This window comes from Lysinibacillus sp. SGAir0095, assembly GCF_005491425.1.
GTDB lineage: Bacteria > Bacillota > Bacilli > Bacillales_A > Planococcaceae > Ureibacillus.
The window spans coordinates 471029-586371 of record NZ_CP028083.1; the positions used below are offsets into that span (position 1 = coordinate 471029).

At 36.1% G+C, this 115343-nt stretch carries 120 protein-coding genes, 2 pseudogenes and 2 other annotated features (2 of these 124 running past the window's edge); of the genes and pseudogenes, 90 read left to right on the forward strand and 32 right to left on the reverse strand.

Translation table 11 applies throughout. The features are described 5' to 3' along the window. From C1N55_RS02310 to C1N55_RS02320, 4 genes are all read left to right on the forward strand, one after another. Nucleotides 1-239: the 3' end of a TrkH family potassium uptake protein gene (locus C1N55_RS02310; protein WP_137727305.1), read on the forward strand. It extends 1126 nt beyond the left edge of the window; 239 of the gene's 1365 nt are visible here — the last part of the coding sequence; the start codon falls outside the window, past its left edge; the stop codon is at nt 237-239. 119 nt (nt 240-358) lie between these two features. Next, nucleotides 359-520 carry a hypothetical protein gene (locus C1N55_RS20430; protein WP_168193781.1) on the forward strand — a complete coding sequence of 54 codons (162 nt, stop codon included), beginning with the start codon at nt 359-361 and terminating at the stop codon, nt 518-520. A 92-nt stretch (nt 521-612) separates the two neighbouring features. After that, the gene (locus C1N55_RS02315) at nt 613-1179 is read left to right on the forward strand and encodes a CBO0543 family protein (protein WP_137727306.1); all 567 of its coding nucleotides are present in this window, start codon (nt 613-615) and stop codon (nt 1177-1179) included. A gap of 177 nt (nt 1180-1356) precedes the next feature. Beyond that, on the forward strand, nt 1357-2034 hold the full coding sequence (locus tag C1N55_RS02320; RefSeq protein WP_137727307.1) for a hypothetical protein: 678 nt from the start codon (nt 1357-1359) through the stop codon (nt 2032-2034). 290 nt (nt 2035-2324) lie between these two features. On the opposite strand, the gene C1N55_RS02325 is transcribed toward C1N55_RS02320, so the two are convergent. Together C1N55_RS02325 and C1N55_RS02330 are read right to left on the reverse strand one after the other, a co-directional pair. Beyond that, on the reverse strand, nt 2325-3227 hold the full coding sequence (locus C1N55_RS02325; protein ID WP_137730506.1) for an NAD(P)/FAD-dependent oxidoreductase: 903 nt from the start codon (nt 3225-3227) through the stop codon (nt 2325-2327). 75 nt (nt 3228-3302) lie between these two features. Continuing rightward, nucleotides 3303-3707 carry an RrF2 family transcriptional regulator gene (locus tag C1N55_RS02330; protein WP_137727308.1) on the reverse strand — a complete coding sequence of 135 codons (405 nt, stop codon included), beginning with the start codon at nt 3705-3707 and terminating at the stop codon, nt 3303-3305. A gap of 271 nt (nt 3708-3978) precedes the next feature. Here C1N55_RS02330 and C1N55_RS02335 point away from each other — a divergent pair, with 271 nt between their 5' ends. The 3 genes from C1N55_RS02335 to C1N55_RS02345 all read left to right on the forward strand — a co-directional run bounded on the left by C1N55_RS02335 (nt 3979) and on the right by C1N55_RS02345 (nt 5553). Next, on the forward strand, nt 3979-4323 hold the full coding sequence (locus C1N55_RS02335; protein WP_205758508.1) for an avidin-fold protein: 345 nt from the start codon (nt 3979-3981) through the stop codon (nt 4321-4323). A gap of 136 nt (nt 4324-4459) precedes the next feature. After that, complete coding sequence (locus C1N55_RS02340) at nt 4460-4945, forward strand: tetratricopeptide repeat protein (RefSeq protein ID WP_137727309.1); 486 nt, start codon at nt 4460-4462, stop codon at nt 4943-4945. A gap of 155 nt (nt 4946-5100) precedes the next feature. Further along, on the forward strand, nt 5101-5553 hold the full coding sequence (locus tag C1N55_RS02345; RefSeq protein ID WP_240758358.1) for a DUF4362 domain-containing protein: 453 nt from the start codon (nt 5101-5103) through the stop codon (nt 5551-5553). Nucleotides 5554-6087: 534 nt separating this feature from the next. On the opposite strand, the gene C1N55_RS02350 is transcribed toward C1N55_RS02345, so the two are convergent. The 4 genes from C1N55_RS02350 to C1N55_RS02365 all read right to left on the reverse strand — a co-directional run bounded on the left by C1N55_RS02350 (nt 6088) and on the right by C1N55_RS02365 (nt 10646). Continuing rightward, nucleotides 6088-6933: a ComEC/Rec2 family competence protein gene (locus C1N55_RS02350; RefSeq protein ID WP_137727310.1), complete on the reverse strand. Its 846-nt coding sequence runs from the start codon at nt 6931-6933 to the stop codon at nt 6088-6090. A gap of 164 nt (nt 6934-7097) precedes the next feature. Continuing rightward, on the reverse strand, nt 7098-9044 hold the full coding sequence (locus tag C1N55_RS02355) for a CotH kinase family protein (protein WP_240758359.1): 1947 nt from the start codon (nt 9042-9044) through the stop codon (nt 7098-7100). 102 nt (nt 9045-9146) lie between these two features. Next, nucleotides 9147-9830, reverse strand: coding sequence for a DUF4956 domain-containing protein (locus tag C1N55_RS02360; protein ID WP_137727311.1), 684 nt, complete (start codon nt 9828-9830; stop codon nt 9147-9149). Nucleotides 9831-9947: 117 nt separating this feature from the next. Beyond that, nucleotides 9948-10646, reverse strand: a complete 699-nt coding sequence (locus tag C1N55_RS02365) for a polyphosphate polymerase domain-containing protein (RefSeq protein ID WP_137727312.1) — start codon at nt 10644-10646, stop codon at nt 9948-9950. A 335-nt stretch (nt 10647-10981) separates the two neighbouring features. Between C1N55_RS02365 and C1N55_RS02370 the strand changes: the two genes are divergently transcribed. The 4 genes from C1N55_RS02370 to C1N55_RS02385 all read left to right on the forward strand — a co-directional run bounded on the left by C1N55_RS02370 (nt 10982) and on the right by C1N55_RS02385 (nt 14975). Then, the gene (locus C1N55_RS02370; RefSeq protein ID WP_137727313.1) at nt 10982-11662 is read left to right on the forward strand and encodes a response regulator transcription factor; all 681 of its coding nucleotides are present in this window, start codon (nt 10982-10984) and stop codon (nt 11660-11662) included. Nucleotides 11663-11852: 190 nt separating this feature from the next. Next, nucleotides 11853-13157 carry a sensor histidine kinase gene (locus C1N55_RS02375; RefSeq protein ID WP_240758360.1) on the forward strand — a complete coding sequence of 435 codons (1305 nt, stop codon included), beginning with the start codon at nt 11853-11855 and terminating at the stop codon, nt 13155-13157. Nucleotides 13158-13272: 115 nt separating this feature from the next. Then, the gene (locus C1N55_RS02380) at nt 13273-14154 is read left to right on the forward strand and encodes a peptidylprolyl isomerase (RefSeq protein WP_137727314.1); all 882 of its coding nucleotides are present in this window, start codon (nt 13273-13275) and stop codon (nt 14152-14154) included. Between the two features lie 341 nt (nt 14155-14495). Further along, nucleotides 14496-14975, forward strand: coding sequence for an NUDIX hydrolase (locus C1N55_RS02385; protein WP_240758451.1), 480 nt, complete (start codon nt 14496-14498; stop codon nt 14973-14975). A 188-nt stretch (nt 14976-15163) separates the two neighbouring features. Here C1N55_RS02385 and C1N55_RS02390 read toward each other — a convergent pair. Next, a pseudogene (locus C1N55_RS02390) lies at nt 15164-16398 on the reverse strand (IS110 family transposase). A 454-nt stretch (nt 16399-16852) separates the two neighbouring features. On the opposite strand from C1N55_RS02390, the gene C1N55_RS02395 reads away from it, so the two are divergent. The 6 genes from C1N55_RS02395 to C1N55_RS02420 all read left to right on the forward strand — a co-directional run bounded on the left by C1N55_RS02395 (nt 16853) and on the right by C1N55_RS02420 (nt 22492). Beyond that, the gene (locus C1N55_RS02395) at nt 16853-17476 is read left to right on the forward strand and encodes an alpha/beta hydrolase (RefSeq protein WP_137727316.1); all 624 of its coding nucleotides are present in this window, start codon (nt 16853-16855) and stop codon (nt 17474-17476) included. Nucleotides 17477-17676: 200 nt separating this feature from the next. Beyond that, on the forward strand, nt 17677-18192 hold the full coding sequence (locus C1N55_RS02400; protein ID WP_240758361.1) for a hypothetical protein: 516 nt from the start codon (nt 17677-17679) through the stop codon (nt 18190-18192). 1326 nt (nt 18193-19518) lie between these two features. Further along, on the forward strand, nt 19519-20433 hold the full coding sequence (gene ltrA, locus C1N55_RS02405; RefSeq protein ID WP_240758362.1) for a group II intron reverse transcriptase/maturase: 915 nt from the start codon (nt 19519-19521) through the stop codon (nt 20431-20433). A 20-nt stretch (nt 20434-20453) separates the two neighbouring features. Beyond that, nucleotides 20454-20810 (forward strand): group II intron maturase-specific domain-containing protein, encoded by a 357-nt coding sequence (locus C1N55_RS20720; protein ID WP_137727147.1) that lies wholly within the window; start codon nt 20454-20456, stop codon nt 20808-20810. A 96-nt stretch (nt 20811-20906) separates the two neighbouring features. After that, on the forward strand, nt 20907-21938 hold the full coding sequence (locus C1N55_RS02415; RefSeq protein ID WP_240758363.1) for a serine hydrolase domain-containing protein: 1032 nt from the start codon (nt 20907-20909) through the stop codon (nt 21936-21938). Between the two features lie 191 nt (nt 21939-22129). After that, nucleotides 22130-22492 (forward strand): hypothetical protein, encoded by a 363-nt coding sequence (locus tag C1N55_RS02420; protein ID WP_137727317.1) that lies wholly within the window; start codon nt 22130-22132, stop codon nt 22490-22492. A gap of 171 nt (nt 22493-22663) precedes the next feature. Here the strand turns inward: C1N55_RS02420 and C1N55_RS02425 are convergent, their stop codons facing one another. After that, nucleotides 22664-23902: an IS110 family RNA-guided transposase gene (locus C1N55_RS02425; RefSeq protein WP_137727318.1), complete on the reverse strand. Its 1239-nt coding sequence runs from the start codon at nt 23900-23902 to the stop codon at nt 22664-22666. A gap of 286 nt (nt 23903-24188) precedes the next feature. Here C1N55_RS02425 and C1N55_RS02430 point away from each other — a divergent pair, with 286 nt between their 5' ends. After that, nucleotides 24189-24398, forward strand: coding sequence for a hypothetical protein (locus tag C1N55_RS02430; RefSeq protein WP_168193782.1), 210 nt, complete (start codon nt 24189-24191; stop codon nt 24396-24398). Nucleotides 24399-24480: 82 nt separating this feature from the next. Here C1N55_RS02430 and C1N55_RS02435 read toward each other — a convergent pair whose 3' ends face one another. Both C1N55_RS02435 and C1N55_RS02440 read right to left on the reverse strand, forming a co-directional pair. Next, on the reverse strand, nt 24481-25650 hold the full coding sequence (locus tag C1N55_RS02435; RefSeq protein ID WP_137727320.1) for an MFS transporter: 1170 nt from the start codon (nt 25648-25650) through the stop codon (nt 24481-24483). Between the two features lie 391 nt (nt 25651-26041). Then, nucleotides 26042-27016, reverse strand: a complete 975-nt coding sequence (locus tag C1N55_RS02440; protein WP_137727321.1) for an ABC transporter substrate-binding protein — start codon at nt 27014-27016, stop codon at nt 26042-26044. 244 nt (nt 27017-27260) lie between these two features. Between C1N55_RS02440 and C1N55_RS02445 the strand changes: the two genes are divergently transcribed. The 4 genes from C1N55_RS02445 (at nt 27261) to C1N55_RS02460 (ending at nt 31091) form a co-directional block, all read left to right on the forward strand. Beyond that, nucleotides 27261-28262, forward strand: coding sequence for a FecCD family ABC transporter permease (locus C1N55_RS02445; RefSeq protein ID WP_137727322.1), 1002 nt, complete (start codon nt 27261-27263; stop codon nt 28260-28262). Continuing rightward, nucleotides 28259-29314 carry a FecCD family ABC transporter permease gene (locus C1N55_RS02450; protein ID WP_137727323.1) on the forward strand — a complete coding sequence of 352 codons (1056 nt, stop codon included), beginning with the start codon at nt 28259-28261 and terminating at the stop codon, nt 29312-29314. Before C1N55_RS02445 ends, C1N55_RS02450 begins: the two co-directional genes overlap by 4 nt. 159 nt (nt 29315-29473) lie before the next feature. After that, a complete protein-coding gene (locus C1N55_RS02455) occupies nt 29474-30295 on the forward strand; it encodes an ABC transporter ATP-binding protein (RefSeq protein WP_137727324.1) in 822 nt (273 codons plus the stop codon). A 4-nt stretch (nt 30296-30299) separates the two neighbouring features. Beyond that, on the forward strand, nt 30300-31091 hold the full coding sequence (locus C1N55_RS02460; protein ID WP_168193783.1) for an IucA/IucC family C-terminal-domain containing protein: 792 nt from the start codon (nt 30300-30302) through the stop codon (nt 31089-31091). Nucleotides 31092-32191: 1100 nt separating this feature from the next. Here C1N55_RS02460 and C1N55_RS02470 read toward each other — a convergent pair. After that, nucleotides 32192-32611 (reverse strand): hypothetical protein, encoded by a 420-nt coding sequence (locus tag C1N55_RS02470; RefSeq protein ID WP_137727327.1) that lies wholly within the window; start codon nt 32609-32611, stop codon nt 32192-32194. Between the two features lie 333 nt (nt 32612-32944). Here C1N55_RS02470 and nhaC point away from each other — a divergent pair, with 333 nt between their 5' ends. The 3 genes from nhaC to C1N55_RS02490 all read left to right on the forward strand — a co-directional run bounded on the left by nhaC (nt 32945) and on the right by C1N55_RS02490 (nt 36633). Continuing rightward, a complete protein-coding gene (gene nhaC, locus C1N55_RS02475) occupies nt 32945-34330 on the forward strand; it encodes a Na+/H+ antiporter NhaC (protein WP_137727328.1) in 1386 nt (461 codons plus the stop codon). Nucleotides 34331-35108: 778 nt separating this feature from the next. Beyond that, a complete protein-coding gene (locus tag C1N55_RS02485) occupies nt 35109-35816 on the forward strand; it encodes a YhfM domain-containing protein (protein ID WP_168193784.1) in 708 nt (235 codons plus the stop codon). A gap of 364 nt (nt 35817-36180) precedes the next feature. Then, nucleotides 36181-36633, forward strand: coding sequence for a VOC family protein (locus C1N55_RS02490; RefSeq protein WP_137727331.1), 453 nt, complete (start codon nt 36181-36183; stop codon nt 36631-36633). A gap of 287 nt (nt 36634-36920) precedes the next feature. On the opposite strand, the gene C1N55_RS02495 is transcribed toward C1N55_RS02490, so the two are convergent. Further along, the gene (locus tag C1N55_RS02495) at nt 36921-37073 is read right to left on the reverse strand and encodes a uroporphyrinogen-III decarboxylase (protein ID WP_137727332.1); all 153 of its coding nucleotides are present in this window, start codon (nt 37071-37073) and stop codon (nt 36921-36923) included. Between the two features lie 258 nt (nt 37074-37331). On the opposite strand from C1N55_RS02495, the gene C1N55_RS20965 reads away from it, so the two are divergent. The 5 genes from C1N55_RS20965 (at nt 37332) to C1N55_RS02520 (ending at nt 42503) form a co-directional block, all read left to right on the forward strand. Beyond that, entirely contained in the window at nt 37332-37676 is a 345-nt protein-coding gene (locus tag C1N55_RS20965; RefSeq protein ID WP_370452610.1) for a DUF4181 domain-containing protein, read from the forward strand. Between the two features lie 187 nt (nt 37677-37863). Further along, nucleotides 37864-38583: a GNAT family N-acetyltransferase gene (locus C1N55_RS02505; RefSeq protein ID WP_137727334.1), complete on the forward strand. Its 720-nt coding sequence runs from the start codon at nt 37864-37866 to the stop codon at nt 38581-38583. A gap of 84 nt (nt 38584-38667) precedes the next feature. Further along, nucleotides 38668-39216 (forward strand): histidine phosphatase family protein, encoded by a 549-nt coding sequence (locus tag C1N55_RS02510; RefSeq protein ID WP_137727335.1) that lies wholly within the window; start codon nt 38668-38670, stop codon nt 39214-39216. Nucleotides 39217-40473: 1257 nt separating this feature from the next. Further along, the gene (locus C1N55_RS02515) at nt 40474-40770 is read left to right on the forward strand and encodes a hypothetical protein (protein ID WP_137727336.1); all 297 of its coding nucleotides are present in this window, start codon (nt 40474-40476) and stop codon (nt 40768-40770) included. Between the two features lie 374 nt (nt 40771-41144). Next, nucleotides 41145-42503, forward strand: a complete 1359-nt coding sequence (locus C1N55_RS02520; RefSeq protein ID WP_137727085.1) for an IS1182 family transposase — start codon at nt 41145-41147, stop codon at nt 42501-42503. 149 nt (nt 42504-42652) lie between these two features. On the opposite strand, the gene C1N55_RS02525 is transcribed toward C1N55_RS02520, so the two are convergent. Then, nucleotides 42653-43087: an Rrf2 family transcriptional regulator gene (locus tag C1N55_RS02525; protein WP_137727337.1), complete on the reverse strand. Its 435-nt coding sequence runs from the start codon at nt 43085-43087 to the stop codon at nt 42653-42655. A 203-nt stretch (nt 43088-43290) separates the two neighbouring features. Between C1N55_RS02525 and C1N55_RS02530 the strand changes: the two genes are divergently transcribed. From C1N55_RS02530 to tyrS, 3 genes are all read left to right on the forward strand, one after another. Continuing rightward, nucleotides 43291-43929, forward strand: a complete 639-nt coding sequence (locus C1N55_RS02530) for an NAD(P)-dependent oxidoreductase (RefSeq protein ID WP_137727338.1) — start codon at nt 43291-43293, stop codon at nt 43927-43929. Nucleotides 43930-44164: 235 nt separating this feature from the next. Next, nucleotides 44165-44605: an SRPBCC family protein gene (locus C1N55_RS02535; protein ID WP_137727339.1), complete on the forward strand. Its 441-nt coding sequence runs from the start codon at nt 44165-44167 to the stop codon at nt 44603-44605. Nucleotides 44606-44882: 277 nt separating this feature from the next. Beyond that, nucleotides 44883-45135: a binding site (T-box leader), on the forward strand. 85 nt (nt 45136-45220) lie between these two features. After that, the gene (tyrS, locus tag C1N55_RS02540; protein WP_137727340.1) at nt 45221-46435 is read left to right on the forward strand and encodes a tyrosine--tRNA ligase; all 1215 of its coding nucleotides are present in this window, start codon (nt 45221-45223) and stop codon (nt 46433-46435) included. Between the two features lie 89 nt (nt 46436-46524). On the opposite strand, the gene C1N55_RS02545 is transcribed toward tyrS, so the two are convergent. Further along, nucleotides 46525-47352, reverse strand: a complete 828-nt coding sequence (locus C1N55_RS02545; RefSeq protein WP_137727341.1) for a MerR family transcriptional regulator — start codon at nt 47350-47352, stop codon at nt 46525-46527. Nucleotides 47353-47461: 109 nt separating this feature from the next. On the opposite strand from C1N55_RS02545, the gene norA reads away from it, so the two are divergent. Both norA and C1N55_RS02555 read left to right on the forward strand, forming a co-directional pair. Next, on the forward strand, nt 47462-48658 hold the full coding sequence (norA, locus tag C1N55_RS02550) for a multidrug efflux MFS transporter NorA (protein WP_137727342.1): 1197 nt from the start codon (nt 47462-47464) through the stop codon (nt 48656-48658). Between the two features lie 213 nt (nt 48659-48871). Continuing rightward, nucleotides 48872-50203, forward strand: a complete 1332-nt coding sequence (locus C1N55_RS02555; protein WP_137727343.1) for a methyl-accepting chemotaxis protein — start codon at nt 48872-48874, stop codon at nt 50201-50203. A 94-nt stretch (nt 50204-50297) separates the two neighbouring features. On the opposite strand, the gene C1N55_RS20435 is transcribed toward C1N55_RS02555, so the two are convergent. Next, a complete protein-coding gene (locus C1N55_RS20435; RefSeq protein ID WP_168193785.1) occupies nt 50298-50450 on the reverse strand; it encodes a hypothetical protein in 153 nt (50 codons plus the stop codon). A gap of 191 nt (nt 50451-50641) precedes the next feature. Between C1N55_RS20435 and C1N55_RS02560 the strand changes: the two genes are divergently transcribed. Genes C1N55_RS02560 through C1N55_RS02570 form a run of 3 tightly spaced genes read left to right on the forward strand, consistent with a single transcriptional unit; the run spans nt 50642 to nt 53553 of the window. Then, on the forward strand, nt 50642-51067 hold the full coding sequence (locus C1N55_RS02560) for a hypothetical protein (RefSeq protein WP_137727344.1): 426 nt from the start codon (nt 50642-50644) through the stop codon (nt 51065-51067). Between the two features lie 60 nt (nt 51068-51127). Further along, a complete protein-coding gene (locus C1N55_RS02565) occupies nt 51128-51907 on the forward strand; it encodes an ABC transporter ATP-binding protein (RefSeq protein ID WP_137727345.1) in 780 nt (259 codons plus the stop codon). Between the two features lie 2 nt (nt 51908-51909). Beyond that, nucleotides 51910-53553 (forward strand): hypothetical protein, encoded by a 1644-nt coding sequence (locus C1N55_RS02570; protein WP_137727346.1) that lies wholly within the window; start codon nt 51910-51912, stop codon nt 53551-53553. A gap of 40 nt (nt 53554-53593) precedes the next feature. On the opposite strand, the gene C1N55_RS02575 is transcribed toward C1N55_RS02570, so the two are convergent. Both C1N55_RS02575 and C1N55_RS02580 read right to left on the reverse strand, forming a co-directional pair. Then, entirely contained in the window at nt 53594-54229 is a 636-nt protein-coding gene (locus C1N55_RS02575) for a YczE/YyaS/YitT family protein (protein ID WP_137727347.1), read from the reverse strand. A 14-nt stretch (nt 54230-54243) separates the two neighbouring features. Further along, on the reverse strand, nt 54244-54684 hold the full coding sequence (locus tag C1N55_RS02580; protein ID WP_137727348.1) for a GNAT family N-acetyltransferase: 441 nt from the start codon (nt 54682-54684) through the stop codon (nt 54244-54246). Between the two features lie 125 nt (nt 54685-54809). Here C1N55_RS02580 and C1N55_RS02585 point away from each other — a divergent pair, with 125 nt between their 5' ends. From C1N55_RS02585 to C1N55_RS02610, 6 genes are all read left to right on the forward strand, one after another. Next, nucleotides 54810-55262 carry a MarR family winged helix-turn-helix transcriptional regulator gene (locus C1N55_RS02585; protein WP_137727349.1) on the forward strand — a complete coding sequence of 151 codons (453 nt, stop codon included), beginning with the start codon at nt 54810-54812 and terminating at the stop codon, nt 55260-55262. 19 nt (nt 55263-55281) lie between these two features. Next, nucleotides 55282-55800 carry a spermidine/spermine N(1)-acetyltransferase gene (locus tag C1N55_RS02590; protein WP_137727350.1) on the forward strand — a complete coding sequence of 173 codons (519 nt, stop codon included), beginning with the start codon at nt 55282-55284 and terminating at the stop codon, nt 55798-55800. Between the two features lie 121 nt (nt 55801-55921). Next, the gene (locus C1N55_RS02595; protein ID WP_240758364.1) at nt 55922-56344 is read left to right on the forward strand and encodes a stage III sporulation protein AH; all 423 of its coding nucleotides are present in this window, start codon (nt 55922-55924) and stop codon (nt 56342-56344) included. A 263-nt stretch (nt 56345-56607) separates the two neighbouring features. Next, nucleotides 56608-58434 (forward strand): hypothetical protein, encoded by a 1827-nt coding sequence (locus C1N55_RS02600; RefSeq protein WP_137727351.1) that lies wholly within the window; start codon nt 56608-56610, stop codon nt 58432-58434. Nucleotides 58435-58623: 189 nt separating this feature from the next. Then, nucleotides 58624-58875 (forward strand) — a binding site (T-box leader). A gap of 83 nt (nt 58876-58958) precedes the next feature. Continuing rightward, nucleotides 58959-60314 carry an amino acid permease gene (locus C1N55_RS02605; protein ID WP_137727352.1) on the forward strand — a complete coding sequence of 452 codons (1356 nt, stop codon included), beginning with the start codon at nt 58959-58961 and terminating at the stop codon, nt 60312-60314. Nucleotides 60315-60560: 246 nt separating this feature from the next. Further along, entirely contained in the window at nt 60561-61091 is a 531-nt protein-coding gene (locus C1N55_RS02610) for an SF0329 family protein (RefSeq protein WP_137727353.1), read from the forward strand. Between the two features lie 38 nt (nt 61092-61129). Here the strand turns inward: C1N55_RS02610 and C1N55_RS02615 are convergent, their stop codons facing one another. Beyond that, nucleotides 61130-61834: a DUF421 domain-containing protein gene (locus C1N55_RS02615; protein ID WP_137727354.1), complete on the reverse strand. Its 705-nt coding sequence runs from the start codon at nt 61832-61834 to the stop codon at nt 61130-61132. 347 nt (nt 61835-62181) lie between these two features. On the opposite strand from C1N55_RS02615, the gene rpmG reads away from it, so the two are divergent. Further along, complete coding sequence (gene rpmG / locus C1N55_RS02620) at nt 62182-62331, forward strand: 50S ribosomal protein L33 (protein WP_137727355.1); 150 nt, start codon at nt 62182-62184, stop codon at nt 62329-62331. A gap of 231 nt (nt 62332-62562) precedes the next feature. Continuing rightward, nucleotides 62563-63744: a GTP-binding protein gene (locus C1N55_RS02625; protein ID WP_137727356.1), complete on the forward strand. Its 1182-nt coding sequence runs from the start codon at nt 62563-62565 to the stop codon at nt 63742-63744. Between the two features lie 281 nt (nt 63745-64025). Here the strand turns inward: C1N55_RS02625 and C1N55_RS02630 are convergent, their stop codons facing one another. Further along, nucleotides 64026-64451 carry an SRPBCC family protein gene (locus tag C1N55_RS02630; protein ID WP_137727357.1) on the reverse strand — a complete coding sequence of 142 codons (426 nt, stop codon included), beginning with the start codon at nt 64449-64451 and terminating at the stop codon, nt 64026-64028. A gap of 144 nt (nt 64452-64595) precedes the next feature. After that, entirely contained in the window at nt 64596-64769 is a 174-nt protein-coding gene (locus C1N55_RS20440) for a hypothetical protein (RefSeq protein ID WP_168193786.1), read from the reverse strand. 336 nt (nt 64770-65105) lie between these two features. Here C1N55_RS20440 and C1N55_RS02635 point away from each other — a divergent pair, with 336 nt between their 5' ends. The 4 genes from C1N55_RS02635 (at nt 65106) to C1N55_RS02650 (ending at nt 68879) form a co-directional block, all read left to right on the forward strand. Beyond that, complete coding sequence (locus tag C1N55_RS02635; protein WP_240758365.1) at nt 65106-65549, forward strand: MerR family transcriptional regulator; 444 nt, start codon at nt 65106-65108, stop codon at nt 65547-65549. Then, nucleotides 65536-65889: a DUF4260 domain-containing protein gene (locus tag C1N55_RS02640; RefSeq protein ID WP_137727358.1), complete on the forward strand. Its 354-nt coding sequence runs from the start codon at nt 65536-65538 to the stop codon at nt 65887-65889. The genes C1N55_RS02635 and C1N55_RS02640 overlap by 14 nt, the downstream gene beginning before the upstream one ends. A gap of 193 nt (nt 65890-66082) precedes the next feature. Continuing rightward, nucleotides 66083-67471, forward strand: coding sequence for an aminotransferase-like domain-containing protein (locus tag C1N55_RS02645; RefSeq protein ID WP_137727359.1), 1389 nt, complete (start codon nt 66083-66085; stop codon nt 67469-67471). A gap of 112 nt (nt 67472-67583) precedes the next feature. Beyond that, nucleotides 67584-68879 carry an MFS transporter gene (locus C1N55_RS02650; protein WP_137727360.1) on the forward strand — a complete coding sequence of 432 codons (1296 nt, stop codon included), beginning with the start codon at nt 67584-67586 and terminating at the stop codon, nt 68877-68879. A gap of 561 nt (nt 68880-69440) precedes the next feature. Here the strand turns inward: C1N55_RS02650 and C1N55_RS02660 are convergent. Beyond that, the gene (locus C1N55_RS02660; RefSeq protein WP_137727362.1) at nt 69441-70688 is read right to left on the reverse strand and encodes a hypothetical protein; all 1248 of its coding nucleotides are present in this window, start codon (nt 70686-70688) and stop codon (nt 69441-69443) included. 269 nt (nt 70689-70957) lie between these two features. Here C1N55_RS02660 and C1N55_RS02665 point away from each other — a divergent pair, with 269 nt between their 5' ends. The 3 genes from C1N55_RS02665 to C1N55_RS02675 are packed head-to-tail and all read left to right on the forward strand — an operon-like array spanning nt 70958 to nt 73791. Continuing rightward, entirely contained in the window at nt 70958-72076 is a 1119-nt protein-coding gene (locus C1N55_RS02665) for a DUF418 domain-containing protein (protein ID WP_137727363.1), read from the forward strand. 9 nt (nt 72077-72085) lie between these two features. Then, nucleotides 72086-73189, forward strand: coding sequence for a sensor histidine kinase (locus C1N55_RS02670; RefSeq protein ID WP_137727364.1), 1104 nt, complete (start codon nt 72086-72088; stop codon nt 73187-73189). After that, nucleotides 73186-73791 (forward strand): response regulator transcription factor, encoded by a 606-nt coding sequence (locus tag C1N55_RS02675; protein WP_137727365.1) that lies wholly within the window; start codon nt 73186-73188, stop codon nt 73789-73791. The genes C1N55_RS02670 and C1N55_RS02675 overlap by 4 nt, the downstream gene beginning before the upstream one ends. A 197-nt stretch (nt 73792-73988) precedes the next feature. Here the strand turns inward: C1N55_RS02675 and C1N55_RS02680 are convergent, their stop codons facing one another. Continuing rightward, complete coding sequence (locus tag C1N55_RS02680) at nt 73989-75665, reverse strand: mechanosensitive ion channel (RefSeq protein WP_137727366.1); 1677 nt, start codon at nt 75663-75665, stop codon at nt 73989-73991. 267 nt (nt 75666-75932) lie between these two features. On the opposite strand from C1N55_RS02680, the gene C1N55_RS02685 reads away from it, so the two are divergent. Continuing rightward, nucleotides 75933-76688, forward strand: a complete 756-nt coding sequence (locus tag C1N55_RS02685) for a DUF6843 domain-containing protein (RefSeq protein ID WP_168193787.1) — start codon at nt 75933-75935, stop codon at nt 76686-76688. A gap of 90 nt (nt 76689-76778) precedes the next feature. On the opposite strand, the gene C1N55_RS02690 is transcribed toward C1N55_RS02685, so the two are convergent. Then, nucleotides 76779-76982: a 2-hydroxymuconate tautomerase family protein gene (locus C1N55_RS02690; protein ID WP_137727368.1), complete on the reverse strand. Its 204-nt coding sequence runs from the start codon at nt 76980-76982 to the stop codon at nt 76779-76781. Nucleotides 76983-77003: 21 nt separating this feature from the next. Beyond that, a complete protein-coding gene (locus C1N55_RS02695) occupies nt 77004-78185 on the reverse strand; it encodes a YbfB/YjiJ family MFS transporter (protein ID WP_137727369.1) in 1182 nt (393 codons plus the stop codon). 124 nt (nt 78186-78309) lie between these two features. On the opposite strand from C1N55_RS02695, the gene C1N55_RS02700 reads away from it, so the two are divergent. Further along, the gene (locus tag C1N55_RS02700; RefSeq protein ID WP_137727370.1) at nt 78310-79197 is read left to right on the forward strand and encodes a LysR family transcriptional regulator; all 888 of its coding nucleotides are present in this window, start codon (nt 78310-78312) and stop codon (nt 79195-79197) included. 374 nt (nt 79198-79571) lie between these two features. Here the strand turns inward: C1N55_RS02700 and C1N55_RS20445 are convergent, their stop codons facing one another. Continuing rightward, the gene (locus C1N55_RS20445; protein WP_168193788.1) at nt 79572-79742 is read right to left on the reverse strand and encodes a hypothetical protein; all 171 of its coding nucleotides are present in this window, start codon (nt 79740-79742) and stop codon (nt 79572-79574) included. Between the two features lie 136 nt (nt 79743-79878). On the opposite strand from C1N55_RS20445, the gene C1N55_RS02705 reads away from it, so the two are divergent. After that, complete coding sequence (locus tag C1N55_RS02705; RefSeq protein WP_137727371.1) at nt 79879-80499, forward strand: NAD(P)-dependent oxidoreductase; 621 nt, start codon at nt 79879-79881, stop codon at nt 80497-80499. Between the two features lie 88 nt (nt 80500-80587). Next, nucleotides 80588-80935, forward strand: coding sequence for a VOC family protein (locus C1N55_RS02710; protein WP_137727372.1), 348 nt, complete (start codon nt 80588-80590; stop codon nt 80933-80935). A gap of 232 nt (nt 80936-81167) precedes the next feature. Here C1N55_RS02710 and C1N55_RS02715 read toward each other — a convergent pair whose 3' ends face one another. Then, nucleotides 81168-81443, reverse strand: a complete 276-nt coding sequence (locus C1N55_RS02715) for a transporter (RefSeq protein ID WP_137727373.1) — start codon at nt 81441-81443, stop codon at nt 81168-81170. A gap of 158 nt (nt 81444-81601) precedes the next feature. Between C1N55_RS02715 and C1N55_RS02720 the strand changes: the two genes are divergently transcribed. Then, on the forward strand, nt 81602-82186 hold the full coding sequence (locus C1N55_RS02720; RefSeq protein ID WP_137727374.1) for a biotin transporter BioY: 585 nt from the start codon (nt 81602-81604) through the stop codon (nt 82184-82186). A 23-nt stretch (nt 82187-82209) separates the two neighbouring features. Next, nucleotides 82210-82539 (forward strand): CHY zinc finger protein, encoded by a 330-nt coding sequence (locus C1N55_RS02725; RefSeq protein WP_137727375.1) that lies wholly within the window; start codon nt 82210-82212, stop codon nt 82537-82539. Nucleotides 82540-82822: 283 nt separating this feature from the next. Here C1N55_RS02725 and C1N55_RS02730 read toward each other — a convergent pair whose 3' ends face one another. Further along, the gene (locus C1N55_RS02730) at nt 82823-83401 is read right to left on the reverse strand and encodes an MFS transporter (protein ID WP_168193789.1); all 579 of its coding nucleotides are present in this window, start codon (nt 83399-83401) and stop codon (nt 82823-82825) included. On the opposite strand from C1N55_RS02730, the gene C1N55_RS02735 reads away from it, so the two are divergent. From C1N55_RS02735 to C1N55_RS20850, 10 genes are all read left to right on the forward strand, one after another. Then, the gene (locus C1N55_RS02735; protein ID WP_137727377.1) at nt 83371-83988 is read left to right on the forward strand and encodes a LysR family transcriptional regulator substrate-binding protein; all 618 of its coding nucleotides are present in this window, start codon (nt 83371-83373) and stop codon (nt 83986-83988) included. The two genes, C1N55_RS02730 and C1N55_RS02735, sit on opposite strands and share 31 nt — an antisense overlap. A gap of 136 nt (nt 83989-84124) precedes the next feature. After that, nucleotides 84125-84817, forward strand: a complete 693-nt coding sequence (locus C1N55_RS02740; protein WP_137727378.1) for a response regulator transcription factor — start codon at nt 84125-84127, stop codon at nt 84815-84817. Nucleotides 84818-84941: 124 nt separating this feature from the next. Next, the gene (locus C1N55_RS02745) at nt 84942-85865 is read left to right on the forward strand and encodes an ATP-binding cassette domain-containing protein (protein WP_137727379.1); all 924 of its coding nucleotides are present in this window, start codon (nt 84942-84944) and stop codon (nt 85863-85865) included. Next, complete coding sequence (locus C1N55_RS02750; RefSeq protein ID WP_137727380.1) at nt 85858-86607, forward strand: ABC transporter permease; 750 nt, start codon at nt 85858-85860, stop codon at nt 86605-86607. The genes C1N55_RS02745 and C1N55_RS02750 overlap by 8 nt, the downstream gene beginning before the upstream one ends. Before the next feature lie 20 nt (nt 86608-86627). Next, the gene (locus tag C1N55_RS02755; protein ID WP_137727381.1) at nt 86628-87524 is read left to right on the forward strand and encodes a sensor histidine kinase; all 897 of its coding nucleotides are present in this window, start codon (nt 86628-86630) and stop codon (nt 87522-87524) included. A 100-nt stretch (nt 87525-87624) separates the two neighbouring features. After that, entirely contained in the window at nt 87625-87669 is a 45-nt protein-coding gene (locus C1N55_RS20970; RefSeq protein WP_107931997.1) for an erythromycin resistance leader peptide, read from the forward strand. 349 nt (nt 87670-88018) lie between these two features. Continuing rightward, the gene (locus C1N55_RS02765; RefSeq protein ID WP_137727382.1) at nt 88019-89473 is read left to right on the forward strand and encodes an Msr family ABC-F type ribosomal protection protein; all 1455 of its coding nucleotides are present in this window, start codon (nt 88019-88021) and stop codon (nt 89471-89473) included. A gap of 199 nt (nt 89474-89672) precedes the next feature. Further along, entirely contained in the window at nt 89673-90134 is a 462-nt protein-coding gene (locus C1N55_RS02770; RefSeq protein WP_137727383.1) for a GNAT family N-acetyltransferase, read from the forward strand. A gap of 1619 nt (nt 90135-91753) precedes the next feature. Continuing rightward, entirely contained in the window at nt 91754-92209 is a 456-nt protein-coding gene (locus tag C1N55_RS02775; protein ID WP_137727384.1) for a DMP19 family protein, read from the forward strand. Between the two features lie 34 nt (nt 92210-92243). Next, nucleotides 92244-92366 carry a hypothetical protein gene (locus C1N55_RS20850; RefSeq protein WP_255502442.1) on the forward strand — a complete coding sequence of 41 codons (123 nt, stop codon included), beginning with the start codon at nt 92244-92246 and terminating at the stop codon, nt 92364-92366. A gap of 79 nt (nt 92367-92445) precedes the next feature. On the opposite strand, the gene C1N55_RS02780 is transcribed toward C1N55_RS20850, so the two are convergent. Continuing rightward, nucleotides 92446-93369, reverse strand: a complete 924-nt coding sequence (locus C1N55_RS02780; RefSeq protein WP_137727385.1) for an EamA family transporter — start codon at nt 93367-93369, stop codon at nt 92446-92448. Between the two features lie 120 nt (nt 93370-93489). On the opposite strand from C1N55_RS02780, the gene C1N55_RS02785 reads away from it, so the two are divergent. The 3 genes from C1N55_RS02785 to C1N55_RS02795 all read left to right on the forward strand — a co-directional run bounded on the left by C1N55_RS02785 (nt 93490) and on the right by C1N55_RS02795 (nt 95601). Continuing rightward, the gene (locus C1N55_RS02785) at nt 93490-94371 is read left to right on the forward strand and encodes an AraC family transcriptional regulator (RefSeq protein ID WP_137727386.1); all 882 of its coding nucleotides are present in this window, start codon (nt 93490-93492) and stop codon (nt 94369-94371) included. 109 nt (nt 94372-94480) lie between these two features. Beyond that, the gene (locus C1N55_RS02790) at nt 94481-95086 is read left to right on the forward strand and encodes a GNAT family N-acetyltransferase (protein WP_137727387.1); all 606 of its coding nucleotides are present in this window, start codon (nt 94481-94483) and stop codon (nt 95084-95086) included. A 38-nt stretch (nt 95087-95124) separates the two neighbouring features. Beyond that, nucleotides 95125-95601: a GNAT family N-acetyltransferase gene (locus C1N55_RS02795; RefSeq protein ID WP_137727388.1), complete on the forward strand. Its 477-nt coding sequence runs from the start codon at nt 95125-95127 to the stop codon at nt 95599-95601. Between the two features lie 73 nt (nt 95602-95674). Here C1N55_RS02795 and C1N55_RS02800 read toward each other — a convergent pair. After that, nucleotides 95675-96921: pseudogene (locus C1N55_RS02800) on the reverse strand (erythromycin esterase family protein). Between the two features lie 167 nt (nt 96922-97088). On the opposite strand from C1N55_RS02800, the gene C1N55_RS02805 reads away from it, so the two are divergent. Together C1N55_RS02805 and uvsE are read left to right on the forward strand one after the other, a co-directional pair. Next, nucleotides 97089-97532 carry an SRPBCC family protein gene (locus C1N55_RS02805; RefSeq protein ID WP_137727389.1) on the forward strand — a complete coding sequence of 148 codons (444 nt, stop codon included), beginning with the start codon at nt 97089-97091 and terminating at the stop codon, nt 97530-97532. A 117-nt stretch (nt 97533-97649) separates the two neighbouring features. After that, entirely contained in the window at nt 97650-98615 is a 966-nt protein-coding gene (gene uvsE, locus C1N55_RS02810) for a UV DNA damage repair endonuclease UvsE (protein WP_137727390.1), read from the forward strand. Between the two features lie 80 nt (nt 98616-98695). On the opposite strand, the gene C1N55_RS02815 is transcribed toward uvsE, so the two are convergent. Beyond that, the gene (locus tag C1N55_RS02815; RefSeq protein ID WP_137727391.1) at nt 98696-99355 is read right to left on the reverse strand and encodes a hypothetical protein; all 660 of its coding nucleotides are present in this window, start codon (nt 99353-99355) and stop codon (nt 98696-98698) included. Nucleotides 99356-99588: 233 nt separating this feature from the next. On the opposite strand from C1N55_RS02815, the gene C1N55_RS02820 reads away from it, so the two are divergent. The 5 genes from C1N55_RS02820 to C1N55_RS02840 all read left to right on the forward strand — a co-directional run bounded on the left by C1N55_RS02820 (nt 99589) and on the right by C1N55_RS02840 (nt 102783). Beyond that, nucleotides 99589-100068 carry an NUDIX hydrolase gene (locus tag C1N55_RS02820; RefSeq protein WP_137727392.1) on the forward strand — a complete coding sequence of 160 codons (480 nt, stop codon included), beginning with the start codon at nt 99589-99591 and terminating at the stop codon, nt 100066-100068. A 55-nt stretch (nt 100069-100123) separates the two neighbouring features. Continuing rightward, the gene (locus C1N55_RS02825; protein WP_137727393.1) at nt 100124-100612 is read left to right on the forward strand and encodes an AraC family transcriptional regulator; all 489 of its coding nucleotides are present in this window, start codon (nt 100124-100126) and stop codon (nt 100610-100612) included. A gap of 24 nt (nt 100613-100636) precedes the next feature. Next, nucleotides 100637-101491, forward strand: coding sequence for a hypothetical protein (locus C1N55_RS02830; protein WP_137727394.1), 855 nt, complete (start codon nt 100637-100639; stop codon nt 101489-101491). Nucleotides 101492-101644: 153 nt separating this feature from the next. Continuing rightward, nucleotides 101645-102100 (forward strand): GNAT family N-acetyltransferase, encoded by a 456-nt coding sequence (locus C1N55_RS02835; RefSeq protein WP_137727395.1) that lies wholly within the window; start codon nt 101645-101647, stop codon nt 102098-102100. Between the two features lie 191 nt (nt 102101-102291). After that, the gene (locus C1N55_RS02840) at nt 102292-102783 is read left to right on the forward strand and encodes a DinB family protein (protein ID WP_137727396.1); all 492 of its coding nucleotides are present in this window, start codon (nt 102292-102294) and stop codon (nt 102781-102783) included. A gap of 88 nt (nt 102784-102871) precedes the next feature. On the opposite strand, the gene madM is transcribed toward C1N55_RS02840, so the two are convergent. Then, on the reverse strand, nt 102872-103633 hold the full coding sequence (gene madM / locus C1N55_RS02845) for a malonate transporter subunit MadM (protein ID WP_137727397.1): 762 nt from the start codon (nt 103631-103633) through the stop codon (nt 102872-102874). Continuing rightward, entirely contained in the window at nt 103626-104030 is a 405-nt protein-coding gene (madL, locus tag C1N55_RS02850) for a malonate transporter subunit MadL (RefSeq protein ID WP_137727398.1), read from the reverse strand. The genes madM and madL overlap by 8 nt, the downstream gene beginning before the upstream one ends. 224 nt (nt 104031-104254) lie before the next feature. Here madL and C1N55_RS02855 point away from each other — a divergent pair, with 224 nt between their 5' ends. The 11 genes from C1N55_RS02855 to C1N55_RS02905 all read left to right on the forward strand — a co-directional run. Then, nucleotides 104255-104908, forward strand: coding sequence for a GntR family transcriptional regulator (locus C1N55_RS02855; RefSeq protein ID WP_137727399.1), 654 nt, complete (start codon nt 104255-104257; stop codon nt 104906-104908). A gap of 14 nt (nt 104909-104922) precedes the next feature. Continuing rightward, nucleotides 104923-105840 carry an ACP S-malonyltransferase gene (locus C1N55_RS02860; RefSeq protein ID WP_137727400.1) on the forward strand — a complete coding sequence of 306 codons (918 nt, stop codon included), beginning with the start codon at nt 104923-104925 and terminating at the stop codon, nt 105838-105840. 18 nt (nt 105841-105858) lie between these two features. Beyond that, nucleotides 105859-107517: a malonate decarboxylase subunit alpha gene (gene mdcA, locus C1N55_RS02865; RefSeq protein WP_137727401.1), complete on the forward strand. Its 1659-nt coding sequence runs from the start codon at nt 105859-105861 to the stop codon at nt 107515-107517. Nucleotides 107518-107536: 19 nt separating this feature from the next. Further along, on the forward strand, nt 107537-108382 hold the full coding sequence (locus tag C1N55_RS02870; protein WP_137727402.1) for a triphosphoribosyl-dephospho-CoA synthase: 846 nt from the start codon (nt 107537-107539) through the stop codon (nt 108380-108382). A gap of 18 nt (nt 108383-108400) precedes the next feature. Continuing rightward, a complete protein-coding gene (locus C1N55_RS02875) occupies nt 108401-108709 on the forward strand; it encodes a malonate decarboxylase subunit delta (protein WP_137727403.1) in 309 nt (102 codons plus the stop codon). Next, nucleotides 108690-110375 (forward strand): biotin-independent malonate decarboxylase subunit beta, encoded by a 1686-nt coding sequence (locus C1N55_RS02880; protein WP_137727404.1) that lies wholly within the window; start codon nt 108690-108692, stop codon nt 110373-110375. Before C1N55_RS02875 ends, C1N55_RS02880 begins: the two co-directional genes overlap by 20 nt. Next, the gene (locus C1N55_RS02885) at nt 110366-110998 is read left to right on the forward strand and encodes a malonate decarboxylase holo-ACP synthase (RefSeq protein ID WP_137727405.1); all 633 of its coding nucleotides are present in this window, start codon (nt 110366-110368) and stop codon (nt 110996-110998) included. The genes C1N55_RS02880 and C1N55_RS02885 overlap by 10 nt, the downstream gene beginning before the upstream one ends. 123 nt (nt 110999-111121) lie before the next feature. After that, nucleotides 111122-111982, forward strand: coding sequence for a phosphotransferase family protein (locus C1N55_RS02890; protein WP_137727406.1), 861 nt, complete (start codon nt 111122-111124; stop codon nt 111980-111982). Nucleotides 111983-112056: 74 nt separating this feature from the next. After that, a complete protein-coding gene (locus C1N55_RS02895; RefSeq protein WP_168193790.1) occupies nt 112057-112824 on the forward strand; it encodes a DUF2785 domain-containing protein in 768 nt (255 codons plus the stop codon). 225 nt (nt 112825-113049) lie between these two features. After that, on the forward strand, nt 113050-114816 hold the full coding sequence (locus C1N55_RS02900; protein ID WP_137727408.1) for a methyl-accepting chemotaxis protein: 1767 nt from the start codon (nt 113050-113052) through the stop codon (nt 114814-114816). Nucleotides 114817-115063: 247 nt separating this feature from the next. Further along, nucleotides 115064-115343 carry the 5' portion of a DNA alkylation repair protein gene (locus tag C1N55_RS02905; RefSeq protein ID WP_137727409.1) on the forward strand. It continues 446 nt past the right edge of the window, so only the first 280 of its 726 coding nucleotides appear in the window; the start codon lies at nt 115064-115066; the stop codon falls past the right edge of the window.

Consider the following 115343-nt stretch of genomic DNA (forward strand, 5'->3'; position numbering starts at 1 on the left):
GTATTTCTGATAAACAGCAGCAGCTTTTTGATATCTTTTTTGAAGTTTGTTCCTCCTTCGGTACTGTAGGCTTTTCTATGGGGATTACCCCTGAACTCAGTAATTTTGCCAAGTCCATTCTTATGATTTTGATGTTTATTGGAAGAATAGGTTTTCCTACTATATTTCTGATCATCGGAGGAAAAAACAATAAGGAAGAAAAATATCATTATCCGAAAGAGAGAGTTATTACAGGCTAATATCGATTGGACAAGCATCAAATATACCCTGTATTTTGGATAAGAATCTTTAACTAAACATACTATGAAAGGCATCCCCAAATGTTAGACACGACAAGAACATTTGGGGTGCTTTTTTTATGGCAAGTATTACGCTTGAACAGAAAATAGATGCGGTTTTTCGTTTAGAAAACGGTGAAGAAGCATTCCTTCTATTCCTCCAATTAAATGGCCAGATTGTTTTAAGGCATTCTTCAACTAAATGTGTAGTGAACTTAGTAACAACTATCAAAGTGTTCTAGGCATAAAAGGAAAATAAAATGCAAAAGATAACCATTACAACACACGTAAAAATCAGTGGTAAAGGCGTGAGATATATGAGGAGGATTAAAGAATGACAGTAAAAGAAGGAATAGAACAAACTGACAGAGCTGCGGAAAAGTTAATTGAAGTGAATAATTTGATGACAGAAGCAACAGTTAATTCCTTTATGTTTACATGGCAATGGTGGTTTGGAATGGGACTATTTATTATTCCTTGGATAGTTTGGTTTCTGTTTAGAAATAAGGAATGTACAGGCAGGCTTCTTATTGGAGGATTTGTAACCATCATTTTATCCTTAATAATTGACCTTATTGCTTTATCTTATGGGTTGTGGTCTTATCCCATGGCATTTTCACCTATAGCTCCACTGTTATTTCTGCCCTATCACTTATCATTAACTCCTGTTGCAATTATGTTTACTCTTCAAATTAAACCAGGAGCTAATGCACTTTTAAAAGGTTCAATTTTTGCTGCCATTGGAGCTTTCGTAGGCATGAATTTTTTTGAAATGATTGATTTTTACAATTCGAAAGGGTGGCCAAAGACATATGACTTTTTTATTTATCTATCCCTTTTCTTTATAGCGTATTGGTTCAGCAACATGGATAGTTTTAAAAAAATAGCAGAGAGATCTTGAAATGTTCTAAAAGAGTCTTTGCCTTGTTCAAGTAAAGGGCGGCTTATCTTAAATTTGCTTTCTCAATATTCCAGCGCGCATTTCTTTAATAAGGAATGTGTCTTTTTTTCATTTAAAGGACCAAATTGTTGAATAAGGAAACACCCTAGGGAACACTATCAATGAGGTGTTGAACTAATGAAGACGTACGTTATTTTTATACTTGCATTCATTCTTGTAATTGCCCCTAACAAAGCATGGGCAACAGTTAAAGGATATGATAAAGTCGCGACGTCAAGTAAGGATGATATAACTCTATATGCCAAGAAAATCGATGGTTTTTATTATGATTTCAAAATTGATTTTAAAGGAAGAATTGCCTCAAGACCCTTTTGGTTAAGCGTTGCTAATAACCCTACCTATGCGCCAAAAATTATTTATGAGGACACAAACAGAGATGGAAAGAAAGAATTAATCATAATTCTGAACCAAGGATATGGTACTGGTGTTTTATTAGAAGAAATTTATGTTTTTGAAATTGGTGATAATCAATTTGGCGAGGTGATTGTTGATCATCCCCTTGCAGTAGTAATGAAAAATGCGAAAACTAGTTTAACACCAACTGAAGCGAAAATAAGTATTGGAAACAAGCATGATGTTGTTGATTTAAGTGCAGTGGGTATGGAGCCAGAGAATGTATTTAAGGATATATTTTTTGGAGGCATTATTAAGTATGAAGTAGAAAACAATCACCTAATCGCAAGGTTAGCAGCACAAGTTTCTCCATCAAACTCTATTGGTGAAGTTATTATTATTTATGAATATCGCGACAAAATGTATCAAGCAAAATCAGTGGATTTTCATCCCTACAAATAAAGTTTATGAAGTAGTGTACTTATGATTGGGAATGGGAATCGGATTTTATTAAACAATAGGGGAGGCTCAAAGTGAGAAAAGTTGAAGTGAAGCCATAACAAGATTGAACGAAAAGCAATGATTTGGTATGAAAGCAAGACGTAAACTTGAGAAAAGAAATTAATTTCATACTACCTTATAATTTTTTCACACACAGGCCTTTAATGGAGTAGTCTTTTATATAAGCAAAAAAACATCAAATTTCTAATTGAGAAATTTGATGTTTTTTGTTTTGTCCCAGCCTCACTATTCTAAAATCTAGCTAATGTTAAATCCATGTTTATACTAAAAGCAGCCCTACTACCTTCAGCGGCAGCAATCATTAAAGAAGATGGGCCAGACTTTGTTTCACCTGCAATATATACATCATTTTCTGTTGTACGTCCAGCACCGTCTGTGATAATTTCACCGCTTTCATCAACTTGACAATTTAATTGTTCAGCAAATTTATTTGGACGATAAAAACTCGGAACTACGAAGCCACCACTTCTTAGAATGTTTTCACCTGATTCTAATTCAATACTTTCTAAGTGACCGTTATCTCCATGTAAGCTTTTAATAACTTCTGTATAAACCTTAATCTTTTTACTTTCAAAATCAATTCGCACATGATTGGATAGTTGATGACCATTCGTAAAAACAATTAAATCCTTGGACCAATTAAAAACCATTTTAGTCATATGAATAATGTGTTCATCTTTTTCTGCAATGATAGCTAACGGCTGGTCTCTAAGCTCCCAGCCATCACAATAGGGACAGCTGAATAAACTTTTTCCGTAATATTGTCTAATCTGTGATAATGGAAATTCTTCTTGTATACCGGTAGCTAGCAGCAGTTTTTCTGTTATATAAGATTTATTGTTCGATGTAGTGACTAAGAATAAATTATTTTGTCTATCTTGATCGACCTTAATAACTGTCTCATTTGAAATTGACACAGAAGGATAAGTTTCTAATTCTTTAATGGCTATATTTTTAAATTCTTGAGGTTTAATTCCATCTCTTGTTAAAAACCCATGTGACTCCTGCGTTACACGGTTTCGATTTGTTCCATTATCAATTAGGGCAACCTTTCTACGCGCTCTCCCTAATGTTAAGGTTGCACTTAATCCGGCAGGTCCTGCACCAATTACAATACAATCAAATTTATTCATCATTATTTTCCTCCGCATCCATTAGGTATATTATAGAGTTCTAATATCTACAATTTGAGTAAAAGACATCATGATTTATCTAGATGTCTTATTCATTTTGTTAGCAAGGTCAACTATACGTGTTTGATTCAGTTCATCTAAAAGCTTTTCCTCTGCTGATTCAATCGCCTTCTGAATTAAACAATCAGGATTATGACTGTGACAATAATCAAAAATAGGCGTCAAACCTTCAATGGCTTTTATAACATCCAGTATTGAAATGTTTTCCCAACCTGGTTTTAATTTATATCCACCATTTGCACCGGAGACAGATTCAACCATACCCGACTTCACTAACTTTGTTAGTATTTTAGATAAATATGTCGTTGAGACTGCTTGGCGTTCAGCTAATTTTGCCACACCAATATGATCATTAGGGGGATTAACAGCCAAAAACATCATGGTGTGGAGAGCATAGTTCGTTGCTTTAGTTAACTTCATAATATCACCCTATTGTAGACTTTATGTATCTATAATATCAACGTTGGATTGCAATGGCAAATACTATGATTATTTAACAATAGTTCGTATTTCTTTAATAAGGAATGCGACTTTTACCATTTTGTTACATTTTCTTGAATAATCATCAACAATTAAATTGGATATTAATGTTAAAATATAGAGGAGATTCTGAAAAACTTAAATTAACGGATAGGATAGCAAAAAAATAAATCATTTAAAGAATAGTACGAGGAAGGGGGAGCAGAAAGGGATGATAAATTATAATGGACGAAAATTTGTTTCAATTGAAAATAGTGCTAATGGGGAGGTTTCTTCAAAAACATATTTTGCATACAAACAAGAGGGCGATATCATTTCAGCAACATATAGTGGAGGAGAAATCGTCAAAGGTTTACTGATTGGTATAGTCCACAAAAATGGTAGTTTAGAATTTAGATATAACCACATCAATAAAAAAAATGAAATCAGAGGGGGAGAATGTGTTTCAACTCCTGAAACCTTAGCAGATGGGCGAATTAGACTATATGAAAACTGGAAATGGCTTGATGCTGAAGCAACCGAGGGAAATTCAATTATTGAAGAAGTTCTTATATAAAATCAATAATATTAGAAGTTCTTATTCAACAAACGGGCCATTTAATGGAGGAGGAACCTCAAGAAATACTGAATATTTATGTTAATGTTAGAATCTGTGTTTGCGAAAGAAAAAGAATTTAATTGGAGATGAAATAATGGAGAAAGAATTGACTAAAGCAATTGAGTTAAGGAAAAACGGTAATCTAAAAGAATCTAATGAGTTACTTCTAACCTTGGTTAAAGAGTCTCCTGATGATGCCTACATTAACTATCAATGTGCTTGCAGTTTTGATGTATTAGGTGAAGAAATGAAAGCAGCCCCCTATTATCAAGATGCAATCAATTTAGGATTGGATGGAGAAGATTTAGAAGGCGCCTTATTGGGACTAGGAAGTACATATAGAACACTAGGTGAGTATGAAAAGTCAAAGAGCACATTGAGTAAGGGAATAGAACTGTTTCCAGATAGTAAAGCAATTCAAGTGTTCTACTCGATGACTTTGTATAATTTAAAAGAGCATAACAGTGCTATGAAGTTACTGCTAAAATGCTTAATAGATACGACTACAGATAAGGAAATTTTAAGTTATAAGAAAGCGATCAGTTTCTATTCTGATAAATTAGATGACATTTGGAGTTAATTGTTTATTCAATAATCGGGCGCGTTTTCAGAGTATGGATCTGCATTTTCTTTAACAAATGTACAGGATAGTTGAACAAAGTTACACATAATTCCTTACTTTTTGAAACGAAAGCAAAAGAAGAACGACTAGCTTTATAAAAAGGGAATGATAATTTGAAAAAGATTGGTTTAATATCATCTTTAACATTTTTATTAATGATGTTATTAGGTTGCCAACAGGAAAATGAAACTTCAAATCCAAAGAAAATTTATTCTACTGAGGATGTAAAAGAGAGTGATGTAGTAGATCGCCATGGAGAAATTAGTAATATAGATATATTTGAGACCTTTATAGATCATGTAAGGAGTGGTGTTAAAGACGAAATTCGTATCAGTGTTTATACTACTGAAGGAGATCCAATTTTCCATAATTTAAATTATGACGTAAATAAAATTCAGTATACTTATGATAATTCACAGGACGTATATGCAGGCACTGGAAAGGGAAAAGAAAGTACGTCTTGTTCTAATATAGAATCAAGAAATACAGAAAATGGAGTTGAGTATTACTTAACTGAGTGTACTTCGGAAGTTGGCAATTCCTTTTACTTTCGAGTTTCTAATTAAAGAAACAGTAGAACTTTTGAAATTATATGAAATTCTGTACTTAAATGTTACGAGAGGAAACAGTGAGAGATTATTATCATTGTCTCTAATATTATCTTGAAATCGAGTTTTCTGTTAAAGGGCGCAATTCATGAATAGAGTTGCGCTTTTAAGCAATAGGGCCATTTAATTGAATAAAGTTTCTAAACATCCTTACTATATATATTGAATGGAATTGTGAAAAAACAATAAAACTATAGAAGTAGTTTAGGTGAAGTAGGAGTTTCCTATAATCGTTAAAAGGTAGTAGCGTCAGGAAAATTCAAATTTACAACGTTATATAAATCAAATATAACAAAGTATAACAACCTCCAATTATTATAAGTTGAAAAGGCCCCAATAAGTTAGAAAGGAGAATTGGGACTGTTAAAACAGTCCGTAATTATTCAATTTTGGTTGCAAATACGTTTGATATGCCCAAAACACTACCTGTTTCAATTTTTAGCAAAGGTAAACCAGTGTGTTTGAACAAGTCATTAATTTGGTACAACTTCGTTACTGATTTATGCGAAGGGAATCTCCATTACTAGAAATGAAAATGTTCCCATTTCTAGTTACATAAACTTCCGTCCCTAATTGTTTTAGAACGTCTAGTACCTCTTCATCCTCTGGGTTTTTATCTGAGGTAGTAATAACAGCATAGTTAGGATGGATTAATGTGAAAAATTCTGTGCTTTTTTCATTATAACGTCCATGATGGGGTACCTTCAAAAAGGTATGTTCCAAATTTCCAGATTCGATTAGTTCTGACAGACGCTCTTCTTCTGCGTCTCCAGCAAACAAAAATCTATTTGTTCCGTGTTCTACACTGATTACAAGAGAATAATCATTGTCCCCAGAATAATTATTTTTTTGTGGAGGATCAATGGTAAATTCAGCAGACCCTAATTTAAATGTAAAGACATTTGATAATTTAAGAGGAGCTGTCTCCTGAGCTTCTAGCGTAGTCATGTATTCTTTGTAATCCTTACTTTCGCTCACGTAATTTGGTGTAATGACATTCAAAACCTCGACTTCATTTAAAATTGTATCTGCTCCACCAAGATGATCTTTATCAAAATGAGTAAGTATCAAATAATCAACCTTAGTCACTTTATTTTTTTTCATATAATCAACTATCTCTTCTCCATCATCATCTTCTCCCGTATCAATTAGCACCGTTTGTTCTCCTATGGTCAGGAGGATACTATCTGCTTTACCAATCTTAAAAATAACGATATCTAAGTTATCTTTTACCGAGTTTTTGTTTGCAACTTTTGAAGTACTAGAGCTACAACCACCTATTAATATAGTGATCAGTAAACTCGAGCATACGATCATCATATTCTTTTTGTTAATCAACGATTCCTCACCTCATAACATTGACCTTGTGTTTTTCCTATAAAAAAGTTAGTAAGCTTTAAAATCTGTGAGATTTAAGATATAAATATTTTTTTAATTAGATAAAAGAATCACAAAACCGAAAAATTAAAAACCGATTTCAGGACTGAAACCGGTTTTCTGACTTACTTCCCAATCCGTCGTATGAAAAAGATAGCCACCAGTGCTAATGCTAAATAGACTAGTAACTGGTACACATCCATTTTGGTGAATTCACCGGTTGACGCTTCCGAATCACTTGCTTCATTATTCATCATAGGTCTATCCCTGCCGCCATCTTCACCTCTTGAACCTCTCAGATCGATATTTCCCATTTGTTCTGTTAAATAGGATTTTTTCTCTTGTGTCGTCATTGAGTCAAAGTTATCTGGTAATGTAATAGGGAAATTACCACCTTGAATTCTCTCTAAAAATTGCTCAAATTCTTCATCTGTCATGGAGTTAATGTCAAAATTCCCTCGCATTCCCTCATTTATTTGTGGGGGATTACCGTTTTGGGAAAGCTCTCCATTGGCATTTTGCTGATCTGCTTGATCACCACCCATTCCGGGCATCATGGAAGATGTTTGTGGTGATTCGACAACAAGTTTGCCAGATAGCTGTGCTAAAATAGACTCACTACGTTGTTTTGCGAATTCGGGTAAACTATTATCTCCACTAACTCCTTCTAAAAACTCTTCAGTTGTTGAAAATTTCGAAGGATCTTCTTCAATATAAGGTTTTAGTAATTCTCCAAGTTTAGTTGTTATTGATGTAACGTTTTCTTCTGTTAAAATATCTTTCGCGATTTGTTCCAGATATGTTTCATACTGCTCAAGGAGAGTTTCATCACTTAATAATACGTTTAATAGTGGGCGATCGGTTAAAGAAGCCCCTGAAACCGGCTCATAAATACTGAAATTAATGGCATCATCTGATAATAATTCTCCTGAACCCATCATCATTAGTCCATCGCCCTGACCACTTCTCTGTGGCATAGGCATCTGATCTTCCTCCACGGATTGACCATTGTCCTGTTGCATCTCTTCCTCTATCGGAGGACTACTGGATATTTGGGGTGCATTAGAATCTGGGAATTGTTTAGAACTGGATTCATTTTCGGACCCATCAGATGTATTTGCATTAAAAGACATAGGAGCGCCCATACCCATACCGAATCCACCAAAGGACATATTATAATCCCATGGTAAAATAGAAAATACACCATCTTCATCTTCATATAAATAATAATTATGCTTCATCTGCCCTTGGTAGCTATCAAGGCTAACTAATGCTGTATTCATGGCAAAATAACGGAGCATTTGAACCATATTCAAATATTCCTCATATCCTTCTCCTTGATTAATCGTTTTAATCATGGAAATAAGCTCAGAGTCGTCTGTGCTATCCTCATTCATTTGCACTTCTATTCCTGTGTAATCTTCTAAAGAATCACTAATATAAACTAGATCGCTTCCAGTACCATCAGGCTTGTATAGATAACCTTTTGCCGTATTATAATTCTGGGCAATAAATGTTTCATCGATTGCCTCTACACCAAGCATGAGCCCATAGTTTTCGCCGTTAACCGTAACCTTCATATACGAATGAGCAGGAGTTGCAATACCCATCTGTTCCATTAGCTCATAGGATACAAATTCTTTCATTTGAGTGGAATCACTCATATTATTGTTTAAATTTAATTTCGTTAATCCATAATAGCTTTGAGTTGAATTGTAATAATTGAAGTCAACTTTTAAGCTGTACCGATTTGAATCGCTACTTGCTACCGATGTTAGAGACGAATTCCCCTTAGTTCGGATAGCTACATTCGAAATCTTTTCCCCATTAATGGTAATGGAAGCTTCCTTGTACTCTTCATCTAATGGATTCGCCAAAATATCCGACCAATCTTCATCAGCTATCGTAATGTCAATGGCAGCAACGCTATCTTCATTAAATAGCTTTTCATTATATGAATAGGTTGGATGCGTATCTTCAAGATTAAATACTTGAACAAAATAAATTGCCCCAATACTTAAGGCAATCGCAGCAATCATTAGGAAAAGGATCCACCTCATTTTTACTGGCATAACCTAACCCCCATATTTTTATTTCTCCTATAATTGACAAATATTCATTAATAATACTGGCGGCAAAGAAAATTGCCGCCATGACAAAAGGGTTGCTCGATATTAAGCGGTAAAGTTGCCATCATAACTAAGCATAACTGCTGATTGAACACCGTTTATGTCTGAGATACTATTCAAAAAGCTTGTATTGTCGTCCTTTATGCGAACTTCATAAGTGATTTCAAAATTATTACTGTGTACTACAGACCTAGATTTAACTGTATGTTTAGTTACATGACCAGCGACAATGTGTTCTAAAGATGATTCAATTGATTTTTCATCATATCTAACAACCAATAAATATGGATTTTCAACTTTAATTTTGTTTACAAAAAGAATTAAAATCAAGCCGATGAAAATAGAACCTAAAACTGCTAGTGGAATAAATCCAGCCCCACATAAAATTCCTACTATGATAGCCCAGAAAAGATAGACAATATCCATTGGATCTTTAATTGGTGTTCTAAAACGAACGATTGATAATGCACCAACCATACCAAGGGATAATAAAACATTAGAAGAGATACCCATGATTACTAAGGCTGTTGCTAATGACATGACAATAAGTGAAATATTAAAAGTATGTGAGTAAATCACGCCTGAAAAAGTTTTTTTATATACCATATAAATCAATAATCCTAATATAAATGCCGACAATAGCCCAATAATTGAATCGACAACGGAAAAGCTAGTTGTTTTTTCTAAAATACTAGATTTAAAAATATCATTAAAATTTAAAGTTTCCATTATTATTCCTCCGAATTTATATTTTCAAGAATTATCTTCTGCAAGTACGTTATCAAATGGGTAGTTATTTCTATATATCTTTATAGGCTAAAGCTTCATCTATACTAGATGTATTTATTAACCATACATTCTACTAATTTGATATTTTGAATATGTTCCTTTTCGTCTGTCGCCAATTTGAAGGAGTTTTTTAACCACTTCCGGTAAAAACTCATCATATTTGACTTCAAGAATAACAATATCAGGATTTGTTTCAATCATAGGTAAATCTGGATTCAACACATCATTGTTTCGAAAACTTGTTTTAATATTGCTGTCGAAGGTAACGCGTACGTTTCCATATCTGTAAATAAATACTTCTCGTTCATAATCTACCACGGTCACTGGCTTTAATTGACACATATTCATCTCCAAAAATAATTCTCTAATAAGAGTTCTTGTATCGTACTCCATCCAGCTGATATCTCCAATTCGGATTTGTTCATACTCCTGTGCTGATATATGACATTTTTGTTTGTAGGTTAGATTATTACGTTTACTCTTTTTTTCTAAATTAAGAAAGCTTGTATCGTAGTCATACAATCTAACACGAAATTTATCCCGTTCATAATATCCTTCTTTTTTTTGCGTAAGTACTTTATTATCAAAGTTATCAAAATAGACACTTCGAATGAGATATTTTCCATCCTTATTAGCATGTGGATCGACTTCCATATAGTATGTCAATCTATTGCGGAGAAGGTAACAATCCAATTTTGTCATTTCATGTTTAAATTCATAGCGTCCTTGAACACCATTTAAGCTGTGAACTTTCATATATTCATCTCCTTTTCCCTAAAACCTGTTAAAGACATAATGATTATCAAGTCTAATGAGTAGGCTTATTAACAATGCTAAGTATATAAGGGTATTATGTCAGATATGTGTCAAAGGAATAGTTCACTCAGGTACCTTTGTATCTTAATTATGTAATTAGCTAAGAAGAGCCTTAATAGAATTTTTCTCAAAAGGTACTTGATATTATTTATACTTGTTCTTTCATCTAGTTGGGTATTGACTTTTGGTTGACTTATTATTGTGATAATGTTATGGAGAAAAAAGGGTAGACACATATTTTATGGAGTATAAGTTTTCGGGAGGTATAAATACCAATGAAAATATTAGTTGTTGAAGATGAATTTGCGATTAGCGAAGTACTAAAGGTTTATTTACAAAAGGTTGGTTACGAGGCTATCCAAGTTTATGATGGCAAAAATGTATTAGAAAAATTTCATGAATGTTATCCTGATCTTATATTGTTGGATGTTATGTTGCCGAACAAAGATGGTTGGGAAATTTTAAAGGAAATAAGAAAAGAAAGCAATTGTCCTGTCATTATACTGACCGCTCTTGGTGATGTAAACTATCGGTTAGAAGGGTTAAATATTGGAGCAGATGATTATATATCGAAACCTTTTGTTGCTGATGAGGTGGTTGCCCGTGTGAAAGCTGTTTTGAGACGTTCAAAGGCAGATAATGATAATCCGATGAAAAGATTTGGCCAGTTAGAAATCAATTTAAAAGCACATCAGGTGATGGTGAATGGAAAAAATATTATTCTAACCCCGCGTGATTTATCTGTTTTGTTATTTTTGGCAGAAAATCCTAATCAAACATTCACGCGGGAGCAATTAATAGAACAAATTTGGGGTTGGGATTATGATGGTAGTGATCGTGCCGTTGACCTTGCAGTTAAGCGAATTAGAAAATCTTTGCAAGGTTGGCCATGTTCAGAAGGCGAGATTAAGACACTTCGGGGATTGGGGTACCAGTTAAGTGTTTATAAAAAATAAAAAACATATATTACTGAAAGATAACTTCAAGATAAATACTATAAAAATTTTCAATAATAATAATCGTGTTTCCTTAATAAGATATTGGACGAGCAGGTATCTGTTTACATTATGTATAGGTCTTATTATTATTGCAGTAATTTCCGCTCTCTGGATTCGTCATAATACAATAGAAAACAGGTTGAATTTAATGTCGCTGCTTGCAGAGAATTTGGCAGAACGAATTGTTGCAATGAATGAGACGGAACAAGATCAACCACTTTTTTTTTATGAGCGTGAGATAAAAACTGAATTAGAAATTAATCCGTCTACTTATATAGTGAACACTAGTGGAAATATCGTTTCTAGTAATCGACCAATAGGACCAATAGAACAGCAATTGAATTCATCGATTTTAAAAAGTGATGATACAATTCAAAGTTTAGATATTTACGATAATGAATTCTATGTCGTGAAATCTCCTATTGAAATAAATGATTCAGTGATTGGCTGGGTAGCCATGGTCGAGTCAAAAGAAAAACTAGCTCATGTTGACCAAGAATATAATCAGCTAGCCATCCTGATTATTAGCCTTGCATTGCTAGGATGGGCTGCTATCTATGTCCTTTCTAAACGTTTGTCAAAACCGATTAAAGATGTAGCAGAAGCGGCCAAACTTGTGGCGGAAGGGAATTATCAAATCCATATTCCGAACGAAAGTAAGGAAAAAGAAGTTTATGAACTAATCCATTCATTTAAAGAGATGACAAAGAAATTAGAAAGGCTTGAATCGCTACGAACGGAGCTTTTGGCAGGTGTCACCCATGAATTGAAAACCCCAGTAACTTCCATCAGCGGTTTATTACAAGCACTTAAAGATGGTGTTGTTACGGGTGATGAAGCTAAAGAGTTTATAAATATATCATTAAAAGAAACCGAAAAGATGAAAACAATGGTAGGAGATTTGCTTACATTCAATCAGTTTGCCGCAAATGCAGTCCTTGTTAATAATGAAACTCATGCAATTAACGATATTGTGGAAGATGCTGTTTCTAGTTGGCAAGTGGTTCAAAAGGAAGAAGAAATTAATATCAAAGTAGACAAGCTCCTTAACACGGTGAGGGTCTTGGTTGATCCAATTCGGTTTCAACAAGTCATGACGAATTTGTTGAATAATGCTAAACAATCTATGGTAAATAATGGCGATATTAACGTAACCCTAAAAGAAAATGGGGAACGAATTATGATTGATGTATCTGATAGTGGATGCGGAATACCGGAAGTAGAGCAGCCTTTTATTTTTGAACGTTTCTTTCGTGGAGAGAAGAAAAAATATAATATTAGGGGTCTGGGTCTTGGATTAGCATTAAGCAAAATGATGATTCAATCCATTGGTGGAGATTTAGTTTTACTAAAAAGCAGTGCTGAAGGAACAACTTTTCGAATAATTTTATTAAAAATAACAGCTAACATGCCAGATCAGAATAAATCTAATAGAGTGGAAAACGAAGTTTAAGTTTCTAGCTTCGTTTTTTTATTGGCCAAGGAATGGTTTTGACATTCTATTGACACAATCAACCGTTAATATTATTACTGTAGTCTAATTGGTAAAAAATGAACGGGGGATATTTATGAAAGAAATAAGAATGATAAAAACTATTAAAATGATAGTTCTTCCATTAGCTTTAAGTGCAATGCTTGTAGGTTGCTCAAGTGGAAATTCTTCAATGATTGCATCTGTTGATGGAGAAAAAATAACTGAAGCTGAATTAAATGAAGCATTAACAGCTCAATATGGTGTGGAAGTATTAGATACACTAATTACAGATAAGATTATTGAATTAGAGGCAGAAAAGTTAGATGTATCTGTAACGGATGAAGAAATAGAAGAGGAATACGAAGATTATACTAACGAATATGGAGGCGAGGAAGCCTTTCTTGAAGTTATCTCTTCTTATAATATGGCTGTAGAAGATGTAAAGGAAGATATTAAAGTATATCTTTTAACGTTAAAATTGATGGAAGACTATGTTGAAATCACTGACGAAGAAGTAGAAACATACTTCGAGGAAAATAAAGCTACTTATGGACAAGCAGCCGAAGTAGAAGCAAATCATATTTTAGTAGAGGATGAGAAGACGGCTCAAGAAGTTATTGGAAAATTAAATGCCGGAGAAGATTTTGCAGAACTTGCAAAAGAATACTCAACAGACACTGCTACTAAAGAGGATGGTGGAAATTTAGGTTACTTTGGTAAAGGTGAGATGGAAGAAGCATTCGAAAATGCGGCATTCACAATCGAAATAGATTCAGTCAGTGAGCCGGTTGAAACAGATTATGGTTTTCATGTAATTAAAGTAACGGACAAGATAGAAGAAAAAGAAGCTGAATTTGAAGATGTTAAAGATACAGTATATCAAGATCTTCTAGATTCAAAAGTGAATGAACAATATTCAACATGGTTAGAAGAAAAAATGGAAGAATATAAAATTGAAAATAAATTAACAGACTAATATTTATAAAAGTAAGTAGCAGGGGCTAACTAAATAGTCCCTTTTCCTTTTCTAAAGAAGGTGCTATCGAAGTCCTATTACAAGGTTTTCGAAAGTGTTGACAAAACAGTACTATTCCTTTTTAAACCCAATAGTATTCACAATGAAACGTTAAAAGTAAGTTAATATAAATAAGTCAATCTTCAATAATCGGGCCATTTTCTTGAATAACAATAACAAAATCTCAATAATAAAATGGATAATTATGTTAAAATATAAAGGTGATTATGAAGAAATACTCTAAAGTTAACGGGGCAGTTTACTTGAATAAGCTTTCAAAAAAATGGGGGAGTTATTTGTGTCTGAAAAAAAATCACAGGGCTTTTGGTGTATATGGAATTTGTGTGGAAGACGACAAACTATTGGTGATAAATAAAAATGGTGGTCCTTATATAAACCGATATGACCTCCCTGGGGGCAGCTTAGAAGAGGGTGAAACTTTATCTAAGGCAATGAAAAGAGAGTTTACTGAAGAAACAGGTCTTGAAATCGAGATTGAAGAAAATATAGGTGTCATCGATTTCATACTCCCTTGGATGTGGAGAGATTTTACGGATGTACACCATATTGCAGTTTACTATTCTGTAAAAAAAATAGGTGGAGAATTAAGCGTTCCTGAACAGGTCGATGGACAAGATTCACTTGGGGCCTTATGGGTATCGGAGAAAGACGTTTCTATGGATAATGCTTCACCACTCGTTCTAAAAGCCTTTGAATGGTTAAGAACCAATAGTTTAGGTATTGATGCTAAAATTTATAAAGATTGGAAGGTCTTAAAATAAGTAGGTAGATTGTTATTGTGCTAACAGAGGCTTTAGTTTAATAACGATCTTCAACAAAACCAGCTAATAGTTGTCAATAATTTTCATTAAAAATAATAAAAATATCATGATATACTAAATTTGTGCATACCAAATAACCGTCCAAATTAGATTTGGAAAGTTCAGGATCACTTGGTTAAACTGTTAAATTAAGCTAAGTCTTGGAAAGAAGCTTTGTTTTTTAATAGTGCATAAATCCAATGTAAGAGTTTGTTTGCACAAGCTATTACAGCTACTCTAAATGGTTTTCCTTCTTCTCGTTTTTTATCATAAAACGCCCGTAATTTCTTATTACGAGGAAGGATTTCATCCGTTGTTTTCTGTTTACGACAGTCACGAATAGCACATTTAACAGCCATATACAAAGCTTGCCGTAGTCTGCTCGAGCCTCTTTTGGTTATTCGATTGTAGGTACCTTTGAAGGTACCAGATTCAAAGACACTTGGATCAAGACCGGCAAAAGCGACTAGTTTCTTAGGATGATTAAACTTTTCAATTTCCCCAATTTCAGAAATAATCGTTGCAGCGATTTTTTCGCCAATACCGGGAATTGTTCGGATAATCTTAGATTCTTCAATACTTTTTGCTAAAGCATCTATCTCATTTTCTAGCATAGATAGATGTTTTTTATATTCAAAGAGCATATTAATATACATTTCTAAGCTTAGGGCAAGACTAGAATATAAAGCCTTCTGAAAAGGATTTTGAGCTGCTGCAGTCATTAGCTTTTCAGCCTGTTTGTCTGCCCATTGTAAAGAACGAGAATTACAAAATTCTTTTATTCTCGTTGTTAATACTTCAGTATTGGCTTTCAATATATCCTCTGAAGTAGGAAATGTATGTAGTATTTTTAAAGAAACATCCGAATATAAGTCTCCAAAAACATTACTATATCCAGGAAAAACTTGATCTAAAACTGCCTGAAATTGTAGTTTTGTTTGTACAAACATGCCTGTAATATTATCGTGCTGTCTCGTAAGATGACGTAAGTTCGTAAGTTGGATACCACGCTTTTTATAAGGCTCTAAATCCTCCTTATAATACAGCTCGCAGAGGTGATTGGCATCAATGATATCTGTTTTTACCTTTCGCAAACTAGAACTTTTTGCTTTATAAGAAATGAGAGGATTTACGATAATGATTAAATAGCCTTTGTCCTCAAAATATTGAACAACTGGTGTGTGATAATGACCCGTTGATTCCATAACAAGAGGGGGCGTTCTCCTGAAATATCTTCTACTTCTTTAATAAAATCTAATAAACTAGCTAACCCATCAAGATCATGTTTTACTTTGAAACTTTTCTTGTAGGGCTTCTTTCTTTCCAAGTATGCTTGAACCTGACTTTCACCTTTTGCTACATCCAGACCAATGACTGGATTCATTATAATTCCTCCTTCAAAATGATAATTGCCGGTAACCCCTAAATCCTCTTTGTAGTGTCATAGCTTCGCTTGTTATACGAGATCATTGTCCCAACCAGCCTCAAACATGTTTCTACAAGTAGGGGGCGAACTGTTTTGCGGACGGGGTCTAGCCCCACGGGCGCGAACGTTCTACCCCGGCTACCGTTATCATATATCGATATAAAAAATGGTCAACCAGAAATTTTTTCTGGCTGACCTTATAATACGATCGGGCGCAATTCTTGAAAAAGGAATTGTGCTTTTTTCAGCAATCGGACCATTTAATAGGAAAGATTTATATTCGAACTGGATAATTATGTTAATATTAAGTGTAAATCGTGAAGAAATGCACTTAAAGTGATAGGCAGTTTTCTTGAAATATTCATTGTCAATTAGCGAATGAATTCAATGTTAAAAACTAGGGAGTGAGAAAATGGTAAATAAAGAAATTATTGAACCTAAAAGTTACCCTATTAGTTTGTTTGAACAAAAAAAGGAAACAAATAACTTAGCTATTGTATTACCTGGCGCTGGTTACACAACTAAAGCTCCGTTATTACACTATACAACTGGACTATTTTACACTAAAGGTTTTGATGTATTACACATTAACTATACCTTTACTAGAAAAGAAATATCTATTTTAAATGAAAGAGATTTCGCAAGTGATGTACTTCTTTCAATAGACTCCGCAATCAAGGGGAAAAAATATAATAATTATTATGTAGTTGCTAAATCAATAGGAACAAAAACTATAAGGTATTTGATAGATAATTTAAAGCTGAGAAATGCAAAAATAATATGGTTGACTCCATTACTACAAAATGATGATGTATTTAATACAATGGTTAACGGTAATAATAAAGGACTTTGTGTTATTGGTGATAGAGATAGCTGTTATATAGTCGAGCGTTTTGAAAAATTGAAAAACAATCAAAACCTTACATTAAAAGTGGTTGAGGGTGGAAATCACAGTTTAGATCTTGAAGAAGACCCGATACAATCGATTGAAATATTAAAAGGTGTAATATCTGATATTAATAAGTTCTTAAGCTAACGAAGCTTATAGTTATATAAACATCTTCAACAATCGGGTGCAGTACCTTCTTTAATAAGAAATGCGTCTTTATTCTTGAAAAAGGAAAGAACTGGAGCAGTAATTTTTGTTTTATGATATTTTTTCAATGCTAAATCGGTTGGTAAGGAATTAATATTAATATCAGTAGAATAATACCTCTAAGAAGTTTAATTTTTGAGGTGAATTTATTGCGATTAATAATACTATTATTTTCACTAATGCTACTTTGTAACGATCCTGTAATAGCAGCACCGAAACAACTCACTCCTATAGAAAGTCAGTTAATGTCTTTTTTGAATGGTTTACACGTAGTGGAACCGAGACAAGCCGTTGAATTGTGGATATTAGGGGTAAATAATCGAAGTGGTTCTGTTCAATATGCGATGTTGTCTCCTTCGCTCCAAAAACAATCAAGGGAAAAATTTGAGCAAACTCATTGGGTAACTGGTCAGTCAAGTCCTTGGGTTAGCAACTTACGTATTACAAAAGTAGAAAAGCTTAGCGAATCCAAAATGAAGTATACCGTTAAATACGATTTAGAGACATCATATGCACATTTTGGTAGCTGGCAGAAGGTTATAATCGTGGAAAAGAATCTAGAACCATTTAGAGAATATTGGTTTATTTCATCAATCACTACGAAATATAATCAATGGGAAGCATTTACGCCAGCAGAGACAGTATTAGAAAAATAAAGTAGTGTCTAAACAAAGATTACTAATTAAATGTTATTCAACAATCGGGCGCATTCCTATAATGCGTACCTTTTTAATGTGTCCCCAAATTTTTATTTGGGAACGTTACTTAATTTTATTTTGTATACTTTTTTAATCCTTAAAAAGGCGATTATTTAGAATATCTCCCTTTAGTTGATTTAATTCTTTTGAAGTTTTTCCTTTTTTTATTTTTCTTTTTAAAATAACTCCAGATACGTGTAAGGATAAAGAATACTAAGAGGCTAACAAGTACATTGATAACTTGATTAAGTATCCATTTATTTGTTAATGATAGACTACTCATTATCCTATAAGTTATGGATATAAAGAAGACTGTGAAGAAACTGTTTAAGAAAATATTTTTGTCCATAACAAGAATTTACTCCTTTACTATATTTCGTATTAATAATATATAACCTTGTTTTTCAACTTAAGCAAGGCCCTTTATTCAACAATCGGGCGCATTCCTTAAATAAGGAGAGGTTCTTTCTTCATGAATTGGGCTAGATTGTGGAGCAAGATAAAACAAATTATTTATGTAATGTAGTCGAGGTGAAGGATTACATTTAGACGAACAGGGCCGGTTAAGGTTAACTGAAAGAAATAGACTAGGATGTAAATGATGTTCAAAATTAAAAAAACTGATTATTGCTAATATTTTTAAAATATACTATGATTACAATAGTTATACAGGTTACGTAAGTGAAATAACTTGTGTTGGTGTCCTTAATGGTTAAAAACAGTAATGTTGCACAGTGCCTCCAATTATATTGGGGGCATTTTTTAATGTGCGCCCGGCATGGGTAATAACTTGGTGGTGAAAGTCCACTACAGGCTTGGCAGTAGGAACTGTTAGCGAATGGCAAGGGTGTCCGTGGTGACGCGGAATCTGAAGGAAGCCGGACGCAAATTCTTGAACTGACGAACAGAAACTATATACAAGGCTGAATCGGGACGGACGAGTTTGCATTACAAAACGAAGTCCAATACTGCCCAAATCCCGTACAGTAAATATAGCAGTTACATGAGAAGAAGGTTATTACTCTTACCCGGGGAGGTCTCATGAGGGTTATTCAATTAACAATCAATTTAGTGATAACTTGATGAATTATGAGAAGTCAGCAGACGTCATAGTAGTTTCCTTTCGGAAATGAAGGACTGAACAATCTTAAATCTTGGAAAACAAGGAGGTATAGATATTCCGTATAATCGCAGAAAACATCGTGGTAAAGTCCGAAAGATGGCTACCTGTTAAGAGATAAGTTGGAAACTAAAGGGTAAATAGGAGTGCGTAGGAATATCAATATGGATATGAAAGAACAGGATGGTATCAATTTAATCGATAAAGTCATTGCAAATAACAATCTCTGGAGAGCATACAAGAAAGTAAAAGCAAATAATGGTGCATCAGGGGTTGATGGAATTACAGTAGTACAATTAAAGTCACACATGAAGAAATACTACGAACCTCTTAAAAGGAAGCTAAAAGATGGAACTTACCAACCTCAACCAGTCAAAAGAGTTGCCATACCAAAACCGGACGGTTCTAAACGATATCTAGGAATACCTTGCGTTTTAGATAGAGTCGTTCAACAAGCTATTCTTCAAGTAATTGAACCGATTATAGACCCACACTTTTCAGAATATAGTTTTGGATTTCGGAAAGGCAGAAACGCCCACCAAGCTATTAAATCAGCACAACAATATTACGAAGAAGGTTATCGAGTTGTAGTAGACTGTGATTTGAAAAGTTACTTCGACACAATACATCATCAAAGGTTAAGAGCGTATTTAGAAGAATTCATATCAGATAAAATTGTTTTAAAATTAATATGGAAATTCCTTCGTTCAGGTATTCTTGACCGAGATATCTATATCGAAACGAAAGATGGTGCTCCGCAAGGTGGACCTTTGTCTCCTATTTTAGCAAATGTCTATTTAAATAAACTAGATAGAGAATTAGAAAAGAGAGAACATCGTTTTATTAGATATGCGGATGATTTCGTCATCTATGTGAAAAGTGTTCGAGCTGGGGAGCGGGTAATGGAAAGTATCAAGAAATACATCGAGGATGACCTACATTTAACAATTAACCAAAAGAAAAGTAAGGTTTGTGGTGCAACATCAGCAACATTCCTCGGCTTTAATATTCAAAATTTAATGGGAAAGTCGGATGCCGACCAAGTAAGTCGGCCAAGCAACGATTCAAAGACAAGTTAAAGAAGAATACAAGCCGGAAAATGAGTGGAACTTTTGAAGAAATAGTAAAGAAAATTAATCAAATCACAACTGGATGGATTAATTACTACGGGATCTCAAGAATGAAGAAATTCATTTTTGAAACTCAGAAATGGTTAAACCATCGATTAAGACAACTCATATGGAAGAGATGGAAGAAACCAAAGACTAAATATAAGATGCTTCGTAAATATGGAACTAACCATGATGACGCAATGAAATTAGCAAACTCCCGTAAGGGATATTGGAGAATATCACGAAGTGAAATCCTCCAACGAGCTATAACAAAAGATAGGCTCATAAAGTGGAAACTAAAAGACATCTCCTTACTTTATGAGCAACGATACTTAAAAGGTTGAACCGCCGTATACGGAACCGTACGTACGGTGGCGTGAGATGTCGACTAGCCAAATAATGGTTAGTCTCCTACTCGATTTTATAGGAGAGTGAATAAATTGATTTTAGAAAAAGATTACACAAACACGTTTGAAGGAGTACATACTCATGTAAAAGAAAGTGCAGAAAAGATGGGTTCCAGCGGAGGCGCTTTATATATTATTCAAAACGACAAAGTCGTAACAGAATCTTATTTTGGTAAACAGTCGAATGATATACATGCTAGAGATGTGAAATCAGACACTCAATTCCACATTGCCTCTGTAAGAAAAGCTTATATAGGTTTTGCTGCTGCTTACGCTATATACAATGGCTACTTTTCCATTGATGATTCGATTCGACAGTTTGTTGAAGACTCTCATTTGTCAGCATACGAAGGTGTAACCATTCGTCATTTATTAACTCACACCCATGGATTAAAAATAGAAAATGGTAAATTGATAAGTGAATATAAACCCGGTGAATCATGGGCATATAGAGGTCCCAGTATTGATTTGTTGACAACTATTATCAAAAAAACAACGGGACGATCTGTTGCCGATATTGTAAATGAGCAAGTCTTTGAGCCAGTTGGCTTCCAATCAACAGAATGGATTAAGATGAGTCAGCCTCATTTAAAAATTGCAAACACTTTAAGAGATGCAGATGACATCATTTGGACTGAGACAGATGTAGTAGATGGTTCAGGAATGAATATGTATGTGTCTGCACAAGAGCTTGCTTTATGGGGTTACATTCATTTAACAGAAGGAAAATGGGGAGGAAAACAACTTATTCCTAGAGAAATCATTCAAATGGCAACATCCATTCAGACGCCCAACCCAAAACTTCCTATTCATAAGAACGGTTTTTTATGGTTTGTTAAAGACACAAACCATAACTTTAATCAAATAGGGGATACAGTTCCTAAAGGCTCCTATCAATTACTCGGCTATACAAATGTGGCTCTGCTCGTCATTCCAGAGGAAAACGTAGTAGCAGTAAGAATGTTCAACCGATATGGTTCACCAGAAGGATACGACTATCTCAAAGATATTCGCTCCTTTGGAGACACTGTTTATAAATGGTCTATAAAATCAACAATGCAATAACATCAATGTTTGGAAGGTGTTTAGAGCTATTCAAATGAATTTATTATTCCACAAAATGGCCATATTGGGAGGATTACATTTATTTAACGGAGCAGATTGCTTTAAATCTTATTGTAACTTTTTTATGTTTTAATCGACTAATTATCAAGAGTTTTATGAATTAGAACCGACTGAAAGGTAAGGGGATTGTAATGAAAATACTAAAAGTTACTGTGGTGTTATTTGGTTTATTTTTAATAACTGGTTGTTCAACATCATCTAATAGTAGTAATAATGCTATAAAAGTAGAAACCAGCTCACAAGGATCATATAAGGCATTGCTATTTGTTAATGGTATGGAATTACAATCTGTTGGAGTAACAGCTGATGAATCAAATTTGGTAGTTGGAGAATTTATTGGGACAATTAAAGAAAAAATCCCTATAGAAACACGACCTACTGTTGAACTCACTTCAAATTATTTAGGAGAAGGAGTCGAAATTTATTCAGCAGTAGGTATTACTGAAATAGTCTTAGCTAAAAAGGATAATGGAGATTATGAAGTCTTTGAATAGCTATTCCAGCAAGTATCTATTTTAATAGCTATATTCAACAAAACCAGCTAATAGTTGTCAAGATTTTCAATAAAAAATATAAAACCTACATGATATACTAAAAAAGGGTACATCAAATAAGCCTTCCTTTAAAGATTGGAAGGTTTTGTTTTATATTCTTAGATATGCTTTTTAAGCCGTATTTTGGAAGGGCATTTTCCATTTTAGTAGGGCATAAATCCAATGTAAGAGCTTATTTGCACAAGCAATTATGGCTACTCTAAAAGGTTTTCCTTCTTCTCGTTTTTTATCGTAGAACTCTCTTAATCGCTTATTTCTAGGGATAATTTCATCGCTTGTTTTTTGCTTACGTGCATCCCTTATACCGCATTGTACAGCCATAAACAACGCTTGCCTTAGTCTGCTTGACCCTCTTTTGGTTATGCGATTTATGGAAGCTGTAAACCTACCAGATGAGTAAACGCTAGGATCTATCCCGGCGAATGCCACTAGCTTTTTAGGATGATTAAACCGTACTATCTCTCCAATTTCAGAGATGATTGTTGCTGCAATCTTTTCTCCAATACCAGGGATAGACTGGATAATCTCATATTCTTCAATTTCTTTAGCGAGGGCATCTATTTCGGCTGCTAACTTTGATAGATGCTCTTGATATTGAAGAACGATGTTGATAAACATTTTTAGGTTAAAGATATGGCTCTGGTACAAGTTGTTTTGAAACGGATTACGTAATGCTGCCTCTCTCAATTGATGAGCTTTTTCTTTTGCCCATTTTTCCGAACGGGTTGTACATAATTCTGCGATTTTATCAGCTAGATCAGATTCACTGACGCTTAGAACCTCTTCTGAAGTTGGAAAGAGTGATAGAATCTGTAACGAGATTTTTGAATAGAGATTCCCAAAGACACCTCTATATTCAGGAAATACCTGATCTAAAATCGATTGTAGCTGTAATTTCGTTTGTGCAGCTGTGCTTGATATCGTTTCTTGTTGTCTCGTGAGATTACGTAGATTTAAGAGTTGAATGCCTCTTTTTTTGTATGGTTCTAACTCTTCCTTATAATACAATTCACATAGACGATAGGCGTCAATCGCATCTGTCTTTACCTTTCTTAAATTTGTACTTCTGGCGCGATGAGAGATAAGTGGGTTAACAATAATATAGACATATTGTTGCTCCTCCAAAAATTGAATGACAGGAATATGGTACTGGCCTGTAGATTCTAAAATAACCGAAGGTTGCTTACCATCAGCCAATTTCTCAATATCCTTTAGAAATTCTAATAAACTTCCTAAACCATCAAGAGTATGTTTAATACTAAAGCTCTTACGATAGGGCTGACCTTTATCCAAAAAGGCCTGTACCTGACTTTCTCCTTTTGAAACATCCAGACCAACGACTGGATTCATAATGAAATCTCCTCCTCTAAGAAACTACTAAATTAGTCGGTAACCCCTAAAGCTGCTTGTAATATCATAGGTTCGCTTGTTAAACGGGATCTTTGCCCCAACCAGCTTGAAACATGCTTATACAAGTAGGGGGTGAACAGTTTTGCGGACGAGATCGAGTCCCACGGGCGCTACGTTCTACCCCGACTACCGTTATAATAAGACCTAAAACAAAAAGGTCAACCAGAAAAATTGATCTGGCCCCCAAATGTTAAACACGACTCTAACATCTGGAGGTGCCTTTTTTATGGCAGGAATTACTCTTGAACAGAAAATACATGCGATTACTCGTTTTGAAAACGGTGATTTAAGCCTTACTTCAATAGCTAAATCACTCAATTTAACTACTACTGAAATGCTTGATTTCTGGATTGAAGGAAAAGGGGGAAACAAAGTTGAAGAAGGACAACCCAAAAAAGCTAAGAATCGAATCTTAAAGGAAAATGAAAAGGATTGAGTCCGGTACTATACCGAAAACAATCCTTCATAGCAGCTTACCTTAAAATAGTATGTCTAACTTTTTTGGGTCACTTCATATCTCAAATTGCGCTCTTGGTTGTATAAGAAGTCTTTTTCTTACTGCTAATAGAAATGACGACAGTAATGAATGATAAGATGATGAATATGCCACCTGCAAATGGATTTACATCGACTGAAAGTGTATCTACAATTCCAGCACCAATCACTGAACCAACAGCAACACCTAAATGAAGAGCTGAATTATTCAAGCTTTGCTGAATTTCCGATGATTCAGGCGCTATTTCAATTAAATAAGATTGCATAGCGGGTGATATCGCCCAACTGAGAATTCCCCAAATGATAAGGAGGATGAGAAATACTGGAAAGGAATCGGTTGAATATGGAAATATAAAGAATAAAGCACTGAAAACGACAAGGGCAATAATCATTGTTTTTCTCGAACCCAATAAATCTGCCATTACACCACCAAGACCTCCACCGACTACTGCAGAAAAACCGAAAATGAAATAGATGACACTAATCCAAGTAGTATTAAGATCAGTGGCTGCTTCTAAATAAGGCTTAAAATAGGCATACATAATCGTATGGCCTGTCATATAGAGGAATGTCGTTGTTAGACCTAATGTGATTTTGTGATTTTTAAATGCTGCAAGCTGCTTCCTCAACGGAATTTGAGGTTTTGGTTGTATTTTTCCCATTAATACATGAACGCCAATAATTGATAATGCTGTTAAAATAGTTATAAATACGAATGGTGCTCTCCATCCAAAACTATCTCCGATGATCAGCCCGAGCGGTACCCCTAAAACTAACGAAGCACTTACACCCACAGAGACGATCCCAATGGCCCTACCTTTATACTGTTCTCCTACTAAGCTAGGAGCCATAACTAAACACAATATGATTAATAGCGCTCCACTTAATGCTAAAATAATTCTTCCTATAAACAAAATAGAAAAAGTAGGTGCAACTACTGTTACGATACAACCAATTAAAAAGATGTACAAGCAAACTAATGTTAGTCTTTTTCTTTCTATTTTAGCTGTCATGACAAGTAAAATTGGTGATGTAACTGCAAAAATGACAGCAAAAACGGTGATCAGTAAACCTGCTTGACCGATGCTTACATGTAAATCCTCTGCAATCAAATCTAAAATTCCGCTAATGATCAGTTCAACCAGACCTATTATAAAGGATAGGATCATTAAAAAATAAATACGCTTATCCATGTTGTCTCCTTCCTAACTATATCCCAAACTATATACTATCTTTTGATGAAAGTTTACTCAAGGATAAGATAATATTGTCACAATATATCCCATTGAAACTCAAAGAAGATAAAAACAAGCTGAAAATATTGTATACTTTGCTGCGTAGCTTATTCCACAATCAGGAGCGTTTCTGTAATATTCATGAAAAGGGCAATTTAATAGAGCAAGAATTTCAAAACAAAATGGATATTTATGTTAATGTGGTTGGGGAAATAATCAATTTGGAACATTAATTTTGAGGATTAATTCGTAGTAGCCTGGTATTTATACTTTCCGAAAAATAGAAAAGGCGAGGTCATGGTAGCCTCGCTTTTTCCAATAATACTGAGAAATTTTTTCAAAGATAGTATTACTGAGTTAACAATTTTCCTAAATCATCCAACATCAAATTTGCAGCAAGTACACCACCGGCAGTATTCCAAATAGCGTCGCTTACTTCAAATGCATTCCCGCTCTTTACGGCATTTAGATTTTGCCAAAGCGGATCACTCGTCCATTCATTGGCAGTATCTAATGCTGCCTGATCACCCTGTGGTGCATAGGTAAAGTAGAATAGGTAATCTCCATCCATTTTCGGCGTTACTTCTTTGCCAACCTCTATAGCCAAGTTACCCAGCTTATTGTCTGGTGTGAAAAGCTCTGCTTGTTGGGCAGCACGTTTAAAGCCTAATTCTTCGAAAATTACACCGGAGAAGGAATCAGTATAATAGATACGAGATTTTCCAGCCATAAAGCGGACAACTGAAACTTCTTTGTTCACTTTGTCACCAAGCATTTCTTTTACTTCAGTAACATGTTTATCATAATTATTTAATACTTCGTTCCCTTTTTCTTCAAGATTTAACGCCTTCGCATATAACGTAAAGTTTTCTTTCCAGTCGCCTCGTAATGTTTCAGAGAAAACAGTAGGTGCAATTGCACTCAGCTGATCGTATACCTTTTCATGACGCAACTTGTTACCGATAATTAAATCCGGTTTCAATGTGGCAATCTTCTCTACATTGACTTCACCCTCTGTTCCAACCACTTCTACGCCATCCATATCCTTGCTGATATGCTCGTACCAAGGATCTCCAAGCCAAGATTGAACTGCACCAACTGGCTTTATTCCTAAAGCTAGTAATGCTTCTGTACCTTCGTTAGTAAGAATGACTACCTTTTTAGGTGTGCTTTTAATGGTAGTAGAGCCCATTGCATGCTCAATTTCATACCCATTGTCTTCCGTTTTCTCAGCAGTTTCTTCTTCTGTACCACCGCCGCATGCTGCTAATAAAAATACAGCCATTACGGAGAGTAGAGTTAAGAATAATTTAAATGCTTTCATTTATTATGTATCCCCCTTAAATATTGTTAATGATAATCATTTTCAATTGCAAATTTATCATAATTGAGCAGTATTACTGTGTCAATACATTTTTGTAAAAATTACATTAAAATCAATACTTATTTCCATAACAAAATATGATACAATTGAAAACGATTCTCAAACTTATTGATAATTATTTTCAATTGATGTGTTTCAATCGGAGTTCTTGCTCTACTAAAGAATAACGGAAGGGTTCCAAACGATGTTAAAAAGTACATTTTTTAAATTGCTGGGATTGTTTGCTGCCATCCTTTTGATGTTGTGGTTAGTGATTGCCAGTATAATCTTCGGCTATACAGATACAAGTTGGCGTACAGCCATCGAATCTTTCAGCCATTATAATGGCTCAAATGAACATATAATTATACAAACAGTAAGAATACCGAGAGCCTTAATAGCAGCAATGGTAGGAGCATGCCTTGCGATTGCCGGGGTTCTAATGCAAACGTTAACGAAAAATCCACTGGCATCTCCCGGGATTTTTGGTATTAATGCCGGAGCTGGCTTCGCTGTTGTCGCGGCAATGACCTTATTCTCTGTCAATAATATGCAGGGGTTTAATATCCTTGCATTCTTAGGTGCAGCTGTTGCGGCTATTAGCGTGTATGTCATTGGTTCCTTCGGTCGAGAGGGACTGACACCAATGAAGCTGACTTTGGCCGGCTCAGCAATTTCTGCGATGTTTGCTTCTTTTACCCAAGGGCTGCTCGTTCTTGATGAAGCACTCCTTGATCAGGTGTTGTTTTGGCTGGCAGGTTCCGTATCAGGTAGAAAATTAGAGACGCTAGTTTCTGTTCTTCCTTATATGGGGATTGGCTTAGTTGGCTCGATTTTAATATCTGGAAAAATGAATATTTTTGCAATGGGAGAAGACATTGCAAAAGGATTAGGTTTAAATACTGGCTTTGTAAAAATTGCTACTGGGTTACTTGTTATTTTGTTAGCCGGTGCTTCTGTCGCTGTTGCAGGGCCAATTGGTTTTGTTGGGATTGTAGTTCCACATTTAACGAGATCCATTATTGGAATTGACCATCGATGGGTGATTCCAATGGCGGGTGTATTAGGTGCAATTTTATTACTAGCCGCAGATATTGCCGCACGATATATATTAATGCCGTCAGAAATACCTGTCGGGGTTATGACAGCCATCATTGGAACTCCATTCTTTATCTACATAGCTAGAAGGGGGTTCAATGCTCGATGAGTAAATACAAAAATATCCGGCTCCTTAACGGCAAACTGTCAGTATTAGTTGACCGGAAGGCTATAAGTATTATTACGGTTTTAGCCATCATAACATTTGCAGTTTTTGTTATTAGTGCTGGTTTAGGAGAAATGAAGATTAATCCGCTGACGGTGATCAAAGTTCTCTTTGGTGCAGGTCCGGAAACGGAGCAGCTTGTGATCACTTCGTTTCGTTTGCCGAGGATAATCGTTGCTTTAGTGGTCGGCATCTCGCTCGCGGTTGCTGGGGGAATTTTACAGGGGATGATTCGCAATCCGCTAGCCTCCCCGGATGTACTGGGAATCACCGGGGGTGCTGCTGTTGCCGTTGTGAGTTTCTTGTCCATTTTCAGTGACCAAAATCATTCATTAACCGTCAGTATCGCCTGGCTACCGTTAGTGGCGTTTATCGGTGCTGGTGTAATTGGTTTCTTAGTTTATTTTCTTGCCTGGAAAAATGGAGTTTCCCCGATTCGCCTCGTGCTAATCGGAATAGGAATTTCCGCACTGATGCAGGCTTTAACGACCTTATTAATGGTCACAGGACCTGTTTATCAGGCAAGTCAAGCGAATATTTGGATCACGGGAACAGTCTACGGATCCAACTGGAATAACGTAGCAATCCTTGTCCCATGGGCGATTGTATTCTTTATTATAGCGATTGTTTCAGTAAGGATGCTCAATATCCAGGAGTTAGGCGATGAGGTAGCAACAGGACTTGGAGACAAAGTTCAAAAACATCGTTTTCTTTTATTAATGTTAAGCACGGCGTTAATCGGAATTTCCGTCGCATTTGCCGGCGCGATAGGTTTTGTCGGGCTGATGGCGCCGCATATGGCAAGAAGGTTAGTAGGTTCATCGTTCGGAGCACTGCTACCGACTTCCGCGTTAATCGGAGGCATTCTCGTGATGCTTGCAGACTTAATCGGCCGTACCTTATTTTCACCTCTGGAGGTGCCTGCGGGTGTATTCACTGCAGGAATAGGAGCTCCCTACTTTATCTATCTACTTTTTAAAACAAGAAATGCTTAAACAAATGTTGAGTGTTGATTCACCCTCTACATGGGTGGATATATGAGGTGCGCAGACTGTAGTGGGATTAGGGGGCAGAGAGTCCATTGAAAGTGAACTATTTGGAGAGCAAATCCATATTATTTGGATTTAAGAAATTAGTAAAGGAGTTTAGCGAAGATGACAAGTGCGATTGAGACGAAAAACTTATCGATTACCTATGGGGAGACCCTCATAATAGATGAGTTAGATTTAAAAATTTCAAAGGGTGAGATTACGGTATTTATCGGAGCAAATGGCTGTGGTAAATCGACGCTTCTTCGTTCCATAGCCCGTCTGCTGAAGCCAAAGTCCGGCTCGGTTATTCTTGATGGCAAAGCAATCGCTAAGCTTTCTTCTAAGGAAATTTCTCAAAAAATGGCAATTCTTCCTCAATCACCGTCTGCACCGGAAGGATTAACGGTCTTGCAGCTCGTAAAACAAGGACGCTATCCTCATCAATCATGGCTCCGTCAATGGTCAGAGGAGGATGAGAAAAGGGTAAACGATGCTTTGAAGGCGACAGGTCTTGAGGAGTTAAAAGAAAGAACGGTTGATTCTCTTTCTGGTGGTCAGCGGCAGCGCGCCTGGATAGCCATGACCTTGGCTCAAGATACTGATATTATCTTATTAGATGAGCCGACCACTTATCTAGACATGACTCACCAGATTGAGATCCTCGATTTGCTTTTTGAATTAAACGAAAAGGAACAGCGGACTGTGGTAATGGTCCTTCACGATCTAAACCTAGCCTGCCGTTACGCACATAATATTGTAGCAATCAAGGATAAGAACGTTTTTGCACAAGGAAAGCCTGAGCACGTCATTAATTGCAGTCTTGTAAAAAATGTCTTTGATATGGACTGTGAAGTGACAATGGATCCTTTGTTTGGCACGCCATTGTGCATTCCTTACGGCAGAGGTCGATGTATTTTAAAAAAGGCAGAAGCTACTCATGGTTAGTTCTTTGACGAAAAAAGAAATACAGATACTGCAAAAATATAGATTGAAAACAGAATTCACGCCTATTTTTAGAGTTGAAGAATTAAAAAATGATGATTTTTTACAAGAATTTATAGCGAAGCTCACAAAGGTAATCGGCGCCCCTTCAGAAAAAGTGGCTGCTTCCATTTTTATCAAAAGATATGCATTTGTAGCCGTTATCGCGCTCTATGCAATGACTTCCTGGAATAAAAAAGTGAATGTCAATCTAGATATGATAGACATGGAAGCGCCAGAGCTAGGAAAGAAATGGTTGCCGTCCGTTGAACTGAAGGATTTAACGGTCGAGGAATGGGATATGAACATTCAAGAACGTGCCGAATGGCGACAAGACGTCATTAGAAATCTTTTTTCCCAAAATATCTATCCTATCTTCACCAAGTTCGAAAAAACATTCGGCATTTCTAAATTAATTTTATGGGAAAACATTGCTATATACATATTCTGGCTATATGAAACAGAATTAAACAGTAATAATAAACAAGCTTTTGATGACTTTAACTACTTAATTTTTGAAGCGGATGGATCTTTGTTTTCCGAATTTAAGGGAAATCCGCTGCAAAGATTTTATGGTAAGAAGACAAGTATAGAACATTTGGGAGAAGAGGTCAGAATGAGAAAAACATGCTGTTTCTCTTATCAGCTTGCAGAAAGCAACAAGCGGTGCAAAACATGTCCTTGTGCTCATCTCTCTAAGGATGGAGGGTGTGTCAATGAAAATGAAGACATTTCCTGCTCAGTTCAAGATTACGCTTGAAACCAGAAATTATAGGGTAGAGATATAGTGGAAAATAATTACAGCAATTGTTTTCTTAATAGGACAATTATTGATTAGAATATTTTAAAAAAAGGATAACTAATTTTTCCTTAATTTACAAAATAGTAGGGTAGCGATTCTGTAATAAGTAACAGGATCGCTTTGAACTTATGCTTCGTTGGAACAATAAAAAGTAACAAAGAACAATAGGGTGTATTTCTTTAATTAAGGAATGCATCCTTTTCCATTTAATCGAATAAAATTTTTTAAAAAACCAGGAGGATTTATGGTAATATTTGGTTGTAAGTCTAAATTTTACAAGTGTTTGTTTTCTTTTTGGTAAAATTTAATTTGACATATGGAGGGAATTATAGTGGACTTATTTTTTATTTTTAATATGTTTAGAAATATAATATCAACTTTTTTTCAAAACGGTATATGGATAATAGGTTTTTTTTACTTATTGAATAAAACATTTGAAAGTGAAAGGCTTATAGACTTTTCTAAATATGTTATCCTAATTATTTTGGCTTTGTTATTTCTTTATTCAGTTTTAGTGAGCATTTAACTTTCAGTGCTTCTTAAAGTAATGGGGGAGTTTCTTAAATACAATATTTAACAATAGGGCGCTTTTCTTAAAAACGACATTGTGCGTTATTTAGTTAAATGCCATTTTCTTGAATAAAGCCTTTTGATAAATTTTTCTAAGAACTGTTGTCATGATATAATTTTTAATATTGGATGTAATCGCTTTATACAACAAATATAAGGAGGCAAAGCAATTGAAAAAATATTTACTTTCAATCGTTGGGCTTGTAATTGCTACCATAGGGTATTATTCCAATCTTAGTGATGCCCCGAAAGCGCTAATACTTCCCTGTTATTTATTAGCTGCAACATGTTTTGTAACCCAGGCCACAACTATGATAAAGAAAAGGCAATTTACGTGTTTGTCACAAAAATAAGCAACCGTAGAAGATAAGAAAAATGACTCGATTCCACTAAAATAGGAATCGAGCCTATATAATTTAAACCACCAGTAACAATATGTTACCAGATCCACTCGACACATTGTGAGGCTAACTTATAAATAACTCGGTTTATTTATACAATTCCTTATATAAAACATATTTCAAAGCAGAAATTTCCTCTTCAGACAGTTTACCTTCAATTTCGGATAATATTTCATCCTTACTAATTGAACCATTTTGCGCTTGTTCCTGAATATCAAGTAAACGATTAACGCCTACTTTTTTTATTAACACACGTGTCGCTTCTTCCTTAGTTTGGAAGGGAAGCGTATCCGGATCTGTAGTTGCTGCTTCGCTTACCATTTCTTGAACCTTTGAATCGTTCGCGATATAGGATTTTACTTCTTCTTGCTTTTCGTCATCTAAAGTAGATTCCACTTTTTCGATAATTTTTTCGGAAGCGATATTTGTCCCAAAATGCCACACAGCATAGCCAGCTGCTCCGAGTAAAACAAGAATTATTGCGGTAATTGTTAAAAACTTTTTCATCAACTCACTCCTGACAATATGAATATAGCACAACTTCTCCTAAACCACGAAGAAAAGATGCCATCTATGATTGGTTTAATAACAATGATTTGAGATTCCCAATCAGATAATTTTTCACCCTGATATATTGATAGCATAATTATCTATTATGAGTTGCATAGGTAAAGTAGAATCGATAATCAGCATCTATTTTAGTTCTTTGACTATTTTCATTTCTTAAAATCTCTCCCAATATTGACATTTAGCAAATACGTGCTAGAATGATATATAACTTCATTGCGTTGAAGCGTTGAAGTTTAAAGCGCGAAATTATATCATCTAGGAGTAAGCAAAATGTTTTCTATTGAGGCAAAAACAAAATCGTCGTTATTCGAAGCAGTATTCATTGTAATCATCGTTATTTCTTTAATTTCTATTGCAATAGGCAAGCTTGGTACTGTACCACATATCCCTATTCTTTTATCTATTATTCTTCTCATTTTTTACGGTTTGCTAAAACGTGTGCCATTTAAAGTGTTGGAAGAAAGTATGAGATCTGGAGTCATTACAGGAATAGGAGCTATTTACATCTTCTTTTTAATAGGTATCTTAATTAGTAGCTGGATTGTAAGCGGTACGATACCAACGCTTTTATATATAGGATTTTCCCTTGTATCGGCTAGTTTCTTTTATGCAATTGTATTTATCATTACAGCAATTATCGGTACTGCAATTGGTAGTTCATTGACGACTGTAGCGACGATTGGGGTTGCTTTTGTAAGTATTGCAGGAGCCATTGATGCATCGCTTGTCTTGACGGCTGGCGCTATCGTATCGGGAGCGTTTTTTGGCGATAAAATGTCGCCATTGTCAGATACAACAAATTTAGCTGCGAGTATGGTCAATATTGACTTATTTGCACATATTAAAAATATGAGTTGGACAACGATTCCTGCGTTTTTAATTAGCGGTGTCCTATATGCTGTTTTATCCCCTTCAGGTGCAGAAGTAAATAACACGACTATTGCGTCCTATCAGGCTAGTTTACAGGCTTTAAATTTTGTACATTGGTATTCGATTGTGCCACTGCTGGTCTTGATTGTTTGCACATTCAAAAAAGTGCCGGCATTTTTAACACTTATTGTTAGTTCCCTTGTGGCACTTTTCTTATCAATATTTCATACATCTTTATCACTTAGTGAGTACTGTGCAATTTTATATAGTGGATATGTTTCTGAAACAGGTGTTGAAGTAATTGATTCACTCTTAACTCGTGGTGGTATCAGTAGCATGTTCTTTACAATTATGTTAGTGGTGCTTAGCCTCAGCATGGGTGGATTATTGTTTGCTTTAGGTATTATTCAAACATTGCTTAGCAAAATCGAAAATGCATTAAAGTCAGTTGGTGCATTGATTACAGGAACGGCTCTTACTGCAATTGGTATTAATATAGTAGTTGGAGAACAGTATTTATCAATCTTATTAACAGGGGAAGCCTTTAAGGAAAAGTATAGAGAACTAGGCTTACATCCGAAAAATTTAAGCCGGGTAATGGAAGATGCGGGTACGGTCGTTAATCCGCTTGTCCCTTGGAGTGTGTGTGGTTTATTTATTACCTCGATGCTTGGCGTTTCCGTGATCGACTATTTACCTTTTGCTTTCTTTTGCTTACTAAGTCCTATCCTTACGATAATATTTGGATGGTTAAATCTGACAATAACAAGAAACAAAACATACTAACATTAGTAGTACAAACCAAGGTCTTGGTTTGTACTACTATTTTTTTATAGTAGAAGTGAAGGAAGGTCGACCAGCTTCTGGAATCATGTATGTTATTTCTTCGTTATAGGGCCCGTATGTTCAGGAAAGTAAAAGCAATTTTAAAGTTGATGTTGTGGGGAGGTAACTTATGTTCGTTATAGCATTCATTATATTTTCAGTATTTAAAACGTTAATCGAGATGATTAACGTTTATACATGGCAGATGGCGGATATCTGGTGTTAACAGGATTAGATTCAAAGAATAATTTCTAATTATAAAAGTCCGGCCGGTTCTAAAGTAAGACGGAACGATAAGCTTACTAAGGTCAGGAGCAGTAATCTAATATAGAGTTGGAGTCGGAGGAGAACAGTGGTAGGCGTCAATGTTTCTTAAAGCAATCGAATATTCATTCCATCTTCCACCGAAAAACCTGTAGCCATAAGCTCTTTCATGCCCAACAGCGGTCAAATAGAACCAGAAATTGTCTCCGTTGCGAAGCCACATATACGTGAAACGAAATATACAATTATCAAGACCCCGGATATTCTGGCCATAGAAAGGTGTTCCTTCTAAATTTTGCATAAGTCAAGATTCACTCCTTAATAAAATTAGACATATAACCAGTTTATGCTTAATGTAAAAGCTCGGATTGGATGTACGCCCTAAATACTTTATGGGTGTCAAACCCAATGTCATTTTTATTGTGTTTTGAAACTTTTTTCTAAAATTAATGTCCAAATAAATGGGGGAGATATTTTGAGAAAGATAACTATAATACTTTCGGTAATTAGTTTTCTATTAGTTGGCTGTTCTATCGAACCAAAAAGTCAAATAAGCGAACCAACAACTGGACAAAATGAAGAAATATACTCTAATGCTAAATTGATTGAATTGGAATTAAATAAGGCAGAAGAAATAGAATTATTTAAAGAGGCGTTAAGTGATTCGAAAAAAGAGCCAGGCATCGTCAATATGACAAATCCACAATTTCAATTTAGTCTAGATGAAGAATCATTTTTCCTCTGGGTTACAGAAGAGTCTGGAGCGATAATGAACATAAAAGATACACACGAAATTTATACGCTATCAAGTACCTCTGCTAAAGAAGTCTATGATTTTGTTAATATAGGCCACTCACAGCAGGTTGAAGAAGTAGTTTATGGTCACATTGATATTCAGAATTTAGAGGGTTTAGATAAATTTATTCAAAAGGTAGAAAATCAAAAAGAAGCAAAATTAAATATTATTCAGTATGGGACAGAGGGGCAAAGAGGGGTTAGGACATTAACCTTTGATGGAGAACAAGTGAATGTTTTTCATAGTGTAGATGGGAATTTTATTGAGGAATATAATTGTGAAAAAATAATAATTGAAACTGAGGAAGAGATAAAAAAGTATTTTCTTAGCGGTTGTACAGGAAGTTTTAATGGGGATTTTGAGTTAATATCAGTTCTAGTTACGTAACAATTTATATATAGAAACGAAAATAAATACGCTCAAAGCCTGTTTAGCAGGTGCTCCAATCGTGACAAACGAAGGAGAAGGGAAAATAGCGTTTTCTCTTCGTAACGATATTAAAACAAAGTCTTTGTTCTCAGGACCAGAGACTTTGTTTTCACGAACCAAGGTTCGCGAATAGTCCAAAATAAGAGGATTTACGAAGTGTTGTTCGTTAACAAGCTGTTATAAGACATACCTGAAAACCTAGTTTCACATTTTCTTATCCTGTCACAAGGAGATATCTCTTTGGAAGGAATTTGTAAATTTTTAATAGAATAATTATGAAGATTATCAGAAAATAAATTTTTACACATAAGGAGCTAAAACTATGGCAGTAAACAACTTAGTAAGAATGGACAATGTCGGCATCGTTGTAGAATCCCTTGATGACGCAATCTCTTTCTTCGAGGAAATTGGCTTGAACCTCGAAGGGCGAGCCACTGTCGAAGGTGAATGGGCTGGCCGCGTAACCGGACTGGGTTCTCAGTGCGTAGAAATTGCTATGATGGTTACCCCAGATGGCCACAGTCGTATTGAACTTTCGAAATTTCTTACCCCACCTACTATAGCAGATCACCGGACTGCACCTGTCAACGCTCTCGGTTATCTACGCGTCATGTTCACCGTTAAAGACATTGACGAAATGGTAGTCAGACTCACAAAGTATGGCGCTCAGCTTGTTGGCGAAGTGGTTCAATACGGGGACTCGTATCGGCTCTGCTACATTCGTGGAGTCGAAGGACTTTTAATCGGTTTGGCGGAACAACTCGATAACGAATAAGTAACGGACTTATCTAACAATCCTTTATTGAAATATCCATTACTGAAGAAAAAAATATTAGAAGAAATTTTTATTCAATATAATGGCGCAATTCTTGAAAAGGAATTGTGTCTTATTTAGCTTAAGAGCCAGAATGTGTAGCAAACCTCGAAAAGATAAAAATTATTAAAGCAAAAACAGAAAAATTATAATGTTATTTGAGAACGAGTTAGGTTAGGGTCATTAACCTATAAGTATTTAAAAAGTGCCTGGGCACCATTAGCACCCAAACACTTTTTCTTAGCAGATTAGCCAATTGAATCTTCATTCTGATTTTGTAAATGATTATTTTCATTAATCGATTGGTCATAAGCGAGAAGTGTTACTTCTAATTTCTCTTCAAGCTGTTTTAGCTCTTGAATTTGCTCTTGATCCAGCATTGCAAATTTTGATTTATTCACTAGGTTCACTTCCTTTATAAAATAGTTACGAAGAAAGTATGTGAAAGTGTTTTTATGTTTAATCAGTTCAGCTAGAGTTTATACACGAATTACGTGGCTGAATCAACTGATTTTTGAAAATTGTTTTTTAGTTAATCCATTACATGGCGCAATTCTTGTACAAGGAATTGTGCTTTTTTAATCATTTATGGTAATTTATGTAATAGATGTAGTTGTTGTAATTTGAATTTTGAATGTCTAACGGGGGCGGGACTTTTGATGATTTTTATTATTTCTTCCATAGTTATATTTGGATTAGGAATACTGTCTGATCATTATTTAAGAAAGAAATTTGGAATTGAAAATCGTAAGGGTTTTAGCTTTAAAAGCGTTAATAAGCTACAAAGATGGGTTGAGAGAGGTTTTATAGTCATATTCCTCATAGCATTATGGTTTTTAATTGATTACGCATTACTGTTGTGTGTTTCTTATTTCGTTGTAATGAATCTATTCCGTTCCCTAATGGAATGGAGATATGAAAGGGGAAAAAAGGAATACATCTTAACTTTGCATTCAATTATGATGTATCTGCTCTTTGTAGGTTCTTACTCATATTTTCTTTAAATAAAAATGTCTATGAGATATTTTGCTATACGGCGCAATTCAGAAGTAAGAACTGTGCATCTTCAACAAAGGATTAACCGGTACCCAGAATGGTTGAGGAACCGTAAAAGACGGGAGCATCAGGCAATGTCATTAAATGTTTAATCATATTGCGCAGATGCTTAGGCTATTAAAGGAGGGAAGTAACTTGAACTTATTTACTATCATCAAAAATCAGCAAGAATATTGGCTGGTGGATCAAATCAAAAAAGATGGTATTCCAAAAGAGGAATACTTACAACAATTATTACAAATCCTCGAGGAATGGGACCATCTGGAGATTGGCTATTTATCTTTGCTGATGGATGAACGATTTGAAAACTGGCTGCTCCAAAAAAAGTTTTGCAAGATTTCAAGTATTGCCGAGTACACAAGAAAGCTGGATAATTTACCGGAAATAGATGATCAAATCGTTTGGCATTCTCTTTCAGAAGGATTGCTGGATGATGCGGAATACGGGAAATTATATGATTTATGCCGATTGGGGTCTGCCAATAAGAATACAAAGCAGCCAATGGATCAAGTCATGAATTCACTAAAAAATGAATTAGGACCGGAGTGGCGCGATCACTGTTATTATTTTACGAAGGATGATGCTTTAACTGGGATAAGTATTCCTCATATTGAAATAAGAACAGAAGACGAAGGAAGATTATTTTATTTCGGCGTAGTCCCTCATCTAAGAGGGCAAGGAATAGGGGAAAAGATACATAAAATCAGTCTAATGTTACTCAAGAAATTCCTGGCCAACTATTATGTCGGCAGCACCGACGTGAACAATTCCTATATGATTAAAATCTTTGAGAAAAATGGATGCGAACTCCGCGATCGGAAAGGGATTTATAAGATTGTTAGGTCTAAACCATAAAAGAGCTTGAACGGAACATGGGGATAAGTGCATTATTTTCGCTTTAACTAACGCCAGTTAATAAAAGTGTGGGGGAAACTTTCAATGGGAAAACATATCTATATTGTGAGACATTGTGAAGCACAAGGGCAACCTTCAGAATCGCCTTTAACAGAAAAGGGATTTGCACAGGCTGAGACTTTATCTGACTTTCTATTAAATACTAAAATTGATCGTATAAAATCAAGTCCTTTCTTACGTGCAATTCAGTCAGTAGAACCATTAAGTAAGGGAACAAATATAGAAATAGAGTTGGATGAACGTTTAACAGAACGCCTGCTAAGTACGCTGGATTTACCTGACTGGCCTGAAAAACTCAAAGAAACTTTCGATAATTTGGAGTTGAAATTTGAGGGAGGAGAATCGAGCAAAGAAGCTATGAACCGCATTGTAAGTGTTGTAGAAGAAATCTTTCAATGTGAAGCTAAAAATACAGTCATCGTTACCCATGGAAATTTAATATCTCTACTGTTAAAGCATTATGATCACAGCTTTGGTTTTGACTCTTGGAAGAGACTTAGTAATCCTGATGTGTTTGTATTAAGTACCTCGAATAATGAAGTACAAATGAAGCGATTGTGGCGAGAAGAATAATTAAAAAGGTCCACTATCTTTCGTCAATCTATAAATCTATAAAATCACCAAAATTTCCAAGTAAGACACAAGTTATAAAAAAAACTGCATCCATTGGACGCAGTTTATTTTTTTCTAAGCAGTGTATCCCCAAGAGGAATTCCAATTACAACAACAAAAACCGTTAGAACTACCAAGGCTTCTAATATAAAAAACGCAGCTTGATCAAACATGATATCTCTCCTTCTTTTCTTAATAATTTTTACCCTATATTGTGTAATTATCCAACTTTCTATTGAAAAGTCAATCTAATAAAGCACAAAATCAGTGTGTTTTGAAATAGTTTACATCATTTCATGCGTATGTATGCAGTCGACATTTAACTAGTTGCTTCTACAAGTAACACCAAAGTTAAACTTTAAAAGTACTTTTTTGAGAGTAATGGGTATATAAAAGGGGAAAGGTGAGAAAATACTGTATTCACCTTTTCTTTACAATGCATGACCAGAGATGACTTAATGAATACTCCTAACTTTACGCAAAAGCCGGAATTTTTAACCAGGCTTTTGGCTCAAATGATTTTTTATTAAGTAAGGAAGTTACTTTAAAATAAATAATAAATAGAGAGGAAATTAAGCTGAATAAGGTTTTCAAAGTATGTCCCCCTCCACATTGAAAAATCTAGTGCTCCAGAATAACACTAAAATTATTATGGTACCCGAAAACAATTCTATTCCTCCGACTTTGTATACTTCTGTTTGTATTCATACGTATTTAGTTGCGTGTGATTGATCAATTCTAACCTCTTGTCCATAAGAAATTTCATATGTCATTAAGTCCTTTCCTAATGGAATTCAGTGACCACCATCTGTAGGCTCAACTACAAATGTAATATCTAATTTTCCTGATTTAATGATGCTAGATTAGTTGATTTGGATGTAATTTGAATCTTTTTAGATGTTTGTTTCGTATGTAATATAATGTAAAAGTAGGGAATACAAAGAAAAATAATATCTAGGACTGAGACGGTAAATTTTTATCCGTGTTCTGTTCTTTCAAAGCGAATGAACCCAATAGAACGGAAATATGAAAAATAAGGCAGCATAGACGCCGAGATTATAATGCAAGACGCAAAAAATCGTACGATAATCCGACTGGATGGTGCTTTTTTGCAGCTTACCATTTGGGGAATTGTCTATTCAGTTATAGGAACAATTGTAGTCGTGCGGATGTTTTTACGGAAAGAAAGATAGTTTTGCTTTTATAAGGAGGGATAAGGTGACTAAGATAAATAATAGAATCTTGTATTTAAGTGGCTATGGTATAGCACTTATTTTGTTTTTATATTTTGCATTGAATGGTTTAATTGCGAGTGTATTAAGCGATTCATTTCCTAATGTAAAATTTATGTTGATTCTAGCCTTAATCAATATCGTTGCTTGGACGGTAGGGTTAGGAATTCGTCGATACATAAATCGTTTCGCTAATGATCAAAGAAAACAGGTTAAAAAGACCTTTTTAGGCATGACCGTATTGAGCTGGATCGTTGTATTAATCCTCTTTTCAATTACTTGATGATCTGTATGAATGGCAGGAGATAAGTGTTGTTAGTTTGTGAAGACAATTTCTTAAACTAAAGAGTGGGTTAATCCAAAAATTATTTAACAACAAAGTAAAAAGACATTCATTTGGAATGTCTTTCAGACTGTAGACAAACTCGAATTTTCGAGTTTGCCTACAGTCTTTTTTCTTATAAAATATAGATTAGATAATTGCTTTTGAAAATAGAGTTAGTTGATTTCCGTTTCGGCGGAAGCTTTCCGCGGGCGTGGCCCAATCCTCCTCGTCGCTGTGCTCCTGCGGGGTATCGGCCGTCACGCTTGTCCCGCAGGAGTCACCGCCTACACTACAATCAACTAGTTTCTAAATATAGGTTGAGGTGATTGGATATGATGTCGAAAAATCAAATAAATGAACGGGATCAAATTGAGATGATTACAATTGAACAACTTGTACCACAGAATCATCTTGTCAGAAAGCTTGAGTCAGCTATTGATTTTTCTTTCATCTATCCACTGGTAGAACCACTGTATTCTACCCTAGGTAGACCTAGTGTAGATCCAGTTGTATTAATTAAAATGACATTTGTGCAATATGTATTTGGAATTCGTTCAATGCGTCAGACAATAAAAGAAATTGAAACCAATATGGCATATCGCTGGTTTTTAGGGTTTGGCTTTCATTCAGAAATCCCGCACTTTTCTACCTTCGGTAAAAATTATGAACGTCGATTCCAAGATACTGATATCTTTGAACAGATTTTCTATCGTATTCTTAAAGAAATTGCAGATAAGGGATTACTAAGTGCTGACCATGTCTTCATCGATTCAACTCATGTAAAAGCCAGTGCGAATAAACGTAAATTCGAAAAGAAGATTGTCCGTAAAGAGACTCGTGCATATGAAGCCAAACTTCAAGAAGAATTGAATCAAGATCGTATCGATCACGGGAAGAAGCCATTTCCACCTGATAAATTTGAAAAAGAAGAAGTGAAGGAAATTAAGCAAAGTACGACAGATCCTGAAAGTGGATACTATGTAAAAGATGAAAGAACCAAACAGTTTGCTTATTCATTCCATGCTGCAGCTGATCGGTATGGATTTATACTTGGATCGATTGTGACACCTGGGAATGTTCATGATAGTCATATGCTTCAGCCACTTGTTGAAAAGATTATGGATAAAGTGAAGAAGCCACTTGCTGTTGCTGCCGATGCTGCTTATAAAACTCCTGCGATTACTAAATTCTTATTTGACCAAGAGATTCAACCTGCACTCCCTTATACACGTCCAAAAACGAAGGATGGATTTTTACGGAAACACGATTATGTATATGACGAGTACTATGATTGCTACCTTTGTCCGGAAGGGCAAGTTCTTAAATATTCGACTACCACTAAAGAAGGTAAACGCCAGTACAAATCAAACCCTTCTCAATGTGCAACCTGTCCTTTGCTTACTCAATGTACGAATAGTAAAGATCACCGGAAAATCATTGAGCGTCATATTTGGGCAGAATATGTAGAGGAAGCGGATCATCTTCGTCATCAAAACGAGACCAAACAAATATATGCGAGACGTAAAGAGACGATTGAACGTGTCTTTGCGGATGCGAAAGAGAAGCATGGTATGCGCTGGACAACCCTACGAGGGATTAAAAAATTGTCCATGCAGGCGATGCTTACTTTTGCTGCCATGAATTTAAAGAAGCTTGCCAATTGGACATGGCAAGCTCCAGAAATGGTCTAAATTATAATACTCGAAGAGTACTTTTGACTAAAATCGGACTAAAAAATACCCAAAAGAATCTCAAAAAATACAAAAGGCTTCCAGAATGTGACCATTCTGAAGGCCTTTTGTCGACAATCTGAAAGACATTCATTTGGAATGTCTTTTTTTTAACAGATATTTTCTTTACTAGCTATATCCTTCACCACATCTTCTAAAGTAAGGCTGCTTAAGACTTTCTCCATTGCTAATTGGGCTGATGTGAATATGGGTTCAATTGTATTTTGGATGTTCTTGCCTACGGGACATTCAGGATTGGGATTATCGTGTAAAGCAAACAACTCGTTTTCCTGTACAACATTCACTGCCTTATAAACATCAAACAATGTAATATCCGATAATTCCTTTGCAAGTTCAGCTCCTGCAACTCCAGGTCTAACGATTACCAATCCGGCATTTTTCAGCATGCCCATAATTTTTCTGATTACCGCAGGATTTGTATTGACGCTTCCTGCTAAAAACTCTGAAGTGCTGACTCCATTTTTGTTTATCTCGATAAGAGCTAATAGATGAATGCCTACTGAAAATCGACTGCTAATTGACATCTTTCTCACCTTTCATAACTAGAGGTAACCTCATAATACACCTGTAATTACTTTTATTACAAGTATATTCATGCTAAATCATCCGTTCAAAATTAATAAATAAAAAGATGACCAAAGTGTTTATTGACAAATAATTTAATTGTAACTATTATAGTTACAGGTAACTGTTTTGGTTACAATTAAACTGTTAGGAGGAGTATTAAATGAAAATTGCTATTATTGGAGCAAGTGGTAAAGCAGGAAGTCTTATTTTGAAAGAAGCGGTTAATCGTGGACATGAAGTAACAGCTATTGTAAGGGATGCTGCAAAACTTGAGGATAAAAACGTATCCATTATTGAAAAAACGATATTTGAGCTTAAAACAGATGATATAAAAGAATTTGATATTGTGGTTAATGCCTTCGGAGCGCCTCTTGGCGAAGAGCAAGTACACGTAGATGCGGGTCATTCTTTAATCGAGGCACTAAAAGATACGAATACAAGAGCTATTATTGTAGGGGGAGCAGGAAGTCTTTATGTTGACGAAAACAAAACACTTACAGTAATGGAAACACCTGATTTTCCAGCTATATTTGTCCCGACTGCTAAAGGACAAGGACGTAATTTACAAGAATTACAGAAGACTTCTAATATTACATGGACATTTATTAGCCCTTCTGCGATGTTTGATGCTGAGGGAAAAAGAACGGGTGCCTATCAGTCTGGAAAAGACAATCTTTTGGTGAATTCAAAAGGTGAAAGCTATATTAGCTATGCAGACTATGCCATTGCAGTATTGGACGAAATTGAAAATCCACAGCATATAAATGAACGTTTTACAGTTGTCGGCGAAGCAGAATAACTAGTTAGAATTGATATAAATTTAAGCGTTAAATGGAGAGGCACCCTTGGATTAGAGGGTGTCTTTTGTTATTGGGTAAAATTTCGAGGAATTATAGAATCTTGTACTCTTTAAAAACAAGTTATTAGAAGAGGAAATGACTGTAAAATAATGATGTAACTTTATGCTTTTTATGTAATAATTACTTGTAGAAATGTGAATTTACAAATCATACGTAGCGGAAGTGGGGATCATTATGGCAACAGGAACACATACAGTAGAAATTCCAACAGATGTACAAGCAGTTTGGGATTATGTCAGTGATCTTGAAAAATGGGCAACAGCAGTACCAGCCTACAAAGAACATGAAATCATTAGTGAAACACAATCTATTTGGACATTTGAAGGTAATGTGAAAGGGATTAAAAAAACAATACGCGCACAGGTAGATATTACCGAATGGAATGAACCTGCCAATATTAAATTCGAACTAAAAGGCTTATCTGATAACTTTACAGGAAGCGGGCATTTTACTGCACAAGAGGCGAATGGTCATACAACAATGACATGTACAGTGGAAGTTCATGCAGGTGGATTATCAGGTGCGATGTTAACTCCTATTATTAAATGGGCGGTTCCGAAAGTAGCATCCCGTTTAACAGAATCAATTGCACGTAAAATTGCGGTATTCTCATAGTTTTATTTTGGAGACTTGCTCGCAAAACTAGGTGGGTAACCAAGGTACTAATATTTTTTTATACGAGTAAAAAGGGGGCTGTCACAAATGGACGGTCTCTTTTTTCGTTGAGCTACCCATTAAGAAAAGGGGGAGTGGAGTTAATCAATTTAATCTTTTCGTTATGGTCTAATTTTATAAATAATTTAATATTGACAAAATTTAATTTAGAGATAAAATAAATATCAATTAATATCTGCATAACGAAGATTTGTTTAACGCATTTCGGAGTATAAGAACAAAGGCTATGATAAGAAAGAGTAGCAATCATGTAAACAAACAGAAAGTTACCGGTTGATGAGAGGTGCATGTTGAACGATTGTGAATACATCTTGGAGCTGTGTACCGAATAGGATTCCTTAGTAGGCTACACCGGTTGGGCACCCGTCATCATGTGCTAAAAGTATCGTCAAATGACTGTACTTTCAAAGGTAAGTAATGTGAATTACTTATAAATTAAAGGTGGTAACACGAGATGAATCGTCCTTTTGGCTAAGCCAAAAGGGCGTTTTTTTTTATCCCTTTCTTCTTATAGAGCTTGCCATATTAGAAATAATATTCCAAGGAGATGTTAGTATGTTGGTAAAACCTGAAGAACAGCTAAAAATCATTATGAAGGGTGCGCAAACAATTGTAGACCAAGAAGAATTACTAGCAAAACTAGAAAAATCCTATAAGTCCCAAAAGCCTTTAACGATTAAATTAGGGCTGGATCCATCTGCTCCGGATATCCATTTGGGGCATGCGGTTGTCTTAAGAAAAATAAAACAAATGCAAGATTTAGGCCATCATGTCGTGATTATCATCGGTGATTTTACAGGGCGTATTGGGGATCCGACCGGAAAGGCAAAGGGACGTGTGGCTTTAAGTGATGACCAAGTTCAAGCAAATGCGAAAACATACTGTGAACAAATTTTCAAAGTCTTAGATGCGGAAAAAACAATTGTACGGTTTAACAGTGAATGGCTCTCCAAACTAACATTTGAGGAAGTGATTAAATTAGCGGCAACTACTTCAGTTGCAAGAATCTTGGAACGTGATGATTTCCAGAAACGCTACAACAATCAAGTGCCAATCGGTATTCATGAATTTTTCTACCCACTTATGCAAGCATACGATTCAGTAGAGATTAAGGCGGATATCGAATTAGGGGGTACGGATCAAACCTTTAATGTATTAATGGGGCGAACACTACAAAAGCATTGGGAATTAGAAAAGCAGGTAGCCATTTTTATGCCTTTACTGGAAGGTCTTGATGGTGTTGAAAAAATGAGCAAAAGTCTTGGGAATTACATTGGGGTAAATGAGTCGGCAGAGCGTATGTTTAAAAAGGTGATGGAAGTACCGGATCACCTAATCATAAAATACTTTGAGTTAGCGACGGATGAACACCCAGAAGAAATTGAGAAAATCAAAGCTCTTATGAAACAAGGCACAAACCCAAGAGACGTAAAATTAAAATTGGCCGAAATTATTACAAATTTATACTGTGGAGAAGAGGAAACGAAAAGAGCGATTGCCTATTTTAAAGCTGCTTTTAGTAATAAAGGAATTCCTGAAGATATTCCGGAATTATTAATTGAACTTGGAGCGGAGACGGTTCAAGATATTATTCCTCAACTTGTTGAAAAAGGGCTCGTAAATAGCAAAAGTGAATTTTTGCGGTTGATGAAACAAAATGGTGTCCAGCTCAATAAAGAAAAAATAACTGCAGATGATTTAGACCGTGTTCTCATGAACGGAGAAGTACTGCAAATTGGCAAAAAGAGATTTATACGTCTAGTAAAATAGGGGAATGATTAAATTAGTTAGTATGGAGCGATTGCATAGTTAGTGCAATCGCTTTAATACTAACAGTGTGTTGACCCAGAGGAGTCACGCTATTTCTTTTTGACTTGCATCATGATTTTGGTTACGTATTCCTCCGTATGGTTCTTTACAACGGTGTCATAAATATACTCTTCAAAAACATAATCTCCCAAGGTCAGGTTTAACTTTTCCATTTCTGAAAAAAATCGCATATAGGTATTGGGAATGGTTTTTTCATCCCCAATATGATAGCCAATGAGAAAATCTCCCTTTACTGCTTTAAAGTAGGGATGTCCTTCCTTTGGATTGGGTTGCTCAATGTATAAGTAGCTATAGTTGGAGTATTTACCCTGTATGACTTGCTCGCGTTCCGTAATACTCCCAATAGGGTATCCTGAATCAAGATGAGCTACATTCAATTCTTCGATAAAATCTGAAATGACTTCTACAAATTCTTCATCCGATATATTTTGGAATTTTCTACTCAAATACAATGTTGCTTCTGGTAATTGCTCTAGGGTAATCTCATTGAAAGCTAGCGTGGAAGCTTCTTCCATTAATGCTATTTTCGCCTCAATCATTTTTTCCTTCGCTTGAATCTCTTGACGTTTTTTCACAATCTCTTCTTTTTGTTGATACATTAACGACAAAAATCTTTCAGGCGATTTATGCTGCATATATTGTTGGATATCGTTAAGCGACATCCCAAGATCCTTTAATAAATCAATAACAAAAAATAATTCTAGTTGGTTAATCGAATAGTATCGATACCCGTTATCCTTTTTCAATAAAGGAGTTAAAAGCCCGATTTGATCATAATAAAAGAGGGTTTGTTTGTTCACCTTACAAAGCTTCGCAAATTCACCTGTTGTTAAATATTTGCCTTCTTTTTTACTCAATTTTTACAACACCACCCTTGACTATATAGTTACTATATACAATAGGATAAGACTTGTAAATAAACAAACAAAGCGAGTTTGCTTTGCTTTGTTAAGGAGAATGAAATAAATGAAGACACAGAAAATTACCTTGGGATTATTATTGATGAATTTATTCATTGCCTTTTTGGGGATTGGCTTAGTAATTCCAGTTTTACCTACATTGATGACCGAGTTAGGCATAACGGGAACAGTCGTTGGTTATTTAACGGCTGCATTTGCCATTGCCCAATTGATTATCTCGCCGTTTGCAGGGAAAGCTGCAGATAAATTCGGCAGAAAAATTATGATTGTTATTGGTTTGTTTATTTTCGGTATTTCCGAATTATTATTCGGGCTCGGAAAAGAAATCGAAGTATTATTTATCTCACGTATTTTAGGTGGTATAAGTGCAGGATTCATTATGCCAGCTGTTACAGCTTTTATTGCGGATATTACAAATTTAGATAATCGCGCCAAGGCACTGGGGTATATGTCAGCGGCCATTAGTACCGGATTTATTATCGGGCCAGGCATTGGAGGATTTCTTGCGGAATTTGGGACTCGAATTCCATTCTTCTTCGCAGGTGGTCTTGGTATCATTGCAGGATTACTTTCAGTTCTACTATTAAGAGAACCTAATCGTATAGAAGAAACTTTTGAACAGGACGAAGATGGTAAGGTGGGCATCCAACGTATTACGGCTCCAAAATATCTGATCGCGTTTATCTTAATTTTTATTGCTTCATTTGGTTTGGCGGCTTTTGAGTCGTTCTTTAGTTTATTTGTCGATCATAAGTTTGCGTTTAAACCTTCTGATATTGCGATAGTAATTACAGGGGGAGCAATATTTGGAGCAGTTGCACAAGTGATACTATTTGATCGACTTACGCGCATATGGGGAGAAATCAAACTGATTCGATACAGCTTGATATTGTCGGCAGTCCTTGTCTTTTTAATGACCGTTGTACACTCGTATTTCTCTATTTTACTTGTTACATTTATTGTTTTTGTGGGATTTGATTTGTTCCGACCTGCTGTGACATCCTATCTATCGAATATAGCTGGGAACGAACAAGGCTTCGTTGGTGGCATGAACTCGATGTTTACAAGTCTGGCGAATATCAGTGGGCCAATAATAGGGGGGATGTTATTTGATGTAGATATTAACTACCCATACTATTTTGCGACGATAATTCTTGTACTAGGTATCGTTTTAACAATGTTCTGGAAGAAGCCTGTAAGTGTTTTTTCTACTAAAGCGAAGGCGAAAACAGTGGAACTTTAATATATGAACAAAGGCGTTAATCCAAACCGGGATTAATGCCTTTTTTTAAGTGGTAATCCATTTCAATTGTACTTGCAGAGGAGTTTTAATCTTCTAACTTTTAAGGTTTTTTTAAGGTACATCCTTAATAATTAAAATCGAGTTAAGACAGTTAATACAAAATCTATTTGTTGAATGAAGTTAAACAAAAAATCTTATAGGTGGCAAAATCAAATGAAAAAAATTTCTACAAAGATTATCCTCTTATCATTATTAAATTCGGTATTGGTAGCAGTTATCAACGTAGCTGCATCGTTGGTTATGAGAAGCAGCGGCAGTGAAGCAGCTGCAACTGATTCTAGTCAAGCTGCTGTACAACAAGTGCAATCGGGATTTATGATTCCCACACCAGTTCTGTGGGGGTTGATTATTTCATTAATCATTGGTGTAGTTTTATCTTACATTTTAGGAAAATCAATCGAAAAGCCGATAGTGAAAGTGACCGAGTTTGCGGAAAAAACAGCGGATTTGAATTTGGCCGATGCAGATGATGAATTAGAAGAATTAATCAATATAAAAGATCAAACAGGCGATATGGCAAGAGCTTTATATGAAACTAGAAAAAAATTAAAGGTCATAGCATCGGAATTACAAATGGTGTCTTTAACTGTGACGAATCAATCGGACAACCTTACTAAAAATACAGGTGAAAATGTGACCGCCATCACTCAAGTAGTAACGACTATAGACCAAATGGCGGCGGGTAACGCTCAACAAGCAGAGACAATGAGCGGCATTAGCACGATGTTATCAGATGTGGTTTCACTAATAGATGAGGTTGCTACAAAAACCTCTGAAAGTGCAGAACAAGCTTATCAATCGCTGGAATCCATCAATGAAGGTCAAACAAGTGTGGATATGCAGACGAGTAAGATGGATGAAACCCTTCTTGTATCCAGTGAAGTGAATCGTTCCATAAATGAACTAAAAGGAATGATCGATCACGTTACGGGGTTTGTTGGGATTATTACTTCCATTGCCGGTCAAACGAACCTACTTGCCTTAAATGCCTCTATCGAAGCAGCGAGAGCGGGTGATGCTGGTAAAGGATTTGCCGTAGTAGCAGATGAGATAAGAAAACTGGCTGAGGAAAGTTCAAGTTCAGCAAGAGAAATAACAGCCATTATTGAAAAGACTTCCGTTATGACAGACTTAGCTGTCACGAATATAGAACATTCAAGTAAATTAGTAGATGAACAAAGAAATGGATTAAAAATCACGGAACAAGCTTTTAATAAGATAAAAAGTATGTATGAAGGAATCGTAGACGGTTTAAAGCAAACAGCAGTAGCTATGGGAACAGTTAACGGGAATTCCAAAACTGTATCTGGTCAAATTCAGGATTTAACATCACAAGCAACAGACTTTGCAGCTAGCACACAAGAAATTTCCGCAACAGGGCAGGAACAGCTAGCATCCACTGAAAGTATAGCCAATTCTGCGAAAGAATTAGATCAATTGGCAATCAAGTTGAATGAACAGATAAATAAATTCAAAATTAAGTAAGGCAGTTCTATCCGGATTATATACATACACTCATGACCTCATTCATAAAGGAGTCGGTTCAATTATTTTTGAATCGACTCCTTTAAATTTTTGGTTAAAAGTCACATTCCATTTCAGTTCTTCTGTAGGCAAAATCATAAGTCGCCTCTAGCATATAATCGCTAAGATTGACTATTTGGCTTGGATCCACACCGAAGTATCTAATTAGGAATTGCATCATATTTTGTCGTTCATTTTCCGTAATCATTTTAACACTCCTTTTATTTGATATATAACAATATATTACTAATGCATCTGATATATAACAGATTGACGCCTAGTTTAAGAAAAAACTTTTCTAATTGGATAATATTGTTATTTTTGAAACTTTTGGTAAATAGAAACGTAAGTAAGGTATGAAAGTTTATAAAGTTTCATGGATAAAGGGAGGAAAAAAGCATGAAAAAACTAATTTTACTCTTAATAGGGTTTTTGCTTTTAGCAGCTATTTTTATTTTTTATCCTGAATTCAAAACAAGAAATTTTGTGGATGCTTTTATCACAAGCTCTGATAATCTGGAGGAAGTTGTACAAGGGATGACCATTTGGGAGGATGGGGAAAACAGCATGGGCATTCTAAAGCAGGATGATGAGCAGTATGATGAAGTACTTTCTGCAATTCGTGATTGGGAAGTAAAGAGAACCCTGTTTAAAGACATGGATCATAATCAGAAAATGTACCAATTAGATATCATCCATGATGTCAAATCAATGGATTCTCTTAACATAATCATCTCAAATGATGGAATGCTTAACATCCGTGGCCAAGAATATGAGCTTGTAAATGGTAGTTCAATAGAAGAAATAATCGAAATAACGAAATAAATGGATGGCACTTTCAGGAGGCCACTGTTAGTGCACCATGAGTGAAATGGGGGTAAAACAATGCAAGAAGTCCTATTATCAATTAAGGATTTGAGAAAAAATTATGGCGCAAAGACGGTATTAAATGGTGTATCTCTTGAAGTGAAAAGAGGGGAAATCATTGGTTATATCGGGCCCAATGGAGCTGGGAAAAGTACCACCATCAAGATCCTGCTAGGCATTGAAAGTGACTACGCCGGTGAAGTGGAAATCTTTGGTCAGGATATTTCAATGGACAACATTGACTATAAAAAGAATATCGGTTATGTACCAGAAATCGCGGAACTCTACGATAATTTAACCGGACATGAGTATTTGACGTTTATCGGTGAATTATATGGTCTTGATTTTGAGCTTGCTGATTATAAGGCCAAAAGGTTAATGGAGCTGTTTGGCATTGGTGAGGTTTATCATTCTCGAATCGCTTCTTATTCAAAAGGAATGCGGCAAAAAGTACTAATTATTTCGAGCCTTTTACATAATCCGGAAATCTTGTTTTTCGATGAACCCATCAATGGTTTAGACGCAAACAGTGTGATGATCTTCAAAGAAATTATGACCCAGCTTGCATCCCAGGGGAAAACCATTTTTTATTCCTCTCACATCATGGATGTCGTTGAAAAAATAAGCAGCCGCATCATTCTTTTGCATGACGGGAAAATCGCAGCAGATGGTACTTTTGATGAGTTGAAACAGTCGAATAAGGAAGGGTCACTGGAGCAGATATTCAACGAACTAACCGGGTTTAGTGAACATAAAGATATTGGGGAAAGATTTGTCTCCGTTGTAGGGGAGATGTGAAGATGCAGGACTATGTCACACTGAAACTATTAGACCGGTTAGAGAAAGTTTTTGCAAGCCTTGGTGTCGATTACAAGGTGATGAGAAAAATCCTACAAGTAAAGCTTACGATGGATGGACGGCGTGTGCCGACGATATTCTCCCAAAATGCCAAGAAGAAAGACAAAGAACCTACTAATCAATATATAAAGTCATTATGGCTATACGTATTATTTGGCTTGATTTTTATTCCGATGATTCTTATGGGCGACAGTTATCTCTTTCAAATGAGCTTTGTTTATGGGATATTTACGTTCTTTATCATGACATCTTTGATTTCGGACTTTTCATCAGTCCTGCTTGATATTCGTGATCGAACTATTTTATACCCAAAGCCGGTTGACCGTAGAACGATTAGTATGGCGAAGCTCATGCATGTCATCATTTACTTATCTTACTTGACGATTGCACTGGTAGGAATTCCTTTGATTGTGGGACTCTTTACGAAGGGAATTTTGTTTTTCATTGTTACTGTTATCAATATCATTTTACTAGCTTTGTTGATTGTTGTGTTTACGGCCCTTATTTATTTCCTCATTTTACGTTTCTTTGACGGGGAAAAGCTGAAGGACATTATTAATTACGTTCAAATTGGATTGTCCCTGGCCATCATGATTGGTTATCAGTTACTTGGCCGTTCCTTTGAACTCTTAAACCTAACCGTCACTTTAAAACTCGAGTGGTGGCAGGTGTTTGTCTTCCCAATATGGTATGGAGCAAATACGGATTTGCTGCTGAAACAGAACTTTGAGCCAGCTACGATTATGTTTTCAGTTTTGGGGCTGCTTATGCCAATCCTAGCCATTTGGATCTATATAAAGCTAACACCTGCTTTCGAACAAAATCTTCAAAAACTTTCTTATCATGGGAAAGCGAAACAACAAAGGAATGGTAAGCTTCGCCAAGCTCTTGTGAAGGTGATTTGCCGTTCGAAAGAAGAACAAGCATTTTTCCGATTTGCCGCGTTGATGATGAAAAATGAACGCGAGTTTAAACTGAGGGTCTATCCATCATTAGGATTTTCGGTTGTCATTCCTTTAATCTTTATCTTCGGTGTATTTCGTTCTGATTTCGAAAATTTAGCGAATAGCAATTCCTATCTATCGATTTATTTTAGTTTAATCATCATTCCTACGATTATGATTGTTCTTAAATTCTCAGGAAAATATAAGGGGGCTTGGATTTATAAAGCAGCCCCATTGGAAAAGCTTGCACCTATGTTTAGTGGGACGGTTAAGTCATTTATTGTTAACCTCTATTTGCCAATTTACTTGCTTCTGAGTATCCTATTTGTTTTCCTATTTGGGACTAGGATTTTGCCGGATTTGATCGTCGTATTTCTACATGCATGCATTTACGCGGTGGTCTGCTTTATGCTTCTAAAGAAATCCATCCCGTTTTCACAATCCTTTGATGAGTTCAATCAAAACGGCACGGGTATCATCATCTTCGGCTTAATGCTGATTGTTGGATTACTTGCCGGACTTCACTACTTAAGTACCTTGTACACTTATGGCATCTATCTTTATTTAGTGGTTGCTATTGTTGGCCTGGTGATTCTTTGGAAACAAGCATTTAAGATAACGTGGGAAAAGATTTATGAGTAAATGAAAACGCTGTTGATTTTAAAATCGACAGCGTTTGTTTTTATTTTATATTAAATGTTTTTTTATCTTTAAAACTTAAGTACGATAGCGAGTGTTCTATTACCTTTTTGGTAACGGGCATAAAGTAATTAAGGATTAACCCACCGAAACAAACCGTTAATAGAGTGCCGATGCCAATTGGTCCACTAAATATCATCGCCATCATCAAGAATACAAGATAAATGAATGTTCTTGAAACAAAAAGATTTGTTCTAGTTAATTCCTGAATGATTAATGTTAAACGATCAACTGGAATAGGGGCAAAATTTGTTTGTAAATAGAAGGCGGTCCCTAATCCTGTAATCACTAAGCCGATCCCAAAACAAATTCCCTTACTGTACCATTGTCCGGGCGTAATGGAATTTTGTAATAAAAAAAGCCACACATCAATACCAATTCCCGTGATAAAGGCTGTTAGTAACCCCAAAAGCTCTGGCCGCTGTCTCTTTAAAATGGAATTGCAGCAGATCAAGACAAAGGCGATGATGATTTCCCAGCTTCCCACAGTAAGTCCCACATTGATGGACAGTCCGACCAAAAGTGCATCAAAAGGTGAAGTACCAAGATCTGATTGGATAGTGAGGGAGATACCAAGGGTTAATAGTAGAATTCCAATGACATAAAATACATATTTCACTTTACCACTAGACATTATTTACTCGACAAATCTTTGAGCATTAAAATATGAGGAATGCCGTCTTCCATAAAGATATCAGAAACAGTACGATAACCAAGTTTTGCATAAAAACCTTCTGCATGCGTTTGCCCATGTAATTTAACCTGTGATGAACCATGCTCTTCTGCAATGTCTTCTAATGCTTTAATAATGACTTTACCGAGACCAAATTTACGGTAAGGCTTAAGGATGCAGATTCGTTCCAATTTACCAATGCCATCAACAAACCGAATTCTTCCCGTCCCAACTGGTTGTTCATTGTAATGGACTAGGATGTGTTCGCAAAGTCCATTTAGAAGATCAAATTGGTCGAACTCATCTTCTAGTGGCACGCCTTGTTCTTTTACAAATACTTCTTTCCTTATGGCAAATGCGATGTCTAAATCTTCATTATTCGTAATACTTTTTACGTTCATTTTTATCAATCCTTTTCATTCATTTGGTTATCGTTATTGTTGCATTTACAACAAAATTGAATTAAGTTTAATATATACTACATTTTGTTGCATTTGCAACAAAATTATAAAATAAGGAGTTCATTATGAAGGAAATTCTTCGCGAAATTGGGATGATTGCAAGGGCACTGGATTCAATCAGCAATATTGAGTTTAAAGAATATGATCTGACAAAAGGGCAGTATTTGTACCTTGTCCGAATATGTGAAAGCCCAGGAATCATTCAGGAAAAGCTAGCTGAGATGATAAAAGTAGATCGAACAACAGCAGCTCGGGCTATAAAAAAACTGGAGAGTAACGGCTTTGTTGAAAAGAAAGATGATGAAACGAACAAAAAAATAAAGAAGCTGTTTCCAACCGAAAAAGGGAAACAAGTCTACCCATTTATAAAAAGAGAACACGATTATTCCAATCTTGTTGCATTAGAGGGATTTTCTGAAGAGGAAGTAGAGTCTATTTTCAATCTTCTTCAAAGAGTAAGAAACAATGTAGAAAAAGACTGGGAATTTGTCAAAAAAGGGAACAAGCGGGAGTACTGAATACAGGGGGCTAATATTTATGACGATAAGAACTAAACAATGTACGATGGATGACTTACAAACACTTCAAGAAGTAAGTATTGAAACATTCAACGAAACCTTTAAAGATCAGAATTCACCTGAAAATATGAAAGCTTATTTGGAAAGAGCATTTAGCTTAGAACAATTAGAAAGAGAATTATCTAACAGATATTCGCAATTCTTATTTGTTTATTTTGATAATGAAGTTGCTGGGTATTTAAAGGTAAATCGTAATGATGCCCAATCAGAGAAAATGGGCGAACAATCGCTGGAAATCGAAAGGATCTATATCAAGAGTCAATTTCAAAAACATGGGCTCGGGAAATATCTGCTAAATCAAGCGATTGAAATAGCAAACGAACTTCATAAAAAGGAAATCTGGCTGGGTGTTTGGGAGAAAAATGAAAATGCCATTGCTTTTTATAAGAAAATGGGATTTGTTCAAACGGGAACCCACTCATTTTATATGGCGGAAGAGGAACAGCTTGATTATATAATGACGAAAACACTCCTATAATTTCTTTATCTGAGTATGGTAGAATATGGTTATGTGAGTCATAATAATTTATACTAAACGATACGTTTTGTACAAAAATGTATTGCTTCTTTTTCTATAAAGGTAGGGGGTGGGGGCTAAAATGCTGATGATGACAGAAAATGTAAAGGGAAAACGATATCGAAAGCTTATTGAACTACTCGCAAGAAGGTGTAATCGTTTTGCCTTTGTGGAGAACAGACAATTAATGGAGGATGAAGCATCCAGGCTAGCCTACGTGGACCAACTAATTGAAACGATTAAAGAACAGCTGATTGAAAGAAAGGTTCAACGACAGTGGGAGACAACAGCCCTTGGCGAAGATACAGCTTATGTTTTTTATTTTCAATTAAATAACGCAACAACACAATTTCTAAAGGAACACTCCGACTCGCTTTTCGACTGGATTACCCCAGAATTACCTGAGGATTTAATGTTTTATCAAGACGATCAGTGCTTATTAGCTGCTTGTTCACACGAAGGTTTCTTCTTGGTTGATGAATCGATATGGAATCTTTTGAATTAAAATCGGGTGATGCTATGAATTTGAAATTAGTATTTTACCCATTAATCGTATTTGTGATCTTGCTGGTTGTTCGGATTTTAAAATGCTCCATGTCACATGAATATTAGAAAAAGGATCTTTTATTTGGAAAAAGGGTACATCCCAAATAATAGAGAAAGTAATAAACGACTAAGTTTCGATGGTGAAGCTGGAGCTGGAGCTATCTTTTATTAATTGGTTCATAGTTTCTTAAAGTATAAGGAATAGAGAAAAGGAGATACCTGATGGGATTTAAAGAAGAATTTAAACGAGAAATGCGCAATGCTAAAAATGATGCGGCAAAAGAGGTCGACAAATATTGGGCCATTCATTTTGAAGGACATAAAATAGAGATACATAATAAGTTGCTGGAGGAAACTTTGCTTGTCGATGGTCGTGTTATTGCCAGCAAAAAACGCCAATCCATCTGGTCACACTTGGCTCCGTATTCAACATTGTCGGGTTCATTTCAAACTGAAGACGGTAAGCATCATAAAGTGCATGTGAAAATAGGTGGGATGGTCCGTTTAAATATTACAGTGAAGGTTAATGGACAAGTAATTTTGAAGGAAGCAGTAAAGCTTGAGTTTTTGCCATGGACAAACAAAGAATTTATAGTTCCATATCTTGAGCAGCAGATACGAGAACATCAAAAGATGATGCATTCAGATTTACCCGATGATGCTTATTTAGTCGATGAAAATCACCCAAAGCTGACTCCAGGGTTATCTGATCGGTTAATTTCCGAAGGAGTGACTCCATTCTATACAAAAAAACTCCTCAAATTATTTATGGAGCAAGTAGAAAATCCAACGAATCAAACACGAAAAGCAACCTATGAAAAAATTAAAGACGAGAAGGTAATTAGCTATTTCCAAGAGCTAATTGAACTGTTTGTGCAAGAGGAAAAGAATGAGCAGCGGGTGCAGCAAGAAGCAATCTGGTTGCTTGAACACGCAGCCCATCGAGAAGTAGTGAAATTTGCCATTATTATTCTAGGGTGCACGAATTGTGAGGGCTTAAAGGAACGGCTACAAATGCTTGCTTTACACGAAGAATTTACAGGTGTCGCTCTTTTTGCATTGAAAAATGGGACAAGCAATGCGAATGATGCAATTTGGCAAATCGCCAAGTCAGTGAATGGCTGGGGAAAGATTGAAGCTATTGAGTTTTTAGAGCCTGATACAGAGGAAATTCGACTTTGGTTTTTAACGGAAGGTACACAAAATACTGTCATGAACAGTTACTCTTCACTAACTTGTGCTGAAAAAGGGAAGCTCGATATACTGCTGCATGAACCGGATATCTCAGAAGAGTTATTTATCGGTGCAGGTGAAATTATTTTAGGTCTATTGGGAGAAGCGTCGCATCAAGCAATTGATGGATATGAATATGCTGGACAGGTGTTCATGCGATATACCTATCATGCGAAAACACATTATAGGAATCTGGAGCAATTTTATATCCTGACTCAAATAGCTGAGTATATGGACGAGAGTGATGAAACATGGGAGGAACGATATGCCACAAATTGGCGGCCTCATGAACGACATGCCGTACAGGAGGCAATTGAAGAAATTGCGAAAAACCCACTTTGGGTACAGCAAGCATGGGCAATCCTCCATTCTGAAGAAACAAATGATATAAAGGCATTAGCGGTTGCCCAGCATTTTAAATTGGACATCACAGAGCTGTTGTTGGAAAAGCTAAAAAAAGAGCCCAATAATTTAGCGTATCATCTGGCTATTATTGCGACACAAGATCAAAAAGTGATAGAAGCACTAGTTGCATCAATGGATCGTTTTGACTCATTCGAAAATCTAACAGAAGATGAACACTATATGATTATTACTTTATTAGAGGCATTAAAGGAATTTGAGGGTACGGGGCTTCATTTTATTGAAAAAGGTTTACGTTCAGGGGATCCAAGTATTCAATATTTTGCTTTAAGCACTCTTGAAGTACAAGACAAAATGTATTGGCAACCGGAACTAGTCGAAGGAATCAAAGAAATTGCCAGTAAGTCAAAAGATAAAGAGAATCGTGAATTAGCAAAGGAACTAATATCTTAGGAATCATCCTATGCACTGAAAAAAGTCTAGTAACCTTTAGGCTGGCTTCCTCGTAGCGAAGCTGTCGCCATAAGTCTATTGTTGATAATATTCAAAATTTTAATTGACAAACTTAAATAAATCGATAGAATTGTAAATAATCAATATTTGCATAACGAAGATTTGTTTAAAACATCTCGGAATATAAGAATAAAGGCTATGATAAGAAATAGTAGCGATCATGTAAACAGACAGAAAGTTACCGGTTGATGAGAGGTGCATGTTGAACGATAGCGAATTCATCTTGGAGCTGTGTACCGAATAGGATTCCTTAGTAGGCTACACCGGTAAAGCACCCGTCATCATGTGCTGAAGTATCGTCATTTGGCTGTACTTACTAAGATAAGTAATGGAAGTTGCTTATGAATTTAAGGTGGTAACACGAGTAGAATCGTCCTTTTGGTTAATCCAAAAGGGCGTTTTTTTTATCTTTTTTTCTTATTGAACGTGCAATATTAGAAGTAGATTCAAGGAGGTAATATTGATTGAACAAGGTTGATAAAAGCAAGAAACTGCAACGAGGTTTAGAAAATAGGCATATTCAGTTAATAGCACTTGGAGGTTCCATCGGTGTAGGACTGTTCTATGGCTCAAGTGCGACCATTCAAATGGCTGGCCCATCTATTTTATTGTCCTATTTAGTAGGGGGATTGGTGATTTTCACCATTATGAGGGCGCTGGGAGAAATGGCAGTAGAGGAACCGGTGTCAGGTTCATTTAGTACATATGCAAATAAATATTTAGGTCCATTTGCAGGATATCTAACTGGATGGACGTATTGGTTTATGTGGATAGTCGTGGGAATGGCGGAAATAACGGTTGTTGGTGTCTATGTAAATTACTGGTATCCGGATGTTCCACAATGGCTGACAGCACTTGTTGTCCTGATTCTCATTACATTGGTCAATCTAGCAAATGTAAAAGCATTTGGAGAGTTTGAATTTTGGTTTGCGATGATTAAAATTGTCGCCATTATCGGAATGATTGTGCTTGGTTTAGGCATCATCTTACTGGGAATTGGAAATAGCGGTCAGCCAATCGGGTTTGATAATCTGTGGATTCATGGTGGCTTCATGCCAAATGGAATAGAAGGTATTTTATTGTCATTGGTTCTTGTCATGTTTTCCTTCGGTGGAGTAGAATTGGTCGGAATTACGGCTGGAGAGGCAAAAAATCCGCAAAAATCAATTCCATCGGCGATCAATAATGTCGTCTTTCGAATATTAATTTTTTACATTGGTGCATTAGGCATCATGATGATTTTATATCCATGGAACGAAATTGGGATGAATGGCAGCCCATTTGTATTAATCTTTGATAATGTTGGAATACCCGGAGCTGCCCATATTATTAACTTTGTTGTCATAACAGCAGCATTGTCGGCTTTCAATAGCGGCTTATTCAGTTCAGGAAGAATGCTATACAATTTATCGCTTCAAAATAACGGGCCAAAGTATTTCGGCAAACTATACAAGAATGGAAGTCCAAGACGTGGAATCCTGTTTTCATCACTCTTTTTATTAGTGGCAGTCGTCTTGAATTATATTGTTCCTGAAAAAGTATTCTTGTATATCTCTGCAGTCGCAACGGTTGCGGTGATTACCAGCTGGACTATCATTTTAATAACACAATTGAAATTTAGAAAATCCAAAACTCAAGAGGAAGTCGAAAAACTAAAATTCAAGGTGCCTTTATATCCTATTACAACTTATTTAGCATTGATCTTTTTAGCATTTGTCATCGTCTTAATGGCATTTATACCGGACATGCGAGTTGCACTATTTGTAGCACCAATCTGGTTTATCATTCTTTACATCGGATATAAAATGAAATCAAAATAATTCTGCAAAAGGGCCCATCTTAAAAAGTTTGTGATGGTGAAGTGATTGCAAGAATACTTATTATTGTGGATATTGATTAGAATCTTAAAGCTTTGCTTATGTATCGTTGACTGTCCTTGTGGTTTGATAGGTAGGCTGGTACATTAGCAAAGTAAAATAGTTTCACTATTCGCGAGACGATTCTTGAAAAATAAGGATTGTCTCGTATTTTTAAATAAAGGAAACAGGTCAAGAGGAAGTGGATAATTGCTATATCAGCCTAAATGGAGTAAAGCAAAGAAACGTTTAAAGAGTTTGGTTTGTGAACCCTTGCGTTCAAGAGTTGATTTTCAAGTCATTAATTATCGTAAAGCTCATGACCAATTAGGACGAGCGGTAATTACTGTCGATAAACAGGAAAAACTAAGTATGTGTACAATTACAGCTGAAAGACAAGAGTATTACCGAAAAAGAAAGATTAGGCTAGAATCGAACAATTTCGACTTTGAGCATGTTGAGATTAATAGAGATATACAGGAGCAAGCACATCAACAATTAAAAAAAGAAGGCATCTATGGACAATACGATTTCTTTACGGCACTAGAACTATTTTTCAATTCGCCAATTGAAGTCTCTTTAAACTCTTCAGATAGTCTGATTAAAATACTCTGTTTGTTAGACCGACGAGTGGGAAAAAGAACCTTACGAAATATGAGAGAAGCGATTTTAGAAGAACGTGAAGTAGTAAGATATTTTTATCATTTACGGTGTCAGGCAGAAAAAATAAGTGTCTCCTAACTTTGTTCTCTAAAATAAGATTTAATTGGCAGATTCCATTATTTGTACAGGAAAACCTGCAAGTGATCATATCGATCAACTGTTGCTAACAGGACATCTTTAATTTCTACTTTATATGTGGATGCAATACTATTTTTCAGCCAATCCTCAGTAAACTTTGAGTTGCTTAATTCATGCTTATCAATTTTTCCTTCTTTAATAATGACGGAAGGGAGGGAAAATAGTTCAGGTGCTAGCTTCATATCTGCTCGCGTGGGAGTTTGGTGTTGCGGATATAAAAAACTTGAAATAGTTCCGTCCGGCTCCCATAATGCGAGTGCAACTTTTTGAATATCCTCTACCTTTTCTTTTCTTAGTTCTGATAAAAGAAAGTCAACAGAAATCCTTACCTTTCGTAAGTTGGCGGAAACGATTTGCCCATTTTTAATAAGTGGAATCGGAGAAGGGTCCATAAAATGTCGAAACGGTATCCATTTCAGACTCAAATATACCCCGCATAAATACAAAATGATTAAAACTGTCAAGGTAATCATGGAACCTGTTAACCCTAATCCTTCATCAGACAGGGGATGAGCAATAATATTACCAAGAGTTATCGCCATAGTAAAATCGAGTAACCCCAGCTGTGCAATGGAACGCTGCCCCATAATTTTTGTCGCAAAGAGTAAAAAGAAAAAAGTAATGACCGCTCTTAGAATCCATTGAATTGCGGTAAGCGATTCTTGCCCATAAAAGAAGTCCACAACAATACATCCTTCCTCATTAAATCTTCATATATTATCTCCTATCACATCATTGTTATGTATTAGTCTCAAACGGTTATTTGCCACGCGCATCGACTAAAAAATTAATTCCACTTGTAGGCGCAATTCAGCAAGAAGAATTGTGCTTTTTCTTTTGGTAAAGCAAAATAGTTGAGCAACTATTAAAGGATATTTTTGTAAGATGCTTAAAGGTGAACTTACAAAAATGTAGCGTTTAGTCAAAAGGGAAATTTAAGAATATCAATATTAACTTAGTTCTTGACGTTTGAAATTTTTAAGCGTACTATATAAATCGTAATCATTACTATTTACGGAGAGTGAAAATTATGAGAGTAAATATTACTTTAGCTTGTACAGAAACTGGAGATCGAAATTATATTACGACTAAAAGTAAGCGTAATAACCCCGAAAGAATTGAACTGAAAAAATATTGCCCACGTCTAAAGCGCGTAACGCTTCATAGAGAAACAAAGTAGTCCTTAAAAACATCTTTATAAGAATTTAAGCTTTTACAGTTAACTTCTTATAAAGATGTATTTATGAGACTTAAACTAAAGATTTTTTAGATAGATACCGATTGGAGTCTATTAGGAAATCCGTTTAATTTGTAGGAAGTGAGACAGTAGGAAAAAAACGTAGAGATAATAATTTTAAATGAACTTAGAAATTCTACAAATAAAAAATAGAAATATAGAAGAGGTATTAAAATGAATAAAATCCCTGTTACCGTTTTAAGCGGTTACTTAGGTGCCGGAAAAACCACTATTCTAAATAATTTATTGGCAAATCGAGAAGGAAAGAAAATCGCTGTAATAGTTAATGACATGAGTGAGATTAATATTGATTCACAATTAATCAACGAACAAGGGTTTTCACGTACAACAGAGAAATTAGTGGAACTGACTAATGGCTGTATTTGCTGTACATTGCGTGAGGATTTACTTATTGAAGTAGAGAAATTAGTAGAGCAAGGTAATATTGATTCTATTGTGATTGAATCTACAGGTATTAGTGAGCCCATTCCTGTGGCACAAACATTTAGCTATATTGATGAAGAAACAGGAATTGATTTAACACCATATTGTAAACTTGATGCCATGATAACTGTAGTTGATGCAAATCGCTTCTGGGAAGACTATGAAAGTGGAGAAACTTTATTAGAAAGAAAACAAACGGATGATAAGAATGATCAGCGTGATGTTTCCGATTTATTAATTGACCAAATAGAATTTGCGAATATCATTTGTATTACTAAATCTGATTTAGTTACACCGGAGTATCTGGATACATTAAAAGCTTTTTTACTAAGATTAAATCCAGATGCAGAGCAATATATTGTTAATAATGGTGTAGTTAATAGTGATTTATTATTAGAACGTAATTTGTTTGATTTTGATAAGGCAAGCCAAGGTGCTGGATGGATTAAAGAACTGAATGAAGAACATGTCCCAGAAACAGAAGAGTATGGTATTTCATCTTTTGTATATCGTAGAAGACGTCCATTCCATCCAGAAAGATGGTATCAATGGCTAGATAATCTGCCGGCAGAAATAGTGCGAGCGAAAGGGTTTTTCTGGTTAGCAACACGTACGATGCCTGGTATTATCTCCCAAGCTGGTTCATCGATACAATTTCAAGGTGCAGGCGAGTGGATTGTCGATTTACCAAAAGAGGAGCAAGAGATTGAATTGAAAAATGATCCAAGCCTAATTAACCGATGGGATGCCAAATATGGAGATAAACTGACTGAAATTGTACTTATTGGTATAGATATAACCCGAGAAATCATAGAGCAGCAATTAGACAAATGCTTATTAACCAATGAAGAAATGAAAAGTGATTGGACAAAGCTAAAAGATCCATTACCTAATTTTGTTATAGCAGATTGATTAAACTATAATGATAGATACGTGGTTTATTATCAATTTTATATAGTAGGATGATTGCTTAATGATAGCGTGCATCCTACTTTTTACTTTTATAGCCTAGTATTCTTCTTATTGAGCAGTTAGAATTCTACCGAAGAATAGTTCTCTTTTCCTCATCAAGACTAGTTTCAAAAATACTAATTGGACTTATATCCTTTGCCAATAATTCCTGGGTTGAAAAAGGGGTATTCTGTGGGTGTTGTATACCCACAGAAACCCCATCCACTGATAAACATAACTGTTTATTTATTTGTTTGCTCTGTGTATTGTTTGAAATTATCTAAAATCGCCTGCCAGCCCTGTTGTTGAAACTCAATTGGATGTTCAGTTTCAGCGTCAAACGTTTCAGTTACTACAGTTTCGTTTCCTTTACCGTTAAAGGTGATTTTAACTTTTCTTCCATCTCCCATTGTATAAGAAATCACCTCGTGTAAGGTTACTTCATCGTAGATTCCGCCAAAATCAAACCCCGCACTCCCATCTTTCGCTTCCATTCTTGAAACGAATTTTCCACCTGCTCTAAGATCATTCTCAGCGAATGGTGTGTGCCAATCATCTGAAGGGCTGTTCCATTTTTTAATATGATCTGGCTCTGTCCAATGTTCCCATACTTTTTCCACCGGTACCTGAACAACTGCTTTTACTGTAACTTCCTTAAATTCTCCCATTTTTACCCAACCTTTGTCATGTAGATTTTTTTAGTGATTTGTTTCCTAAGATAAATATACAGCATTTTCATAAAATTCTAATAGAAAGAAGATTGAAAAAAGCAAAAACAAACTGTGCCAAAAGGATAGTTCAATCAAGAGGTATTATTTTAAATTCTTTAAAGTGGAAATGACATTGTTATAAAAAAATCTTTCCCATTTAGCTAACAAACCGTACCCGTTTTCACCACGTTGTATTTTAGTTTCGTGGTTTTTATGAAATTTTGCTATTCGTTTATTATGACTTTTATGCCATTGATGGAGAGCTGCTTGTTTCATTTTTATTCCTCCTCCGATTATGCCCATAATTATATCTCTAGGATGGATAATTACAAAGTTAATTTACCCAACAAGTTTTGACAAAAAGAACCAATATCTATGGGGAAAATGAAGTATCGAAAAGGAAGGTGCGTTATTGGGAAAAGAACGCGGAAGAACCATGTCGTATTGCGTAGAAAATATTTAGTAGCCATTCCATAACTTGGCGCATTTCCTTGGGGGAAGTAAAATTTATATTAGTTAATAATGCGATCGAACCTTTTAACAAAGAAGGCCGATTAGTGGTCTTGACCTTGGAGTGTACTCCAATGATAGGATGTTCTTAGGAGGGATGTAGTGGTGCAGATTAAAGAATTTGCTTCAAAGTATAGGCTAACGACTGATACGGTCCGTTTTTATGAAAAGGAAGGAATGATTTTTCCTACTCGACTAAATAATGGCTATCGGTTTTATGATGAAACATGTGAAAAATCGATTAAATTTATACTTGTGCTCAAACAATTAAAGCTTTCATTGCAGGAAATTAAAATGTTACTCCTATTGGACAATAGAGAACCTACTAATGAATGTAATGGAGAATCAGTAACATTATTTCAAAGTAAAATCTCTTATCTAGAAAGCAGAATTGAATTTTTCAAGGCAGCTGTTCAAGCATTGCAAACAGTATCTGGGCTAATGGAAGAAAGGAAATATCTCGAAAATAAAGAGAAACTGGAACTTTTAGTGGAAGAAATGTATCAAAAATTGGAAGGGGAAATTAAAGTATATGTCCCTTCGTAAATATATATATTTCGAGTACGCAATCGGATTTATTATCTGTCTTTTACTTTACATACACCTAGAGTATTCCATACTGCTATTTATTTTATTTCTATTAGTTCCTGATATAACAATGGTTGGTTATCTCATGAATCCTAAAATAGGGTCTATTTTTTATAACCTAGGGCATAGTTTAATTATTCCATACACTCTATTCATAATAGCGTTTCTCACAGATTCCTCCAGCTTGCTGATGATTGTCATTATATGGCTTGCTCATATTTATATGGACAGATCAATAGGCTTTGGACTAAAATACAGCAATGCTTTTAAACACACACATCTACAGAAAATCGATTGATTGACTTAGAGTGATCCAACATTACAAATCAAACTATTCTTCCAATCGTTTCCACTAGGACAGACTAGTTAAAAAAGTATTTGATTTTTCTACAATCAGCTACAATGCTTCACTATTAGGCACAACAGAAAATGCTATTTTATTATAAGTTTTTGAAATTCAATCAAATCAATTATTAAAAAGGATGTGTATCATGCCAATTAATTCTTTTGAAAACTATCCGATGAGCTGGAAGCCCTCGATTAATAAAACCGAAAAGCCTATATATCAAGCACTTGCAAGGCAATTGGAGAAGGATATACTTGACGGAGTTTTGCTGCCAGGAACAAAACTTCCTCCACAAAGAGAATTGGCTGATTATTTAGATTTAAATCTGAGTACCATATCAAAAGCTTTTAAGGTATGTGAGTTAAATGGATTGATCTGTGCATCGGTTGGAAGTGGGACGTTTGTATCGTATGATGCTTTATCAAATGCGTACTTGCTTGAAGATACAAAGCCGCAGCATTTAATAGAAATGGGCGCAACACTTCCAGATAATGCTTCCTACGAGCCATTGTTAATCCAACTAAAAAGTATGCTGCAAGAGACAGATTACGAAAAATGGTTTGGATATGGTCGGACTGGTGAAAGTTTTTGGCAAAAGGATGCAGCTAAAAAGCTAATCCGTAGAGGTGGGTTCGAAACAACCATAGAACACATCTTATTTGCAAATGGAGCTCAAAATGCAATTGCTGCTACACTAGCAAGTCTTTGTAAGCCCGGTGAACGCATTGGGGTTGATCAACATACGTATCCTGGCTTAAAAACTGTTGCAGCGATGCTTAATGTACAAACAGTACCAATAAAATCAGAGAACTATGAAATGAGTCCAACTTCTTTTGAATATGCATGTAAAAATGAAAGTATTAAAGGCATATATTTGATGCCGGATTATCATAATCCTACAGCTTCCGTCATGTCGATTGAGAACCGAAAAAAGATTGCTGGCATTGCCAAAAAGTATAATCAGTTCATTATTGAGGATGGATCTTACCATCTTCTCAATAATGAACCGCTGCCAGCAGTAGCATCATTCGCCCCGGAACAGGCTATCTATATTGCAGGCTTATCTAAAGCATTAGCACCAGGATTACGCTTGGCCTATGTAGCAGTGCCGGGTCAATATAAAGAGCCAATTTCAAAGGCACTTTATAATTTAAATATAACAGTTTCCCCGTTGTTAGCAGAATTGACAGCACGTACAATTGTATCTAACCAATTTGAAGTCTTAATAGAGGGGCATCGAAAACAAACCATTCAAAGAAATCAAATCGTAAATCGATACTTGAGCGAGTATACGTGTTTAGGTGTTGAAACGGGTATCTTTCGTTGGTTGCTATTACCAGGGAAGATTACAGGTGCAGAATTTGAAACGTTAGCTGAGCAAGAGGGAGTACAAGTGTATGCGGCTGAACGTTTTGTTGTTGGTAATAGTTGTCCGGAAAGGGCAGTGAGGATTTCTGTTTGTGCACCAAATACGATACAAGAGCTTGAACAAGGATTAATTATCCTTAAACGGTTATTAAATGAGCTCACTTAATATTGTTTGCCATACAATTGTGATATTGTATGGCTTTTTTGTGCGTGTTATGATATTTCAAATCTTGTTTGAAGTTTAATAGGGATGGATTTCTAGAAAGGCAGGTTGGAATATGGTACAAAAAGATCGTGTGGAAGAGTTAGAAGTCCAAACGACTACGTTGAAAAGCTACGTTCTTTCTTCAGAAAAACAAAAAGCATTATACAAACGTACATTATTTGTTGTAAGTGTTTCACAAATTTTTGGTGGTGCAGGATTAGCAGCAGGGGTTACTGTGGGGGCACTTCTTGCACAGCAAATGCTTGGTACAGAAGCCTTTGCTGGACTTCCCTCAGCGTTATTTACTTTGGGGTCAGCAGGAGCAGCTTTATTCGTTGGGAGACTATCGCAATCGTCTGGACGTCGTATAGGTCTTTCAGCAGGTTTTATGATTGGTGGACTTGGAGCAATTGGGGTCATCATTTCAGCAATGATAAATAGCGTTCTGCTGTTATTTCTTTCTTTACTTGTTTATGGTTCAGGAACTGCAACAAATTTACAAGCTCGTTATGCAGGTACGGACTTAGCAAATAGTAAACAAAGAGCGACTGCAATTAGTCTCACAATGGTTTTTACAACATTTGGTGCAGTGGCTGGTCCGAACTTAGTAAATGTAATGGGCAATTTTGCTCTTTCTATTGGCGTTCCAGCACTTGCAGGTCCATTCATTTTAGCGGCAGCAGCATATATCTTAGCAGGTCTTGTCCTGTTCGTTATGCTTCGTCCAGATCCGTTAATAATAGCAAGAACTATTGAAGCATCCAACAAAGAACAGGATGAGAAAATACATACAACGACTACTGAACAAGTAGAAAACAAAAGAGGCGTTATTGTAGGTGCGACAATTATGGTTCTTACTCAGATTGTAATGGTAGCTATTATGACAATGACACCAGTTCATATGCAGCATCATGGACATGGAGTGGGTGAAGTAGGTCTTGTTATTGGTTTTCATATAGGTGCGATGTATCTCCCTTCATTGGTTACTGGTATCCTTGTTGACAAATTGGGCCGTACTGCCATGGCGATTGCTTCTGGAACTACGTTGCTTCTGGCAGGTTTAATAGCAGCATTTGCTCCGGGAGATTCCATGGTTTTCCTAATAATTGCTCTTTCTTTACTTGGACTAGGATGGAATTTTGGTTTGATAAGTGGGACTGCACTAATTGTAGACTCAACTACAACTTCTACAAGGGCTAAAACTCAAGGTACAGTGGATGTTTTGATTGCACTGTCAGGAGCTGCTGGTGGAGCCATGTCGGGGATAATTGTGGCAGGTTCAAGTTATCTAACCTTATCATTTATTGGAGGAATTCTCTCTTTATTATTAATTCCGGTTATGATATGGTCTCGCGGAGGGCGAAATTAGCAAGAGTGCTTTATAAAAACCTATTTTGAGAGAGTATTTGGGGAACTAAAGAAATTAATAGAAGTAATCTTTACTTAAAAAAATGGCGCATTTCTTCAATAAGCAATATGTCTTTTTTCATTTGAAACAGCTAATAGATTGTCAGTAAAAATCCTTAAAGGAAAAAACTACTTCTGCTATACTAAAAATGCACAACTCAAATAACCTTCCGAAACTAATTTGGAAGGTTTATTTGAAAAGAACTGGTTACAATCTTCGAGAAATCAACTAAAAAGTAATGTGTCAGTAGGAGGAGAACCATGTTTTACTATGAGATCATTTGTAGTAGCTGTAGACAAAAATTCAGACTGGTTGAAGGTTCATTAAAATATAAACTATTCAAGGAAAAAACAAATATGATTTTTCGTTGCGAAGCGTGCGAATCTAAAATACGCATGGATGCTATAAAAAACTTCTTTAGATAGTTTTACTTAATAGATTGTGTAAAAATACACTAAAAAGTAACCGGTAATACAGCCTTAATATAAAAGCCATACTTCCTTTTTGAAGTATGGCACGCTATTATCTTTGAGGCATAATCACATAACCAGTTGCCTTTCTTGATTTAAGAACTTCGATCAGCTGGTTCTGCAAAGAGGTATTGCATGTTACCTCAATAATAACCTCACTTTTGGGGTTCGAAAAAACTTTTATTTTCTTTTTATTTATCACTAATTCGATGATCAATCCTAGGATGAAACCGCCGATTAACCCAATCAAACCCCAGATAATAGGTCCCCAATCCCATACGAAACCATAAATCGTTCCAAGAACAGAAAAAATTGTTGCACTCATCATGGCTCCATCTAAAACACTTGAACCATCGACACGATGTATAGAGTCAATGATATGTATTTGGGAGTCAAGATTTTCAAGAGGTAATGCAATGATATTCTCTGATGGAATCCCCATCTTCTCCATATCATGGATAACGATCTCTACAAAGGATGAATGTTCAAATGTAGCTACTACTTGTACTGTATTGTTTTCATTTTTGCTTATTTGTCCCAAGTTTTCAGCCCTCACTCTTAGATACCGTACCTGCTCAATATCGAACAATGTATTGTTTTCATTTACCGCTACAAAAGCTTGATAGATAGCGAAAGCATATAAAGAAGGTAAAAAGAGGAACCATTGCCAATCTACAATCTCGGTGGCTCTGTCAAAATCACCTAGAAAAGAATACAGCCAGGTACGAACAGCCATAGCCTTATAGCAAACAAATATCCACCAAGCTAATATAAATGTGCCAACAATTGTACTACTAGCATATAATTGCCCCAAGCCAGGTGTAAAAAAGGACCAGATTGAACCAAACAAGGGATTTTTCTTATCAAGGATATTTATGTCAAAATAATTAACACTTGAAGGCGTTACAGGTGCATCTTCAATTTCAGATAGAAGGTGGGCTTTTTTGATTTCAACCGCACATCTGTAACTGTCCCAGATGCTATAAATATAAACAGCTAGATAAAGCAGCGCCCAGTCCATATTTATGATAGCTTTAGCATCTTCGAACCTGCCCAGAAAGGATAAGGCAATGGCCATGTTTAGATGGGACAAATTGTTTACCACAAGCTCCCATATTACTAAAATAATACCGTGCAGGTATTTCCCCAGGTACATGTGCCCGAATCCAGGAAAAGCAGCAGCCCACCAAGCGGAAATCCATGGTGTTCGGGGATATACCGAATTGATTCCCCAAACAGATATTACCCCTTTGGGATAACGAGGTTTTATATTGGCTGACTCAAACTTTTGATGCGGCATTGGGGAGGTTCTCCTTCGGCTTAATGTCTTTCACTAGCATTACCGCTAATTACCTTTTTTATTCAGAAGGTAGCATTTAGTTAAACCTCATTTTGACACATCACGCTGAACCGTATCATAAGTAAGTGCGTTTTTTTCTACGTTTTAAAAATCGAGCTGATAATAATTAAATAAATGACAAGTGTCATCTGTATTTATTGACGCCTGTCGATATTTTCATAAATGCCCTGCAATGTACGATAAAGGTACAGAAATGGAGGGGCATTTATATGAAACGTATTGCATTGATCGATATTTTAAGAGGAATCGCGATTTTGGGGACACTTGGAACGAATATTTGGATTTTTGCCCATTTAGGTGATCTAAAGTATATAACGACTACAGATTTTATGAGTTGGTCGAGTATGGATGATATTCTACGCATACTTGTACTGTTTGCGTTTAACGGTAAGCTACTCGGCATGTTAACGATTATGTTTGGAGTAGGAATGGCGATAAAATACGAGCAATCCATCAGGCATAATAAGCCTTGGGGTGGTATGTATAAGTGGGTGATCGCATTTCTAATGGTGGAAGGACTTCTGCACTACGTACTCGTAATGGAGTATGATGTGCTTATGAGCTATGCAGTCACGGCAGGAATTATTGCTGTCATACTAAAACGCGGGGAACGGGCAATAACGCGGGTGTTATGGGGTGCTGGAGCTTTACATTTAGGAATGCTTGCCCTAATTTTTATCTCAATGTTATTGGGACCGGCGTTTTCGATGGCAAGCTCTCCACAGCTGATTGCGATTTATTCAGAGGGAACATGGCTGGAACAGGTCCAGAATCGTCTCACGAATTTTATGTTCTTTAGAACAGAGTCAATCTTTATTATTCCTTTAAATATATGTTTATTTATTATTGGGATAAAGCTTTTGCGCAGCGGTGCTTTCTCCTTTACTGAGCAAGGTATTGTAATTCAGCGGAAGCTACTCACTTGGGGGCTAGGTCTAGGGCTGCCTTTGAATGCACTGACTTTTGTACCAGGCGGTCTATTTGATTTACCTGTACGTTATTTGTTTGCCCCCGTGCTAGCCTTAGGTTATTTAGGACTGATTGCTTTTGTTGTTCGGACATACAGCACGTGGGGAGTTTGGAAATGGCTAGAGAAAACGGGGCGTATGTCTTTAAGTTGTTATATTCTACAAAACATAACTGCCACATCTATTTTTTACGGCTGGGGATTAGGGCTCGGAGGAAATTTAAATAGTATGGAAATTATAGGTGTTTTTTGTATGATAGTTATAGGACAAATTATTCTGGCAAATGTGTGGTTAGCTAAATTTCCGAATGGACCTGTTGAATGGTTGCGGAAGGGAATGCTGCAGATGATGCAAAGATAGGGGGGCTAGATGCTGGAATGGTATCCTAAAAGTCAGGCAAGCTATTATTTAATCATTGATGTACTGACCGTTCTGCTGTTCAGCTTTATGGTAATCGTCTCGGAGCAGATTCCTTCAATTGTGTTCAAAATTGTAATTATAATTATTTATTTAGGAGCCTATTACACGGCGCTGTGGTATCAGGATAGTATGTTGCTTACTGCTGCTGTGCTTGGTTTTGTTCTTACTGCATATTTGGCCTATTTAGATGAATCACAATGGATATTCTTTCAATTTGCCTTTGCAGATTTTGTCGGGAGAGCTGTCAATCGGCGTATTTTGTGGATTGCTACGTGCATAAACTTTCTCCTTCTTACTATTCTCGTCTGGCGCTACCAGGAAGTACTGTTTTCACATGCACAGTCGATTTTACTGGCGGTTATGCTTTTTATTTTGCTGCTGCCTTGGTTACGCTATTATATTGAGAAATCAAAGCTACTTCAGCGTGAGGTCAAAGAAGCGGAAATTCACATTTCGATGCAGCAGGAACGTCAGCGGATTGCCCGCGATCTACATGATACTTTAGGACATACCTTGACGGTCATAAAAGTAAAAACAGAGCTCGTTTCCAGGCTGACGCCAAACGAGGACCATCAAATTCATAAAGAGCTCGATGATATTCTACTAACAGTCCGAACTGCCCATAAGCAGGTACGTGAGATTATATCGGAAGTTAACTTTTTATCCTTGCATAGTGAACTAGCACAGTGTGAGAAGCTGCTTAACAATGCTGGTATTTGTGTACAGATTGATCATCAGCTTACGAATATCCTGCTATCCAGTGTGCAGGAAACAATGCTTGCCTATAGTATCCGAGAGGCGGTAACAAATGTTGTAAAGCACAGTCATGCAACTGAGTGCAAAATACATCTTTATCAAATAGAGGAACACGTGGAAGCAGCTATTATCGACAACGGAATCGGTTTATTCGATAAGAAATATGGCAATGGATTATTTACAATAAAGGAGCGAATGATGTCATTAAAGGGAAATGCCGAAGTGATTCATGATCAGAAGGGAGTAAAGGTGCTCCTGACTATGCCACGACATACAATTCAGGAGGGAGTTAAATGATTAGAATTTGTATCGCCGAGGATCAGCAGCTGTTGAGGGGCGCTTTAATATCTATTATGGAGCTTGAAGAGGATTTACATATTGCAGGTGAGGCAGCAGACGGGAGAGAAGCATGGACTTTAGTTGAGAAGGAAAAACCAGATGTGTGTATTTTAGATATTGAAATGCCACATTTGTCCGGGCTAGAAGTAGCTACGAAAATACGTCTTCATAATTATCCATGCAAAATCATTATCATGACAACCTTTGCAAGAGCAGGTTATTTACAGGAGGCAATGGATCTCGATATTGATGCATATGTTCTGAAAGATGAGCCTATCGAATATGTAATAGGTACTGTACGTAAAGTTATGCAAAATGAAAGAGTAATCAGTCAGGATCTTGCAGTTGCTTTATTTATGAATGAAAAAAATCCTCTGAATGAACGGGAAATAAATGTACTAAAGCTCGTGAAGGATGGCTATACGACGAATGCAATTAGTAAGCAGTTATTTTTGACTAAAGGCACAATCCGCAACTATTTATCTTTATCCATTCAAAAGCTCGAAGTTGAAACAAGGCAGCAGGCTGTACAAAAAGCAACTGAAAAAGGCTGGATATAATTTATGGTGAGGAGAACCGATTCATATATTGAGTTATTCAAAAATCGGGCGAATTCTTAAAGAAAGAATGCGTCTTTTTTTTATTTAAGTCCCAAATGCAAAGAAATTATAAAAGTAGTATACGAATTATAGCTCAATTTGATTTTAAAATTTCCTTCACAACGAAAAAGGCAGCCAAATAGCTGCCTTAGTCTTTATTATCTATTGAAATCATCCATCCCGTTATTGCGTGGGTCTAACGGATCGTTTGCTGGATTCGTGGTTGGGTCTGTAATGATTGGACTAATCGGGTTATCTACTGTATTGGTAGCAGTGCCTTGCTTCATATCAGTCATTGCATTTTTCATTACTTTTTTAGTATCAACATCTTTGTTAATCGTGGTTTCGTCAATTTTATGATCAAGCTTTTGAAGATACTTGGCTGCAAAATCTTTTCCGCCAAGACCAAATGATAAACCAAACGCCAGAGCAAGTGCACCGAGCGTTAGAATAAACGCAGCATTGACAATCGAAGCGGCAAGGCCGAGCTGGTCAAGTGCCATAAAGATCGAGATGACGATAATGGCCACCTGCGCAACGTTGGCCAGGAATCGATAATGCGGTCCTTGAAGAACGGTGCTGAGCAGTTTCTTGACAAGACTGCCGAGCCACAAGCCGACTCCAAGGATTACAAGTGCTGCAATTACATGAGGCAGGTAGGCAATGACACCTGTAGCCAATGTGACCATGAATTCAAGTCCAAGAATATTAAGAGCTTGCACCACAAACAACAGAACAATAATTACTTCTGCGATATAGCCAATCACCTGGGAGAAGCTTAAACCATTGGCTGCAGCAGCAGACTTGTTTAATCCCATAGCGGAGAAATACGAATTTAATCCAATGCGCGTAAGTAATGTGGAGATGAATTTGCGCACCCATTTCCCAAGCCATACGCCAATTAGCACGAAGAAAATAGCGACAGCGAGGTTCGGCAGCATAGTCAGAACATCATTAAGCATGGCAATTGCCGGTTCGGAAATGCCTTCAATATCCAATCGCTCGAGAGCCGCAATGACCGTTGGAATAAGGATAAGAACAAATATTGTTGTTCCAATTACGGAAGCCAGGCTTGTCCCAGCTAATAGACGTGTTAAGCCAAGTTTTGCCGTTAACTTCTCGCTTCCCATGGCCTGCAGCAAATTCGTTACAATATCACGGACGATTTTTGCGATAAACCATCCTACAAATAATATAAGTGCAGCTGCAAGAAGCTTAGGTAAAAATGCCAGAATACTTTCCAGCATACCAGTGAACGGGCCGACGATGCCGTTAAGGTTAAGGGCTCCTAGTACTGCTGGGAGGAAAAGCAGCAAAGTCAGATAGAAAACAATTGTAGCCACTTGATTCATGATATTGGCAGGTTGCGCCTTATCGTGAGTTAAATTCCATTTACGCAACTTTTCATGAACTTTCAGCGTATTGCCGCTTCTTCTGATTAACATGCTCAGACCTGTAGCAATAAGCCATGCAACTAATAGAATCAGCGCTGCTTTTAGAATGCTTGGCACAGCAGCCATAATGGATGAGAACATGCCAACGAGTGGGGAAGCTATAATATCTAAATCCAGGATATTAAAGAACAAGATAAATACGAAAACCAGCAGTAGATAATAAATAATCTTGCTGATTATTTTTTCAGAAGAATATTTTCTGTTTGCCTGATTAGGGAAAACCTTGTCATCCAGGCTTGTTTTGCGAAGTCCTTTCAAAACTACCTTTTCGATTGCTTTTGCGATTATCCAGCCAACAATTAATACTAATAGCGCTAATAATAAATCCGGCAGTTTGACCCATAGATAGTCAAATCCACTCCAGTAGCGATTATTGTCCAATCTCTTCACTCCTTAAAAGAATTATTGATGGGAATACTTTTCTATACCCACTCCTTTTTGGCGTAAACAGTCAACGGAACAAACCTCGATTTTTTGGTAAAAAGGGCGTCCTATTAAAAACTGATGTTGAGTCAATAAGTTAAATAGTTATATTTTCCAATTGAGAATTAATTTGTTAATCTAATGATGTAGGTTAGATTAATAGATACATAGAGTGAATGGGTATTTATTTTATATAAATTTATTGGGTGGAGGAGCAATTCTGTCTTGAGGTTATTGAAAGTTATTTTAGCATCAGCATTTTTATCATTCACTATCTCTTTAATTGTTTCATTAATAAGTTACACCCCAAAATCAAAAAAAGAACCAGATGTTTACTATTCTTCGACTTCTGAAAGTTTCTTTTTTTCATTGATTTACATCAGCCCTATTTTGCTTACGTTGGGTATAATAGCGTTTATAATCTATGTATTATTGGGGAAGATTAAGCGTTTTTCCAATATCTTTAAAGGGATATTAAGTATAGTCATAGCAGCGTCAATAACGTTTCTAACTTTAACTCTATTGAACGAAAGCAATGAAACCGACGATATTTACTTGATTCCAAATGGTTATGAAGGAGATGTTTATGTTTTCTACAATATAAAAGGAGCACCAATGGTTGAAAAGGAAGATGATATAGAAGTGCATGTTATTAATGAAAAGGGGTATTTCTTAACTTCAAAACCTGATATGGACTATGGCACTGTAACAGATAGATATTATTATGTGGATGAAAAAGGAAATCGAATTTCCATAAGTAACAAATGTGTTAGTTTATTCGGAGCAAGTGGACTGACTAAAACTGTGGGTGATGAAGAATTCGATTTTATCTATACTGGGTTCAAGCTAACAAAAGATAATTGCAGCGATGAATTTATGGCGGAAAGTCATGGTAATGGAGAAAGTGCAGAAAAGATTATTCGTGATATATTGAAGGATCATTATGGAGTGGATTATAAATTATGGATAGATAGTTATTAAACATAAAAAGCAAAAAGAAAAGGCACTACAGAAAATGCCTTCTTCTTGCTTCTTTACTATGATTTATTAAATCATTAATCGAACAGTAATTTATTGACCATTTTTTCTTCGAACAGTTATTGATTCCCCGGCAATTCCCCAATTATCAGTATCCACTTCATCAATGACTACTACAGTTGTTTTAGGGTTTTTATCTAATACATCGACAAGTAATTGTGTGGCTCCATTTATCAGCGCGGCTTTTTTTTCAGGTGTAACGTTTTCATTTGTAATTTTAATATTTACGTATGGCAAAATAATTTCCTCTTTTCATTATTATTTGATTAGGGAGTTTTCAGTTTTTCGATCAAATCGAATACCACCTATAAGAAACAATGCACCAATTATTACCGTGCTAGCTGCTCCAATCAATGCAGCGTTATAACTTTGAGTGACTGACGTTACTATGCCAGCAATTGTTGGCCCTAGCATTTGGCCAGTCGCATATATAGCTGTAAGATAACCAATTACTTTACTGCTATTTGTTGGACTCATTTGACGGGCCAACGTTGTAGCAAGTGTAGTAATTCCCATAAATGTCGCACCAAATAAGAATGCACTTAAAAATAGACTAGTTTGAGAGGTCCAAATTACAGGAAGGGCAATGCCAATAGCTTGAAGAGCCATTGAAAAGACTAAAGTTTTTACATAACCCATTCTTTTAGCGAGTGTTGACCACATAATACAGGATGGAATTGCACCTAATCCAACAACAATCCACACTATAGATGAATCGAATCTAAAGTCCGTTGTGTTTTCTGCAATCGACACGATAAATGTACCTGTTACAATATAGCCTAAACCTTCCAGTCCATAGGCAATCATTAACCACGTAAGCCATTTAAAGGGGGGGACCTGTATTTCATCTACTTGCTCTTGCGTTTTTATAGATGTGCTTGTCGTATCTTGGAGCCACAACCAAACAAAGAAAGTAAGTATGATACTAACGATGGCTAGTCCTACCCAAACACCTTCCCATCCAAATAAACTGTTTAATCTCGGTATAAAGAGGGTTGAAAAAAAGATACCAACCCCCACTCCTGAATAAAAATAGCCTATCCAGTTTGTTTTACCAGCAGTAGATAGTTTATCTAAAACAATACTGGAAGATAAAACAAAAATGAATGCACTGACTACGCCTGATATGAAACGAAGTACAAGCATGAGAAGGTAAGTGTGTGTAAGGCCCATACTTAACGTAGTCAAAATACTGATGATGAGACTAACTCTGAGATAATTCGTTTTATGCTTATTCAGTGAGAAAACTCCTGCAATTACAGCTCCAGCCAAATACCCGGCATAATTACTTGAAGCAAGGTATCCTGCTAATGTGTCGGTAAATGAGAGGTCATTTTGCATTAGCGGTAGAATAGGTGTATAAGCAAATCTGCCAATCCCCATCGCAATCATTAGTGAAAAGATTCCACCAATCAAAAATAATATAGGATGTTTACTCAATATTTCCCCCCCAATCCAGCTAATTTCCACTTCTATTATTATCTTAGCTGAAATTTGGTATATGGTATAATACATAAAATAGATGTTAACCTATCAATTTTTCAGATAGCAAAGGGTGATGAATATGGATATCCATTCGTTAAGATTTTTTCAAGCTGTTGCAGGGTTAGGGAGTATTTCAAAGGCAGCGAAAGAACTAAATTACGCACAATCCAACCTTACTTCAAAAATACAGCAACTAGAATCAAGTCTTCAGACAACCTTATTCTATCGACATAATAAAGGTGTTACGCTCACAGATAAAGGAAAAATATTGCTAACTTATACAGAGGAAATATTGCTAACTTATACAGAGGAAATATTTCAACTTCTAGAAGAGGTAAGAGAAGTACTAAATGACGATCAAACACCAAAAGGTCCATTAGTAATAGGCTCAATGGAAACAACGGCTGCAGTTCGATTGCCAGCACTACTAGCAAAGTTTCATCGGCAATATCCTGCTGTGGATCTTACATTAAAAACAGGTCCAACTGAACAAAATCTTCAAGGAGTTTTACAGTATGAATTAGATGGAGCCTTTGTCGCTGATCCTATCGAACATCCTGACCTTACTTACAAAACTTTAATTGAAGAAGAGTTGGTGCTTGTGACGGATACGCTACATCATCCTCTAACTTCCTTAAATGAAATACAAAATCGAACAATATTAGTTTTCCGTAGTGGCTGTTCCTATCGGGCAAGATTTGAAGAATGGTTACATAATGAAGGGATAATGCCAGAAAAAATAATGGAGTTTGGAACACTTGATGGAATTATTGGCTGTGTATCAGCCGGATTAGGTATAAGTTTACTACCACGTAGTGTAGTAACAAAATATGTAGAAGAAGGACTTCTGATTGAACACCTAATTCCGGAGAAATTTGGAAAGGTAAAAACGATTTTTGTTTACAGAAAAGACAAGTATATGTCTGCCTCTCTCAATAAATTTACTGAAATGATAAGCTGTGAATAAAAAAAACTGGCTATAATAAATTTATTTAATAAGACTGAGGAAAAGAGCTACGGTGGGATGTTAGCCAATAAGGTAGAGGCTAATTGATATAATTTAAAGGCACATTTCTTTAAAAGAAAATGTGCCTGGATATTGGATGTTTTGTACTTCAATTGACGAAGTGGGTTAGTCAATAACCACTTAAGTAGTGGCAGCTATTTAAAGTGATCTATATTAAACACGTGATTAGGTCACCACTATTGATTGGTTGCGGCATTAAGAAATCCAAAAAGGCCCTAACCGTATCTCTGACATAGTAAGGGGATTAATTGTCCATTTGAAGAGAATACTTTATTAGAAAATGCCCTCTTTTTTTGCTAAATGTTAATGATTTTTCACTGTTGTTGATTCTGTCCTTGCATCCCAGTTCCGATTCCCAGCATGTTAGAGGCAAGTGGCATCATATTTTTGGATTTTCCGCCATTTCCACTTAACATTTGATAAGCAGCAATACCTACTCCAACTGAAGCGAAAATGGGTAAAATTTTATTCATAGATATCTTCATCAACTTCACCTTCTTTTTAAGAAAATTTGTACAGTGCCTTACTATTTTGGCTGAAAATCAATAAAAAATTCAGGTACTTGTTACCAAAATAATTAAGTTGTGAAAATAAATATGTACCAGGAATGGAGGTTCATTTGTGAATATTTTAGTTTTAGGAGGAACTGGAAGAGTGGGCACTCAAATCGTCATGTATGCTCTTGATGACAGTCATCATGTCACTGTTTTAGTTCGAACTCCAGAAAAGGTTCAATTAAAGAACGAAAATTTAACGATTATTCAAGGAGATGTTCTAATTAAAGAGGATATCGTTCGTGCAATGTATGGAATGGATGTCGTGATTAGTGCCCTCAATACAGATGGGGCAACCACAATGTCAGAAAGTATGCCGTTGATTATCGATGCAATGAAAAATGAAGGGATAAACCGAATAATCACTATAGGAACTGCTGGGATTTTGCAAAGTAGAGTGACGCCTGATTTATTACGCTATCAGTCAAGTGAATCAAAGCGTAAGTCAGTCCGTGCAGCCGAAGAACATCATAAAGCCTACGATATACTAAAACAATCAAATCTCGAATGGACGATTGTCTGTCCTACCTATCTGCCGGATGGGGAAAGGTTCGGTACCTATCGAACGGAGAGTAATTTTTTGCCGGAGGGCGGCAGTAAGATTTCAGTGCCAGATACAGCTGAATTTGCATTAAGCCAAATAAATAGTAGTGAATATTTAAACAGACGTGTAGGAATTGCATATTAAAAATTCCTTAGACCAAACTGGTTAGGTAAATAAAAATGGTCTTAGTGTTAGTTGAAATTATATTGAAAACAGACAGGAGGTAGAAAAGATGATCAAAGGTTTCGGAGGCGTATTTTGGAGAACTAAGAATATCGAAGTTGTGAAAAAATGGTACAGTGATGTATTGAAGATGGAAATAGAAAATTGGAATGGAACTGTGATAAAGCCTCAAACAGGAAATGAAACAATTTTTTCTTTCTTTACCGAGGATGACAGTTATTTTCCAACAGAACAACAAGTGATGTTAAATTTCCAAGTAGATAATCTAAACGAGATGATGGAGCATCTTGAACAGATTGGTGTGCCACTAGTAAAGGAAAAAGAGATGAGTGAATATGGAAAGTTCATTTGGATTGAAGATCCAGAAGGTCGACTTGTTGAGCTTTGGGAGAAATAGCGAGCTGTCATTCAATTGCTACTTGAGCTGAAAGTTCTGCTTGTGAGTAGAGCATTATTGAATTTAAGGTTTACATAAACAAAGAGCTTAATTCCGGAGGGGAGTTGAGCTCTTTGTTTATGTGGAGTTATTGTGTAAATTAGGTAACATAATACTTTCGTGTTTTAGAAAAAAAAAATTTAAAAAACTCGCCATCAATTGAACGAGTTTTAAGACAAGGCAAATTAGGATTTTAGTATAATGTAGGAATAGGTGGGCAGGCAACAGCTTCTATAAATCTGGGATCAATCCCATAGAATTGCCAGAAGGCACCATTCCATCGATAGCCGGATACTTCACCATATTCTACACGTGTGGGGTAAAACCAGAATTGGTCTCCATTTATAAGCCATACATAAGTGTTTTGATATACACAGTCAATGATATAAGATACGGAAGGCTTTGGTGGTACATAAGGTGGTGGAGGGAATTGAGGAGCCATTGTTCCCTCAGGTTGGAAAAATCCCATATATCTACACTCCTTAATAGAATATTTCTAAACATAATATGTTGAAATGGTCTAAAAGGATATTGTAGAGTTTTTGTGTTAACTTAATTTAAAATTAGGTTGACGTATTTAACAGTTTTAAATATACTATTCCTAATATTGGATTTTGGAGGTATATCATGACTACTACTATCGCAAAAACAACAAATCATTCACGCACTTTACAAATGGTGCAAATAGCAATGTTTTCCGTATTGATGATGATCGGTGCCAACATTTCTTCATTCCTCATTATCGGTGGGGTACCAATCACACTTCAGACTTTCTTTGCCGTTCTAGCTGGACTTTTATTAGGTAGTCGTAATGGAGCAATTGCTATGCTGTTTTATGCTTTTGTCGGACTAGCAGGTTTACCGGTTTTTGCTAGATTTTCAGGTGGTATCGATTCGCTCATTACACCGACTTTTGGTTTTATAGTTTCATATATTCTCGTAGCCTACGTTGTGGGTGAAATCATTCGGAAATTTCCAACGACAAAAGGTTTTGTAACAGCTGCATTGGTCGGAACTGCTATTAACTATTTAATCGGTACGAATTGGATGTACGCAGCATATAAGTTCTGGTTTGATGCACCACCAGGCTTTACATATCAAATGGCTTGGACATGGATGGTTGTGCCTTTACCAAAAGATATCATTCTAGCTGTTTTTGCAGGGATTTTTGGTTATAGACTAAAGCCAATTGTACAAAAAATTAAGAAATAATGGTTAAGCAAGGAGAGAATACAATGCTTATTCATGGCCACCAAGTTAAGGGGAAGGAAGTCGACAAGGAAACGCGTTGTGGGCATTATCATTCAGAAATCGATCGAATTGCCATAAAATTTTACTGTTGCAATACTTATTATCCTTGCTTTTTCTGTCACAAAGAGCACGGCTGCAATTCTCCACAAGTTTGGCCTAAAGATCAATTTCATCAAAAGGGCATATTATGTGGCCACTGTGGGTATGAACTAACTATCAATGAATACCTATCCTGCAACTCTTCTTGTCCATCCTGCATGAGCTCATTCAATCCAGGATGTAGCCTTCATAAGCATTTGTATTTTGAAGTTTAAATCATTTGAATATAGGCTACAAAAAGCATCGAACATTGGCATACCACTGTTCGATGCTTTTTAAATGGGTTTCAATCGGAATGACCATCAGATGCAACTGTAACAGCCACCATAGATGCAATCATTGCAGCTTGTTGAGCTTGCATAATAATGTCTCGTCTATATAATGTTTTAGAAATGAAAAAAGCCTGTTACTCTTAGCGAAGATTGCTGATCAGTAACAGGCTTTTGTTTATTTATTAATCTTTATCTCTCAGTAAGAGGGTCGTTCACAAGACAACCATTAGATTAACTTGGCTCCTTGATTTTGGTTTGACTGCTTAGCTTGTGGTCGATGATGGAACACATAGTACAGAATGACCGAAAGTAAAGTAATAATTCCTGCCACTTCATACATCATGCTGTAATTAACGAAGGAAGCGATTAGTCCCATGAAATACGAACCGATGCCATAGCCCATGTCAAAAAATAAAAGGAATGTCGCTGTTGCAATGCCTCGTCGATGGATAGGGGAAAGCTTAACAGTAAGTGCCTGAAAACATGAAAAGAGTGCCCCGTAGCCAATCCCCATTATTAAGCCGGAGAACAAAACCATTTTTCCGGAATGTGCCTGGCTTAGTAGAATTAGACCAGCTGCAAACATTAAAATAGCCGGATAATACAAATAATGCTCTTTATACTTATCGAAAGCTTTCCCGACGATTGGCCGAAACACAACGATCATCATGGCAAATACAACAAAAAATAAGCTTGCTACTTGAGTCTGATTGATTTCAGCAGTAAAAGAAGCTAAAAATCCAGATAACGAGCTATAAGAAAAGGCAAGTAAAAATGCCAGTAATGCAATTGGCAATGCTTTCACTTCGACAAAATTACTCCAATGCATTTTCAAAGGATTTTCCTCAAATTAAAGTGACGATTATTGAATTGGAAAATAAAGAGGTAATTGAGGAAGTTAAAGAAAATAAAGTCGATTTAGGATTAATCACTTTATTTAATTCAGTTGGGGATCGATTTCCTGAACAAATCACCTTTCACTCACTCCATTCTCAAGGCACATTTCATGTTATAGTGCCAAAAGACTCTCCCTTAGCTTTTAATAAAGAACTACAGTTAATGGATATCAAAGACGATCCTTTTGTTATCTACGGAAAAAATTTTTATAATAGCCTAATTGAAGATTTTGAGAAAAACTATGGACCTTTAAATGTTATTTTTAAATCAACAAACTCGGAGGTCATAAAAAAATCTGTTTCAGAGGGGATAGGGATTAGTTTATTTTCTAGTTTGATGCTAATAGATGATCCTTATTTGGAAAGTGGACGAATCATTTCGATTCCGCTAACCGGTTATCCACTTAATTTTAATCTCCTCTATGGAGGGATTTACTCGAAAAATCGTAGTCAATCCAGATTAGTGAAAAAGTTCCTGGAATACTTTGAACACTAACTACTAATCTAGCCATAGCTACAAGAAAATAAGTTAACCCCAGACGAAACCGACCAGCTCTCCACTGGTACCCATCCCTTGACACAACCCCTAATATCAATAAATGATATTGATAACAATAGTGAGGATGAAGAAGATGAACAAATCCATAAATATTTTAGTAATTGAAGATGATGAGGATATTAATCGACTGCTGTGCAATATCGTGAGTCAAAGCGGTTACGGTGTGAAAGCGGCATACTCTGGGACAGAGGCGAGCATTTATTTAGAAAGTCAGACATGGGATATGGTTCTGCTGGATTTAATGCTTCCAGGTTTGTCTGGCGAAGAAATTCTAAAGTGGGTTAGAAAAGAGAGTGATGTGCCAATCATTATGATCTCTGCAAAGCTAGAAACACAAACGAAAATCGAGGCATTAAGGGCGGGGGCGGATGACTATATAACAAAACCTTTCGATATTGAAGAGGTGTCGGCGAGAATCGATTCTTGCTTACGACGCTATCAACCTAAGGCGAATGTACCAGCAACCCAGCAACTGCAGCACAAAGATCTGATGATGGATACAGAGTCGAAAACTGTATCCATAAATCATAAGGAAATTAAATTAACGGCACTTGAATACGAGATTTTATATCTTTTATTGTCGTCCCCTAAAAAGGTATTCACCAAAGCCAATTTGTTCGAGAGTGTTTGGAAAGAGACTTTCCATGGCGATGATAATACAGTAAATGTCCATATGAGTAACATACGGAGCAAGCTCGGGAAAGTCAATCCACGTGAGGAGTATATCGAAACGATTTGGGGAATGGGGTACCGACTAAAAACTTAAGGTTTTCTTAAGTATTGACTTAAGTCTTTCTTATGGTTTCCTCCTTATAGTAAAAAGTGTAATCAGGAAAAACACAAAAACATCTTTTAGGTAAAGTCTAAAATTACTATATCGGAGGAAAACCATGAATGAGTATGTTCTTAGAACCAATCAGTTATCAAAGAAATATCAAAATAAAATGGCGTTAAATCAAGTAGATTTAGCGATTAAAAAGGGTTCGATTTATGGGTTTATTGGACAAAATGGTGCCGGAAAATCAACTTTAATTCGCCTTGTTGCAGGCCTTGCCTTTCCAACAGCTGGGACGTTCGAGTTATTTGGAGAGAGCCATGAACGGGAGCTCAATGAAGCAAGAAAACGAATTGGAACCATTATTGAAGGTCCAGCCCTTTACCCGAATATGACAGCAGCTGAAAATTTAGAAGCTCATAGACTGTTAAAAGGAATCCCGGGGAAAGAATGTATTAAAAAAACATTAACTCTAGTAGGTTTAGAAGATACAGGGAAAAAGAAAACAAAGAATTTTTCTTTAGGAATGAAGCAGCGTCTCGGCCTTGCGATTGCCCTATTAGGAGAACCTGAATTTTTGATATTGGATGAGCCTATTAATGGGCTAGATCCAATGGGTGTAGTGGAAATTCGTGAATTATTGAAGAAGTTGAACCAGGAGTATGGCATTACGATTTTGATTTCAAGCCATATTTTAAGTGAACTGCACTTATTAGCTACGCATTACGGAATTATTCATAATGGTGAGTTGCTCGAACAGTTAACAGCAAAGGAACTAAATGAAAAAACCCAGCACTATCTCCACATTAAAGTGGATAATCCGCAAAAATGTGCAAGTATAATTGAAAGTAAGCTCGCAACAAATAATTTTGAAGTCATGCACAATGGCGTTATAAAATTATTTGGATTTGTGGACGTACCAGGTAAAGTTTCACAGCTACTGACAAATGAAGGCTTAGTGATTGAACAATTTATGCCGATGGGTGAAGATCTGGAAAGCTACTTTACGAAACGCATCGGGGGTGTTCACCATGGGTAATCTGTTGAAAACAGAATGGTATAAATTAAGAAAAGATCGATCATTTTGGGTATTGCTACTAATTCTATTTGGTGTGGCCGTTTTTTATCCGCTACTTTTGACAAATAGTGAAGGATCTTCTGGAAATGATTTTTATCGCGGATATATTTTATCCATTAACACGGATATTGTAAGACTATTCCCGGCAATTTTAGCAGGGTTCTTTATATCCAGTGAATATTCAATGGGCACGATGAAAAGCGTTGTTTCATCAGGGAATAGTAGGGTTCGTTTGTATTTTGCAAAACTGACAGTATTCTCAATTGGTTCTGCCATCATCATGCTAATATTACCTATATTCATGATAGGGGCAAGTGTCATTTATATAGGGCCTGAGGTAATGCCGGACTGGTCATTTTACTTAAAAGCGATTGGTTTAATTGCACTGTATGCAGTCGCGTATGCTTCAGTTATGTCATTTTTCTCAACTATTTTTACTGATAGTGGGAAGTCAATTGCATTCCAGCTTTTATTCATTGCATTGATTCCTTCCTTATTGGAGTATCTCAGTTCAAAAGTTTCGTTTTTGGAATCGATTATTTCCCATTCTATATTCATCACACAGCCATCCATCTTAGTGATTGATCAAATCCCTCAATGGAGTGGTGACGTTGTGTTAACCTATATAATAGTGCCAATTCTAACATTTATCCTATTTGGTGTATTGGGAAGTCTTCTATATAAAAGCAAAGAAATTAAGTAGAGAGTAGGTGGGTAATGTAGATGCTATATGTAGGAATCGGACTGATTGTTATTTTAGTGTATCTACTTACTCGCCACTTTTATTTAAAAAGGGAAATAAAGAGAGCAACCAAGCAGCTACATGAACTCAATCAAAATTTAACAGAGAAGAAGTTAGACATTCGTTTTTTCGATAAAGATATTGAGAAGCTGGTGGAAGAGATTAACAATCAGATTAATCTAACAAAAAAGGCAACTGCGGATAAGCGGAGAACTGAAAACGAACTAAAACAGGCCATCTCACATATTTCGCATGACATTCGGACACCCATGACTTCTATTTTGGGCTATATTCAATTTTTAGAAGTGGAGGAAATAACGCCTTCTTTGAGAAAAGAATATACTCAAATTATTAAAGATGGGGCATTGCGATTAAAGGCGTTACTCGAAGACTTTTTCGAACTCTCCATTATTGAGCAAACGGATTATCCCATGAAACTGGAAACGATTAAAATCAATCAAGTTATTCTAGAGGTGCTATTAGGATTTTACGAAGCATTTAATAAAAGAGGCCTAACACCAACGATTGAAATTCCAGACGAAGATCTTTTGATAAAGGCTGATTTATCTGCGGTAAAAAGAGTTATCGAAAACTTGATACTCAATGCGATTAAACATTCAAGTGGGAACGTGATCATTCGGGTTGAAAAAGCTACTTCATCTGTTCAATTAATGATCAGTAACTCTGTGGAACAATTGAGCGAAAGGGATCTAACATATATGTTTGACCGTTTTTATAAAGCAGACCAAGCAAGAATCGGTCATGGAACAGGCTTAGGCTTGCCAATTGCAAAGAGCCTGATGGAAAAAATGAACGGCAGCATCTCGGCTGAGCTTGAACAGGGTGAGCTCGCAATTATTTGTAAGTGGAATAGTTAAGAAGGAGCAGCTAGATGAACTGGCCGCTCCCTTATTGACTTTTTTTGCATTCGAAATATATAATGTAACTGTATTTTACTTAAAGGAGGATTATTAAAAAATGACACATTCTATGAGACTACGTTTCCTAGCTTTGAACCAATAACTGAATATGGTCAAAGTCTCTGTTTGTCTAACAGAGTAAACAGGATTAGTCTGTCCTTTTTTAATCATCTTCAATTTCATAGTAAGTTATTTGAAGAAAGGTAGATAATGCGTCTTTCTTTTTTGTTTTCATTCAGTTAAAAATAGAGGACATACTCCTTTTACTCTAAACCACAGCCGAACAGTCTGTGGTTTTTTGGTGCCTGGAGATTCTTAAGAGTAAAAATAAAAGAGGAGGATTAACTGTAATGTTCTTATTATTCTTTTGATACGAGCTTGATTTAGAAGCTCGTATCGATTCTAGATTCTAGCTATCGATACGAAATGACAAAATTTCGGAGGTAGCGAAAATGGAACAAATTTGTTTTGAATTAGAAAATATAGAAATAAACTATTTAGATAAAGAAATTTTAAAGATTGACCGATTGGCTGTACATCAATTCGATCGCATTGGTATCGTTGGAAAAAACGGTGTAGGAAAAAGCACCTTATTAAAGCTTCTTACAGGTCATATTCAGCCCACTCAAGGCAAGGTAAATCGCCATGTAGAATATGGATATTTTGAACAGTTAGAAGCACCAAATGGGAATGAAGCGGATCCTAGATTACTAGGCAAATTACAGGTTTCAAAGAAGCAAGATTTCTTGAGCGGAGGCGAGCAAACGAGGCTAAAGCTTGCACAAGTTTTTTCCCATTATTACGAGTGCTTATTAATAGATGAGCCGACGACACATTTGGATCAAGAGGGCATTTCCTATCTACTGGATGAATTGCGGTATTATTACGGAGCCCTCGTGCTAATCAGTCATGATCGTGCTGTACTAGACGAACTAGTTACGACAATTTGGGAAATTCATGATGGCAAGGTGAATGTATATGCTGGAAATTATAGTGAGTATATCGCTCAAAAACAGCTGGAACGAACTCAACAAACGCAAGCTCACGAACAATTTCTGAAAGAAAAGAATCGTCTAGAAAAAGCAGCCGAAGAAAAAAAGAAAACGGCAGAAAAAATAGCTAAAGCTTCATCGATGTCTAAAAAGGAATCAAAAGCTAAACCAAATCGAATGTTTGAAACAAAATCAAAAGGTACAGGTCAAAAAGCGTTACAGCGAGCAGCGAAAGCAATAGAACATCGTGTCGAAAAACTTCATACAGTCGAAGCAGTTCAAGAGGAAAGGCCAATAATCTTTCATCAGGCCAGTACGCTTGAATTGCATAACAAGTTTCCGATTATGGCAGATAGATTATCAATTTGTGCAGGGGACAACGTATTGTTAGAGGATGTAAGCTTCCAAATTCCACTAGGTAAAAAAATCGCCATTACAGGCAACAATGGTAGCGGGAAAAGTACTTTATTTCAAACTATTGTAGATAAGGGGCCAGGATTGACCATATCTCCCAAAGCCAAGATAGGGCTCTTCCAGCAAATGAGCTATCAATTTACTAGTGATGAAACAGTTCTACAATTGCTACAAACAAGTTCAACATACGAAGATGGATTTCTGCGAAGTGTGTTGCATTCCATGAGATTCGTTGGAACGGATCTACAAAAAAAGGTGCAGTCGCTAAGTGGAGGAGAAGCAATTCGTCTTCAGATATGTCAGCTGTTTTTAGGGGAGTATAACATATTGTTATTAGATGAACCAACCAATTTCTTGGACATTCATGCCATCCAAGCATTAGAAAAGTTCATCAAGTCCTATAAAGGAACCATATTATTTATCTCACATGATAAGCAGTTCATAGCAAATGTAGCAGATGGACAATTTCATATTTCAGATAAAAAGTTAATACAAAAGTGATAGTAATCTGTAATAAAACCAAAATTTAGACCCAGAATGAATTTTGTAAGTACTGATAAATAGACTATATAGGTTTTTGTACTAAGTAATCTGTCATTAATTGTATAAAAAGGGCAATTCCAACAAGGATTTGCTCTTTTTTTGTGGAATAAATTATATTAACAAAGATTATTTTAATTCCAAAACAAGGAGGAGTTAGATGATTATAAGGCTAGGTGAAACAAGAGACGTTGAACAATTGATCAAGATGAGTTGGGATTATATAAAAGAGCACTCTGAAAGTGAAATGAAATGTACCTTTCAAAAGTTTCGGAAGGAGTATCATTCGTTTTTTGAAAAGGCCTTAACCAGTGGCCAATGGTTTGTTTGGGTTGTGGAGGAAGCTGGTAAACTAGTCGCCCATATTTACATAGAATTAATACAAAAAGTACTGCGTCCAGGTAGTATCACACATCCATTTGCTTACATGACGAATATCTATACCGTTCCCGAATATCGAAATATGGGTCTCGGAAGTAAATTACTTAGATCCATCAATGAGTGGATTAACGAAAACGAGTATGAGTTTGTCATCGTATGGCCAAATGATGAAACGATTCCATATTATCAAAAAAGCGAACACATGCAGTGCAAGGAGCCGATTGAGTATTACCTGAGTTGAAGGATAAAGGAATTTGAAAAAACAAAAACCCGGAAAAATTCCGGGTCTGATTACACATGATCCACGATTTGTTTAGATTTCCTAGAGAAAACGCTCATTCGCACTCATCGGGTTAACCCTCCCAATTCATTGGACTTGAAGTGAAATCTTAAATAGTATGGATGGATTTCAAATACTTATACGCATTTTTAAAAAAAATAAAGACCCGGAAAAAATTCCGGGTCTGATTACACATGATCCACGACTTGTTTAGATATCCTTAGAGAAATGCTCAATCGCACTCATCGGGTTAACCCTCCCAATTCATTGGACTTGAAGTGAAATCTTAAATAGTATGGATGGATTACAAATACTTATACACATTTTTTGAAAAAATAAAGACCCGGAAAAAATTCCGGGTCTGATTACACATGATCCACGACTTGTTTAGATATCCTTAGAGAAATGCTCAATCGCACTCATCGGGTTAACCCTCCCAATTCATTGGACTTGAAGTGAAATCTTAAATAGTATGGATGGATTACAAATACTTATACACATTTTTTGAAAAAATAAAGACCCGGAAAAAATTCCGGGTCTGATTACACATGATCCACGATTTAGTTAGATATCCTTAGAGAAATGCTCATTCGCACTCATCGGGTTAACCCTCCCAATTCATTGGACTTGAAGTGAAATCTTAAATAGTATAGGCAGATTATAAAAACTCATACGCATTTTTTGAAAAAATAAAAACCCGGAAAAAATTCTGGGTCTGATTACACATGATCCACGATTTGTTTAGATTTCCTTAGAGAAAACGATCATTCGCACTCATCGGGTTAACCCTCCCAATTCATTGGAGTTAAAGTGAAATCTTAAATAGTATAGGCAGATTATAAAAACTCATACGCATCTTTTGAAAAAATAAAAACCCGGAAAAAATTCCGGGTCTGATTACACATGATCCACGATTTGTTTAGATTTCCTTAGAGAAAACGATCATTCGCACTCATCGGGTTAACCCTCCCAATTCATTGGAGTTAAAGTGAAATCTCTAATAGTATGGATGGATTACAAATACTTATACACATTTTTAAAAAAAATAAAAACCCGGAAAAAATTCCGGGTCTGATTACACATGATCCACGATTCAGTTAGATTTCCTTAGAGAAAATAATCCATCACACTCATCGGGTTAACCCTCCCAATTCATTGGACTTGAAGTGAAATCTTAAATAGTATAAGCAGATTATAAAAACTCATACACATTTTTTGAAAAAAATAAAAACCCGGAAAAAATTCCGGGTCCGATTACACTACATAATAGTATCCACGACACGCTGCCTCGCTTTCGCATTTAACCTTAAGATTGACCTAAGATAATACTGCTTAGCTATTCAGTTAGATGGTTCTTCCTAGAGAAAACGATCAATCGCACTCATCGGGTTAACCCTCCTAAGTCACTGGACTTGAAGTGAAATCTTTAATAGTATAAACGGTTTATGATTTATCATACGTCATTTTAAAAATGAAAATTTGATTTCAGGGAAATCTAAACTTAACTTTAAAGTTTCTCTAATGCATTTTGTTATTATAATAAAGGATTACAACATAATTTGAAATGGGAGAGCTTTCTCATGATAAAACGGACAATTACAAAGGAAATGTTAAATGAAAATCCATATGAAAAGTGGAATCAGTTTATTGATTTACTTGCGATGGAAGAATATAGAGATTTAACCGACATACAAAAGGTTGCACATCTCTGTTTTTGGTATGATTCGGAAGTGCAAAATGGAGGACATCTACAATATTTTTTAAATAGAGGCACAAAACTAGTTCAACAAAGTCTTGATGCCCTTAAAACTATTGGGGCAAATGCTCAAGCGCATATTCTCACAAAGGCAGCGAACACATTTAACACAATGGAGCGAGCGAGAATTGACAGTGTTGATGAGTTTATAGAGGTAGAAGAAGAAGGGAAATTCCTAGAACTGGATCTAGAGTATTATCAAATTGAGCATACAATCAATGATTTATTAGAACAATACTTGGAAAAGTATGAAACGGAATTTATTTTAGTGGAGAAGTGATTCACTGCAGTAAAATCCAAGGATAAATTAAATCATGAGGGATAACATAATCTTGGTGATGAAAATGAAGAAACTAGTGGCCATATTAATGGCAATGCCATTTGCAATGACATTCCTTCCGACTGTAAAAGCAGCTTCACCTACACCTTTCAGTTAGATGACTATCTTAAAATTGCAAACACGATGAATTATAGATGAGGGCGATAATCCGAGATGGATATCGCCCATTTTTTCATCTAACTGTTCAAAGAGGCTTGCTCAGTCGAAGTTTTATCTTTATTTAAAGCCATAAATACAATCATCGTTAAGATACAGAGTGCTCCAATCCATTGGAAAGAGCCAAAGGGTACTTTTAACCAAAATACGGTTGTTAAGACGGCTGCCAATGGCTCAATGCTTCCTAAAAGACTTGATTCTTTAGGAGCTAGACTCTGTAGACTTTCTATATAAAACCAAAATGCAATCATGGTACCAAAAATAATAACAAACACCAAATAAAAATAAGCTTCTATTGTAAAGCTGTTAAGGTTAATTTGCCAAGGAGGATGGATAAAACCTAGTGCGAAACCACCGATAATCATCGCCCAGCCAACAATGACCAGTGAATCAAATTGCTTTAGTAAGGGAATAGCGTACAATGTATAAAAGGCTAGGGCTACTCCAGATAATATCCCCCACACAATGGCAAGTGGTGGCACAGAGAATTGTGAAATAGAGCCGTTTGTTAATAGGAAGAAGCAACCCGTCAAAGCCAGTGAGACAGTCCATACATCAGCTCTTGTAAGTACATTTTGTTTGCGGGCAATTAAATAAATGATAATCATCACAGGTGCTAAATATTGTAATAGTGTAGCAACTGCAGCATTCCCATGTTTAATGGAGGCCATATAGGTATACTGGACACCAAGCATACCTACTAATCCGAAAATGATTAATTGTATAGCAGCTCTTCTATCTTTCCAAACACCTAGGATTTGCGAACGGTCTTTCCTGATAATTTGAATGGCTAACAGTAAGACACCTGCTATAAGTAATCGTGTCGCCACTAGCCAATCAACACCAACCCCATACTGTTGAAACAATTTTTGTGCAACAGTGCCACCAATTCCCCAAAACACGGCGCCTATAATCACCAGAACCATCCCTTTATTTCTATTCATCTTTAGATTCGCCATCCTTTTAATATAAAAATAGTATTATAATGTCTTTAAGATAAGCGAAATATCGTTTAAATAATACGTAAATCGAATTGTAAAATATAAGAATATTGAGGTGATATTGTGCAAATAAAAGATTTTAGTGTTGATCATAATTTAAAAGAATTGACGGAGCATCGTACAGTTGTGTTGCCAGTGGCATGCTATGTAACAACAATAAATGAAAATATAAACGGCTATATACCACTTCATTGGCATGATGAATTTCAGTTTGTCCTCGTGGTAAAAGGTACAGCTAATTTTCAAATAAATGAAGAACCCGTCTCTGTACAAGAAGGAGAGGGGTTATTTATTAACAGTGGCTGCTTACATATGGCAAAAGATCAGCATAGTACGGGATGTGTATACATTTGTTTAAATGTTTCTCCGAATTTCGTTGTCTCCCATGAGCTCTATACGACATTTGTATCTCCATATATTCAAGCGACAAATCTTCAATACGTACACTTAGTTCCAAGTGTTGATTGGGCAATTGGAATTCTGGAATCGATTAGGAGAATTGAACAGCTCATCCACCAAAGCCAACCATTCTATGAAATTGAAGTCAATTTAGAATTAACATTTATGTGGAAAAGTCTTATTAAAAATGGAATTCAGTTGGAGTTCAAAGAAAGGGAAATGCTAAAGAATCAACGAATGAAGCAAATGCTAAATTGGATCCATCAACACTATGCTGAAAAAATCCTCTTAGAAGATATTGCACAGGCAGGTCAACTAAGCCGTTCGGAATGCTGCCGGTATTTCAAACGTTTTTTAAACAAGTCACCATTGAATTACGTGACCGAGTATCGTATCCAAAAAAGCCTACTATTACTGCAGCAGGCTCATTTCAATGTAACAGATGTCGCCTATCAAGTAGGTTTTAATAGCACAAGCTACTTCATCGATAAGTTCCGAAAATCAATGAACCTGACCCCATATGCTTATAAAAAGAATAGAAGTTGACTTAAATATTCAACTAACGAAGAGGCTTTATCCAAGAAGGATTAAAGCTCTTTTTTGTTGAATTTATTTAACACGTGAAAGTCAAAATAAGGAGTAGGGAGGTATTCTGTTGTCTGAAAAAAGTCAGAGTACATTTGTTCATCAATTAAAAAACGTATTTACAATAGATTGTGGTGATATTTACTTACGGGAATTTACGATTAGTGATGTAGATGATATTTATTCCATTTCCAATCAATCCGAAATTTTTAAGTATTTACCCGACTGGAAGTCATCGAGAGAGCAAAGATTAAATTGGGTAGCTAATTATGAAATACCAAGTAACAATGAATTCTTGAAAACAGTTGCTAATAAGGAGAAAATTGAAAATCACCATTTAAAACTAGGCATTATTTTAAAAGAAACAAGTCAATTCATCGGTTGGTGCTGTACTGGTGTAAAGGATGAATTACCTGACCAAAATAGAGAAATTATGTATGCTGTATCTGAGCAATTTCACAATAAAGGCTATGCAACAAAAGCTGCCAAAGGTCTTATAAATTATTTATTTAGCCAAACGAACATTGAACTATTAAATGCAGTTGCACGAATGGAGAATCAAAGTTCAAACAAAGTGATTGAAAAGTGCGGATTTAGTTTAATTGGAACAATTCAAATTGATGGTGAATTGTACAATCATTACAAATTAGGTAAGAATGATTGTACAATTATATAAAGTGAAGTCAAAGTCGAAGGGAAAAGAGGTGTTATAGAGTGGATGTAAGACCGATTCGTGAGTTGCCAAAAAGTAAAATTATTGATTTTTTTGAGTTGCAATGGGGAAGTCCACAGATGGTGATTTCCAGTGGCGTTTATGATTGTAGCGAGTTAGAAGGTTTTACGGTTTTAAAAGGTGATAAAATTATTGGCTTGATTACATATATAACTCAAAATAATGAATGCGAAATTATCTCATTAGATAGTCTAGATGAATGTAAGGGGATTGGTTCTTTACTTGTAAAAGAGGTTGAAACGCTTGCTCTTATACAAGGGCTAAAACTTATTAGGCTCGTTACGACAAATGATAATTTGTTAGCGTTGAAATTTTATCAAAAAAGAGGATACAGGTTGTCAAAAATCATAAATAATGCAGTTGAAATAGCGAGAACAGTTAAACCTGAGATTCCCTTAATCGGTAATGATGGGATTCCACTACGAGATGAAATTGAATTGGTAAAATTATTGAACTAATAGTTGATTTTATATTCGTAGAAAGTTAAAATTCAATTCCTACAAAGTAAGCCGTACGAAAAAAACGCACAGCTTACTCCTTTAATGGTTTTAAAGCATTCGTTTGATCGATGTAGATGAAGGCATCATAACGGCTGCCGACTCTGGAGGGAACGTAATTTCCATAAGCCTCAAATTCGGGATGATAGACAACACCAATTGCGCGATGACCAAGCCAATCGTTGAAATTTTCCCGATTTTCAGCGTTAAATAGCAAAACTTTATCTTCAGTACCAGCGGCATGAAGCTGTCCTTCCCATGTGCTTAGCTTCGATGGTGGAACTTCAATTATCTCTAGAGGATCTCCCCAGCTATCTGCAGCAATGACAGTGCCTTGGTATGTACCGAAGCCTATAGCAAAGGTATTTTCCTTGCCATATTGCTCTCTCATGAGTTGGCCGACGTTGATTAAGTGATCATCCCTCATATCCGTTTCCGATGCATCCCCAATATGTGTGTTATGCTCCCAAATGATGATTTTTTCGTCGTCTCCGTGGTACTTCATTAATTCATTGATCGCTTCGACCATGTGTGAATCACGTGTATTCCAGGATTTTGCATCCTGCATCATTGCTCGGTAGTAGGCTTCTGCATTTTTGGCTACAAGAGCATTCATGATGACATTTAAATCCTCTTCGTGCTCGTCTGAGTATTTTCCTCATTAATCCGTAAAGATTTCAACAAGCTAGATACTTCGCTGATACATTCTCCTGTAAAGTGAGCGGTGGAAAGGGCATAGTGTTCCGGCATCCTGTTGTATGGTTCAAAGCAGGAGAAGGCTTTTTTTGCGTGTTCCAAGTCTACTTTGTACTGAGGATTTTCTGATAAAAATTTCAATACCTCATCGATGGATACGTAGAGACTGTAAAGGTCAATTCCGTAAAACCCTATCTTTTTATCCAGAGATGCATTTTTCTTCTTTAACCATTCCGTAAACTCTTCGATTTCTTCATTTGCCCACATCCAGGTCGGCCAACGATTAAAAGACTTCATGAGAACTGCTTTAGCAGAATAAGCTTCTTCTCCATAGCCTTTTACATAGCGATTTACCGCCTGAACAGAGGGCCAATCCCCTTCAACTGCTATGACATGAAAGCCCTTTTGTTCAATTAGCATTTTGGAAAGTTCAGCACGAATTGTGTAAAACTCCGATGTTCCGTGGGATGCTTCACCGATCATAACAATACGAGCATTTCCAATAGCCTCAATTAGGTTGTCCACGCTTTGGTCGTTGAATGGCAGGGCGTGCTCTTTGATAGCATTAATTAAATTTCTTGGCATTTTTTGTGGCTCCTTTCTTACTTAGCTTACCCAAGCCGTTCTTTAGAAAACACAGAACGAATACTTTCTTTTGCTAAAGGCAGAAATTTTAAGGAGGATTATCTCTGTTTAGGTTGAAGTATAAAGTTTAAGGGGAAAATACTATTTAAAAAGCGAGATGATTTGTTATGGATACTAGCGTAACGACAAAACTTCAAATACGTAAGCCTGCCAAAGAGGTATTCAAAGCCATCGTTGATCCAGAAGAGATAGGAAATTACTGGTTCTCAACGAGTTCTGAAAGATGGGAACAGGGCAGGGCAATTATATTAAGATACGATGAATATAATGCAGAAGGTACCATCAATGTTTTGGAAGTCCAGGAGAACAAGGAAATCGTGTTTTCGTGGGGAGCCGAATCAGGTGGAGAAACAGTTGTGACAATTACCTTAAAGGAAGTGGAGCCTACGATTACGGTTATAGAAGTAAAAGAAGTAGGTCTTAATGAAAACGACTCGGAAATAGTGAACAAAATGCTTGGACAAAAAGAAGGCTGGGTCTATACATTAACTTGTTTAAAAGCTTATTTGGAAAACGACATAAATACTTTAAGAGCATCATTGGTCCATTAGTTCAATATTGATTAATGGCGAAAAGCTTAGTCGGATATTATCGCTTTAGTTATGAGATCTTTTTTGAAAATGGTTACCACTAACAGCTTTCCACCATACTAAGATTGAGGTGGAAAGATGACAATTATTCGACTAGGGTATGTGGCGATGAGTATGGAACTTAAGAATGCTTCGCCATCCCAAACGATGACCTTTGCGCAATTTCAAAAAATTGATGATCGGGAAGCGGCAATCCGTAAATTAGAAAAGATTACACTGAAAAATTTAGAAAATACACACAGGCTTCTTAAGCATAATTTCTTCAATGAGATTCATTTTTATCGCTTAACTTCTCGGTTGATTCCATTAGCTAATCATGAGGCTCTTCTTGATTGGAATTACATGAGTGCGATCAAAGATAAGCTTCGTGAAGTAGGGGAATATGCTAAAAAAAATAACATGAGAATCGATTTCCATCCAGACCATTTTGTTGTTCTGAATTCTGACAAAAAAGATGTATTCATTAACTCCATTAAAACCTTAAAAATGCACTATTTGTTGCTCAAGGGGCTAAAAATTGACCCGACTCATCGTTGTGTTCTTCATGTTGGCGGAAAGTATCAGGAAACAGAACAATCATTAGAAAGCTTTATAGATAATTGGGCGGATGTTCCAACCGGTATTCAAAAAATGATTATGCTCGAGAACGATGATAAATCTTTTACTCTGGAGGATACGCTCTATTTATGTGAAAAATTGGGGATTCCACTTGTGTTCGATTATCATCACCATCTTGCCCATCATCAAAATGAATGTTGGGAAGAGAATTGGGATCGTGTTGTAGCCACTTGGAGAGATTCACCACTTCCAATCAAAATGCATATTTCCAGCCCAAAAAGTGTGGCTGAATTCCGTCATCACTCTGATTATGTAGATGTAGAGATGTTTTTTGATTTTTTAAAAGAAGTGAAGGGAACAGTCCCGCAAATTGATTGTATGATTGAAGCTAAAAAGAAGGATGAGGCTCTTTTTACTTTAATGAATGAAATTAAAAAAAGAGAAGATATTGAAGTTATTGATGGCTCTTCATTTTATATTAAATAAATACGCGGTGTAAAAGTAGTCATCTCAAACTATAGAGATGACTACTTTTTACAACTGCTAAAACGATAGGTGAAGATTAACTAATTCAATTTTTCGGATTCTCTCACTTGAAACTGCCTTGTCAAAAGCAATGAGAGGATTAATAAGAATTCTAATCCATTCATTATTGGGATGTGCGTAATCCATCGGGCTAATAAACTTCCTACAATCATAACCGTTGTTCCGATAAATAGCCAAGAGAAATGAAATTTTTTCATTAAGATAATGCCCACAATGAGAAGTACGAGCGTGACAAAGATGACCATAACGGGGCTGGCAGAATCTATCCTTTCATAGGTTAATAAGCCGTGTTCTTCTTTAGACCTTAGTTTTAGGCCAATTACTGAAGTTAGAAGTTCATAAAGAATCAACCCGATCGTCAGGAAACTGAAGATGACTTTCCAGTATGTTTGCTTCGCCCACGGTAACCCCAGTTTAAAACAAATACGCCAAGCAAAAAGAATAAGTGTCGGGGTAAAGAGAGCATGCAGCAAGAAACGCCCATAACTTAACCCTTGAAGTAGGTTGCCCTCGCCAATAAACCTCCCTATTGCAATGATGAAGTTATCGTAAATAAGTCCGATTATGACGAGCAACAGGACGTTAGTTAAATTCAATACGCTCTTTTTCGAAAGGATTAGTCCCCATATTAAAAGACAAAGATATCCAAAAGCAAGAAAGAAGTAAATAAATGTATTCATGGAATCACTCCTTTTTTTATTGTTAACCGTTTTCATTTGATTACAACTGATAATAGGAAAATTCCCAATATTAATGGAAGGTAAGTGTTCCGGATAAAGAGGGAATTAGAAGCAGAATATTCCGATAATAAAAAGGGTATTTATGGTAAAATTATAGTTGCGGTAAAAAATACATATATGATCTAGTTCAGTAGGAGTCTTATTAATTTGGAAATTGGTTGGAGGCATTAGTTATGGGTTACATTATGGATATAAGAAAATTAGTTGGAAGCCGTCCTCTTATAATGGCCGGCGCTTGTGTCATTTTAATAGATGAAGAAAATAGACTTTTATTGCAGCTTCGTCAGGATAATAATTGCTGGGGATTAGCTGGTGGCTCATTAGAATTAGGAGAGTCTTTCGAACAGGTGGCTAAAAGAGAATTGTTTGAAGAAACAGGTCTAGTTGCAAATGCTTTAGAGCTATTGAATGTGTACTCCGGAGAACGATTCTATTATAAATACCCTCATGGCGATGAAGTATATAACGTTGTAGCAGCTTACATATGCAAGGATTATCAAGGTAAGTTAAGATTGGAAGAAAGTGAAGTCCAAGAATTAAAATTCTTTAAATTGGATGAACTCCCACCCAATATTAGTCCACCTGATTTACCAATCATTATTGAATATATTAATAGAGCAAATCATATGCAGTGCTCCAAGAAGGATTGTTGAAAATGATGTTGAATTTATTTTTTATGAATCTTGGAGATTGATAGGAGTTGGAAAAATGAACATTGAATTTACAGAATTAGAGGATTATGAGGTAGCTTATATTAGACGAACTGGAAGTTACTTTGAAGTGCAAGAACATTGGGGAAGGTTGATCGATTGGGCAATGACGAATGGACTTTTTCCACCTCACCAATCCTTTATAGGCATATCCTTAGACAATCCGGATCTAGTTGAACCAAATCAATGTCGCCATGATGCATGTGTCACAATTCCTGAAAGTTTTGAAAAAGAGAAGCATCCGGATGTTCAATTCAGGAAATTGGATGGTGGTCTGTACGCATTACATTCATTTTACGATACGCCTGAAAAGCTGAATGGTGTTTACCAATATATGTTTGGTCAATGGTTACCCCATAGTGAATATGAGTCAGATAACAATAGATTTCCCCTTGAATTTAATATGAATAACCTTGCCGAAGATCCGGAAGGGAAATGTAAGGTGGATTTATATGTACCTATTAAAAAGAAAATCTATATTAAGTAGATTCCATAGCGAGGAGGAATAGGATTGAAAATCGTGGATACATTCTCTGTATTCCCAAAAGAGCCAAATGTAGAAAAGCTGCGTGCATATCATCAAAAGTTTCCCGAGATATTTCGTACCTATTTTTTATATCATTGCCAAGATACCGATGAAAGGCTAAACAATGCCATTGAAAAATATACAGCTGATTGGGAGTCCATTAAAAAAGTACACCAGTCTATTGGTGATTTAATAGAAGAAGCTATTGTTACCTATGAAACAAAGTATCGTCTAGAATTCCCGGTTACTGTGAACTTAATTATCGGGGCGTATGGTTCCAATGCTTATACACACCGAGAAATAATACCGGATATAACCTTTGCAATGGAAAGATTATCTTTTGAAGAAGATCCCTTGCGTGTTATTATAGCTCACGAATTTGGTCATGCGGCACATAATATTATCTCACAAGAGCATCAGATGAATTGGAAAAACGTACAATGGAATCATCCCTATGTCACGTTATTACAAGAAGGGGCAGCAACACATTTCTCAAAGAAGATTGTACCTAACCTCAACGAATCCATCTATTTTTCTTATGATCATACCGGTGATGAATGGCTGAAATTTGCGAAGGAACATAAAGAAGACATCATTAGTAGTTTTGCAATTGATATCAAGAGAGAAAAAGAGAACGTACAAATCTATAAAGAATGGTTTTCGATAAATGGAGGTTCGAAATTTGGCTTTTCAAGATTTGGCTATTTCATAGCAGATTGCTTTTTCCAGGATAGTCTCCATAAAATAGGAGAGCTCGATACATTGCTATTATGGAAGAACGAAGGGTTCTTTTCAAATGTAGAGGAATGGTTAAATAAGTTTGTTCCTACAAACAATTAAGGGGCTTTATGTGAAGTTTAGAACTCTTCGGAGGAAAAGAATAATAACTTAATTACTAATTCTTTGTTCTTTCATCTCTTATAGACTAATAATGAACTTAAAGAGATTATAAACTCGAAGAACAAAAATACCAGATACTAAGAAGGAGAAATGATGGAACTATATCAAGCTACACTCGAAGATTTAGAAGGTACTTCACATCTATTTAACCTGTATCGCATGTTTTACAATCAAGAATCAGACTTGGAACGGGCTAGAGCTTACATAAAAGAACGTATAGAGAGCAAGACTTCAGTCATATTTATCGTAAAAGATAAAGGCAAGTTGATTGGTTTTACTCAACTGTATCCAACATTTTCATCTATCTCGATGAAAAGAGCGTGGATACTAAATGATCTATATGTAGATGCAGGAGCAAGAAAACAAGGAGTAGGAGAGATGCTCTTAAATAAAGCTAAAGAATTTGCTATTGAAACAGGGGCTAAATGTCTTAGCCTTAGTACAGCACAGGACAATGTTTCTGCTCAAAAATTATATGAAAAAAATAGTTATAAAAAGGATTCGGAATTCTACCATTATGAATTGAATTTAACGGATCAAAAAATGTAAAAGAAATAAGTTTTTTTAACTAATCCATTCGGTGGACATTGATTCGAAAAGAATTGATGTTCTTTTTTATAGACGTTCAAGAAATGAATAGATTTTAAAAGCTTCGACCTTATTAAGAGGAGTGATTTAAAGTCTTTAAAAGGGAGCTATGCTAATATAATTTTAAAGTCATATGAGAGGGATGAAAAAACATGCAAATAAATGAAAAAGCTCGGGAAGAATTATTGAATGAAATAAACGGATTATCAGATGAAAATCTGAATAAAAAACCTTCCGAAGAACAGTGGTCAGTCAAGCAAATAGTCGAACATTTATTCCTGATGGAAGGGGCCATTTCGGAGATGATCCTTGATAGAATGGAAAATGGCGAAGTAGTGAATGCACAAATCAAGCCAATTGAAGCCACAATTAATCGAGACATAAAGATAGAGGCTCCAGAATTTGCAAAACCAAGCAATGATTTTGCTACATTAGAAGAGTTGAAATTTAAGCTGAATATCACACATCAAAAGCTGAAAAAAGTAGAGGAAACGGCCGATGAAAAAGGATTGGAAGTGAAGGGATTCCCTCACCCAGTATTTGGTCAAATGAATTTGAAGCAATGGATTCCATTTATTGGGCACCACGAAATGCGACATATATTGCAAATTAAAGAGGTTAAAGAAAATCTCGGATTAGTATAACTTTTTTTAACCATTAAAAAGCCGATTTGTTACATTCCCTGTGACAAATCGGCTTTATATCTACACCTTAGTAGCTTCTTATTATCTATTAAAAAATAAAATCTGTTATAAGGAATAAAACCGTTGGGGCTAATAAACATCCTAAGCCCGTATAGAATGTAGCAGTAACGGCTCCATAAGGTACTAATTTAGGATCAGTTGCAGCTAAACCACCAGCTACCCCAGAAGTAGTCCCCATTAAACCGCCATAAACCATTGCTGACATTGGATTATTTAAGCCAATATATTTTGCTATAAAAGGTGTTCCCACCATTACCAATACAGATTTAACTAGACCAGCTGCTATGCTGATTGCTATTACCTCAGAAGTTGCACCTAATGCAGCACCAGTTACAGGCCCTACAATATAAGTTGCAGTTCCGGCACCAATTGTAGCAATACTTACTGCGTCTTTGTATCCAAACATGAAGGCGAAGATAGCACCGACAACAAAAGATAGTATTACGCCCAAGAACAGGGAAATGATTCCTCGGAAGCCGGCCTTTTTAATCTCATCAAAATTTGCGCCAAAAGAAGTTGCTACAATGGCAAAATCTCGTAACATACTTCCTCCAAGGAAACCTATTCCTGCTAGAACACTGATATCGGAAACACCTTTAGTCCCATCTGTTACTACGCCACCGATATAGGCTAAAACCAGCCCGAGTACAATGGCAATAGCAGAACCATGAACCTTGCCTTTCGTTAATTTATTTGAAAGGAAATAGGCAAGCCACATCGTTAAGCCGACAACTAAAAATGCTGTGATAAATCCGTTATCCACAAATACGCCTTTAATCATATCAAGCATCTACTTCACCCCTTATTACTGTTTTACTATAACTAGAATCTTCTTCTTTTTGCTTTCCGCTAAGAAGGGGTACTAATGCCCAACTAATTACTACAACTGCGATTCCAGCAATAATTGCTAAAGGTCCTCCTGTTAAAGCACCTAAAACATTTTGGCTTGCTGCCATTGCAATAACCACGGGAATATACATTTGATTCCAAAAACTTAAACCATCTAGTGAAGGTTTCGTTATTTTTCCTGACTTTACAAGCTTATCAACCACAATGATTAACAGAAGCATGGCTATACCTACGCCACCAACATTCGAGTCTACTCCCATTAATGTCCCAATAAATTCCCCGACAATTGTGCCAACTAAAAAACACCCTGCTAAAATAGCAACCCCATAAATCACCATATTCCTGACACCCCTTTATCAAGTTGTAGTAAAACTAAACGAATTTTCAGTCGACTGTATTCTGAGAACATCATAAAATATAAAAAAATATAAATCAACTAAAATTTTTCCATAAAGCAGAAAAATAGGTAAAAATCGATTGAAATTTTGTTTTATCTGTTTTATTATTTAAGTATACAGTCGACCGTTATTGAGGTTGAATAGCACTGAAGGATGTGGTCTTAATGGAATTTTTTTTAAACTATCCGTTAGATAATGCATTATCGAGAATTGTTGCAGAGAAAATATTGGAGCAAATCTTAAATGGAGAGTTAAAGCCTGGAGATAAAATAGTTGAGGGCGCATATGCGGAAATGTTTAGCACAAGTCGTTCTCCGATTAGAGAAGCGATTTATATGCTTGCTACAGAAGGATTATTAGAAAGAATCCCTAGAAAAGGGGCTTTTGTAAAAGGATATACATTATCGGAAATCCAGGATTTGCTGGATATCAGGAATAATATAGAATTGCTATCAGCAAAAAGAATACATGAGCCGCATAAAAAGAAAGATTTATTAGCTGAATTGAAAAGTATGTTGAGAGATATGGAGAAATGTACAAATCAAACCCAATATGTGCAATTGAACTACGCTTATCACTACACAATTATTAAGTTCAGTGAAAGTTCTGTTTTAGAAGGGGTTTATAGCAAAATTAGTTTTCCGTTACTCCGAATTCAAGGTATTCACTTCTCACAAGCAGAAACAATTGAAAAATCCAAAGAGGAACATAGAAAAATCTATGAATATCTAAAAGCAAACCAAATGGACGAATTTATTGAATTGCTTCGTCACCATACAGAAAACGTAATCTTCAATGTGAGTAAAACGTTATTTTAGGTAGGAGGGATACAGTGAAAAGTGCTTTTCTCTTTCCAGGTCAAGGTTCTCAGTATGAAGGGATGTTAAATGATTTATCCGATGATCCAGTCGTTAAAGAAATTTTAGAAGAAAGCAGCGAAATTTTAAATACGAAAGTAGAACAACTGCATAGTAAAAAAGCGCTTACAACAACAAAGGCAGTACAACAATGTTTATTGATTGCATCTGTTGCTACATATCGAGTATTTGAGAAAAACGGTCTAATACCAAATTTTGTGGCAGGTCATTCTGTAGGTGCCTTTGGTGCTGCAACAGCTTCTGGGGTAATTACATTTGAAGAAGCGCTAAAGCTAGTAACTTTACGTGGAGAACTGATGGAGAGGACTTGTGATGAAGGGTTTGGAATGGCTGTAGTACTAGGATTAGATGAATATAAGATTTCTGAAATCGTAACTAGGCTATTCCGTGAAGAGGAACCAGTATATGTTTCAAATCGTAATTCTCCAACACAAATTACATTATCGGGTTCTCTTATCGGGCTACAAAATGTACTAGATTATGTGAAATTGCACGGAGCAACATCTACGAAGCTGTTAAACGTATCAACACCTTCACACAGTCCTTTATTCAACAGTGTAAGTGAAGAGTTGTTGGTAGAGTTGAACAAACTCGAGCTTAAAAGACCGAAAATTCCGATATCCAGTAATATCACTTCAAGGTTATTAATGCAAGCTGATGCGGTAAAAGAAGATTTAGCTAAAAGCATTTGTTATCCTGTACGTTGGCATGATGCAGTGAATTTACTTTTTGAATCTGGGACAAACTTATTTATTGAAATGCCACCAGGCGATGTATTAAGCAAGTTGGCTCAACAAGCATTCTCGGAAGTTCGAACAATGTCTGTATCGAAAAATGGTATCGAGGATTGCTTCTATCTAATGTCAAATTAAAAAATAGGGGTGTGTAAAATGGTTTTGAAAAATGTAGGGGAAGCAACTAAATCGTGGACTACTAGAGTGGAAGCAAAAAAAGAAAGAGTAGAAAGCGTAAAGGATCTGGTTGATGGGGTAATTATTCCGACCAATCGAATCGTAGAGGTTTTGGAGCGATTAATAAAATCAGGTGATCGTGTTGTGCTGGAAGGAAACAACCAAAAGCAAGCTTCTTTCTTATCGCAATCTTTGGTACAGGTAGACCCGAAAAAAGTTCATGATTTGCATATGATTATGTCCAGTATTTCAAGACCGGAACATTTAGATGTATTTGAATATGGAATTGCAAGAAAAATCGATTTTTCCTATGCTGGACCACAGAGTCTACGAATCTCTCAAATGATTGAAGATGGAAAAATTGAACTAGGAGACCTGCATACGTATATAGAGCTTTATGGGCGATTATTTATCGATTTAATTCCTAATGTAGCATTAGTCGCAGCAGATAAAGCAGATAGCAATGGGAACCTGTATACTGGCCCGAATACTGAAGAAACACCGACATTAGTGGAAGCAGCCGCTTTCCGTGATGGGATTGTCATTGCCCAAGTAAATGAGATAGTCGATGAACTACCACGTGTAGACATACCAAGCTCTTGGGTAGATTTTATTGTTGTTGCAGATAAGCCTTATGAGCTTGAACCGTTATTTACAAGAGATCCACGACATATTACAGATATTCAGATTTTACAAGCAATGATGATTATTCGAGGCATCTATGAAAAACACGGTGTGAAATCACTAAATCATGGTATTGGGTTTAATACCGCCGCTGTTGAATTATTATTGCCTACTTATGCTGAATCGTTAGGACTTAAAGGAAATATTTGTACGAACTGGGTTTTAAATCCTCACCCTACACTAATACCTGCCATCGAATCAGGATGGGTAGAAAGCGTCTATTGCTTCGGTGGAGAACTTGGAATGGAAAAATATGTAGAAGCAAGAAGAGACATTTTCTTTACAGGGAAAGATGGCAGCTTACGTTCAAATCGTACCTTGGCACAATTAGCTGGTCAGTATGCTGTTGATTTATTTATCGGTTCTACTTTGCAAATGGACGGATTAGGAAACTCATCTACAGTAACAAGAGGACGTGTTGCTGGATATGGTGGAGCACCTAATATGGGCCATAATCCAGGTGGACGAAGACATTCGACAGATGCTTGGTTCAATTTGAAGACTTCCGACGATCCATTAGCACGCGGTAAAAAGTTAGTAGTTCAGGTAGCAGAAACATTCCAGGAAGCGAACAAGCCTGTTTTTGTTGAGTCACTCGATGCGATCAGTGTGAAAGACCAGGCAAAATTAGCTGTTGCACCAGTTATGATTTATGGAGAAGATGTAACCCACATCGTGACAGAAGAGGGAATTGCTTATCTATATAAATCCGATAGTATTGCTGAAAGACGAGAAATGATTGCTTCAGTAGCTGGTATTACACCTATTGGGATGGAGCATAACCCAAAAACGACAGAACGTTTGCGTGAAAAAGGAATGATTGCTCTACCAGAAGATTTAGGTATACGTCGTTCAGATGCGAAGCGATCTTTACTAGCTGCCAAAAATATAGATGAGCTTGTCCAATGGTCAGGTGGGCTGTATACGCCGCCAGCAAAATTCCGTAGTTGGTAATTTGAAGGAGGAGAGAAGCTTGCAAGATGCCCATACTTTTTCATCTGTTTTAGCAGATTTAGCAGTAGCCTCACTAATTGAAGAAGTTTCTCTAACGCCAAAGCCGGGACTAGTTGATCAAAAAGACCAGGGTTCACATGATGATTTAACCTATACAATAATGGTGAAATCCGCTAATTGTCTTCGCAATACCTTCTATAAGATGGCAATGGTCGCCTTTGGAGAAAAGCCATCCCAATATTTACGCGAAAAAATCGGCGAGATTGGTCGTGAAGGGGAACAGGCAATGTATCAAGCAACAAATGGCGTAAATACACATAAAGGAGCTATTTGGTCGCTTGGATTATTAACAGCTGCAGCAGCTATTCATAGTGGGGAATGCGATGAACCGACACTTTGTTTTACTGCTGGAGAGATTGCGAGATTTGAAGATCGATTTATCCCACCTCAGCTAACTAATGGGATAAAAGCTATTAACAAATATGGCGTAAATGGTGCGAAAGTAGAAGCACAACTGGCATTTCCACATATTCGTGCGTACAGCTTGCCAATTTTTAAATCCTCACTAAATCAATACAACTACGAAGTTGCGAAGCATCATGCATTTTTAGCGCTAATGGCGAATTTAGATGACACCTGTTTACTGCACCGGGGTGGAATTGAAGGTTTGAATTACGCCAAACAGTATGCAGCGGAAGTGTTAGAAAGTGGCCATTTAAATGACCTTGAAACAATGAATGAAGATTTTAAAAACCGATATTTATCACCTGGTGGAAGTGCGGATTTATTAGCTGCAACCATCTATTTAAATAAAATTAGCCAGATGGAATTATCAAAAAAATTGGAGTTTGCAATAAATCATTAATAAAAGGGGAGCGGTATTGTGGAAAAATTAACTTATACATTTCCGGCAACAAAAACAATTGAACAACCAGCACATGTTGGCGTTGTTGGATCTGGAGATCTAGAGATATTAGTTGAGCCTTCAAATGAGAAGAAAACAGTGGTTGAAATTCGAACAGGGATTACAGGATTCCAAGACACTTGGGAAAAAGTGATTGAACGGTTTGTTAGTCAAAATGATATTTCAGCACGTATTCGAATTAATGATTTTGGAGCAACACCAGGGGTAGTATCAATTCGATTGGCACAAGCAGTGGAGGTGAGTTCAAATGGCGCAAATCATAACTGAGAGTTTAGTAGAAAGCCTGGCACGTGAACGAGCATTTCAATTATTGGATAAGGGTAGTGCCTTTGAAATTCTGGGCCCATTTGATGGAATAGAATCTCCACATTTAGTAGCTCAGAACATAGTGCCCCAATTCGATGATGGCATGATCATTGTAAAAGGGACCTTAAATGGACAACAGACAGTGGTAATCTCAATTGAAGGTAACTTCCAAGGTGGTGGAATCGGCGAAGTTTCTGGTGCAAAATTAGCAGGTACACTAGAAAAGCTGATTAAAGAATGCGAAAAAGGCAATAAGATTTATCCAGTGATTATTTATGATACGGGCGGTGTCCGTCTTCAGGAAGCCAATTATGGTTTATTGTCTATTGCAGAAATCAGTGCAGCAATCGTAGCGTTACGCGAATTTGTTCCTGTGATTGGAATTATTCCAGGTAAAGTTGGTTCATTTGGCGGGATGTCTTTAACAGCTGGATTATGCAGTGCATTAATCATGACTCGTGAAGGTCGCTTAGGAATGAATGGTCCGGAAGTAATTGAACAAGAAGCTGGTATAAGAGAGCTTGATTCAAGAAATAAACAGTTGATCTGGAAGATGATTGGCGGAGCGATTCGAAATGAATCATCTTTAGCTGATCTAATCGTTGAAGATGACATTCCAAATTATAAAAATGCAATACAAAGTATTTGGAGTGGAGAAATAGAGCTACAACATCGTACAAAACAAGTAGATCATTTCTTGTCGCTATTTAAGTCTTTAGATGTGGAAGAAAAAGTAACTCCGGAACAAGCGAAAGAGTTATTAAAAAATAAAGTAGTTACGAATCTTTCGGATTTACCTGCTCCTGTAGAAGCAGTAAATAGCACAGGACGAAAATGGTTTGAATTGTTAACTAACGGTGCACCTTCAATTAGTGAAGTTCCATCTGTGTTAGTTGCCGATACTTCGATTTCTGGAGTAAATGCTAGGGTAATCGCGGTAGTGCCGAACCCTGAGAGCAAATACTACCGTGCACGCAATGGTGAGATTGGGTTATTGGAAGGTTGGACAATTGCGAAATACGTACGTCAGGCAATTGAAGAAGACAGTGGCCTTTCTGAAAAACGACTAATAATCCCAATCGTTGATGTACCTAGCCAAGCATTTGGTTACCATGAAGAATTATTTGGAATCTTTTTATCTTGTTCGGCAGCTGTAGATGCTTATGCCACTGCAAGATTAACTGGTCATCCAGTTGTTGCTGCACTAGTAGGAAATGCTATATCGGGTGCTTTCTTATCTCATGGAATGCAGGCGAATCGTTTAATAGCGCTGAATGATGATGGAGTAAATGTCCATGTAATGTCAAAGAAATCAGCTGCGATTATTACGCAACGAACTATTGAAGAACTAGATGAGGCGGCAAAGGAAGTACCTTCTATGGCCTATGATATTCAATCATTTAAAAAACTGGGCGCTCTTTACAGATTGCTTGATGGGGTAAATGCAAAAGAACCAAAATCTGATGATAAAAATGCTTTGCTTGATGCAATTATCGAAGCATATAACGACATTAAGAATGATAGCAACCGTGATTTATCAAACCGATTAAAATCGGAAATTGCGATATCCTCTGGAAGAAAAGCATCCATTCAAGTGCGTGAAATGATTGAGTTGCAATGGAATTAAATGTACATGATATTGTGCAATTTGCAACAATTAATGATATTGAAAACTCAGTGAACCCACCAAAATGGGTAAAAGATGCTGCTGCATCTCAAAAGTTTGGCGTCGTTAGAAGAATGCCAATTATGAACAGCATGATCCCAATCGGGTTACGCGGTGAGACAAGAGAGGAACGATATGGGGCATTTATTCATCAAAGGAATATCTTGCAGGTGATTTCTCCAGTCTCGTTAGTAGATTCTATTGAAAATTTCAAAGAACAACTTTATTATCCATCGCTAAACAAGGTTAAAGAAGAATTTGAGAAGTACAATTTGAGATGGGGACCAACTGGAAGTGTGGGATTTGAAATTGCCACTTCGATTCAAGTAACAACACCTACTAGTGATATCGATATTTGCCTCTATTTAGATCAATTAGATAGTGAATTATTAGTGAAAGTAGGTAATTTCCTAGAGGGGTTGGATTGCCGCATTGATGTGCAAGTTGAAATTCCTTCTATAGGTGCGTTTTTACTAAATGATTATCTAAAATATGAAAAGACAGGGTTTATTATAAGAACCAAGTTCGGCCCTCATTTATGCGCTATAGTAAACGGTCAAATGAAGCTGGGTGCAAATAGTTAAATAGGTTTATCCATATTAAAGGGGTGCTCCAAGCGGGCACCTCTTTTTTTAGACCGATGATAACTTTATTAGATTAAGGTAAAATTATACAAATAGTGTGTGTAGTAAAAGGAGGTTTAGTTAATGCTATCTAGAGTTATTGACCACTTTAGGTTACAGGTAATCTCTATGAATGAGGTTGAAGATTCCCATAGTTCCACAGTCTATAGATTTACTTTACTAAATGGTGAAGATGTATTTTTGAAAATACCATATAGTAGATTGAAGTACCAACGAGAGTTTGAAGCCTATGAAATATTAAAAGGTCGGGTTGCCATTCCTGAATTGTTGGATTGTTGGTCTGGTGATGAAGAGTGTCCCGGAGCTTTTATATTATCTGAGTTAAAAGGAAAACCATTAACAACGGATGCTTCACCAACAGTTGCATTTCAAGTCGGGGTCCTTCAAGCAACAATGCATAACATTCAACCGCCAGAGAATCAGGTATTAGCGGGCATTCAAAATGAATTTCCGAACTGGTCCAAATTTATCGAAAAACAATTTTATAGTTTTGCCGAGGATGTAAAAGAGGTAGTAGAAGACAATTTGTACAATCAAGCTATTGAGAAATACGAAGCGATGAAAGAACAAATTCCATCCCCGGATAGTCCAAGTTTTGTACATATGGATTTTCGACCAGGCAATATCATTGTTGAGGGAGATAAAGTTTCGGGCATGATCGATTTTGAAAGCGTCCGATTTGGTTCAACTGAAATTGATTTCACCAAACTGTATCGTGACTTTTTAAGCTTCAATCCTGCCCTGTACCAAGCATTTAAAGAAGGCTATAAAAGCATCAGACCATTAATCGATTTAGAGGTTGTGTTGCCTTTTTATCTATTTACCGATGCATTCAACAGTATTGGCTGGTCTAAACGTCGAGGAATAGAGAAAAATGCGGTATTTCTAGAAGAAAATTTAATGAGGTTGAGGAAATTTCTATGACAGTTAATGAAGATATTTTCAATTTAAAATCACAGCTTACTCAGTTAGATGTAACATAGGTAGATGACTTAGGCTTGCTAATTAATAATATGTTAAGCCATATTGGTTCTGTGGATTCGGAACTAAGGGACAACCTTATCTATCCAACATTTATGAAGCTTATTGAACAAGAAAGATTAACTAGAAATCAATTTCAAAATCTATTTGAAGCTTGCTTAGATGATAATCATTTGTTTTATAAGATTGGAGAGAAAAACACAGACTCTGTATTTACAAGGTCTTTTTCATCGTTGGTGGTAGCTGGTCTTTTGTTTAAGGATAGCCAATTAGAGTTGTTAACGAAAGAATCTTTTGCGGTTGCATTAGATAAGAGTGTGTCTTACTTAATAAGTGAACAGGATACAAGAGGTTATGTAGATGAAAAGGGATGGGCACATAGTGTGGCACATGGGTCGGACTTGTTAGTCTCAATAGTTAAACATTCGAAATTTAGGATAGAGGATTCCATTATTATATTGGATACAATTCATAATTGCCTATTTAAAGACGCAACATATACTGATGAAGAAGATGAACGTTTGGTTTTTGTTATACAGGCCCAGTTTGAAAGGAATCTGGACGAAAAGATATTGGAAAAATGGATTCTTCAAATACTTAAAGACCTTGAATTAATTTACTTCAATGAAGGCTTCTCTAATAAATATTTCCGAACCAAATTCAACATTACAAACTTCCTAAAATCGCTATATTTCATTATTGGTTTTAAAAACGAGAAATCAAATATTAGAGAGCTGATTAATAGAAGTTTGAAAGAACTTCATCAAAAGCTATATGGTGTATAGTATAAAAGATTTATTACATTTATTAACCAACTATTATAACCCCTCCTTCATTTATCTAAGGCTGAAGTAGGGGTTCTTTTTTCTTAAAAATATTATTACCCATTATTATAATCTATTGAATTTTCAGTCTGATAGGCATATAATCGAAAAAAAGAATGAGAGAGAAGTATTTGAAATAAAAACTAGAATTTAGAGAAGAACTAATTGATGTGATGAGGATGTTATATGATGAAATTGAATAGTAAAGGTTTGTTTGCCCATTCGATTAAAAGGAAACTACTAACTGTTTCTATTTTACTACTATCTATTCCGATGATTATTTTAGGTATTTTGAGCTATCAAAAAAGTAGTAGCAGTTTAAGTGAGCTTGGCGAGACGAACTTAAAAAATAGTGTTGAATACACAATTGAGTTAATGAACGTACTAAACGAACAGGTTGAAAATGGGGATCTTACATTAGATGAGGCGAAAGAAAAAGTAAAGTTAGCCATTCTTGGAGAGATGCAAGAAGATAACACAAGACCGATTAACAAAAATCTAGACTTAGGCGAAAATGGGTATGTATTTATCTCTGATAAAGAAGGGAATCTGATTGCGCACCCAACAAGCGAAGGTAGTAACCTTTGGGATAAACAAGATATAAACGGTAAAAATTACGCACAAGAATTTATAAAAAATGGATTAAATGGTGGAGGCTTTACCAATTATTTTTACCCTCTTCCTAATAATCAGGAACAAATAGAGGAAAAAGTAACCTACTCAAAAGCTTTCGACGATTGGGGCTGGGTAGTTGTTGCAGGTACGTACATGATGGATTTTAACCAACCTGCAAATGAGATTTTCCAATTAAATTTAATTATTATAGGTATAACATTAGTGATTGGTATTTTGATTATTTGGTTCTTTGCAAATCACGTTTCCAGCCCTATAAAAAAAGTAACAGAACAAATGGCATACATAGCAGATGGAGACCTAACCCGTCATCAACTTGAAATCAAATCAAAGGATGAAACGGGTCAATTAGCTAATGGCATCAATAGCCTTCAAAATAAATTGAAAAATATGATTCAAAATATTTCTCAAGCATCGCAATTGATTACAGGACATAGTGAGGAACTGACGCAATCTGCAAATGAAGTGAAGATAGGGGCAGAACAAGTTGCTAGAACAATGGAGGAAATCGCTTTTGGTACAGAGGCACAGGCAAGTCACGCATCAGATCTTTCCTCATCAATGGGAACTTATGTAGAGAAAGTAGAAGAAGCCAATGAAAATGGTGAAAGAATCCATCAGTCATCTCATGAAGTATTACAATTAACAGAAGGTGGATCTCAGTTAATGCTGCAATCGATTGAACAGATGGCAAGTATTGACCGAATTGTCCATGAGTCTGTTTTAAAGGTTCAACAATTAGATATTCAATCAAATGAAATTTCAAAATTAGTCACGGTAATAAGAGAAGTAGCAGAACAAACAAACCTTTTAGCACTGAATGCGGCGATAGAAGCAGCTCGTGCTGGCGAACAGGGACGAGGATTTGCAGTAGTAGCCGAGGAAGTGAAAAAGCTCGCGGAACAAGTAGCAAATTCTGTTTCGGAAATTACACAAATCGTAGGAAGAATTCAAACAGATTCTTCAGAAGTAGCAAATGCCTTACAAACAGGCTATACAGAAGTGGAAAAGGGCACGAGTCAACTTAAAGCAACAGGCGAGACCTTCGAGAACATTAGTGCATCTGTAAAACTAATGGTTGAAAATATCCAGACGGTTAGTGAAAGTTTAATGATTATCAAATCAACTAGTCAGGAAATGAACTCATCGATTGAAGAAATTGCGTCAATCTCGGAAGAATCAGCGGCAGGCGTAGAACAAACCTCTGCCTCAACACAGCAAACAAGCAGTTCTATGGAAGAAGTAGCAGCGAGTTCTGAGGAACTTGAGAAATTAGCCATGGAATTAAATAACCTAATTCAACAATTCAAGCTGAATTAGCTACAAAATAGTGCCATGAAAGGGTACTAGGGGTGCATGTGCAGCCTCTAGTGCCTTTTATATTAATTTAAATTACCAGAAAGATAATCTTTCACGTAACAATTGCTGCATTTGCATTAGTAGTTTATGAAAGAGTTATAATATTGTACTTTTTTACAAGGATACGAAGTACACTTTTCGGCTTAAATTAAGATAAAGTATTAAATAAAAATGAAAGTTATTTAAAGTGGTATGGGAGAAGATAAAATTGAAGGACAACTTAAAATCTAACAATCAATTACCAAAAGGCGATTTAAGTGGTTGGAACAATAGAGAATATATCGAGGAACTAATAAAACGATATTCCCAACATAATGATCCTGATTACGCCAATTGGTCAAAAAATTACATGAGGAATCAGTTTGAATTCTTAGGGATTCGAACACCGATACGCAAAAAACTAACAAAACAGTTTTTAATGGAATTCGGTGTCCCGTCAAAAGAAAACCTACCAGTTGTAATCTTTACATTATGGGAGCAGCCAGAAA

Coding starts and splice junctions, on each gene's coding strand:
- C1N55_RS02595 (WP_240758364.1), top strand. CDS start 55,922: ATGCTGATGATGACAGAAAATGTAAAGGGAAAACGATATCGAAAGCTT.
- C1N55_RS20965 (WP_370452610.1), top strand. CDS start 37,332: ATGATTTTTATTATTTCTTCCATAGTTATATTTGGATTAGGAATACTG.
- C1N55_RS02525 (WP_137727337.1), bottom strand. CDS start 43,087: ATGTCAATTAGCAGTCGATTTTCAGTAGGCATTCATCTATTAGCTCTT.
- C1N55_RS02565 (WP_137727345.1), top strand. CDS start 51,128: ATGCAAGAAGTCCTATTATCAATTAAGGATTTGAGAAAAAATTATGGC.
- C1N55_RS02325 (WP_137730506.1), bottom strand. CDS start 3,227: ATGAATAAATTTGATTGTATTGTAATTGGTGCAGGACCTGCCGGATTA.
- C1N55_RS02335 (WP_205758508.1), top strand. CDS start 3,979: ATGATAAATTATAATGGACGAAAATTTGTTTCAATTGAAAATAGTGCT.
- C1N55_RS20850 (WP_255502442.1), top strand. CDS start 92,244: ATGAGGGATAACATAATCTTGGTGATGAAAATGAAGAAACTAGTGGCC.
- C1N55_RS02885 (WP_137727405.1), top strand. CDS start 110,366: ATGGAATTAAATGTACATGATATTGTGCAATTTGCAACAATTAATGAT.
- C1N55_RS02645 (WP_137727359.1), top strand. CDS start 66,083: ATGCCAATTAATTCTTTTGAAAACTATCCGATGAGCTGGAAGCCCTCG.
- C1N55_RS02380 (WP_137727314.1), top strand. CDS start 13,273: ATGAAAGAAATAAGAATGATAAAAACTATTAAAATGATAGTTCTTCCA.
- C1N55_RS02700 (WP_137727370.1), top strand. CDS start 78,310: ATGGATATCCATTCGTTAAGATTTTTTCAAGCTGTTGCAGGGTTAGGG.
- C1N55_RS02420 (WP_137727317.1), top strand. CDS start 22,130: ATGAAAATACTAAAAGTTACTGTGGTGTTATTTGGTTTATTTTTAATA.
- C1N55_RS02360 (WP_137727311.1), bottom strand. CDS start 9,830: ATGGAAACTTTAAATTTTAATGATATTTTTAAATCTAGTATTTTAGAA.
- C1N55_RS02330 (WP_137727308.1), bottom strand. CDS start 3,707: ATGAAGTTAACTAAAGCAACGAACTATGCTCTCCACACCATGATGTTT.
- C1N55_RS02900 (WP_137727408.1), top strand. CDS start 113,050: ATGATGAAATTGAATAGTAAAGGTTTGTTTGCCCATTCGATTAAAAGG.
- C1N55_RS02580 (WP_137727348.1), bottom strand. CDS start 54,684: ATGAACGTAAAAAGTATTACGAATAATGAAGATTTAGACATCGCATTT.
- C1N55_RS02630 (WP_137727357.1), bottom strand. CDS start 64,451: ATGGGAGAATTTAAGGAAGTTACAGTAAAAGCAGTTGTTCAGGTACCG.
- C1N55_RS02470 (WP_137727327.1), bottom strand. CDS start 32,611: ATGAAAAAGTTTTTAACAATTACCGCAATAATTCTTGTTTTACTCGGA.
- C1N55_RS02740 (WP_137727378.1), top strand. CDS start 84,125: ATGAACAAATCCATAAATATTTTAGTAATTGAAGATGATGAGGATATT.
- C1N55_RS02720 (WP_137727374.1), top strand. CDS start 81,602: ATGACTACTACTATCGCAAAAACAACAAATCATTCACGCACTTTACAA.
- C1N55_RS02430 (WP_168193782.1), top strand. CDS start 24,189: ATGGCAGGAATTACTCTTGAACAGAAAATACATGCGATTACTCGTTTT.
- ltrA (WP_240758362.1), top strand. CDS start 19,519: ATGGATATGAAAGAACAGGATGGTATCAATTTAATCGATAAAGTCATT.
- C1N55_RS20435 (WP_168193785.1), bottom strand. CDS start 50,450: ATGATTACGGAAAATGAACGACAAAATATGATGCAATTCCTAATTAGA.
- C1N55_RS02440 (WP_137727321.1), bottom strand. CDS start 27,016: ATGAAAGCATTTAAATTATTCTTAACTCTACTCTCCGTAATGGCTGTA.
- C1N55_RS02805 (WP_137727389.1), top strand. CDS start 97,089: ATGGATACTAGCGTAACGACAAAACTTCAAATACGTAAGCCTGCCAAA.
- C1N55_RS02815 (WP_137727391.1), bottom strand. CDS start 99,355: ATGAATACATTTATTTACTTCTTTCTTGCTTTTGGATATCTTTGTCTT.
- C1N55_RS02530 (WP_137727338.1), top strand. CDS start 43,291: ATGAAAATTGCTATTATTGGAGCAAGTGGTAAAGCAGGAAGTCTTATT.
- C1N55_RS02835 (WP_137727395.1), top strand. CDS start 101,645: ATGGAACTATATCAAGCTACACTCGAAGATTTAGAAGGTACTTCACAT.
- C1N55_RS02445 (WP_137727322.1), top strand. CDS start 27,261: ATGTTAAAAAGTACATTTTTTAAATTGCTGGGATTGTTTGCTGCCATC.
- C1N55_RS02320 (WP_137727307.1), top strand. CDS start 1,357: ATGAAGACGTACGTTATTTTTATACTTGCATTCATTCTTGTAATTGCC.
- C1N55_RS02775 (WP_137727384.1), top strand. CDS start 91,754: ATGATAAAACGGACAATTACAAAGGAAATGTTAAATGAAAATCCATAT.
- C1N55_RS20440 (WP_168193786.1), bottom strand. CDS start 64,769: ATGAAACAAGCAGCTCTCCATCAATGGCATAAAAGTCATAATAAACGA.
- C1N55_RS02675 (WP_137727365.1), top strand. CDS start 73,186: ATGATTAGAATTTGTATCGCCGAGGATCAGCAGCTGTTGAGGGGCGCT.
- rpmG (WP_137727355.1), top strand. CDS start 62,182: ATGAGAGTAAATATTACTTTAGCTTGTACAGAAACTGGAGATCGAAAT.
- madL (WP_137727398.1), bottom strand. CDS start 104,030: ATGGTGATTTATGGGGTTGCTATTTTAGCAGGGTGTTTTTTAGTTGGC.
- C1N55_RS02765 (WP_137727382.1), top strand. CDS start 88,019: ATGGAACAAATTTGTTTTGAATTAGAAAATATAGAAATAAACTATTTA.
- C1N55_RS02890 (WP_137727406.1), top strand. CDS start 111,122: ATGCTATCTAGAGTTATTGACCACTTTAGGTTACAGGTAATCTCTATG.
- tyrS (WP_137727340.1), top strand. CDS start 45,221: ATGTTGGTAAAACCTGAAGAACAGCTAAAAATCATTATGAAGGGTGCG.
- C1N55_RS02355 (WP_240758359.1), bottom strand. CDS start 9,044: ATGCCAGTAAAAATGAGGTGGATCCTTTTCCTAATGATTGCTGCGATT.
- mdcA (WP_137727401.1), top strand. CDS start 105,859: ATGGTTTTGAAAAATGTAGGGGAAGCAACTAAATCGTGGACTACTAGA.
- C1N55_RS20445 (WP_168193788.1), bottom strand. CDS start 79,742: ATGAAGATATCTATGAATAAAATTTTACCCATTTTCGCTTCAGTTGGA.
- madM (WP_137727397.1), bottom strand. CDS start 103,633: ATGCTTGATATGATTAAAGGCGTATTTGTGGATAACGGATTTATCACA.
- C1N55_RS02650 (WP_137727360.1), top strand. CDS start 67,584: ATGGTACAAAAAGATCGTGTGGAAGAGTTAGAAGTCCAAACGACTACG.
- C1N55_RS02600 (WP_137727351.1), top strand. CDS start 56,608: ATGGGATTTAAAGAAGAATTTAAACGAGAAATGCGCAATGCTAAAAAT.
- C1N55_RS02455 (WP_137727324.1), top strand. CDS start 29,474: ATGACAAGTGCGATTGAGACGAAAAACTTATCGATTACCTATGGGGAG.
- C1N55_RS02555 (WP_137727343.1), top strand. CDS start 48,872: ATGAAAAAAATTTCTACAAAGATTATCCTCTTATCATTATTAAATTCG.
- C1N55_RS20430 (WP_168193781.1), top strand. CDS start 359: ATGGCAAGTATTACGCTTGAACAGAAAATAGATGCGGTTTTTCGTTTA.
- C1N55_RS02755 (WP_137727381.1), top strand. CDS start 86,628: ATGCTATATGTAGGAATCGGACTGATTGTTATTTTAGTGTATCTACTT.
- C1N55_RS02710 (WP_137727372.1), top strand. CDS start 80,588: ATGATCAAAGGTTTCGGAGGCGTATTTTGGAGAACTAAGAATATCGAA.
- C1N55_RS02750 (WP_137727380.1), top strand. CDS start 85,858: ATGGGTAATCTGTTGAAAACAGAATGGTATAAATTAAGAAAAGATCGA.
- C1N55_RS02735 (WP_137727377.1), top strand. CDS start 83,371: ATGCCAGTAATGCAATTGGCAATGCTTTCACTTCGACAAAATTACTCC.
- C1N55_RS02780 (WP_137727385.1), bottom strand. CDS start 93,369: ATGAATAGAAATAAAGGGATGGTTCTGGTGATTATAGGCGCCGTGTTT.
- C1N55_RS02840 (WP_137727396.1), top strand. CDS start 102,292: ATGCAAATAAATGAAAAAGCTCGGGAAGAATTATTGAATGAAATAAAC.
- C1N55_RS02315 (WP_137727306.1), top strand. CDS start 613: ATGACAGTAAAAGAAGGAATAGAACAAACTGACAGAGCTGCGGAAAAG.
- C1N55_RS02490 (WP_137727331.1), top strand. CDS start 36,181: ATGGCAGTAAACAACTTAGTAAGAATGGACAATGTCGGCATCGTTGTA.
- C1N55_RS02365 (WP_137727312.1), bottom strand. CDS start 10,646: ATGAAAGTTCACAGCTTAAATGGTGTTCAAGGACGCTATGAATTTAAA.
- C1N55_RS02625 (WP_137727356.1), top strand. CDS start 62,563: ATGAATAAAATCCCTGTTACCGTTTTAAGCGGTTACTTAGGTGCCGGA.
- C1N55_RS02665 (WP_137727363.1), top strand. CDS start 70,958: ATGAAACGTATTGCATTGATCGATATTTTAAGAGGAATCGCGATTTTG.
- C1N55_RS02770 (WP_137727383.1), top strand. CDS start 89,673: ATGATTATAAGGCTAGGTGAAACAAGAGACGTTGAACAATTGATCAAG.
- C1N55_RS02640 (WP_137727358.1), top strand. CDS start 65,536: ATGTCCCTTCGTAAATATATATATTTCGAGTACGCAATCGGATTTATT.
- C1N55_RS02370 (WP_137727313.1), top strand. CDS start 10,982: ATGAAAATATTAGTTGTTGAAGATGAATTTGCGATTAGCGAAGTACTA.
- C1N55_RS02450 (WP_137727323.1), top strand. CDS start 28,259: ATGAGTAAATACAAAAATATCCGGCTCCTTAACGGCAAACTGTCAGTA.
- C1N55_RS02660 (WP_137727362.1), bottom strand. CDS start 70,688: ATGCCGCATCAAAAGTTTGAGTCAGCCAATATAAAACCTCGTTATCCC.
- C1N55_RS20720 (WP_137727147.1), top strand. CDS start 20,454: ATGAGTGGAACTTTTGAAGAAATAGTAAAGAAAATTAATCAAATCACA.
- C1N55_RS02820 (WP_137727392.1), top strand. CDS start 99,589: ATGGGTTACATTATGGATATAAGAAAATTAGTTGGAAGCCGTCCTCTT.
- C1N55_RS02395 (WP_137727316.1), top strand. CDS start 16,853: ATGGTAAATAAAGAAATTATTGAACCTAAAAGTTACCCTATTAGTTTG.
- nhaC (WP_137727328.1), top strand. CDS start 32,945: ATGTTTTCTATTGAGGCAAAAACAAAATCGTCGTTATTCGAAGCAGTA.
- C1N55_RS02670 (WP_137727364.1), top strand. CDS start 72,086: ATGCTGGAATGGTATCCTAAAAGTCAGGCAAGCTATTATTTAATCATT.
- norA (WP_137727342.1), top strand. CDS start 47,462: ATGAAGACACAGAAAATTACCTTGGGATTATTATTGATGAATTTATTC.
- uvsE (WP_137727390.1), top strand. CDS start 97,650: ATGACAATTATTCGACTAGGGTATGTGGCGATGAGTATGGAACTTAAG.
- C1N55_RS02570 (WP_137727346.1), top strand. CDS start 51,910: ATGCAGGACTATGTCACACTGAAACTATTAGACCGGTTAGAGAAAGTT.
- C1N55_RS02825 (WP_137727393.1), top strand. CDS start 100,124: ATGAACATTGAATTTACAGAATTAGAGGATTATGAGGTAGCTTATATT.
- C1N55_RS02745 (WP_137727379.1), top strand. CDS start 84,942: ATGAATGAGTATGTTCTTAGAACCAATCAGTTATCAAAGAAATATCAA.
- C1N55_RS02880 (WP_137727404.1), top strand. CDS start 108,690: ATGGCGCAAATCATAACTGAGAGTTTAGTAGAAAGCCTGGCACGTGAA.
- C1N55_RS02340 (WP_137727309.1), top strand. CDS start 4,460: ATGGAGAAAGAATTGACTAAAGCAATTGAGTTAAGGAAAAACGGTAAT.
- C1N55_RS02510 (WP_137727335.1), top strand. CDS start 38,668: ATGGGAAAACATATCTATATTGTGAGACATTGTGAAGCACAAGGGCAA.
- C1N55_RS02375 (WP_240758360.1), top strand. CDS start 11,853: ATGTCGCTGCTTGCAGAGAATTTGGCAGAACGAATTGTTGCAATGAAT.
- C1N55_RS02725 (WP_137727375.1), top strand. CDS start 82,210: ATGCTTATTCATGGCCACCAAGTTAAGGGGAAGGAAGTCGACAAGGAA.
- C1N55_RS02590 (WP_137727350.1), top strand. CDS start 55,282: ATGACGATAAGAACTAAACAATGTACGATGGATGACTTACAAACACTT.
- C1N55_RS02560 (WP_137727344.1), top strand. CDS start 50,642: ATGAAAAAACTAATTTTACTCTTAATAGGGTTTTTGCTTTTAGCAGCT.
- C1N55_RS02715 (WP_137727373.1), bottom strand. CDS start 81,443: ATGGGATTTTTCCAACCTGAGGGAACAATGGCTCCTCAATTCCCTCCA.
- C1N55_RS02425 (WP_137727318.1), bottom strand. CDS start 23,902: ATGAATCCAGTCGTTGGTCTGGATGTTTCAAAAGGAGAAAGTCAGGTA.
- C1N55_RS02585 (WP_137727349.1), top strand. CDS start 54,810: ATGAAGGAAATTCTTCGCGAAATTGGGATGATTGCAAGGGCACTGGAT.
- C1N55_RS02855 (WP_137727399.1), top strand. CDS start 104,255: ATGGAATTTTTTTTAAACTATCCGTTAGATAATGCATTATCGAGAATT.
- C1N55_RS02535 (WP_137727339.1), top strand. CDS start 44,165: ATGGCAACAGGAACACATACAGTAGAAATTCCAACAGATGTACAAGCA.
- C1N55_RS02435 (WP_137727320.1), bottom strand. CDS start 25,650: ATGGATAAGCGTATTTATTTTTTAATGATCCTATCCTTTATAATAGGT.
- C1N55_RS02520 (WP_137727085.1), top strand. CDS start 41,145: ATGATGTCGAAAAATCAAATAAATGAACGGGATCAAATTGAGATGATT.